This is a genomic window from Streptomyces sp. NPDC015532 (assembly GCF_043078065.1).
In the GTDB taxonomy this organism is placed as follows: domain Bacteria; phylum Actinomycetota; class Actinomycetes; order Streptomycetales; family Streptomycetaceae; genus Streptomyces.
On record NZ_JBIBSY010000012.1, the window covers coordinates 154,643 to 269,985 of the forward strand.

At 70.0% G+C, this 115,343-nt stretch carries 82 protein-coding genes and 2 pseudogenes (2 of these 84 running past the window's edge); 47 read left to right on the top strand and 37 right to left on the bottom strand.

What is annotated here, in order from left to right; genetic code table 11:
• On the top strand, window positions 1-375 hold the 3' portion of the coding sequence (locus ACF07B_RS30290; protein ID WP_369479549.1) for a DUF3159 domain-containing protein. The gene continues 393 nt to the left of window position 1, outside the view; the window shows 375 of its 768 coding nt (coding positions 394-768); its start codon lies beyond the left edge, outside the window; its stop codon occupies window positions 373-375.
• Window positions 376-482: 107 nt separating this feature from the next.
• Here the strand turns inward: ACF07B_RS30290 and ACF07B_RS30295 are convergent, their stop codons facing one another.
• Both ACF07B_RS30295 and ACF07B_RS30300 read right to left on the bottom strand, forming a co-directional pair.
• A complete protein-coding gene (locus ACF07B_RS30295) occupies window positions 483-1,160 on the bottom strand; it encodes a TrkA family potassium uptake protein (protein ID WP_369479550.1) in 678 nt (225 codons plus the stop codon).
• A complete protein-coding gene (locus ACF07B_RS30300; protein ID WP_392181294.1) occupies window positions 1,160-1,831 on the bottom strand; it encodes a potassium channel family protein in 672 nt (223 codons plus the stop codon). The genes ACF07B_RS30295 and ACF07B_RS30300 overlap by 1 nt, the downstream gene beginning before the upstream one ends.
• A gap of 433 nt (window positions 1,832-2,264) precedes the next feature.
• Between ACF07B_RS30300 and ACF07B_RS30305 the strand changes: the two genes are divergently transcribed.
• Both ACF07B_RS30305 and ACF07B_RS30310 read left to right on the top strand, forming a co-directional pair.
• Entirely contained in the window at window positions 2,265-4,316 is a 2,052-nt protein-coding gene (locus ACF07B_RS30305) for an APC family permease (protein ID WP_362394856.1), read from the top strand.
• Window positions 4,317-4,401: 85 nt separating this feature from the next.
• Window positions 4,402-5,730, top strand: coding sequence for a class I SAM-dependent RNA methyltransferase (locus tag ACF07B_RS30310; protein ID WP_392181295.1), 1,329 nt, complete (start codon window positions 4,402-4,404; stop codon window positions 5,728-5,730).
• Between the two features lie 223 nt (window positions 5,731-5,953).
• Here ACF07B_RS30310 and ACF07B_RS30315 read toward each other — a convergent pair whose 3' ends face one another.
• The 15 genes from ACF07B_RS30315 to ACF07B_RS30385 all read right to left on the bottom strand — a co-directional run bounded on the left by ACF07B_RS30315 (window position 5,954) and on the right by ACF07B_RS30385 (window position 28,359).
• Window positions 5,954-8,119: a DEAD/DEAH box helicase gene (locus tag ACF07B_RS30315; RefSeq protein WP_392181296.1), complete on the bottom strand. Its 2,166-nt coding sequence runs from the start codon at window positions 8,117-8,119 to the stop codon at window positions 5,954-5,956.
• A gap of 2 nt (window positions 8,120-8,121) precedes the next feature.
• A complete protein-coding gene (gene brxD / locus ACF07B_RS30320; protein ID WP_392181297.1) occupies window positions 8,122-9,477 on the bottom strand; it encodes a BREX system ATP-binding protein BrxD in 1,356 nt (451 codons plus the stop codon).
• Window positions 9,478-9,493: 16 nt separating this feature from the next.
• On the bottom strand, window positions 9,494-11,242 hold the full coding sequence (locus tag ACF07B_RS30325) for an AIPR family protein (RefSeq protein ID WP_392181298.1): 1,749 nt from the start codon (window positions 11,240-11,242) through the stop codon (window positions 9,494-9,496).
• 42 nt (window positions 11,243-11,284) lie between these two features.
• Window positions 11,285-14,173 (bottom strand): BREX-2 system phosphatase PglZ, encoded by a 2,889-nt coding sequence (gene pglZ, locus ACF07B_RS30330; protein ID WP_392181299.1) that lies wholly within the window; start codon window positions 14,171-14,173, stop codon window positions 11,285-11,287.
• On the bottom strand, window positions 14,170-18,069 hold the full coding sequence (locus ACF07B_RS30335; protein WP_392181300.1) for a phage resistance protein: 3,900 nt from the start codon (window positions 18,067-18,069) through the stop codon (window positions 14,170-14,172). The genes pglZ and ACF07B_RS30335 overlap by 4 nt, the downstream gene beginning before the upstream one ends.
• A 92-nt stretch (window positions 18,070-18,161) precedes the next feature.
• Window positions 18,162-20,054, bottom strand: coding sequence for a DNA/RNA helicase domain-containing protein (locus tag ACF07B_RS30340; protein ID WP_392181301.1), 1,893 nt, complete (start codon window positions 20,052-20,054; stop codon window positions 18,162-18,164).
• 246 nt (window positions 20,055-20,300) lie between these two features.
• Window positions 20,301-20,531, bottom strand: a complete 231-nt coding sequence (locus tag ACF07B_RS30345; RefSeq protein ID WP_392181302.1) for a hypothetical protein — start codon at window positions 20,529-20,531, stop codon at window positions 20,301-20,303.
• Window positions 20,528-20,818, bottom strand: a complete 291-nt coding sequence (locus ACF07B_RS30350) for a hypothetical protein (protein WP_392181303.1) — start codon at window positions 20,816-20,818, stop codon at window positions 20,528-20,530. Before ACF07B_RS30350 ends, ACF07B_RS30345 begins: the two co-directional genes overlap by 4 nt.
• Window positions 20,819-21,117: 299 nt before the next feature.
• Window positions 21,118-22,020, bottom strand: a complete 903-nt coding sequence (locus ACF07B_RS30355; protein WP_392181304.1) for a hypothetical protein — start codon at window positions 22,018-22,020, stop codon at window positions 21,118-21,120.
• Window positions 22,017-22,748 (bottom strand): hypothetical protein, encoded by a 732-nt coding sequence (locus tag ACF07B_RS30360; RefSeq protein ID WP_392181305.1) that lies wholly within the window; start codon window positions 22,746-22,748, stop codon window positions 22,017-22,019. The genes ACF07B_RS30355 and ACF07B_RS30360 overlap by 4 nt, the downstream gene beginning before the upstream one ends.
• A complete protein-coding gene (locus ACF07B_RS30365) occupies window positions 22,748-24,064 on the bottom strand; it encodes a putative T7SS-secreted protein (RefSeq protein WP_392181306.1) in 1,317 nt (438 codons plus the stop codon). The genes ACF07B_RS30360 and ACF07B_RS30365 overlap by 1 nt, the downstream gene beginning before the upstream one ends.
• A 2-nt stretch (window positions 24,065-24,066) precedes the next feature.
• Window positions 24,067-24,384: a hypothetical protein gene (locus tag ACF07B_RS30370; protein ID WP_392181307.1), complete on the bottom strand. Its 318-nt coding sequence runs from the start codon at window positions 24,382-24,384 to the stop codon at window positions 24,067-24,069.
• Window positions 24,385-24,443: 59 nt separating this feature from the next.
• Window positions 24,444-25,520 (bottom strand): hypothetical protein, encoded by a 1,077-nt coding sequence (locus tag ACF07B_RS30375; RefSeq protein ID WP_392181308.1) that lies wholly within the window; start codon window positions 25,518-25,520, stop codon window positions 24,444-24,446.
• Complete coding sequence (locus tag ACF07B_RS30380; protein WP_392181309.1) at window positions 25,520-26,170, bottom strand: hypothetical protein; 651 nt, start codon at window positions 26,168-26,170, stop codon at window positions 25,520-25,522. The genes ACF07B_RS30375 and ACF07B_RS30380 overlap by 1 nt, the downstream gene beginning before the upstream one ends.
• 437 nt (window positions 26,171-26,607) lie before the next feature.
• Complete coding sequence (locus ACF07B_RS30385) at window positions 26,608-28,359, bottom strand: hypothetical protein (protein ID WP_392181310.1); 1,752 nt, start codon at window positions 28,357-28,359, stop codon at window positions 26,608-26,610.
• Between the two features lie 364 nt (window positions 28,360-28,723).
• Here ACF07B_RS30385 and ACF07B_RS30390 point away from each other — a divergent pair.
• A pseudogene (locus ACF07B_RS30390) lies at window positions 28,724-29,567 on the top strand (helix-turn-helix domain-containing protein).
• Window positions 29,549-29,758: a DUF397 domain-containing protein gene (locus ACF07B_RS30395; RefSeq protein WP_392181311.1), complete on the top strand. Its 210-nt coding sequence runs from the start codon at window positions 29,549-29,551 to the stop codon at window positions 29,756-29,758. Before ACF07B_RS30390 ends, ACF07B_RS30395 begins: the two are co-directional and overlap by 19 nt.
• A gap of 62 nt (window positions 29,759-29,820) precedes the next feature.
• Here ACF07B_RS30395 and pglX read toward each other — a convergent pair whose 3' ends face one another.
• Window positions 29,821-33,432, bottom strand: coding sequence for a BREX-2 system adenine-specific DNA-methyltransferase PglX (pglX, locus tag ACF07B_RS30400; RefSeq protein WP_392181312.1), 3,612 nt, complete (start codon window positions 33,430-33,432; stop codon window positions 29,821-29,823).
• A complete protein-coding gene (gene pglW, locus ACF07B_RS30405; protein ID WP_392181313.1) occupies window positions 33,429-38,120 on the bottom strand; it encodes a BREX system serine/threonine kinase PglW in 4,692 nt (1,563 codons plus the stop codon). The genes pglX and pglW overlap by 4 nt, the downstream gene beginning before the upstream one ends.
• 305 nt (window positions 38,121-38,425) lie before the next feature.
• Here pglW and ACF07B_RS30410 point away from each other — a divergent pair, with 305 nt between their 5' ends.
• From ACF07B_RS30410 to ACF07B_RS30435, 6 genes are all read left to right on the top strand, one after another.
• Window positions 38,426-38,635 carry a hypothetical protein gene (locus ACF07B_RS30410; protein ID WP_392181314.1) on the top strand — a complete coding sequence of 70 codons (210 nt, stop codon included), beginning with the start codon at window positions 38,426-38,428 and terminating at the stop codon, window positions 38,633-38,635.
• Between the two features lie 221 nt (window positions 38,636-38,856).
• Complete coding sequence (locus tag ACF07B_RS30415) at window positions 38,857-39,318, top strand: restriction endonuclease (protein ID WP_392181315.1); 462 nt, start codon at window positions 38,857-38,859, stop codon at window positions 39,316-39,318.
• A 265-nt stretch (window positions 39,319-39,583) separates the two neighbouring features.
• Window positions 39,584-40,420: a vWA domain-containing protein gene (locus ACF07B_RS30420; protein WP_392181316.1), complete on the top strand. Its 837-nt coding sequence runs from the start codon at window positions 39,584-39,586 to the stop codon at window positions 40,418-40,420.
• Window positions 40,417-41,277 carry a hypothetical protein gene (locus ACF07B_RS30425; protein WP_392181317.1) on the top strand — a complete coding sequence of 287 codons (861 nt, stop codon included), beginning with the start codon at window positions 40,417-40,419 and terminating at the stop codon, window positions 41,275-41,277. The genes ACF07B_RS30420 and ACF07B_RS30425 overlap by 4 nt, the downstream gene beginning before the upstream one ends.
• A 2-nt stretch (window positions 41,278-41,279) precedes the next feature.
• Window positions 41,280-43,460: a hypothetical protein gene (locus ACF07B_RS30430; RefSeq protein WP_392181318.1), complete on the top strand. Its 2,181-nt coding sequence runs from the start codon at window positions 41,280-41,282 to the stop codon at window positions 43,458-43,460.
• Window positions 43,461-43,854: 394 nt separating this feature from the next.
• Window positions 43,855-45,969 carry a DUF2075 domain-containing protein gene (locus tag ACF07B_RS30435; RefSeq protein ID WP_392181378.1) on the top strand — a complete coding sequence of 705 codons (2,115 nt, stop codon included), beginning with the start codon at window positions 43,855-43,857 and terminating at the stop codon, window positions 45,967-45,969.
• A gap of 53 nt (window positions 45,970-46,022) precedes the next feature.
• On the opposite strand, the gene ACF07B_RS30440 is transcribed toward ACF07B_RS30435, so the two are convergent.
• Window positions 46,023-46,151: a DUF6408 family protein gene (locus ACF07B_RS30440; RefSeq protein ID WP_392181319.1), complete on the bottom strand. Its 129-nt coding sequence runs from the start codon at window positions 46,149-46,151 to the stop codon at window positions 46,023-46,025.
• A 689-nt stretch (window positions 46,152-46,840) separates the two neighbouring features.
• A complete protein-coding gene (locus tag ACF07B_RS30445) occupies window positions 46,841-47,035 on the bottom strand; it encodes a hypothetical protein (protein WP_392181320.1) in 195 nt (64 codons plus the stop codon).
• 409 nt (window positions 47,036-47,444) lie between these two features.
• Here ACF07B_RS30445 and ACF07B_RS30450 point away from each other — a divergent pair, with 409 nt between their 5' ends.
• The 8 genes and pseudogenes from ACF07B_RS30450 to ACF07B_RS30485 all read left to right on the top strand — a co-directional run bounded on the left by ACF07B_RS30450 (window position 47,445) and on the right by ACF07B_RS30485 (window position 56,519).
• The gene (locus ACF07B_RS30450) at window positions 47,445-47,942 is read left to right on the top strand and encodes a helix-turn-helix domain-containing protein (protein ID WP_362394894.1); all 498 of its coding nucleotides are present in this window, start codon (window positions 47,445-47,447) and stop codon (window positions 47,940-47,942) included.
• Window positions 47,943-48,151: 209 nt separating this feature from the next.
• Window positions 48,152-48,676, top strand: a complete 525-nt coding sequence (locus ACF07B_RS30455) for an SRPBCC family protein (protein WP_392181321.1) — start codon at window positions 48,152-48,154, stop codon at window positions 48,674-48,676.
• Window positions 48,676-49,737, top strand: a complete 1,062-nt coding sequence (locus tag ACF07B_RS30460; protein ID WP_392181322.1) for an LLM class flavin-dependent oxidoreductase — start codon at window positions 48,676-48,678, stop codon at window positions 49,735-49,737. Before ACF07B_RS30455 ends, ACF07B_RS30460 begins: the two co-directional genes overlap by 1 nt.
• A 463-nt stretch (window positions 49,738-50,200) precedes the next feature.
• A complete protein-coding gene (locus tag ACF07B_RS30465) occupies window positions 50,201-50,653 on the top strand; it encodes a hypothetical protein (protein ID WP_392181323.1) in 453 nt (150 codons plus the stop codon).
• A gap of 180 nt (window positions 50,654-50,833) precedes the next feature.
• A complete protein-coding gene (locus ACF07B_RS30470; protein ID WP_392181324.1) occupies window positions 50,834-52,183 on the top strand; it encodes a hypothetical protein in 1,350 nt (449 codons plus the stop codon).
• A 172-nt stretch (window positions 52,184-52,355) separates the two neighbouring features.
• Window positions 52,356-53,788, top strand: a pseudogene (locus ACF07B_RS30475) (hypothetical protein).
• Window positions 53,789-53,883: 95 nt separating this feature from the next.
• A complete protein-coding gene (locus ACF07B_RS30480) occupies window positions 53,884-55,287 on the top strand; it encodes an AAA family ATPase (protein WP_392181325.1) in 1,404 nt (467 codons plus the stop codon).
• Window positions 55,284-56,519: a VWA-like domain-containing protein gene (locus ACF07B_RS30485; RefSeq protein ID WP_392181326.1), complete on the top strand. Its 1,236-nt coding sequence runs from the start codon at window positions 55,284-55,286 to the stop codon at window positions 56,517-56,519. Before ACF07B_RS30480 ends, ACF07B_RS30485 begins: the two co-directional genes overlap by 4 nt.
• A gap of 190 nt (window positions 56,520-56,709) precedes the next feature.
• On the opposite strand, the gene ACF07B_RS30490 is transcribed toward ACF07B_RS30485, so the two are convergent.
• The 3 genes from ACF07B_RS30490 to ACF07B_RS30500 form a co-directional block, all read right to left on the bottom strand.
• Window positions 56,710-57,555, bottom strand: a complete 846-nt coding sequence (locus ACF07B_RS30490; protein WP_392181327.1) for an SDR family NAD(P)-dependent oxidoreductase — start codon at window positions 57,553-57,555, stop codon at window positions 56,710-56,712.
• 103 nt (window positions 57,556-57,658) lie between these two features.
• Window positions 57,659-59,281 (bottom strand): hypothetical protein, encoded by a 1,623-nt coding sequence (locus tag ACF07B_RS30495; protein ID WP_392181379.1) that lies wholly within the window; start codon window positions 59,279-59,281, stop codon window positions 57,659-57,661.
• Between the two features lie 207 nt (window positions 59,282-59,488).
• Window positions 59,489-59,908: a molybdopterin-binding protein gene (locus ACF07B_RS30500; RefSeq protein WP_392181328.1), complete on the bottom strand. Its 420-nt coding sequence runs from the start codon at window positions 59,906-59,908 to the stop codon at window positions 59,489-59,491.
• Window positions 59,909-60,083: 175 nt separating this feature from the next.
• Here ACF07B_RS30500 and ACF07B_RS30505 point away from each other — a divergent pair, with 175 nt between their 5' ends.
• The 4 genes from ACF07B_RS30505 (at window position 60,084) to ACF07B_RS30520 (ending at window position 63,040) form a co-directional block, all read left to right on the top strand.
• Entirely contained in the window at window positions 60,084-60,473 is a 390-nt protein-coding gene (locus ACF07B_RS30505; RefSeq protein WP_369479595.1) for a cell division protein SepF, read from the top strand.
• 191 nt (window positions 60,474-60,664) lie between these two features.
• Window positions 60,665-61,822 (top strand): AAA family ATPase, encoded by a 1,158-nt coding sequence (locus ACF07B_RS30510; RefSeq protein ID WP_392181329.1) that lies wholly within the window; start codon window positions 60,665-60,667, stop codon window positions 61,820-61,822.
• Between the two features lie 212 nt (window positions 61,823-62,034).
• On the top strand, window positions 62,035-62,367 hold the full coding sequence (locus ACF07B_RS30515; RefSeq protein WP_369479597.1) for a nucleotide pyrophosphohydrolase: 333 nt from the start codon (window positions 62,035-62,037) through the stop codon (window positions 62,365-62,367).
• A gap of 193 nt (window positions 62,368-62,560) precedes the next feature.
• Window positions 62,561-63,040: a DUF6099 family protein gene (locus tag ACF07B_RS30520; RefSeq protein ID WP_392181330.1), complete on the top strand. Its 480-nt coding sequence runs from the start codon at window positions 62,561-62,563 to the stop codon at window positions 63,038-63,040.
• A gap of 127 nt (window positions 63,041-63,167) precedes the next feature.
• On the opposite strand, the gene ACF07B_RS30525 is transcribed toward ACF07B_RS30520, so the two are convergent.
• Both ACF07B_RS30525 and ACF07B_RS30530 read right to left on the bottom strand, forming a co-directional pair.
• Complete coding sequence (locus tag ACF07B_RS30525) at window positions 63,168-64,091, bottom strand: LLM class F420-dependent oxidoreductase (RefSeq protein ID WP_392181331.1); 924 nt, start codon at window positions 64,089-64,091, stop codon at window positions 63,168-63,170.
• 130 nt (window positions 64,092-64,221) lie between these two features.
• Window positions 64,222-64,938, bottom strand: a complete 717-nt coding sequence (locus tag ACF07B_RS30530) for an SDR family oxidoreductase (protein WP_392181332.1) — start codon at window positions 64,936-64,938, stop codon at window positions 64,222-64,224.
• Between the two features lie 172 nt (window positions 64,939-65,110).
• Between ACF07B_RS30530 and ACF07B_RS30535 the strand changes: the two genes are divergently transcribed.
• From ACF07B_RS30535 to ACF07B_RS30545, 3 genes are all read left to right on the top strand, one after another.
• Entirely contained in the window at window positions 65,111-65,734 is a 624-nt protein-coding gene (locus ACF07B_RS30535; RefSeq protein ID WP_392181333.1) for a TetR/AcrR family transcriptional regulator, read from the top strand.
• A 278-nt stretch (window positions 65,735-66,012) separates the two neighbouring features.
• Complete coding sequence (locus ACF07B_RS30540; RefSeq protein ID WP_392181334.1) at window positions 66,013-67,506, top strand: 3' terminal RNA ribose 2'-O-methyltransferase Hen1; 1,494 nt, start codon at window positions 66,013-66,015, stop codon at window positions 67,504-67,506.
• Window positions 67,503-70,046 carry a polynucleotide kinase-phosphatase gene (locus tag ACF07B_RS30545; RefSeq protein ID WP_392181335.1) on the top strand — a complete coding sequence of 848 codons (2,544 nt, stop codon included), beginning with the start codon at window positions 67,503-67,505 and terminating at the stop codon, window positions 70,044-70,046. The genes ACF07B_RS30540 and ACF07B_RS30545 overlap by 4 nt, the downstream gene beginning before the upstream one ends.
• Before the next feature lie 429 nt (window positions 70,047-70,475).
• On the opposite strand, the gene ACF07B_RS30550 is transcribed toward ACF07B_RS30545, so the two are convergent.
• Together ACF07B_RS30550 and ACF07B_RS30555 are read right to left on the bottom strand one after the other, a co-directional pair.
• Window positions 70,476-71,369, bottom strand: coding sequence for a hypothetical protein (locus ACF07B_RS30550; RefSeq protein WP_392181336.1), 894 nt, complete (start codon window positions 71,367-71,369; stop codon window positions 70,476-70,478).
• Window positions 71,366-72,445 carry an SPFH domain-containing protein gene (locus ACF07B_RS30555; RefSeq protein ID WP_392181380.1) on the bottom strand — a complete coding sequence of 360 codons (1,080 nt, stop codon included), beginning with the start codon at window positions 72,443-72,445 and terminating at the stop codon, window positions 71,366-71,368. The genes ACF07B_RS30550 and ACF07B_RS30555 overlap by 4 nt, the downstream gene beginning before the upstream one ends.
• A 164-nt stretch (window positions 72,446-72,609) precedes the next feature.
• On the opposite strand from ACF07B_RS30555, the gene ACF07B_RS30560 reads away from it, so the two are divergent.
• Window positions 72,610-73,833, top strand: a complete 1,224-nt coding sequence (locus tag ACF07B_RS30560) for an arginine deiminase (protein ID WP_369479605.1) — start codon at window positions 72,610-72,612, stop codon at window positions 73,831-73,833.
• Between the two features lie 163 nt (window positions 73,834-73,996).
• Window positions 73,997-75,004, top strand: a complete 1,008-nt coding sequence (argF, locus tag ACF07B_RS30565) for an ornithine carbamoyltransferase (protein ID WP_392181337.1) — start codon at window positions 73,997-73,999, stop codon at window positions 75,002-75,004.
• A gap of 94 nt (window positions 75,005-75,098) precedes the next feature.
• Here the strand turns inward: argF and ACF07B_RS30570 are convergent, their stop codons facing one another.
• Window positions 75,099-75,539 (bottom strand): ATP-binding protein, encoded by a 441-nt coding sequence (locus tag ACF07B_RS30570; RefSeq protein ID WP_369479607.1) that lies wholly within the window; start codon window positions 75,537-75,539, stop codon window positions 75,099-75,101.
• A gap of 482 nt (window positions 75,540-76,021) precedes the next feature.
• On the opposite strand from ACF07B_RS30570, the gene ACF07B_RS30575 reads away from it, so the two are divergent.
• Both ACF07B_RS30575 and ACF07B_RS30580 read left to right on the top strand, forming a co-directional pair.
• Window positions 76,022-76,849, top strand: a complete 828-nt coding sequence (locus ACF07B_RS30575) for an enoyl-CoA hydratase family protein (protein WP_392181338.1) — start codon at window positions 76,022-76,024, stop codon at window positions 76,847-76,849.
• Between the two features lie 7 nt (window positions 76,850-76,856).
• Window positions 76,857-79,145 (top strand): bifunctional salicylyl-CoA 5-hydroxylase/oxidoreductase, encoded by a 2,289-nt coding sequence (locus tag ACF07B_RS30580; protein WP_392181339.1) that lies wholly within the window; start codon window positions 76,857-76,859, stop codon window positions 79,143-79,145.
• On the opposite strand, the gene ACF07B_RS30585 is transcribed toward ACF07B_RS30580, so the two are convergent.
• Window positions 79,129-79,983 carry a PaaX family transcriptional regulator C-terminal domain-containing protein gene (locus ACF07B_RS30585; protein WP_392181340.1) on the bottom strand — a complete coding sequence of 285 codons (855 nt, stop codon included), beginning with the start codon at window positions 79,981-79,983 and terminating at the stop codon, window positions 79,129-79,131. The genes ACF07B_RS30580 and ACF07B_RS30585 overlap by 17 nt on opposite strands.
• A gap of 15 nt (window positions 79,984-79,998) precedes the next feature.
• Window positions 79,999-81,735: an AMP-binding protein gene (locus ACF07B_RS30590; RefSeq protein WP_392181341.1), complete on the bottom strand. Its 1,737-nt coding sequence runs from the start codon at window positions 81,733-81,735 to the stop codon at window positions 79,999-80,001.
• A gap of 138 nt (window positions 81,736-81,873) precedes the next feature.
• Between ACF07B_RS30590 and ACF07B_RS30595 the strand changes: the two genes are divergently transcribed.
• Both ACF07B_RS30595 and ACF07B_RS30600 read left to right on the top strand, forming a co-directional pair.
• The gene (locus tag ACF07B_RS30595) at window positions 81,874-83,016 is read left to right on the top strand and encodes an acyl-CoA dehydrogenase family protein (RefSeq protein WP_392181342.1); all 1,143 of its coding nucleotides are present in this window, start codon (window positions 81,874-81,876) and stop codon (window positions 83,014-83,016) included.
• Complete coding sequence (locus ACF07B_RS30600) at window positions 83,013-83,411, top strand: RidA family protein (protein WP_384233567.1); 399 nt, start codon at window positions 83,013-83,015, stop codon at window positions 83,409-83,411. The genes ACF07B_RS30595 and ACF07B_RS30600 overlap by 4 nt, the downstream gene beginning before the upstream one ends.
• A 25-nt stretch (window positions 83,412-83,436) precedes the next feature.
• Here ACF07B_RS30600 and ACF07B_RS30605 read toward each other — a convergent pair whose 3' ends face one another.
• A complete protein-coding gene (locus tag ACF07B_RS30605) occupies window positions 83,437-83,631 on the bottom strand; it encodes a DUF5999 family protein (RefSeq protein WP_392181343.1) in 195 nt (64 codons plus the stop codon).
• Between the two features lie 252 nt (window positions 83,632-83,883).
• Here ACF07B_RS30605 and ACF07B_RS30610 point away from each other — a divergent pair, with 252 nt between their 5' ends.
• Together ACF07B_RS30610 and ACF07B_RS30615 are read left to right on the top strand one after the other, a co-directional pair.
• Window positions 83,884-84,309 (top strand): DUF6299 family protein, encoded by a 426-nt coding sequence (locus tag ACF07B_RS30610; protein ID WP_392181344.1) that lies wholly within the window; start codon window positions 83,884-83,886, stop codon window positions 84,307-84,309.
• A gap of 193 nt (window positions 84,310-84,502) precedes the next feature.
• On the top strand, window positions 84,503-85,681 hold the full coding sequence (locus ACF07B_RS30615; RefSeq protein ID WP_392181345.1) for a DUF6183 family protein: 1,179 nt from the start codon (window positions 84,503-84,505) through the stop codon (window positions 85,679-85,681).
• A 251-nt stretch (window positions 85,682-85,932) separates the two neighbouring features.
• Here ACF07B_RS30615 and ACF07B_RS30620 read toward each other — a convergent pair whose 3' ends face one another.
• Together ACF07B_RS30620 and ACF07B_RS30625 are read right to left on the bottom strand one after the other, a co-directional pair.
• The gene (locus ACF07B_RS30620; RefSeq protein ID WP_369479618.1) at window positions 85,933-87,462 is read right to left on the bottom strand and encodes a helix-turn-helix domain-containing protein; all 1,530 of its coding nucleotides are present in this window, start codon (window positions 87,460-87,462) and stop codon (window positions 85,933-85,935) included.
• Between the two features lie 229 nt (window positions 87,463-87,691).
• Window positions 87,692-87,886 carry a DUF4236 domain-containing protein gene (locus ACF07B_RS30625; RefSeq protein WP_261704443.1) on the bottom strand — a complete coding sequence of 65 codons (195 nt, stop codon included), beginning with the start codon at window positions 87,884-87,886 and terminating at the stop codon, window positions 87,692-87,694.
• Between the two features lie 516 nt (window positions 87,887-88,402).
• Here ACF07B_RS30625 and acnA point away from each other — a divergent pair.
• The 3 genes from acnA to ACF07B_RS30640 all read left to right on the top strand — a co-directional run bounded on the left by acnA (window position 88,403) and on the right by ACF07B_RS30640 (window position 96,337).
• Window positions 88,403-91,117 carry an aconitate hydratase AcnA gene (gene acnA / locus ACF07B_RS30630; protein ID WP_392181346.1) on the top strand — a complete coding sequence of 905 codons (2,715 nt, stop codon included), beginning with the start codon at window positions 88,403-88,405 and terminating at the stop codon, window positions 91,115-91,117.
• A gap of 469 nt (window positions 91,118-91,586) precedes the next feature.
• Window positions 91,587-92,552 carry a lytic polysaccharide monooxygenase gene (locus tag ACF07B_RS30635; RefSeq protein ID WP_392181381.1) on the top strand — a complete coding sequence of 322 codons (966 nt, stop codon included), beginning with the start codon at window positions 91,587-91,589 and terminating at the stop codon, window positions 92,550-92,552.
• A 506-nt stretch (window positions 92,553-93,058) separates the two neighbouring features.
• Window positions 93,059-96,337, top strand: a complete 3,279-nt coding sequence (locus tag ACF07B_RS30640) for a GH92 family glycosyl hydrolase (RefSeq protein WP_392181347.1) — start codon at window positions 93,059-93,061, stop codon at window positions 96,335-96,337.
• Window positions 96,338-96,436: 99 nt separating this feature from the next.
• On the opposite strand, the gene ACF07B_RS30645 is transcribed toward ACF07B_RS30640, so the two are convergent.
• Window positions 96,437-100,261, bottom strand: coding sequence for a GH92 family glycosyl hydrolase (locus tag ACF07B_RS30645; RefSeq protein WP_392181348.1), 3,825 nt, complete (start codon window positions 100,259-100,261; stop codon window positions 96,437-96,439).
• A gap of 487 nt (window positions 100,262-100,748) precedes the next feature.
• Between ACF07B_RS30645 and ngcE the strand changes: the two genes are divergently transcribed.
• The 9 genes from ngcE to ACF07B_RS30690 all read left to right on the top strand — a co-directional run bounded on the left by ngcE (window position 100,749) and on the right by ACF07B_RS30690 (window position 112,877).
• Window positions 100,749-102,200: an N-acetylglucosamine/diacetylchitobiose ABC transporter substrate-binding protein gene (gene ngcE / locus ACF07B_RS30650; RefSeq protein WP_369479624.1), complete on the top strand. Its 1,452-nt coding sequence runs from the start codon at window positions 100,749-100,751 to the stop codon at window positions 102,198-102,200.
• A 58-nt stretch (window positions 102,201-102,258) separates the two neighbouring features.
• The gene (locus tag ACF07B_RS30655) at window positions 102,259-103,191 is read left to right on the top strand and encodes a carbohydrate ABC transporter permease (RefSeq protein WP_392181349.1); all 933 of its coding nucleotides are present in this window, start codon (window positions 102,259-102,261) and stop codon (window positions 103,189-103,191) included.
• Window positions 103,192-103,206: 15 nt separating this feature from the next.
• Window positions 103,207-104,145 carry a carbohydrate ABC transporter permease gene (locus ACF07B_RS30660; RefSeq protein WP_369479626.1) on the top strand — a complete coding sequence of 313 codons (939 nt, stop codon included), beginning with the start codon at window positions 103,207-103,209 and terminating at the stop codon, window positions 104,143-104,145.
• Between the two features lie 242 nt (window positions 104,146-104,387).
• Window positions 104,388-105,587: an ROK family transcriptional regulator gene (locus ACF07B_RS30665; RefSeq protein WP_329302111.1), complete on the top strand. Its 1,200-nt coding sequence runs from the start codon at window positions 104,388-104,390 to the stop codon at window positions 105,585-105,587.
• A 120-nt stretch (window positions 105,588-105,707) separates the two neighbouring features.
• Entirely contained in the window at window positions 105,708-106,820 is a 1,113-nt protein-coding gene (locus tag ACF07B_RS30670) for a substrate-binding domain-containing protein (RefSeq protein ID WP_392181350.1), read from the top strand.
• A gap of 183 nt (window positions 106,821-107,003) precedes the next feature.
• Complete coding sequence (locus ACF07B_RS30675) at window positions 107,004-107,792, top strand: ATP-binding cassette domain-containing protein (protein WP_362395009.1); 789 nt, start codon at window positions 107,004-107,006, stop codon at window positions 107,790-107,792.
• Window positions 107,789-109,078, top strand: coding sequence for a sugar ABC transporter permease (locus ACF07B_RS30680; RefSeq protein ID WP_392181351.1), 1,290 nt, complete (start codon window positions 107,789-107,791; stop codon window positions 109,076-109,078). The genes ACF07B_RS30675 and ACF07B_RS30680 overlap by 4 nt, the downstream gene beginning before the upstream one ends.
• A 195-nt stretch (window positions 109,079-109,273) precedes the next feature.
• A complete protein-coding gene (dxs, locus tag ACF07B_RS30685; RefSeq protein WP_392181352.1) occupies window positions 109,274-111,205 on the top strand; it encodes a 1-deoxy-D-xylulose-5-phosphate synthase in 1,932 nt (643 codons plus the stop codon).
• 148 nt (window positions 111,206-111,353) lie between these two features.
• A complete protein-coding gene (locus ACF07B_RS30690) occupies window positions 111,354-112,877 on the top strand; it encodes an amino acid permease (protein WP_392181353.1) in 1,524 nt (507 codons plus the stop codon).
• A 230-nt stretch (window positions 112,878-113,107) separates the two neighbouring features.
• On the opposite strand, the gene ACF07B_RS30695 is transcribed toward ACF07B_RS30690, so the two are convergent.
• Window positions 113,108-113,488, bottom strand: a complete 381-nt coding sequence (locus ACF07B_RS30695; protein ID WP_392181354.1) for an NTP pyrophosphohydrolase — start codon at window positions 113,486-113,488, stop codon at window positions 113,108-113,110.
• Window positions 113,489-113,691: 203 nt separating this feature from the next.
• On the opposite strand from ACF07B_RS30695, the gene ACF07B_RS30700 reads away from it, so the two are divergent.
• Complete coding sequence (locus ACF07B_RS30700) at window positions 113,692-114,708, top strand: hypothetical protein (RefSeq protein WP_392181355.1); 1,017 nt, start codon at window positions 113,692-113,694, stop codon at window positions 114,706-114,708.
• Window positions 114,709-114,849: 141 nt separating this feature from the next.
• Here ACF07B_RS30700 and ACF07B_RS30705 read toward each other — a convergent pair whose 3' ends face one another.
• Window positions 114,850-115,343: the 3' portion of an LCP family protein gene (locus tag ACF07B_RS30705; protein ID WP_392181356.1), read on the bottom strand. The gene runs 616 nt beyond the window's last position; the window shows 494 of its 1,110 coding nt (coding positions 617-1,110); its start codon lies beyond the right edge, outside the window; its stop codon occupies window positions 114,850-114,852.

Genomic DNA, 115,343 nt, shown 5'->3' on the forward strand with positions numbered 1-115,343 from the left:
CTGATCGGTCTGATGCTCGGCCCGGTGTTCAAGGAGAACCTCTCCTGGCGCACCCGCAACCCCGGCCGCAAGAAGGCGTACGCGAAGGCCAGCTGGGCCTGGGGCCTGATCCTGCTCGCCAAGTGCGCGGTGCTCTTCCCGCTCTACTGGTGGGCCGACACCGCCCAGTTCGGCTGGGTCCTGATCGCCCTGAAGATCCCGCCCTTCCTGCTCGCCGTCTGGCTCACCTGGGTCTTCCTGGCCAAGGCGCCGCCGCCCATCGACGTGTTCGCGGAGATGGAGGCCGAGGAGCAGGCGGAGAAGGAGCGCAAGGCCGCCCGCGCCGAGGAACGCGGCGAGGCCCCGGCCCCGGCCCGCCACCGCCGCGAGGCGTGAACCAGGTGCCGGTGAGGACGCCTTGGGGCGACTGACCGTGGTACGACGCGCGACGCCTTCCCGTCGGCGGACGGCGGCATCGCCGTGCCGCCGACGGGAAGGAACGGCTACGTCGTGCTCGTGTCGCGGCGGACCGACAGCAGGTCCTCGAGCTGTTCCTCCCGGGCCTGGGCGGCCACGAAGAGGAGTTCGTCGCCCGCCTCCAGGGAGTCCTCCCGGGAGGGGGTCAGGACGCGCGTGCCGCGGATGATGGTCACCAGCGAGGTGTCCTCCGGCCACGCGACGTCGCCGACGGTCGTGCCAGCCAGGGCGGACTCCGGCGGCAGGGTCAGCTCGACGAGGTTGGCGTCGCCGTGGCTGAAGCGCAGCAGCCGTACGAGGTCGCCGACGCTCACCGCCTCCTCCACGAGCGCCGACATCAGGCGCGGGGTGGAGACGGCGACGTCCACGCCCCAGGACTCGTTGAACAGCCACTCGTTCTTGGGGTTGTTCACGCGGGCGACGACGCGCGGAACCCCGTACTCGGTCTTCGCGAGCAGCGAGACCACGAGGTTGACCTTGTCGTCCCCGGTGGCCGCGATGACCACGTTGCAGCGTTGCAGCGCGGCCTCGTCCAGGGAGGTGATCTCGCAGGCGTCGGCGAGCAGCCACTCCGCCTGCGGGACGCGCTCGACCGAGATGGCGGTCGGCGCCTTGTCGATCAGCAGGATCTCGTGGCCGTTCTCCAGCAGTTCGCCCGCGATCGAGCGGCCCACGGCACCGGCACCGGCAATGGCGACTCTCATCAGTGCCCCGCCTCTTCCTCAGGGCCCTTGGCGAACGCCGCCTCGACCTTGTCCACCTCGTCGGTGCGCATCGTCACGTGCACCAGGTCGCCCTCCTGCAGCACCGTCTGCGAGCTGGGCAGAACCGCCTCACCCAGCCGGGTGAGGAAAGCGACGCGTACGCCCGTCTCGTCCTGGAGGCGGCTGATCTTGTGGCCCACCCACGCGACGGAGGTGTGCACCTCGGCGAGCTGCACACCGCCCGTGGGGTCGCGCCACAGCGGCTCGGCGCCCGAGGGCAGCAGCCGGCGGAGCATCTGGTCGGCCGTCCACCGGACGGTGGCGACGGTCGGAATGCCGAGGCGCTGGTAGACCTCGGCGCGACGCGGGTCGTAGATGCGGGCGGCGACGTTCTCGATGCCGAACATCTCGCGGGCCACCCGGGCGGCGATGATGTTCGAGTTGTCACCGCTGGAGACCGCCGCGAAGGCGCCGGCCTCCTCGATGCCCGCCTCGCGCAGGGTGTCCTGGTCGAAGCCGACTCCGGTGACACGGCGGCCGCCGAACCCGGAGCCCAGCCGCCTAAAGGCCGTGGGGTCCTGGTCGATCACGGCGACCGTGTGCCCCTGTTGCTCCAGGTTCTGGGCAAGAGCGGAACCTACTCTTCCGCAGCCCATGATGACGATGTGCACGACCGTCCTTCCGCGTGAATGGTTACGGCTCAGGCTAAACAGGGTCTCAGACCGCCGCCCAAGCTACACACGCACGGTCGGCCGGGGGCATCGTTGCGCGGGTTCGCCTGTGCCTTTTTCGCGGAACGTCCGGGGAACGGCGGTGAACGGCGCCGAGTGCGGGGGTTCAGCGCCGTGTGATGCTGCGGACACTCGCGAGGGTGAGGATTCCGAGGCCGGCCAGTGCGACGGCCGCGCCGACGAGCTCAGCGGTCAGGTGCATGGGTCCTCCAGGACGGTCGGGAGTGCGGTTTTGTCATATAGACACGTGCATCTCCGGTGCTGCGGAATCCGCAGCCGGAGCCCACCCCGTTTTCACCCGGAGAGCAGATGATGCGCCGAAGTGGGATGGCGGGTGGGCGACAGCCAGTTCGAACGTTTACGATTCCCTGTTGTGTCCAAACTGACCGACGTGCCCAAGCGGATCCTCATCGGGCGCGCACTGCGCAGCGACCGACTGGGGGAAACGCTTCTGCCGAAGCGCATCGCCCTCCCCGTCTTCGCATCCGACCCGCTCTCCTCCGTGGCGTACGCGCCCGGGGAAGTGCTGCTGGTCCTCTCCATCGCGGGCGTGTCGGCCTACCACTTCAGCCCATGGATCGCGCTCGCGGTCGTGGTGCTGATGTTCACGGTGGTCGCCTCCTACCGCCAGAACGTGCACGCCTACCCCAGCGGCGGCGGCGACTACGAGGTCGCCACCACCAACCTGGGGCCGCGGGCCGGTCTCACCGTCGCCAGCGCGCTGCTCGTCGACTACGTCCTCACCGTCGCCGTCTCGATCGCCTCCGGCATCGAGAACCTCGGCTCGGCGGTGCCGTTCGTGGTGGAGCACAAGGTCTTCTGCGCGGTCGCCGTCATCGTGCTGCTCACGCTGATGAACCTGCGCGGAGTCAAGGAGTCCGGAAAGCTCTTCGCGATTCCGACGTACGTCTTCGTGGCCGGTGTCTTCATCATGATCGCCTGGGGTGCCTTCCGCGGGCTCGTGCTCGGCGACACCATGCAGGCACCGACCGCCGAGTACCACATCAAGGCCGAGCACCAGGGGCTCGCGGGCTTCGCCCTCGTCTTCCTGCTGCTGCGCGCCTTCTCGTCCGGCTGTGCGGCGCTCACCGGCGTCGAGGCGATCTCCAACGGCGTCCCCGCGTTCCGCAAGCCGAAGTCGAAGAACGCCGCGAGCACGCTCGCGTCGATGGGCCTGCTCGCCGTCACCATGTTCTGCGGCATCATCGCCCTGGCCATGACCACCAACGTGCGCATGGCCGAGAACCCCGCCACCGACCTGATCCACAACGGTGTCGCGGTCGGCGCCGACTACGTCCAGAACCCGGTGATCTCCCAGGTCGCCGAGGCCGTGTTCGGCAAGGACAGCTTCCTGTTCATCCTGCTGGCCGCCGCGACCGCCCTCGTCCTCTTCCTGGCCGCGAACACCGCGTACAACGGCTTCCCGCTGCTCGGCTCGATCCTCGCCCAGGACCGCTACCTGCCGCGTCAGCTCCACACCCGCGGCGACCGCCTGGCCTTCTCGAACGGCATCGTGCTGCTGGCCGGCGCCGCGAGCATGCTCGTCATCATCTACGGGGCCGACTCGACGCGCCTGATCCAGCTCTACATCGTCGGCGTCTTCGTCTCCTTCACTCTCAGCCAGACCGGTATGGTCCGCCACTGGAACCGCCACCTGGCCAGTGAGACCGACCAGGCCAAGCGCACCCACATGATCCGCTCCCGCGCGATCAACGCCTTCGGCGCCTTCTTCACCGGGCTGGTCCTGGTCGTCGTCCTCGTCACCAAGTTCACGCACGGCGCCTGGGTCGCCCTGCTCGGCATGGTGATCTTCTACGCGACGATGACCGCGATCCGTAAGCACTACGACCGCGTCGCGGAGGAGCTGGCCGCCCCCGAGGGGCCGTCCGACGACAGCGTCCGCCCCTCCCGGGTCCACTCCGTCGTCCTGGTGTCCAAGATCCACCGGCCGGCACTGCGCGCCCTCGCCTACGCCAAGCTGCTCCGCTCCGACACCCTCGAAGCGCTCAGCGTCAACGTGGACCCGGCCGAGACCAAGACCCTGCGCGACGAGTGGGAGCGGCGCGGCATCGACGTACCGCTCAAGGTCCTCGACTCGCCCTACCGCGAGATCACCCGTCCCGTCATCGAGTACGTGAAGGGTCTGCGCAAGGAGTCGCCGCGCGACGCGGTCTCCGTGATCATCCCCGAGTACGTGGTCGGCCACTGGTACGAGCACCTGCTGCACAACCAGAGCGCCCTGCGCCTCAAGGGCCGCCTGCTGTTCACCCCGGGCGTCATGGTGACCTCCGTCCCCTACCAGCTCGAATCGTCCGAGGCCGCGAAGCTGCGTGCCCGCAAGCGGCAGGACTGGAACGCGCCGGGTGCGGTGCGCCGGGGACCGGCCCAGGTGCGGCCCCCCAAGGAGCCCACCCAGAAGAATTGACCGGGAAGGGAAGCGCGCCGGGAGCACGTAGACTGGACGGCTGTTGTCCGGCCGTTTCCCCCCTCTCATCTGGAGTCACCCCACCATGCAGGCAGAACCGAAGAATTCGCTGGTGGGGGACGAGTACGAGGTCGAGATCGGCCCCGTGGCGCACGGTGGGCACTGCATCGCCCGGACGGACGAGGGGCAGGTCCTGTTCGTCCGGCACGCGCTGCCCGGTGAGCGGGTCGTCGCCCGGGTGACCGAGGGCGAGGAGGGGGCGCGGTTCCTGCGCGCCGACGCCGTGCGGATCATCGACGCCTCCAAGGACCGCGTCGAGGCGCCCTGCCCGTACGCGGGCCCCGGCCGCTGCGGCGGCTGCGACTGGCAGCACGCCAAGCCCGGCGCGCAGCGCCGTCTCAAGGGCGAGGTCATCGCCGAGCAGTTGCAGCGCCTCGCGGGCCTCACGCCCGAGGAGGCCGGCTGGGACGGCACAGTGATGCCCGCCGAGGGCGACAAACTGCCCGCGGGCGAGGTGCCGCAGTGGCGCACCCGCGTCCAGTACGCCGTCGACCCGGACGGCAACGCCGGACTGCGCCGCCACCGCTCGCACGAGGTCGAGCCCATCGAGCGCTGCATGATCGCCGCTCCGGGTGTCACCGAACTCGGCATCGAGGAGCGTGACTGGTCCGGCATGGAGGCCGTCGAGGCGATCGCCGCGACCGGCTCCCAGGACCGCATGGTGATCCTGGAGCCCCGGCCCGGCGCCCGCCTGCCCCTCGTCGAACTCGACAAGCCGGTTTCCGTCATGCGGGTCGCCGAACAGGACGGCGGCATCCACCGCGTCCACGGCCGCGCGTTCGTGCGCGAGCGCGCCGACGGCCGCACCCACCGGGTCGGCAGCGGCGGCTTCTGGCAGGTCCACCCGATGGCCGCCGACACCCTGGTCAAGGCCGTCATGCAGGGCCTGCTGCCGCGCAAGGGCGACATGGCCCTGGACCTCTACTGCGGTGTGGGCCTCTTCGCCGGTGCCCTCGCCGACCGCCTCGGTGACCAGGGCGCCGTCCTCGGCATCGAGTCCGGCAAGCGCGCGGTGGAGGACGCCCGGCACAACCTCGCGAACTTCGAGCGCGTCCGCATCGAACAGGGCAAGGTCGAGGCGGTCCTCCCGCGCACCGGCATCTCCGAGGTCGACCTCATCGTCCTGGACCCGCCCCGCGCGGGCGCCGGCAAGAAGACGGTGGAGCACCTGTCGTCGCTGGGCGCCCGAAAGATCGCCTACGTGGCCTGCGACCCGGCGGCACTCGCCCGGGACATCGCGTACTTCCGCGACGGGGGCTACAAGGTGCGGACGCTGCGGGCGTTCGACCTTTTCCCGATGACGCATCACGTGGAGTGCGTGGCGATTCTGGAGCCGGTGAAGAAGGCTGGCTGAGCCCGAAGCCTCTGGGCCTGTGGCTGAAGGGGGACGCGGTCAAGGTGTGATGCCCGAGCCTGCGACTGACTCAGCCGCAGGCTCACACCCGGGGGTGACCATCACACAACGTTCCGGCCGGTGGGTGCTCACCGCTGTGACGGACGGTGATCACTCCAGGCGGTCGCTGACGCATCGAGGCGTCCGTACCCGGCTGGGCCGGGGCGTGAGCCAGTTCAGGGGTTCAGGGCGTCGGGTGGATGGAGAAGCGCTTCCGCTCCGACAGAGCTGCGCGTGCTCCGTCGAAGTCGGCCAGCCTCGCCGCCACCGTGGCCATTGCCAGCCGCTCGGGGAGTGCCGCAGAGAACTTCAGCCCACGTACTGCCCGCGGGTCGACATCAGGGAGGACCAGAGACGGTCCGGCCTGGGCGGCATCGAGCGCGGTGTGCCACATGTCCTGGGTCAGGTCCTCCCGTAGCCGCAGGAAGCAGTCTGTCGGGCGCTGTACCGGGTCGGCGATCGAGGACAGCGTCGCGCCGAGTGTCGCGTTGGCGCGGTAGCCGGCCCACGTCCACCAGCGGACGTCGTTGCCCTGCCGGGCCACGAGTGTCCCGCCGGGGTGGACCAGGCTTGGCGCCTCCTTGTCACGCCATTCCCGGAGGCAGACCTCGGCTCGCCGGGTGAGTGAAACCGGAGGGTCGGAGCCCAGGAGGACGTCCCGCATCGCACGGGTCAGCGCGTACGACAGGCCGACGAGCATTCCCCCGGACCATTTGGCTACCCCGCCGCTGCCGACCGGCTCGACGAAGACCCTCTTGCGCCCCCAGTCGATGAACGTCACCTGCCAGCTGCGGCCCGCCAGCAACAGGCGCCGTGGGCCCGGGCGTTCCTCGGTGAGGACGGACGGGTCCATTTGCCCGATCTCGGTGCGCCCGGACAGGACGGTGAACTGCGGTGGCGCGGTGAACGAGGCAGTCAATTCGATGAAGTGCCGCCGCCCGAAACGGTGTTCGGCCTCAGGGCCGATGAACAGCATTCCTCCGTCGGTGTCCAGGAAGCCCTGGTCGGTCAGATGACGCAGGATCGGAGCGGCCGAACGGTCGAAGGGCGCCAGGCCGTTCCACTGTTCGGGCCACAGATGGTCGCCCAGTTTGTGTTCCTGGAGGGTGGCGGCGAGCAACTGCTGCGCGACGAGGTGACGCGGTTCGGGCGGTGGGACGACCGGTTCGACCCAGCAGTGACCCCACAGGAGCAGCAGCCCCGCGGCCTGCAACAGTGCGTCCTTGTGCGTGGCCAGGAACAGGCAGTTGCGGATGCTTCCCGCCCGGCGGCCCGTGCGGCCGACCCGCTGGAGGAAGGAAGCCACGGTGCCTGGCGAATCGATCTGGATCACCCGGTCCAGGTCGCCGACGTCGATGCCCAGTTCCAGAGTGGAGGTGGCGACGATGACGCAGTCGCGTGCTTCGGCGAACGCCTGCTCGGATCGGGCTCGTTCGTCGGCGGAGAGTGAGGCGTGCGACAGGAAGACCGTGACCTCGCGCGTCCGCAGGGCTGCGCCCAGCTCCTCGACCTGCCGTCGCGATTCGCAGAACACCAGTCGTTTCTCGCCCTTGTGCAGGGCTGCGATGACCTTGGCGGCGTTGGACAGGGAGCCCACGTAGTCGAGTTCGATCTCCCCGGGCGGTGGTCCGGTCACGCCGCTCGCAGGCTCCTGGCCGGACGAGGGGCTCGGGGGGGCTGTGAGTCCCGGGGCGACGACCTGGCCCGGACGCCGGCCGGCACCCGACCCCTGAAGCCAGGTGAGCAGTTGCTGAGGATTGCCGACCGTGGCGGACAGTCCGATGCGCTGGATGGGCTGCCTCGTGACCCGCTGCAGACGTTCCAGCACCGCCAGGAGATGCCAGCCCCGGTCGTCACCGGCGAAAGCGTGCACCTCGTCGACGACGACGGCCCGGATGCCGCCCAACAAGTGCGCGTGGTCCGTCTTCACGCCGATCAGCATGGCTTCAAGCGACTCGGGCGTCGTCAGGAGGATGTCGGGTCTGTCGGTACGGATGCGCCGGCGCTGCGACTCCTTCGTGTCCCCGTGCCACAGAGCCGCGCTCCGTCCGAGCCACTGCGCGTACGCGTCGATACGGGTCACCAGGTTGTTGAGGAGAGCCTTGAGTGGGCAGAGGTACAGGACCGAGGTTCCGGTCCAGCCCTGGGCGGACATGGCCGAGAGGACCGGCAGACAGGCTGCCTCGGTCTTGCCGCCCGCGGTGGGGGCGAGCAGCACGATGTCCGCGCCGTCCATCACCGGGTCGATAGCGGCCCGCTGCAGCGGCCGTAGGTCCGGCCAGCCGAGCGTGTTCACGACGTGGTGGACGATGACCGGGTCGAGCCGGTCGACCGGGTCCGGGGCCGACACCGTCACAGCTCCAGGTCGATGTCGTCTGCCGACGACGACTCGGACAAATTGCGTTCGACGTCGGTGAGTTCATTGCTGTCCACGGTCAGCCGGTAGTGCTGACGCGGGTCGAAGTCCGGAAACTGGTCGATACGGTCGAGGACATCGCCGACGAGCTTCTTGAGGAAGAGCCGGGGTGCCACGCCGACCTTGCCGCCGAGAGCTCCTCCCACCGCACGGGCGAGATCGGCGATGTAGGCGTCGTCGGCCAGCGTCTTGATTCGGTCGGACGAGTCCGCCCCGGAGGCGTAGAGATCGCGGATGGTCACCCCGACGCTCGTCAGAGACTCCAGAGTGAAACCCGAAAGGCGCACTTGGACCGCCCGGGGGTTGTCGAACCGCGGGTCGGTGGTGAAGTCCGTGGCGAGCCGCTGGGCGAGCGGTGGGAGCCGCTGTACGCCCTGCTGGCCGTCGTAGAAGGCAGGTGTGCCGGTGATGACCAGATAGAGACCGGGGAACCGTCCGGAGTGGACCTCGTCGATCAGCTGCCGCAGGGCGTTGAGTGCCTTGTCGCGGGCGTCCGACCGCACTCTCTGCAGGGTCTCCACCTCGTCCAGGACGACGAACAGCCCCCGGTGGCCGGAGTCCCGCAGGACGGTGAGCAGTCCCTGCAGGAAACCCAGGGCACCGAAGTGGTCCAGGTCGCCGCGTACCCCTGCGGACCGGCGGGCCGCCGCCGCCACATGGGGCTGGCCGCCGAGCCAGGCGAGGACGGCGGAGGCCGTCGACTCGTCGCCTTCCGTGAGCGCGGACCGGTAGCCGCGCAGCGCGGCCGCGAAGGACGGGGCGTGCCGTGACACCTCGGTCAGCCGGGCGGCGAGCAGTTCCTCCACCGCGCCGCTCAGATCGTCCTCGTCCGCCCCCGCGGCAAGGGCGTCCTCCTCCAGGGCGTAGAACCAGGCGTCCACCACGGGCCGCAGGGCGCTCGGCGGGAAGCTGGGGGTGGACAGCCGCTCGGTGAGGCGCCGGTAGACGGTCTCCAGCTTGTGCAGAGGTGTCTCCGTCTCCGAGATCTGGATCTCGGCGACGGCGAAGTTGCGCTGCTTGGCGCGTTCCCCGAGCCAGCGCGTGAAGAAGGTCTTGCCGGATCCGTACTCGCCTCGTACAGCCTTGAAGACCGAGGCGCCGGAGGCGACCGCGTCGAGTTCGGCGTCGAGCGCGGACTCGAAACGGCCCAGCCCGGTGGCGAGCAGATCCAGGCCGCTCTCGGGCACGGCACCGCGCCGGAGCGCGTCGATGGCGGTCCGCCGCCGGGCGGCGGAGACGGGAGAAGGGCGAGGGTCGATCACCCGCCCATTCTCCCATCCGCGGTGGGGCATGCACCGTGCCCCGAAGTCACCGGCGGCGGAGGCTCCCGTAGCCGAGGTTGCTGGTCAGATGGCCGACGAACTCGCTGCTCTTCGCGGTCTTGTCCGGTCCTGACCGGTTCTGTCTCTGAAAAGACTCGAACTGCTCCTGGAGCGATCCCCACAACGCCTCGAGACGCACCGGGCTCGGGAAGACGTTCTCGCGGGCGGCGTTGTTCAGGGTTTCCGGCTTGCTGAACGCGCGGCCCATGAGGTCCACGGCGCCGAGCATGGCCAGGTGGAAGTGAAGGTTCGTGTGCTGTGCCTTGGAAGTGGGATCCGACATCGACTGCAGGAACTCGTCCACTTGGCGTTGTGCCTTGGCCAGCCACAGATAGACGGGGAGTTCCGTCTTGGCCGAGAAGACGCGCCGGTAGTCCGCGTCGGATTTCAGCAGGCTCGACGGGCGGGCACGGGCGTAGTCGGGCTGGCCGAGGGCCATGGCCATCACGGACTGCGCCAGCAAGGGAATGCTGACGATGCGGTCGGCCGGCTTTCCCTGGTTGCGGTAGAAGTTCTTGCGCCGGTCGTAGAACCAGTCGTGTTCGAGGAAGTACGACTCGATCTGCCGCTGGATGTCGTCAGTGGCCCTGAGGGAGGCGACGGGCACGCTGGTCTGACGGTTGGTGGCGCGGATGACGGAGTCGCGCGCTGCCTGGTCCACGGTGACGAGGATGCGGACCTGCACCAGCCGGTTGAAGACAGGGTCGGCAGGGTCGGTCATGTAGAGCTCGTGCAGCGTTTCGTGGAGCGTGTAGGAGGTCTGCAGACCGTTGACGATCTGTACGTCGGAGAGGCTCAGCCGTTTCCCGATCGCGGTGGCCTGCGAACACACGATGGTGATGCCGTTGTTGAGCCACCAGAACTCGGGTGCTTCGGGGTTCTGGAGCGAGGCCGTTATCTCCCGGTTGACTTCGACATTGCCCTGGTAGTCGCGGACGTTCCAGTCGAAGATGTGGGACTTGATCGCCCCGGTCTCGTCGCTGAGGAAGTCGATGTACTCGCCCAGGCCGACGAGCGCGACATGGCTCGTGCCGTGGGTGATGCTCTCCCGGTAGGGGAGCTCCAGGGTGTACGACGGGAGGGTGCTGGCGCGCTTCCAGAGTTCCGCGGGGCCCAGGAACTCGACTTCGCCGGTGGAGATCGCGAAGGCGTTGGAGAACTGTCCTTCAAGGATCTTGGCCTTGGCCTGGACCTTGGGGTGTACCTCGCTCGCCTCGCCGCGCGTCACGTACGAGAACTTGATCAGCACCGTCGGGTGACGGCTGAGGAGCCGGGTCAACGCCGTTCTGAAGAGTCGGAAGCGGGCGAGGAGATCCTCGGTGTACAGCACCCCCACGACGGTCTCGTCGACCTCCATGTCCAGGAGGTTCGTGCACGTGGACATCACTTTGTCCAGGGCCGTCTCGGAGAAGCCGGGGCTGGTCTTGGCCTGAACGAGCCAGAGCGTCAGTTGAGTTCCGTTCTCCACGTTCGAGACGGCGGAGGACTGCTGGAAGATCTCGCTGTCCTCGTGCAGAAGCCGGCCACCGAGGAAGACGTAAGCGCCGTCGATACCGCCGTCGTTCGCGCCCCCGATCACACCCGCTTCGATTTCCTCCTCCGAGAGGCCGAAGCCATGTAACGCGTGTTCGCTCGCGAACCTTTCGAAGGCCGCATCGAACGAAAGAGGGACGGCGCGGGCGTTCCGCCTGTCTTCGATCATCTGGTTGATCAGCACACGGTCGTTGGCGCTCATGGCTCCCGGCTCATCGGTGGAGGAACACGGCGGATGGAACCGTCAGCCTAGGTCGAACTGCATGCGGAGCAAGGGGAGATCGAGACGCACGGTCCGTCCGTCCGGCAGTGTTTCCAGAACCTGTACCCCGTCGTAGTTGAGCAGTTGGCGCAGGATCGCGGCGAACCCGTCCGCCCGGGTCACCGGGTAGGACACGCGCTGGGCCAGAGCTGACACCGGCAGCGTGCCCCCGGCGTCGATCAGGGCCCGGATCGCCCCCTCCACCTTGTCCATGGGCGGCTTGCGCGCGAGCAGGCCGATCTGGCCCTGGAACGACTCCGAGGCGAACAGCGACGAGACGACCGCGTCGTCGGGATCTACGGCGGTGACGGTCACCAGTGTCTCGCCGTCGGACGTCGGGATCACGGCGACGGGGAACAACGAGTCATGGGTGAGGGCCAGTTGGGCCTGGCCTCTCGTCGGCTTCTGCCGTGCCTGCCGTTTCGTGGTGGCCGTCGGGGCGGATGAGGCGGGGAGGGATGCGCGCTCGTCCAGCAGCCACCAGGTCGGTCGTGGATCCCCCAACTCCCGCCAGGACGGGGGAGGGGACGCCTCGAACCGCAGGAAGGCCAGCACGGGAATGGTGAACTCGGCGAGGGAAGCTCCGCCGTGGTAGCCGGCCTTGCGAGCCGTGTACCGCGAGTCGGCGTCCCACAGGGCGACGATCGATCCGCCGGCCTCCGGTGCGACGACCCGGCTGCCGTGAAGGGCGATCTCCGCCGGGCCCACTTCTCCGCCCGGGGACCGATGGCGTGCGGACAGCGGCGAGCCGGTGTCGACCTTCGCGCCGTGCCGGTCGACGACATGCCCGTGGTCACTGGTGATCACCACCGCCATGCCCTCCGTGGCGGCGATCCTCAGCAGGTCCGGCAGGCCGGGAATGTGCTCGGTCTGCCAGGCTCCGTCTCCCAGTTTCTGTTCCTTGGCGAGCCGGTCGTCGATCGCGTTGAGGACGACCGCCACATGCGTACGGCCGTCCGTGAGCGCTGCCGTGAGCGCGGGCCCGAATGTCTCGCCCGCGCTGTCGGCCCGCAGGTCGTCCTTGTGGAACACGGCTGCCGACGCGCCGCCCCACAGGGGAAGGGTGGGAAACAACCGGGCCTCGTCGTTCTGCGACCCCTGCGTCAGCTTCCCGGCGAACAGGGAGGTGCGGGAGACGGAGGTGAGGGTGGGGAGCGCCGCGGCCATGGCGCGGCGGCACGGGGCACCCTCGTCCACCGGGTCGAACTCGGCCCAGGAAGCGCGTAGTTCCTCACCCAGCTCGGTCGCGATGGCGGTGCTCATCCCGTCCAGGACGATCAGCAGCACGCGCCGTTCGGCGGCGCCGCGGACGACCGGTTTCACCACGCGCTCGAGGAACGTCTCCACCGTCAGCATCCGGCCGGGGTCGGTGCCGGCCGCGGTCCAGGTCGCCAGCACCCGGGTGAAGTCACGGTCGATCTCGTGTCGCCGTTCGCGAACGCGCGCGGCCAGCACGTCGTAGGCGGCCCTCAGGCGGTCGTCCGGGTCCCCGCCGGCCTCGATGTGTTCCAGGGCGCGGTCGACCCAGCCGGTCTCGTCCACATGGAGCTGCAGGGCCGCGTCGACGTGGGGTGCCTCGAACGCCGGTTCGCCGGCAAGCCACTGGACGAGCCGCTGGCCCATGCGGGTCCGCTCGATCCTGGCCCGAACCTCCGGTCCGTGCGCGCGCCGGTGCTCGCTCAGGGCGCGGACGGCCGCCCCGAGCCGTCCCGGTTCGCCGTCCGCCAAGGCCGTCCCGACGGCGGTGAACCTGGCGTCCAGCCCGGCCGGCAGGAGGGGGCTGGTGCCGGCAGCGGCTTCCGCGCCGAACTGGCGGACCAGTGCCGAAGCGCGCTCCAGCACCGTGTCGCTGGTCCGGCGGGCCTCACGGGCTCCTTCCGAGGCCGCGCCGCCTTCTCTGGCGGCTCCGGCGAGCAGCGTGCCGACGTATTCCTCCGAGACGCGGCCGAAGGCGGCTGCCATGGCGTCGAGCTGTTCGCCCTGTGCCGGGGGACGCTCTCCGAACCACCGCTCCGCGCGGCCGCGAGCCGTGTAGGTGGCCGCGTCCGGTTCGGCGTGGCACCACAGGGCGGCGCACACCAGCCCGAAGGCCACGGCGTCCGGACCGTGTTCGGCCTCGACCAGGGCCAGCAGGGCGCGCCCGGCGAGTCCGGCCTGGTCCTCCTCGCCGAGGAACTGCGCAAGGCCTACGCGCTCGGGGCCGCGCAGTGCCAGCAGCCGTTCGGGGCGGCCGGACATCAGGGACCAGCTCAGCAGGGCGTGGGTGTCGAGCCGGTCGGCGGAGGTGGTGTGGTCCGCTCGGGTCTCCTCGTCCGCGTAGCGGCCCAGTCGCAGGCGGCGCAGCGCGAGCGCGGACAGGGCGGTGCCCCGTGACAGCATGCCGCCTCCCAGCCGCGGCCAGCCGCCCCTCGGCGGTGCGGCGTCCAGGAGAGCCTCCGCGGCCCACTTGTCGTCCCGGAGTCGCTGGTCGACCTGATGCGCTCCGAACGCGTCCCGCACCACGTCCCAGCTGTCCACCGTGTCGACGCGGGCCTTGTGGGCGCGGGCCAGGATGGCGGGGTCGAGCTCGTTCTGCTCGCGGTCGGTCAGGACGACGAGCAGGGCGGGCCCGGTCGCCGTGTCCGACAGATGGCCGAGCAGCAGCTCGTGCACGGCCAGCGGGGAAGGCGCCGCCGCGATGCGGGCGGACTGCCCGTCGCCCCAGACGTGCTCGTCCGGGCCATCCCACTGCGGTCTGGAGCGCAGCAGCACGGCCCGCCGCCGGTCGCGGCCCGTGAGGGTGTCGGCGAGGGAGGTCTGGGCGGACAGGTACTGGGTGATCGTGGCGAGGTTCAGCCGCACGGCCACCGCGCTGGTCGTCGTCGTGCTCATCGTTCGACGACCTGCCAGGTGATCTCGACCGTGGCACCGGGTTCGCGCGCCGCCAGCTCCGCGATCTCCGCCTGCAGCTCGGCCACCGCTCGGGCCGCCGTGGTACGGCCGCCGCCGGAGCGCTTGACCCGCCCGAAAGTGGCCGGGCCGGACGAGCTTGTGCCGGGCTCCTGCTCGGGGACCGGCGGGTGACTCGTCGGGGTGTCGAGGGGTACGTCACCGGGCCGCGGGGCCGGGGGTGCGGGCGGTGGGGTCGGCGTCGCGCGGTTGCGCTTCACCAGCGCCAGCACTTCGTGCTGTGTCCGGGTCAGGGCCGCCTTCAGGTCGTTGGTCCGCTGGTCGCTCTGGGCGGCGTTGCGCAGGGACTCCAGCAGCGCTTCTCCCTCGGGGCCCTCCGAGGACGCCAGGTCGAGGGTGGTCCAGGACGCCGAGTCCAGTGCCTGCGCCACCGCACGGGCCTGCTTGACCGAGGTCCCGAACCGGTCTGCTCCCACGCCGCCGAAATCGAAGGCGGCCAGGGCTTCGACGGTCTTCCGGGCTCCGGCGGCACCCTGTCCGGACGAGCGCGTGAGTTCCTGGAGCAGCTCGACCGCCCGACGGGCCAGGGCGAGGCGCCCGCCCTCGACGGTCTCGTCGAGCCGCAGGAACCCTGTGTGCCGCTCCAGCTGGGTCACCAGCTCACGGGCCGCCTCCTGGTGAGCGCCGGCCTGCTGGGCGATCTGCCGGGCGAGCTGGTTGACCATGCGGCCACGCCGCAGTGTGGGGGCGGGCTCGCCGAAGACGGCCGTGAACCGCTCGCGAGCGGCCGCCCAGTTCTCCTCGGAGGGCAGCGGCTGGCTGCGCAGCGCGTCGTGGTCCTTGATCTCGTTCAGTGCGGGTGCCGGGTCGAGCGGAGTGCCCGCGCGCACCCACACCCGGTCGTCCATCTCGGCGAACGAGGCCACGACGAGCCGGGCGAGGAAGCCCGGCAGGCCGCGCGGTGTCGGCCGGTCCGTCCAGTCGGTGAGGGTGATCAGACTGAGGTCGCCGGTCGCCCCCTGGCCGCTGGCGAGCTGCCGGAAGTGGTCCGCCCAGTACTGCGACAGCTCGAAGTACGCCTCCTTCTGCTGACCCAGCCGCAGCGGAGCGGCCACCCGCCGCATCAGGTTCCGGTCGGGTGCGGAGACTTCGGCGCGTCCGTCGCGGGCCTCAGCGGCGGCCCGTACATGCGTGAACACCTTCTTGGCGTCGGCAGGTCGGACGACAGTTCCGTTGCCGTCGGGATCCAGGTTCGGGTGGTCCGGGTACTGGCTCGCGAGCAGTTTTCCGGCGATGTGCCGGATTCCGTCCCGCAGCGACTGGCCGAAGGACAGGACCAGCCCCTCGACCTCGCGCAGCGACTCCAGATGGTCGCCGAAGCCGAGTTCCACGTCGGTGGCCTTCTTGTCGGCGAGGCCGTACGCCTGCTTGAAGGCCGCCTTCACGTTCTTGAGCAGCGACTCCCGCTGGGTCTCCAGCAGCCCCTTGGCGCGGGCCCGGTTGTCGGGGCTCAGATGGCCCGCGTACTGGCCGTCGAACCGCTGGCTGTCGGACAGCGCCTTGTCGATGACGACGAGGCGGCGGAAGTCGGCGTACCGCTGGCTGGAGAGGTGGGTGGGAAGCCAGGCGACGCTCCGGGACGGCTCGCCCTGCCGCTCGCGCAGCCGCTGCATCCGGTTGGCGTCCTCGCGCGGCCCCCACTCGCTCTCGTCGAACGGGAGGTCGATCACGATCCGCCAGTGCCCGTCCTGCTGGGGCATCAGGTCGTGGTCCGGCAGTGCGTCCTCGTCGGCGACATTGCCGAACACCACCTCGACACTGCGTTCCGTGCCCCGCCACGCGAAGTGCAGCTCGTTGATCAGATGGTCCTGGTCGATGCCGAGTTCCTCGACGAGGAGCCGCTTGGCGAGGGCCTCGCGGTTGCCGGGGTTGTCGTTGACGTTCGCGTTGGCGATCACCGAGTCGACGTCCACGCCGGACAGTTCGAGCCGGACACCGGGGTTGGCCTCGGTGCCGGTCTCCTTGATCTCGGGGAACCGGCCCGCCCACTCGGCGATCTTGTTCTTCAGGATGCCGTACTCGCGGCCCGGGATCGGGGCGACCACCGAGCCGTAGTTGAGCGCGGACAGCCGGCGGATGGTCAGGTCGGACAGGGCGGGGACGCTCGGGGCGAGGGCCGACAGCAGCAGCGTGCCGACGATCCGGTTGTCGCCGGTGAACTGCTTGATCCGGGTGCGCAGGGCGGGGTCGGTGACGCTGTCGGGCCGGTGGGTGTGCTGCTCGATGTCCTCCTCCGTCACGTTGTGCGTGAGCAGGAGGTACGGCCGCAGCTTCGTGCGGTACAGCTTGTCCGCCGCCTCGAAGATCACCTTCAGGCTGTCGGTGAACGGCTTGTCGCCGCCCGCAGTGATCAGCGGATACAGGTCGCCGACCGGGATCAGGTCGCCGAGCCGCAGTTCGGCACGGTGGTCGGCGAGCAGCTGGCCCATCAGCTTCATGCCGGTCCGGTTGCGCTGGAGCGCGGACGACACGTGCACGAGCGTGTCCATGAACGCCGGCGAGAAGGGGTACGTCAGCCGGAAGCTCTCCTCGTCCGCCCCGACGCCGTCCGCCCCGCGGTCGGAGCCCAGGAGGGTGTCCCACACCTCCTGGCGGATCCTGCGGGTCTTCTCGAACTCCGCGGTGACGAGGGCGGCGGCCTCGTCGTTCTTGGGCCTGAGGAGGCGGGCGTGCGCGACCTGGGGGAGGTTGCGGTCCTCCAGCGTGATCTTGTCGAACCGGCCCGAGGCCAGGCTGAGGGTGTCCTGGATGGACGACTCGGCCGCCCCCGACACCTCCTCGCCGACCAGCTCACGCAGGTCGCGCTGACGGGCGATGAACGAGATCACCGGCACGGCACGGCGGGCGTCGCCGCCCTCCACGAAGTTGGTGATCTTGCCGGCTTCCCGGGCCACGAACTTCTGGTCGTGGATGAGGGTCGCGAGCCACAGGATCAGCTCGTCCATGAAGAGGATCAGGCCGTCGTAGCCGAGCGACTTGGCGTGCTCGGCGATCACGGACAGACCGGCGTCGAGCGAGACGAACCCGTGCTCGTCCTCGGCGGCGTTCTTCGCGAAGCCGGGCAGCAGGTGCGTGCTCGCGTCCTGGACCAGCCGCGCCCGCAGCTCGGCGGGCGTCGACGGACTGACCAGGTTGAGCGCCTGACCGCCCTCGTGGACCTCCTCGGCGGCGAGGGCGGTGTCGAGCAACTGAGGCGTCCAGCCGAACGCCTCGCCCCACTCGTCCTCCTCGTCCGCCGTGCCGGCGCCGCCGTCCACCGCGGTGAGGCCGCCGATGACAGCCTGGTCGCCCATGCGGGACCGCATCGACCGGATGTCCTCGAACAGGGCGTCCGTCCGGTAAACCTGCGGCGTCGGCGCCTCGGGGTGCAGCTTCTTGACGTGGCTGACGTACCCGCCGAGGACCCGCTGCTCCAGGGCCTTCGCCCCGAGCATGTGGTACGGCACGAGCAGGAACCGCTTGCCCTCCGCGCCGAGCCACTCGTGCTTGGTCAGAACCGGGTCAAGATCCGTCCGCGCGCGGGCCGCCGGGGCCCCGCTGAGCAGGGCGTGCAGCACCGCCATGAAGTGCGACTTACCTGAACCGAACGAGCCGTGCAGGTAGGCCGCCTTCGACGTGTGCCCGTCGAGCGCGGCCCGGATCAGTCCGAGTGCCTCGTCGAAGTTCTCCAGCAGCCGTTCCGTGACCACGTAGTCCCGCAGCGCGCGCTCGGCACCCTCCGGAGTCGTCGCCTCCGAGAGCTGGAGGACGAAGTCCGAGGTGGAGATGGACTCCTTGATGTCGATGACATCGCGGAGCAGGGGCGGCTGCTGGGCCATGAACGATCACTCTCCGACAGGCGGCTGCGCGGGCTCATCCGATCGTATGGCGTACCACCGACAACGGATGACCACTTGTCGCACATGCCCGACTACACGAGAACCGGTGCCTCCACCCCCGATGTCGGATGCACCAGCGAGCGCAGCTTCTCACGCGTCTCCGGGTCCGTCGAGTAGATGATCGTGCCGACCATGCCCCGCGTCAGCAGCACCTTGTAGGTGTTGCGGATCAGCCGGTCGATGTCGCTGTCCGGCGTCGCCTTGGTGAAGATCGGGTCCTTCGACGCCGACCGGTCCACGACCCAGCGGTCCGTACGCCACACCAGGTCGGGGCCGATGATCACGCCCGACCAGTCGTACTCGAATCCCTGTGCCGTGTAGACGCAGCCGACCTGCCCGAAGCCCGCCGGGTCGGTGGCCCACAGGGGCGCGGGCGGCGCCCCGAGCACGGACCGGTCGCCGTACACGTTCCAGGGCCGCGCCCAGTCGCCGATGACGACGTCGGTGGGAAGCGCTGTCATGTCCGGGGTGACCTTGGTGGTCCACTTCCAGCAGTAGCCGGCCGACATACGCGCCCCGTAGCCGGCCTCCCGCCGCGCCGCGAGGAAGTCCTCGAGTTCCTGCGGGCTCCCGGCCGTCCGCAGCTCCAGCTTGCCGTCCGGCTCCCACTCGCCGGGCGTACCGCCCTCAAGACCGAGGAGGTCGACGACCCACTTCTCGTACGCGTCGCTCCCGCCGCACCGGAACTGGCCGTCCAGCTCCACGACCGTGCAGTCGAGGCCCTGTTCGGCGGCGGCGCGCTTGATCTCCTCCTTCGTCCCCATCTCGCCGGGGCGCACCACCTGGTGCTGGTCGAGCAGGAACACCGGGACTCGGGCCGCGTCGATCAGCTCGGCCACCTGGGGACGGCCGGTGCGCAGTTCCGCCTTGGTGTAGCGGTTGGCGGAGGTCTTGCGCAGACGGTGGGCCTCGTCGCAGATCAGTACGTCGAGGTCGTTCGGCTCGGCCGCCATGAAGCTGTTGAAATACATGAACAGCTTCTGGACGGCCGGCTTCTGCGCCCCGGCGACCTTGCGCATGGTTTTGGTGAAAGAGGCGGAGCCGGTCGCGTGCAGAGCGGTCACCCCGCGCCGGTACAGCTCGCCCAGCAGCGACAGCGCTACGACGCTCTTGCCGGAGCCGGGACCGCCGGTCACCACGACGACCTGCTTGTGGTTGGACCGCTTCGCCTTGCGCACGGCGGACATCACCTGCTCGTAGGCGACCCGCTGTTCGGCGAGGAGGACGAACTGCTCGCGGTCGCGGATCTCGGCCGCCGCGACGGCCATCAGTTGCTTGGACGGCCGGATCCTGCCGCCGAGGAGCAGGTCCGCCGCCTCCGCGCCGGGCTTCGCGGCGAGCCGCGAACGCAGGAAGTCCAGAAAGGCGCCGCGCTCTTGGCCGGTGTACATCCGCCCGTGCTGGTCCTCCTTGACACTCCGCAGTCCCGCGACGCCGAACTCGGTCGCGTTGTGCAGGAACGCCACCCCGGACAGGGACTTCGGCATTCGCTCCAGCGCCCCGTTGAACGAGAGCAGGTACTCGCAGTAGCCGCGCACCTGCTCGATCGGATTGAGGACGGCATCCCGGTACGAGGGGATCCGGCACAGCAGTGGCTCGTCCTCCTCCGGATGCGCCTCACTCCACTGCTTCAGTTCGACCACGACGTACGACGGTTCACCCGTGGTGGGGTGTACGCCCGCGAGCACGGCGTCCGCGCGCTTGCTGGTCAGGGGCAGGCTGTACTCGATGAGGACCTCGACGTCGCCGAGCCCGACCTCCATGAGGGCGTTGACGAGAGCCGGGAGGCTGCGTTCCCAGGACCGTACCTCCGCCTGCCCGGCGCGCCGGCCGTGCTGGTGACGGAAGTTCTCGGTCAGATGCAGCGCCAGCGACCCTTCGAGGATGCGGGTGGCCACGGACGCCGCGGACTCACGGAACAGCAAGGAAATGCCCCCAGGCAGCACGAAGAAGACTCGTGCGGGTGGGGGCATGTCCTTCGATGTCCGCCGCGCTGTCACGAGGCGGATCAGGAAGCCCGGCGGGCCGCTGAGATGGTTCTCGCCATCCTAGGTGAGGGTGTCGATCACGGGCGGGGATCGGTATGGAGTCGGCCTGGTCGAAGGTGGGCGGGTGGCGGGGTTCCGGCTTCGGACGGCTGGGGCGCTGTTCCCTGTCCTGCCACCGTCCGGTCACCTGTGCTGTCTGCTCCGGGCGTTCGCTTCGGCGACCAGGGCGCTCAGCACCTCGGCCAGGGTGAGAGGGCGGAGGTGGTTGGGGTCGGCGTCCCATTCGATGCCACCGGCGAGCGGGCGGAGTTGGACGTACGGGCCGACGTGGCCCATGACTCGTCCTACGCGGTCGCGAGCGGTGTCGTGGACGGTCGCACCGACGGCGGGGACCCCGCCGGCGTCCTCCGTCACCCGGCGATCCCCTTCGTGATCACGTCCGCGAGCAGGAGGGCGATGGGGGCCGAGCACACGCCGAGGTGGACGAGTGCGTAACGGGCTTCGGCCTTGCGGTCGTCCGCCCAGGGGGTGCGGATGTCCATCGCGGGAAGCTGGATGCCGGCCTGGGACAGGGCGGCGGCGAGGGCGTCGCGGGCATCGAGGGCTTCCTGGATCTTCGGGGTGTTGGTCGGAGGGTGGTGCTGAGTGGTGGCGGGGTGGGCTGTCGTGCCGTGGTCCGGGTGTCGGGGCGTGGGGGGCATCGGCATCCTCGTCGGTTCGGTCGTGCGGAATCCGTCACCCGGCTGCGCTGGACGAATTGCGCCGCGTAGTCCGGGTGTTACGAGAATGCGGTCGGATGCGGACGGCCACACCGTGGATGGGCCTGTGCTTCCCCGTGGCACGGAGGTCGTTCCACACCTTCCACACCAGCGGCGAGCTTCTCGGAGGCGGTGCTGCCTCCGTGCCCGACCCCACGACGGCCTCTACGCGTGGAGCGACTGCTCTGAAGCCTCCGCGGCCTTGGTGGATGGCCTCGCCGCACGGAGCGTCGTGTGCCGGCTCAATCGTGCGGGACTTCCTCGATCACGGTCTCCTTGAAGCGCCACGAACCGCGGTTGCCCGTCGCCTCGGCACGCAGGCCCATCTCCCAGGCGATCCGGGCGGCTCGTTGCTGCGGCAGGTCGGGGTAGTCCTCGGGCTGGACCTTGATGTAGCCGCGGCGGTCGGCGGGGTACGTGCGCAGGGCTTCGCGGAGCTTCTCCTCCTGCTCTTCCCCCGTGGTGTGGTTGCCGGTGACGGCCTTGTACACCTTGCGCATGCCGGCCGACGGCTTTCCGTCGTCCCGCCGTCTCGCGGTGTCCGACCCCCGCCAGGTCATCCAGCCGACGGCGCCGAGTGCGGCAAGCGCGAGCGCCCCCGATCCGAGCGCCTCGCCCGTCGCGTCCGCCTGGCCCGGTGTCTGAGGACGAAGTTCGCCCTGCGGGTCTTCGAGCACCGTCACCTTCTGGCCCACGTCGTAGCGGCCGGAGGATGTCTTCATGGCCGGCCCCGGCACCTCGGTGCCGTCCTGATGCTCCAGCGTGTAGTTGTAGTCGCGGTTCTTGCGTCCCTCGGCCGGGTCGCGCCACTTCTTCACGACGGTGGCCGTGACCTTCTCCCCACGCTGCTGCAGCGTGAGATCGTCGCGTGCCATGGCGGCGACGTACACGGCCATCAGCGAGGTGGCCACGATGAACAGGGCCGCGTATGTGCTGGACTCCTTGGCTCCCAGCTTCCGGATCAGCAGGATGAGGAGTCCGCCGTGCACGAGCCACAGGGGCACGAGCAGGGCAGGACCGAAGTCGTCCGCCAGAAAGAACAGCCCCGCGATCGCGGCCGGCACGTAGCAGCCGATGCCGACCGCGAGCGGGACGGGGTAACGCGTACGCCTCTTCCGCGCCTCATCCTCGGCAGCACCGCTCATGCTCGTTTCTCCGTTCCTCCAGCAGCCGGACCGTCCGGTCCCGGCCTGTCGTCCCCCGACGGTCCGTCCGCCGAGACCGACTTCATGATGCCGCTGAGCACCTCGAGGTACTCGGACCAGTGTGCGATGTCCTCGGTCGTGAAGACGAAGAGGGCCGACCCGGGACCGGTCTTCAGCGGCAGGCACAGCTGCAGCTGCCGGACGGTGGCCGGGAGGGGGTTGTCCAGGGCGAACAGCGCGCCGGGTATCTGCAGATCCTGATCACGTACGCAGAGGGCGGCGATGCCGTACGGCAGCATGACCAGCCCGATCTCGGCGTCCGGATACAGCTCGCGCCACTGCACGGCCGTGCGCCTGGCGGATCCCTGCCGGTCCTGGCTGCGCAGCTCGGTGCGCGGTCTCTCCACCAGCACACAAAGCGTGCCCTGAGACAGTTCCCCGTCCCTCATGCGAAGGAAGCAGCTGGACACGTGCTCGGCGCCTGCCGAGATCATCGTCCGGAGGATGTACTCGCCCGACACGACGAGGCTGAACTTCTGCTCCGGCGTGGCGGTGGCGAAGAGCGCGTCCGTTGCGTCCGCCATCCTCAGCAGGCGCGCCTCTGCGTCCTCGGCGAGGTCGAACTCCATGAAGCCGGGAGGGAGTTCGAACCAGAGGTCGGGTTCGTCGGCGAGTGAGACGGCGGTCGCGGGAGGCGCGGTGGTTATGTGCTCGTCGGTGGAGGTCATCAGTCCGTCAGCTCCCAGGCGCCCAGGCCGATGGCGCTGCCGATGGCGACGAGCCCGCCGAACTTACCGCCGCCGGTGCCCGTGCCGATGTTGGCCACGCCGGTGCCCCACGTGGCGGCGTCGTACCGGCCGGTGCTCGTCGCGTAGGCGTTGAGCGCGGTCGGTGCGGTCCAGGTGAGCATGGCGGCGGCCTGGATCCCCTCGGTGGCGGTCAGGGCGGCACCGCGCGAGACGACCAGCCTGGTGGCGACGGCCATCACCGGCTTGTCGATCAGCGCGGCGACCGGGTCGGTACTCTTCATGATGTTCTTCGTCACCGTGGAGGCCGTCTTGATGCCGACCCTGGTGCCCGCGACGACGCCTTCGGTCGCCCGTCCCGCCTTGAGTCCCGCCATGATTCCCGACTTCGCGGCGCCGACACCCGGCACCATGCCGAGTGCGTCCCCGCCCAGCGTGAGCCAGTTGCCGATACGTTCACCGGTGGGCGGGAACAGGCCGCTCATTCCGTAGGCGGAGGCATGCGCCAGGAACGCGATGGCGCTCAGCCCGATGGCCAGCGGGGCAAGCGCCGGGCAGAAGATGGCGATGACCCCGACGACGGAAGCGGCGACGGTGATCCAGTCCGCGTGGGCTTCGATCCAGTCGCCGACGTCGGACAGAAGGTCGCCCACCTGGCCCGGTAGATCGGCCAGAGCATCACCGAGGTCCTCGATGGCGCTCCCGAGCTTGTCCCACATACCGGGTTCGTTCGGAGCGATGTCCATGGCGGTCTTGAGGCGATCGGCTATGCCCTTGCCGTACTCCTGATAGCCCTTGGCCATCCGGTGGCCTTTGCGGCGGAGTTCCTCCAGCTCGAGCTCTCTGGAGTTCACCGCCCTGTTCGCATCCTGGACCTTGTCCCGGCGGTCTTCGGTGTCCTTCGTGTTCTGGTCGGCGTGGTCGAGCTTGGTGGCCTTGTCGTGCGCCTTGCCCAGTTGCGCGTTGGCCTCGGCCGCCTGAGCCTCCAGCGTCGCGGCGTCCTTCTGCTTGCGCTCCATGTACGCCGCCCAGTCCTCCAGAGCGGTGGCGGCGTCCTTGAACGAATCACGGGCGTCGTCCATACGCGGACGGAACTCGTCGTCGAACTTCTCCCGGAAGGCCTCTGCCGCCTTCCCCTCCCAGTCGCCGGCGCCCGTGCCGTGCAGTACCTGGCAGATCTCGTCGAGCGCCTTCGCCGTCCTGCGGACCGTCTTGGCCACGTCGCCGGCTGTGGTGGAGTCGCCGGGACAGGGGACGAAACCCAGCGCCGGGAAGTCCTCCGGCTTCGCTTCGGCCATGGCTACTTCCCAGCTCCCTTGGCGCCGCCCTTGCCCTGGGCCTTGTTCGCCTCGGCGAGTTCGTGGTCCAGCTTCTCGAAGGACTCCTTGACCTTGAGCAGCGCCTCGGAAGCCTTCCCGGAGAACTTCGTCAGCTGCTTGATCCCGTACGACCACTCGTCGCCGAAGTCGTCCATGCGCTCGGCGAGTTCGGGCACCCCCATGGAGTCGCCGTTGACGTGTTCCATCTCTTGGCCGGGCTTCTTCATCAACTCCGCTATGTGGTCAAGGTTGTGCCTCACGCGCTTCAGCACCGCGTAGTCGACCGCCAGGTCGCTCATCGTGCCCCCGTTTCTGCTCCGCTGTGTGTCCTCGCCTGCCGCCGCGGAATGATCCGTGATCAGCGGTTGACGGACTGGATCTCCTGGACGTTCATGTCCTGGGTGGTCTCGAACGTGCCGTCCGGCAGGTCGCCCGCCGCGCCGCCGCTGCCCTGCCAGGAGATCTGCCAGGTGATGGACGCGCTCAGCCGGTACGGCTTCCCGCCCGTGGCACGCAGGTAGGTGATGCCGCACGGCGGGGTCTCGCCCGCGCCACCCTTGGTGTACGGGGTGCCGATGGAGCCGTCGTCGTTGATCGCGCAGTCACCGGAGGCGGGATAGGTCTGGGCGTCGCCCGTGCCCGGGTTCAGGTGGAGGGCGACCGGCTTCGCCGTCGTCTCCGCCCACACTCCCGCGGCCGCCAGCTCGGCGCGGACCTTGACCGGCTTGAAGGTGCCCTTGTCCAGCCACACCCAGGTCGGCACGTTGACCGTGGACTTGGCGGCCGGCTTCAGCTCGATCTCGGTCTCGGGAACCTTGATCTTGTTGTAGGCGTAGGCGGCGAGGACGTCAGGGGTCGGGGCGTGTTTGTTGGCGGGGAGCGTCCTGGCGTTCTGCCAGAACAGGGTGTCCTCGCAGTCGTACGACGCGGGGTCGTTGGCCCTGTCCTGATTGATCACCCCGCGCCAGAACATGCCGTCCTTGCCGAGGTTGTAGTTCTCGTAGCCGTCCCCGCTGCCGTTCTCCGCCTTGCCCTTCTCGTAGTGGTCCACCATCAGGTCCTCGCCCCAACTGAGCGTGGGCGTGACGGGCACCAGGTCCGTGTTGGGGTTCTTCTTGAGGCGGTCCACCGCCGCCTTGAGTGCTTGCGGCGTGGCCACCGGTTCGTACCAGCACGCAGGGGGTTTCCAGTTGGGGTCCACGGGTGCGAGGGCCTTGGGCGAGGTGCCCGAGGCTCCACCGCTCACCTGCGTGACCTTGATGCCGGTGCGGGTGGCCTTGGCCGTCAGGGTGCTGCCCGACGAATCGCCGGACGGTCCCGAAGGCGGGGGCGCCTGACCCTTCTTGTCCCCGATCGCGAAGGCCGACGGGGAGGCGAGGAGCAGAGCGGAGACGGATACGACGACGAGGCTGCAGGCCCTCGCTGTGGACCGCATCAGTTGCAGCCCCCGGCGACGGTCGTCAGGGACACGTTCTTCCAGACGCCCTGTGACGTCTTGTCGAGCCGGGCGCGGTACTGCAGCACGGACTCGGGCTTGTCGGGTGTGGTCGTGACCTTGCCGGTCTTGCGGCTCTTCGTGGACGCCTTGCGTTCGTCGACGCAGTAGAAGAGCACGCCCGAACCGCTGTCGTTGATGTGGACCTGCGGGTTGTAGACCGTGACCTTGCCGATCAGACCGTCGCCGGTGTCGGTGAATCTTTTGATCCACTCGCGGGCGGAGGCAAGGGAAGTCCCAGAGTTGTAGAAAGCCACTGCGTCCGAGTCCGGGTTCGACTCGATGATCGCCGCGTACTTCGACCGCAGTTCCTCCCGGCCGTCGTTCAGGATCGCCTGGAGCTTCGGATCGCCGTTCGTCCAGCCTTCGAAGTTCGCCTGGAAGTCCTTGGAGAGTGTGATCTTCGGCCGCCCGGCTCCGTCCTGCGACGCTGGAACGGAGGGGCTGGCTGAAGCCTTCGCGCCGCCGCTGTCCGCCCCCTTGATCTTGTCCGAGGACGAGTCGTCGCCCCCTCCCGAGCCGCAGGCGGTCAGCAGCAGGGCCGTGGATGCGGTGAGCGCGACTACGACAAGCCGGGCGGGGCGGTTCACTTGGGACTCCTGTTGAGGTGGGGGTTGCGCAAGTAAACCGACGCTATCCGTGGGGCATGCGGTGACACCAGTTGAGATCCCGTCAGGAAGAAACAACTAGTGGTTGACATAAGCCGGTTTGGCCGTCGCTGCCCACGCGCACTTTGCTTGGTTGTCGGACTTCAGGTGGCCGACTGCGCTCCCGATGGTGCGGGTCCCGCGATGGGGGCATCGGGGTCGTCGCCGTCACGGACCTACCCGATAGCAACCACGACGGTGACGCGCGTGTCGGGATCTCTGATGGCTTCACCGCTGTCGTCCCGGTACGGGACAGTGCAGGTGGTGGACGGCGCTGCGCTCGTGCTTCCAGCGGGCGACTGGTCCCCGTTCGTGCCGCCGATCAAGGATGGGCGGCCGGTCGGCCGGGCCTTCGCGATCCGCGCCGATCGGCTCGAGGCCTACTCGGCATCGCCGGTCGTGGCCTCGGGTCCATCCGGTTTCGCAGACTGCGCTGTGCCGGTGATCTCGCCCTTCCCGTCCGCCTCGACGGGGGCGTGGTACCGCTGTTGAAGCTCATCGCGTTCGACGTCCGGGATCGTCATCGACTCGGCGAGCACGGCGGCGAGCGCGTCCACTTGAGTGTTGTCGATGTCGGTGTGGAAGAGCCACCGGATGTTCTCGTCGCGTGTGATGAGATCGATCGCCAAGCGCGCGCTCTTGTCCGGCGTGGTCGCCGCTCGGACGTATCGCACCTGGTCGATCGGGATGTCCAGCCGGATCTCACCCTGCTCGAGGAACGCGCTCGTCCTGGCCGTGACGATGCGGCGATCCGTTACGGCGACCAGGGTCTTCGCCGCCATCTTGTCTCTCGCGGACACCAACTTGTCCTTTGCTCCGCTGAAGATCGCAGAGATCGGACCGAGGGCATCGAGCTGATCGGGGAAGCCGAGGACGCGGAGAATCTCATCGGCCTCGAGGAACCATCGCAGGACGCGAAGGTACGGCTCGAGGCCAAGCGACTTGGGTGCGCAGACGACGCCCGGAGCCTCCAGCGGAGGGGCCGGCGGATGGAGAGCGTCGGCAAGAGGCGCGATCGCCTCCAGAAGAAGGGCGGAGGTCTGGCGGGCCGCGATCGAGTCCTTCCGCTTCCCCGGCAGTTGCAGCGTGTCGCGTCCGGGGAGTTCGGCGATGATGCGCAACTCCCGCGTCAGCGAGTCGATGAGGCTCGTCGTCTCGGCGAGAGCGGCGTCGAGCTCCGTGCGGGTGTCGCGTGCGATGGAGTCGACGAGCCGTGCTTCGCCCGCGTCCTCGGGGCCGGCGGCTCTCGCGCGCGCGGCATGGAGCGCCTGATATCCGGTCCATGCCTTGACGGAGGACAGGAGGGCGTTCGCGTCGAAGAGGATCGCCTCGGCGTTCGTCTCGAGATACTCACGGCGGGCCTGTCCGGCGAGCTGATGGATCTGCCGGATGTGATTGCCGACGTTCAGTCGGTACAGGTCACGCTGCGTACGCAAGTCCGCTTTCTTGCCTGCGACGGTGTCCCACAGGGACGTCGGGACCGAGCCGACCTCTCGCGCCTGGACGACCACGTGATCGACGGTGGCGACGAGTGCCGTCAGCTCGGCCCACTGTCCGTGGCGGAGAGTCGCGAGTACCTGGCTGGTCAGCGCGATGTTGGTTCTGACAAGGCCTTCGACCTCGGTCAGTTGCATCTGAAGGGCGACCATGGCCAGCGCGGGCCCGATCGAGGCCGCGTTCTGTGCCGCGCTCACCGCATTCACGGGGATGAAACGGGACTGAGCGATGATGCGGCCCCGAAACATCACTGTTCCGAGGTTCGCGCCGTCCTTGACCGCGAGTGTTGCGCCGGCCTTCAGGAGGGACTGTGTCGCGCTGCTGATCCTGTAGAGCCCCTGCGCGCCGGCGAATGCGTTTCCGAGGTTGCCGACGACGGTCGCCGTGTTTCCGATCGAGGCGAGGACCGTGGAGATCTGCTTGCGGTCGGCGGCCGACACGAACCCGAAGTCGAGCAGCTCGGGCTCGAGTTCCGCCGGGACCTTACCGAAGACCATGGCGATCCCTGGGAGCACCTCCGCTATGACCGTCGATACGGTCGCGGAGTCGTTGTCCGGGTCGGGTGTCGGACCGTCCGCACCAGGTGAGTCGGCGGTACTGCTCTGGCCGTTCTCCTCAGGCTCGGCGATCTCCATCGAGTCCGAAGGGTCCTGCATGCGATCTCCTACCCAAGGGGGGCGCGCAACGGCCAGGCGTCGTCGGCGTTCACTGCCGGAGCCTACAGTTCAACGCCCTGCGGTTAGGCCCGAATCCGCCCGGTGCATGCAGGTTGTCGTCGGTGAGGTCGCCTTCGGCGGTCAGGGCCTTGAGGCTCGGTTCCACTGATTCCACGACCCGGCTGCGCTGGGTGAATTACGCTATGTAGTTAGATCGTTACGAGAATGGGCCATGCCTGGGTGTGGGCGGCTGGGCTGTGGGCGGGGTCGCGCTTACCCGTCGCGCGGTGGTGGTTCCACGCACGTTCCACATCGGTTATGCGAACGTCCCGGAGGGAGCGGTATGCCGCAGCGTCGCGTCATCACCGGCCGTAGCCAGGAGCCACGCCAGCGGTTCGCCGAGGAGTTGCGGACGTTACGGGCCGGGAGCGGTACGAGTCTGCGGGCGCTCGGTGAACGACTGGGCTGGGACTGGTCGTTGTTCGGCAAGATGGAGAAGGGCGAGACACTCGGCAGCCCGGAGGTCGTCCAGGCCCTCGACCAGCACTACGGGACACCTGGGCTGTTGCTTGCGCTGTGGGAACTGGCCGCCGGGGACCATACGCAGTTCCGGGAGCGGTACCGGCGGTACATGGCGCTGGAGGCGGAGGCGGTGAGCTTGTGGCACTTCGCGGTGAGTGTGCTGCCGGGGTTGTTGCAGACGCCGGGGTACGCGCGGGAGGTGCTGGCTGCGGGCGGGCTCAAGGGGAAGGAACTTGAGCAGCAGGTCGAGGCTCGGGTGGGGCGGCGGGAGTTGTTGGACGGGGCAGGATGCGCCCAGGTTCCGGACCATTCTTTCCGAGGCGGTCTTGCGTATGGCGCTGCTCAACACACCTGAGTGGCGCGGGCAGTTGGAGCACCTGGCTGAGATGGCGGAGCGCCGAAACATTGTGGTGCAGGTGCTGCCCTTCAGTGCTGGGCCGTACGGACTCGACAGCACCGACGTGTGGTTCCTGCGTCTGCCGCACGGACGTACCGTGGCTTACACGGAGAATGCATACAAGGGTGACCTGATCGAAGACGGCGCTGCGGTTGAGAAGCTGCAAGGTGCCTACGATGCAGTCCGTGATTTGGCGTTGACCCCGGCCGAGTCGCGGAAGTTCGTCCTGCGCATGTTGGAGGAAGTACCGTGCGATCCATCGACCTGAGCGTCGTGACGTGGCGCAAGAGCTCTTACAGCAACTCGGACGGCGGCGCTTGCGTCGAGGTTTCTGACGACTTCACCACTGTCGTTCCGGTACGGGACAGCAAGGTTCCGCACGGTGCGGTGCTCGTGTTCCCGGCGGCTGGCTGGGCCTCCTTCGTTTCTGCCGTCAGGGGCGGGCAGTTGGGCCACTGACCAGGCAACCCAAAGGCCCCGGGATCGGTTCGGATCACGGGGCCTTTGGTGTGGGTGGCAAGCTACTTCTTGGTGGTGCGGCGTCCTCTGGCCGCGGCAGCCGGGCGCCAGGCGCGCAGATCGTCGTCCGTGAGGCCGTGCTTGCCCTGCTCCATCTGCCGGTCTCCCTCGAAGAACTTGGCGGGGGTCGGGGCGAAGAGCGGATCAGACTCGTTGTGCCACTGGTTCAGCCACGGCTGGAGTTCCAGCAGTCCGGCGAGGAGCGGGGTCACCTCTTCGGTGGCCAGGCCCTCGTGGGTCGCGATGTACGTGTCCAGCGCGATCGCCTGCTCACGGTGGTCCCAGCCTGCCCAGCCGTACAGGTCGGGGGTGGCCACGTTGGCCCGCGCGTACGAGATGAACCGCTCCTTGGGCACGTCCAGCTTGCCGCGCGCACGCCAGTAGGGGGGGCGCAGGAAGTCCGCCGAGGTGTACTTCGGCGGTACAGGGATGGAGTCCCGGATCTTCCGCTTGGCCGACTCGTCCGGGGCCGCGTCCTCCTCCCGCTGGAGATCCCAGACGTGCTCCCAGTCCGCGCGCTTCTTGAGAGCGGCGGGCTTGTAGCGCAGGGCAGAGAGGAAGGGCACGTGCTCGTCGGTCATCAACTCGGCGACGACGGCGGGCAGTTCCTTGTGGGGAGCGTAGATCTTGGCGACGGAGACGAAGTCCTCGTCGCGGGAGAGGTTGTCCGTGAGGCGGGAGAGGGTGACGAGGACAGGCATCCCGTTCTCGTCGAACCAGTGCGCACGGTCCTCGATCCGGTCGAGAAACCAGCTCCGTAGCGCCTTGTCTTGAAGCGCGTCCCATCCTTCGGTGGCCCAGCGCCGCTTGTACTCGGGCCGCTCGATCATGCCGATGGCGCGGGACGACTCGATGGCGTCGATCCGCTTCTGGACGACCTCGCGGTATGCGGCGGGCCAGTGGGCAGGAATCTCGGTGATGGGCGTGGACCCATGCCGCTTGAACCATTCGTCACTGGCTTCGCCTGCGGCGACGCGACGAGCGAGCACGATCTCGAAGGCACGCTCTCCGAGAGCAAGTGCCGGGATTTCGGGGGAGTCGGGGTCCTCAGAGACGCGCAGGTCTTCGCGGTGGAGGTGGTAGAGCGAGTAGACCTGCCAGTCGAGTTCCTCCTGGAGTGCGATCATCCGAGCACGAGTGGAATGCCAGACATCACGGGCCACTCGCACATCCGCCGGGGTCGGGCTAGCGCCTTGCCCGAGGGTTCCGGTGTCGACGGTGCTTAGCTGGGAAAGAGCGTCAAGAGCAGCGAATGGAGAATTCGACTGCGAAGAGGGCAGGGGGAATTCCTGTAGTTTAGTTCCAGTGAACTCGTAAAACTCCTCCCATTTCTCGCCACGCATTCCTTCGTTGACGCCGCCGTTTCCCTTTCCGTGGCTGACCATTTTGAGCCAGAAGCATGCGGTGGAGCTATTAAGTAGACCCAGCAATCGAAGGTATTCTTCTTGGCTTGCCTCGTCTCGCAGCTTGATAACGGTGGTCGAGTGTTTTGAAGGGATTACCCGGCGCTGTAGGTGGAAGTGGTTGTGTGTTGCCACAAGCGGAAACGCGATGAGGCTTGTAGCGGAGAGCTTTGTTCGGTAGATTTCGCGCCATTCGATCCATGGGATACCGCGCTCCAGTAGCGTTACGCTGAACTTCTTCCTGAGTTCGAGGGTGCGACGGAGGGGCCACAGGTATTTTTGCAACTCGTCATGAGCCGGTCCGCTGGAGAGCTTATAGTCGCTCTCGTATGCCGTCAGAAGCCAGCTTTGCTCTTGCAGGGCCCAGTCCCTGATATTCTGTCCATCGATTGCCGGAGATAGTGGAATGCCGCGCTGTTCCATGGCTTTTGTTGGCGCCATTCCGAAAGCGGAGTCCTCGCCGGTGACAATGGATAGGCCAATTTCGTCAACGGCCTCGTTTAGTTTGTTAGGGGACTTTCCCAGTCTTTGCATGACATCGACGGCTGCTCCACCTGCGAGACTCCAGGGATGGGTGGACATTTCTTCGCGAGTCGTGTCTACGACGCTGATCCAGTCACTCTCGGATTTTCCGCCATCGATTTGGTCGCGAATCGCTCGCCAGACGAAGCCAGTGCTCGGATCCACAGGCCTTGCCGGCTCCCCTTGAACGCCCCGGACGGTTCGAAGGATCGGAGATCGCGCGTTTCCAGTGCATCTCCGACCGATCAAGATGACAGTCGGAGTTCCATGCCCCGGAATATGTGCGCCAGCGGTGTCGATGATCTCGGTGAGTTCTACTTGATTGCTGAAGTAGCTCTCGATGAGCCTCTTCCCGAATTCGCGTTTCATGAAAGAGTTTGACGTGATCTGCCCGACCATGCCGTAGCCGTGGCCGCCTGTTTTGCCGCTAACTGCTAGCTCAAAGAAGCGTTGAGCGAAGGGAACTGAGAGCGCGTATTCGCGGAAGCAGCTACTGTATAGCTCACGATACAATTCGCTAAGCTTTTTGTCCTTGACGGTGATATAAGGTGGGTTTCCTACCACTACGTGATACCGGCCCGGATCCAGGATTCCCGGGTGCTCGTGCACATCCTCAGTCTCGTACTTGAAGTCGGCCAGCTCATCAGCCCCCTCCTCCTCCAAGTCGTCGAACAGGTTCCCCTGCTTGTGACGGTGCTTGATGAGGGAGTCGCCCACCGCAAGATGGATCGGCCACTCGTACTTGGCCGCCTCCGCCAGCGTGTGCACCCCGCTCGCCGCCATCGCCGCCACCAGCAACCGGAACCGGGCGATAGCCACCGCGAACGGGTTCAGGTCCACGCCGTGCACGGAATCCAGCGACTCCCGCACGCGCTCGTGCACGTCCTTCCCCGGACGACCTTCCGCCCACAGCCGCACCAGCCGCCGGAACGCACCCAGCACGAAGTGCCCCGACCCGCACGTGGGGTCGATCATCTTCAGGCCCTCGTAGCCGAACTCCCGTACCGCCGGATCCATCGTCCGGTCGAGGATGAACTCCTCCACGAACTCCGGGGTCTGGAGGAGCGCGTACGTCTTACGCGCCGCCTCGCTCAGGTCCTGATACAGGTCACCCAGGAAGCGCGTGTCCCAGCCCCGCGTGCCGTCCCCGTCCTCCTCCAGCGCGTCCGTGAAGTCGTGGACTAGGACACCGGCCTCGTCCCGTCCACGCCAGAAGTCCACCAACTCCCTTGCGCCGTCGTGCGACAGGGGGATCTGGAACAGCGGGTTGTGCCGGCGGTCGAACAGCAGCCGGCCAGCCTGTCCCGTGCCCAGTTCGTCGAAGGCCTGCTCAAGCCAGCCTCGGTACGTCGGGTCGTCCGACCTCGCGACGTACTCCTCGAAGCGGGCCAACGCCAGATCACGACGGTCGCCCTCGGGTGCCGTCAGGTACGGCTCCGGGATCAGCTCGTTGTCCTCGCAGAAGCGGACGAAGACCGTGCCGAGCACCCATGCCACGGCGACCTGGGTCACCCGCTCGTCCAGCCAGGAGTTCCAGGTGGCGGCCGTACGGCCCAGCTTGCGCGCGCGGTCGTACTCGGCGCGCAGCTTCTCGCCCTCCGGTACCACCTTGACCTGCTTGCCGAGATCGGTCTCGACCGCCTTGACCTGCTGCTTCAGGTCTTCCAGCAGGGCTTTGCGGTCGATCACTCGATGTCTCCCTCGGTACCGTTCACGCTCATGACACTCACGTCCGTCACCCCGGACAGGTAGTCCTTCTTCACCCACGAGTCCGGCAGGTCGATCCATTCGGCGAGGCCGGACTGGTAGGCCACCGCCGTGTGTCCCAGCTTCGGCTCACGCGCCGGGTCCGCCTGCGGCACCAGCAGCCACAGTCCGCGCCCGCCCTGACGGGCCGCCTCCGCGAGCCGGTCGAGGACGCCCATCCCGTCGTACCGGGCGAACACGGCCACCTCGGTCAGCAGGACCGGGCCCGAACCCGCCCCGGGGGCGAGCAGTTCCCGTATGCGAGGCTCCACCGTGCCCCACGCGGTCCGCGCGTACTCCGTGAACTTCAGCGCGCCCCGCGACCCCGGCTCGGCCACGTCCGCCTTCAGCAGCGTGTCCCAGGTCGGCTTCGTGCCCGGGGGGACCAGAGCGTGCATGGATTCCAGGAAGAGTTCGGTCACGGAGACGGGCTGGGCTCCTATGCGGTGGCCCGCCAGTCTGCGGACCGCCTGGACCGTACGGCCGTGGTGCACGGTCAGGACCCGGTAGCCGTCCCGCCGGGCCGAGGCCAGCAGGCGTTCGTCCGCGCGGATCCCGCCCGCCACCAGCGGGTCGTCGGAGTAGCGGGTCACCGCGCCGGCCTGCGTCGACTGACGCCAGTTCCCGCCCGTCAGATAGGTGGACGCGCTGTCCATCCGTGTCGGCAGATAGCGCAGGGTGCTCTCGCCCTCGCGCGTCGACAGGGTCAGGTCGAAGCCCGCCTCGCGCAGTGCCTTGGTCAGAGGGCCGCCGGTCGGCAGTTCGTGCGTGCTCGTGCCCCGGCCGTCCTTGACGACCAACTCGGGGAAGCGGGCCCGTACCCGCTCGTGGACGTCCTCGCCCGTCAGGCCCGGCTGCCGCGCCTCCGGCATGCCCGGGGTCAGCCGCACCAGTCCGGCCTGGGTCAGGCGCAGGGCCCGTACGAGGGGCAGGTCGCGCGGATAGATCTCCAGGCGGGGTGTGGCCGCCGCGTTGACCGACGCGGCAGCGGCCAGTTCGACCAGCCGCCGCTCGTCCCAGTCCACCACCCCGGGCGGCGGGGTCAGCGCGCCCAACTCGCTCAGCACCGTCGTGGCGGTCGGCAGCGTGTCCAGACGGGTCAGCCGGTCGGCGGTTCTGCCCAGACGGGTCGCGTAGTCGAGGAGACCCGGAGCCGTCGGAGTGTCCGGGGCGTCGACCTCACGCACGTCCAGCGCGAGCAGACCCGCGGCCAGCGCCTCCTCAGTCGCCCTGCGGTTGGCCTGGTGCTGGAACTCGGCCTCCTCCGGCTGGAGTTGCTCCACCTCCACTACGGCTCGTACCGCGGCCAGAGCCAGTGCGCGCCGCTGTTCGCGGCCGAGGAGCTGGGTTCCGCGCCGTACGGCGAGGGCGTCGGCGATCTCCACGGCGGGAGCGACCCGGCCGAGGCCCACCAGCAGGCCGATGATCTCGTCGCGCAGAGCCTGGACCGCCGGGTGCTTCTTCCAGCGCTTGCGCTCCTCCTTCAGCATCTGCGGGATGCGCCCGGCGGACAGACCGAGGGCGTCCGCCACGTCCTTCTGCTTGGGCCACACGCCGATGCCGGGCAGTTCGCCGCGCTCGTCCGGCAGGCGCAGCAGCAGCCGGACCATCTCGACCTTGTTGCTGTTGGAGCGGTTGTTGTTCAGCTCCGGGACGAAGAGCGTGGCGAGGAGGTCGAGACTGAGCGAGCGCAACGCGGACTCGCTCAGGCCTTCCGCCCCCTCGCCCACGGCCAGGGCTCCGGCGACCGCCGACTCGGCGGCGGTGAGCTGGGCGAGCTCCTCCTTGGCCTCGGCGCGGCCCTTCGGCGTGAGCGGGGAGAGCGGTGTCTCGCGCAGCAGCCTGCCCCACTGGCGCTGACGGCGCTGCACCTCGGTCCGGGTCTTGGTGCCGAGGCCCGGCGCGTTGAGGAGCTTGCTGCGGCTGTAGTCGAGGAGGCCGCCCACGGTGGTGATGTCGAGGCTGTAGAGGAAGGCCTCCGCGGCCGGGCTGAGACCGGCGCCGGACAGGTGGGTGTCCCGGGTGACCGCCGCCGCCAGCCGCTCACGCTGCTCGTCGGCGGTTACCGGCTCGGCGTCCGCGATGGCCGTCGGGCGCTCGCCCTCAACCGTCTCCTGCGGCGCGGGCTCGGGGTGGCGGGTGCGGTGGCTCGACGGGACCGCCTGCGAGGCGTCCAGGAAGATGCGCTTCCAGGCGTCCCGCATCGGTTTCAGCTCGGGGAAGCGCTGCGCCGCGTCCCGGTGCAGGGCCTTGCGGAAGAAGGCGACCAGTCCGTCCCGTACGGCCGGCTCGAAGGCGTCGGCCTGGACGGTCGGGTACGGGAACTCCTTCGGGTCCGTCATCCGGGGCGGCACCGAGCCGTCGCCCCACCGGGGCAGCTCGCGCGAGGCCATCTGGTGCAGGGTGACGGCGACCGCGTACCGCTCGGCGTGCGAGTCGTACGCGGTACGGGTCAGCGTGCCGATGAAGGGGTCGAGGTAGCCGTCCGTACCGGCTTCGTAGTCCTTGGCCGGGTAGCCCGCCAGGGAGAAGTCGATGAGGACGAGTTCGCGGGTGCGGTTGGGCCGGATACGGATGGCGATGTTGTCCGGCTTGATGTCCCGGTGCCAGACGCTCTCGCCCTCCAGGAAGTCCACGGCACCGAACAGGTAGTCGCCGTACGCCTCCAACTGGTCCATTTTCAGGCGGCCGTGCTCGCGCAACTGGCGCGCGACCGTCTCCTCGCGGCGGCGGGTGCGCGTGCCCGTGCCGGAGTCGGCGGCCTCGTCGCCCTGGTCGGTGGCCTCGCGTTCGTCGCCCACGTACTCCAGGGCAAGGGCGGTGCGGGGCCCGATGTGCACGGGCGCCGGCTCGACGAGCCGGATCACCCGGGAGTCGGGGCGCAGCCGGTTCATCACCTCGGCCTCGTGGACCAGGAGCTGGCTCCGGGAGTCCGAGAGTGCCACCTTCAGCACGGCCAGCGGCCGGGTCCTGCGGGCCTCCGCCTCGAGGTCGCGGACGAGGAAGGCCCGGCTCGTGGACCCGGTGCCGAGGCGGCGGCGGACTTCCCAGCGACCGGCGAGCACATCGCCGGCCACCGCGTCCAGCGGGTCCTTCTCGGGGTCCTCGGCCGGTCCGGGGTCGGGAGCCGAGGTCGGCGCGGTCAGGGTTTCCTCGACGATCTCCAGCATGTCCAGGAACTCGTCCACCGAGGACAGGCGCTGTCCGGGTCGGTAGGCGGTGGCCGCCTGCACGAGATCGTCGATGTCCTCGGAGAGGTCGTCGACCAGCGAGCTGGGGCGCAGTCCCTCGCCCGCTTCCAGCCGGGCCAGCAGCTCGGCCTGGCTCGCGGCCGGGGCCTTGCCGGTGACCAGGAGGTAGGTGAGGACGCCGAGGCCGTACACGTCCAGGTAGACCGGGTCGGCCTTGAGAGCGGTCAGCTCGGGGGCGAAGTACGGGTCGGAGGCCTCCGCCAGGTGCATCGCCGACAGGGCCGTCGGCGCGAAGCGGGTCACGCCCGATCCGCTGTCGCCGTCCGTGCCGGAGGCGCGCTGGGTGGCGATCTGCCAGTCGGAGATCTCCAGGCGGGGGGTGAGCCAGGCGGCTTCCTCGCCGACCGTCTGCCCGCGGCGGCCACGGTTGCGGGGGATGACGTGAACGGCGCGGGCGGCCAGGGCCCGGTGGTGGATGCGGGCGGAGTGCGCGGAGCGCATCGTCTCGGCGAGCTGGCGGACCAGCGCCATCCGGCCGAGGATGTCGAGGCTCTTGCCGTGCTGGAGCAGGTACTCGTCCAGCCGGAGCGTGCGCGGGTCGTAGTCGAAGATCAGGGCGGGGCCCGCGGTGTGCCCGGAGGGGTAGTACTGCTTGAGCTGGACGACGCCGGGGTGCTTGAACCGCTGCAGTACGGCCGCCTCACGACGGGCCGCGTTCTCCACCGACCGCCGGATCGACGCCTCCGACCCGCGCTCGCTCAGATAGACGCGGACCCGGGCCACCTCGGGCAGCTCGCTGTGGCTCGCCTTGTAGTCGGCCCAGGTCGGGCCGGAGTCGAAGGACTTGCGGTCCAGCTGATACGGGCCGACCTTGTACTCCGCGTCACTGCGCCGGATGCCGATCCGTTCGAGCGCCGTCTTGATCTCGCGGGAGTCGACGGCCGTGATGCGGCGCCGCTCGTCGCGCGGCGGCTGCTTCAGCATCGCGACCAGCTCGTCGACGGTGTGGACGCCGTTCTGGTCGTGGGCGGGCAGGCCTACGCGCAGACCGTCGTCGGTGAAGCAGACCGCCTCGCCGACCCACACCCGCCTGCCGTTCTGGCCGAGCAGGCCGGCCAGTTCCTTCGCCTTCTTGTTGACGAGGTGGAGGGGGTTGCCGTGCGGGCGGCGGTGGCCGCCCGGGGTGGTCTGGACCCAGGTGCCGTTCTCGCTGGTCACGGAGCCGTGCCAGTCCTTGAGCTCGATCATGTAGACGCCGCCGGGAGCGACGACGAGGAGGTCGACCTCACGGACATGACCGGTGTGGGCGGTGAAGGTGAAGTTCGACCACGCTCGCCAGGGATCAGAGTCCGGCAGTTTCTCCCGGATGGCTTCCAAGCCACGGAATTCATGATCGAACTCGGAGTCGGTGACCGTGGTCCACCGGCCGCCTTGCCGCATGCGCCGTCTCCGCTCTCAGCCCTGTCCCCGATCACTGCCCGATCGTGGCCTCACCTGCTGATTCCGCCACGTTGCGGACCTGGTGAATCCTAGCTCCGGCCGGTGACAACGGGTAAGCCGTACGTCAATCCGCAGTCCGTGCGCTCGGGGGCGCGCGGGCAACATGCGAGGACGAGGACGTCGTTTGTGCTCCAATGCGCCGGCAATTCGGCTGCTTCGACCGAAGAAGCACTGGTCGTGCCGGAGCGCTTCCCGTTACTCATGGAGGCTTGGGTCGGGGAACGGGGGGTCCGATGCTGCTCGTGATGGCATTACTGGTGATCGGCGGCATCGTGCTGGTGTCGCGGTGCGGAGGTCCGACCACCCTCCAGAGGCCATGTCGCCGGAGACGCAAGGGGTTGTTCGCGCGCTGCCGGGACCACACCTGGACACTGATCACGATCACCGACCTGGCGGGCCTCGCGCTGTTCGGGCTGGCCTGGGGCACGTGGGCGCTCTTCGGCCCGGCCGCCTGATGCGGCGCGGGCGGAGCCAAGGAGGGTGGGCGGCCGTTCCCTGGTGGGTGTGGGGCGCGGGTGCCCTCGCGGGGATCAGTGGTCTGTGGCAGGCGGCTGAACTGTGGCCGGTGCGAACAGGTGGCATCGCGTTGACCGCCGTGGCGGTGGGACTGGGCCTGAAGCCGGGGCGGCTGGCCGTGCGGAGGCGGACGGACCGCTCGGCGCTTTCCGCCGGGTCCGTGAGGTATTCGCTTGCGCATCTCGATGCCCTGGACCCCCGGGCCTTCGAGCTGGCTGTCTGCTCCCTGCTGCGCCGGGACGGGCTGACCGCGCGGCATGTTGGCAGAGCGGGGGACAAGGGCGCCGACGTACTCGTCGTCGACCGTTCGCGGCGACGGGTCGTCGTGCAGTGCAAGCGGCTGCGCCCGGACCGAAGGGTCGGGGACCAGGACGTGCAGCGGGTCAACGGCACGTATCGCCACGATCACGGGGCCGACTTCGCGGTGATCGTCACCACCGGAGGCTTTACCGCAGCCGCGAGATCCAGCGGCCCACGCTATGGGATCCACCTCGTGGACCGGGCCGCGCTGGAGAGGTGGGCGGACCTGGGTGAGCCGCTGTACAGAATTCTGCGCGTTCCGGACGAGGGCGCGGGGCGCAGGCACTACGCCCCGGGATCATGGCGATGGAGGCGGCACTGAGACGGCCGCGTATCGGAAGGGTCCCGAATCCTTGCTGCTCGGAAGGCGAGTTGGCGGCACGAGGGCACACGTCCGATGAGATCGAGCACTCGCGGTCCAGCTCGTCGCGTGCACTTTCAGAACGTCCGCCCCACGTCGACGTCCTCGCACTACCCTACGACCGGGGGATCTCGGTGGTCGGCGTGCGTGCTGGCGACCGACACATCGGCACGTCGTACGAGCTCCTCCGACGACCGACTTCTTCACAGTCCGGCGGGAGCCCAACGTGCCGTATACGGCAGAGATCAGCCGCAGCAATCCCACCAGCATCATCTTCCTCGTCGATCAGTCGACCTCGATGAGTGACCCCATCGGCGGTGAGATTCCCCAGCAGAAGGCTGATGTCGTCGCCGATGCCATCAACCGGCTCCTCACCGAGCTCTCGGTCAAGTGCGCCAAAGAGGAAGGCGTACGTGACTACTTCCACGTCGCGGTCGTGGGCTACGGCGCCACCGTGGGCTCGGCGTTCGCGGGGTCGCTCGGCGGCCGGGACATCGTTCCCCTGAGTGAGGTGGCGGACAACCCGGCCCGCGTCGACGAGCGAAGCAAGAAGGTGTCCGACGGCGCCGGTGGTCTCGTCGAGACGGTGGTCAACTTCCCGCTGTGGATGGACCCGGTCGCGCACGGCGGAACCCCGATGAACCGCGCCCTTCAGTACGCCGAGGGCCTCGTCGCCGGCTGGACCGAGCGGTACCCGGCCAGTTTCCCGCCGATCGTCATCAACCTGACGGACGGCGAGTCGACCGACGGCGACCCCACCGCGGCCGCCGAGGCCATCACCTCGCACGCCACGGCCGACGGCGCGGCACTGCTGTTCAATCTGCACGTCTCCGCCGCGGGCGGCACACCGACCGCTTTCCCCGACACCGCCGACGGTCTCCCCGACAGCTACGCCCGCACCCTCTTCTCCATGTCGAGCCCGCTGCCCAGTCACATGCGTTCGTACGCCGCCTCGCAGGGCCAGCGGGTCAGCGAGTCCACCCGCGGCTTCGTCTACAACGCGGACATCACCACGGTCGTGCAGTTCCTCGACATCGGCACCCGCGCCACCGAGCTGCGGTGACGGCTCCACCCTCCTGCGTGTATGTCACGCACCTCGTGGCTCCCAAGTACGGGAGCACCGAGGCGGAATGCGAGGACGCCGTCGTCGTGCTGCCCAGCCGTTCTCACGACTACATGCTGCGGGAACCGCTCACCGCCGGCGTCTGCGACGGGGCGACGGAGAGTGCCCTGGCCAAGGACTGGGCCCGGCTGCTGTCCCGCGTGGCGGCCCAACACGCCATGGAGCGGCCGGACCTGCTGGACGGCGGCACCGCTTTCGAGGAGTTCGCGTCGTCGGCGGTGTCTCAGTGGGACCCCTGGCTTGTGCGGTACACGCAGTCGCGCATCGCGGAAGGGCGTCCGCTGAAGTGGTACGAGCACACCAAGCTCGCCGAAGGTGCCTACGCGACTCTGCTCACTGTGCGCGTCGACCCCGAGCACGGCCCTGATACGAATGCCGCCTCTGACGCGTCCGAACCGGCATGGCGCTGGCGAGCCGCCGCCCTGGGGGACAGCTGTCTGTTCCATCTGCGCGACGACCGGTTGGTGAAGGCGTTCCCGGTGGGAGCCGCCGACGAGTTCGGCACAGTCCCCGACCTCTTCGGCAGCCGTAACCATGACGCGGCACTGCTGGCCTGCCGTACCCGGTTCGTCGAAGGCCGGTGCCGGCCGGGCGACCGGCTGCTCCTGATGACCGACGCACTGGCCGCGTGGTTCCTGTCGGCCCCTGACCAGGACGTCGCGGTCAGCCAGTTGCTGGAGTTCTCCGGGCCCGACGACCTGAGCGGGTTCGTGGACTGGCTGAACGGGCTCCGGAACAGTAGGCAACTGCGCAACGACGATGTGGCCGTCGTACGGATCGATTTCGAAGGACGGTGAACGTGGGTTCGCCCACCGGTCAGCAGAGGCAGTTCCCCAGCGGTGCCGACTACGCGGAGGCCTTGCAGCACACGCAGTTGTGCTTCGAGCATCCCGAACTCAAGGGCGCACGGCCGGAACTGACCAAGCTCGGCCTGCCCCGCGCCATCTCGGGCGCCTTCGCGAGCGTGTTCTCGCTCACCTCGGCCGCGTCGGGTCGGCGGTACGCGGTCAAATGCTTCACCCGCCACGTCCCTGACCAGGAACGCCGTTACCAGGCCATCAGCAGCCGACTTGGGCAACTGGACGCGGCCGAGCTCTCCCAGCCCTGGAAGCTCGGCTTCGAGTACCTTCCTGACGCGATCGGCGTCGGCCGGGAGCGGTACCCGGTCCTGAAGATGGAGTGGATCGACGCTGTCACCCTGTCCTCCTGGCTCGACGACAACCACACCGACCGGTTCGCCGTCGACCGTCTGGCCGACCGGTTCGAGGCGCTGACCCGCGATCTGTCGGAACATGAGATCGCCCATGGTGACCTCCAGCACGGCAACCTGCTTGTCGCGAGCGATGACACCCTGCGCCTGGTCGACTACGACGGCATGTACGTGCCTGCGCTGTCGGGCCTCGGAGGCACTGAGCGCGGCCACCGCAACTATCAGTCGCCCCTGCGCGGAAACGATGACTTCGGGGCGGCGCTCGACCGGTTCTCCGCCTGGGTCATCTTCATGTCGCTCAAGGCGACCGCCGCCGACCCGGCACTGTGGCATCGCCTGCACGAGCCCAGTGGTGAGTTCTTGCTGCTCACCGAGGAAGACTTCAAGAATCCGGGCGGCTCCACCGGGCTCCAGACGCTGCTCGCCCATCCCGACCCGACGGTGAGTGGCCTTGCCGACCAGGTGAGGTCCTTGGCCTTCCAGCCGCTGGACCTCCTTCCCCCGCTTGCCAATGCGATCCCCAAGCAGCGGACCGCCGCGACGACGAGCGCTTCAGCGTCGGCTCCCCCCACGGCACCTGCTCCGGGCACGGGCGGACTGCCCGGCTGGATGACCGGGCACGTCCCCTCGCAGACCGCCCCGGCATCGTCCGCGCCCTCCACCGCTTCACCGGACAGCTTCAGCACCCGGACGGCGTTGGACGTCGTCACAGCCGTCCTCTGGCCGCTGCTGTTGGCCGCGACCGCCTTGATGATTGTGGTCGGATTCCCGCAGCCCGTCATCGCAGCCGTGGCGCCCGTCATTGTCGCCGCTGTGGTAACCACCTTCGCTTGGAGCCGCCGTGCGGAGAGGGCTCTGTCACGGGCCGTCCTGGCCGGGCTGACGGACGACTTGGCCAAGCTTGAGGACCCTGCCAAGGCAGCCGAGAAGCTACGCAAGGAGAAGGCGAAGTTCGATGCGGCGGAGCTGAAGCGGACCAGCGCCTATCCACACGCTCAGGGCAAACTCACAGCGCAGTACCACGCCGAGCTGAAGGAGGCCGAGCAGCGCAAGGTCCGTAAGCAGCGCGACATCGACAAGAAGATCGACGGGCTCGCGGAGGAACTCCGCAAAGGCTTGGCCAAAGCGCTCGCCGACAAACAGTCCGCGTTCGTCCGAGAGCGGCTCAGCCGGCGACTGATCGCGCAGTCTCCGCCGCACGGCATCGGGCCGACACTTGCCGCCCGTCTCGCAGCGGCGGGCATCCGGACAGCCGCCGATTTCACCGGCTACCGGCCTGTCCAGAACAGCTCGTACAACAGCACCGGCGCCGTACTCGTGCTGAACGGCGGCCGTACCGTCAACGTGCAGGGAATCGGCGAGGCCAAGGCCATCGCCCTCGAAATCTGGCGCAATGACCTGCATGCGTCCGCCGTTGCCCGGCAACCCGCCGCCCTCAGCGCGGCGGAACGACAGCCGATCGAGCGGGACAGCACGCGCCGCCGGGCTCAACTCGCCGACCAGCGAAAGGCCGTGGAGTCCGGAATCGAGGCCTCGCGCAAACAGGCGCGGAAGAATTTGGAGGACGGCCAGGAGCGGCTCTCCCGGGAGAACACGCTTGCCGGAGACCGGGCCCGGCAACAGCGTCAGGAGTTCGGCCGACGCACAGTTGCGCTCCAGCAGAACAGTGTGCTCCACGGCGCGTTGAGCGACTCCAGGGGAGCCGCCAAGCTCCGGCACCGTGGGCTGTCGTACACACGCTACATGCGGTTCCTCTACACCGGTCGCTGATGTCAGGCCTGGCCGCCACACACCGTGGTGCACGGGTCCGGCGAAAAAGGGGGGCCCAGCTCACAGCCATTCACGAAGGCAGTGCAGCTGGCCCGGCGCGCAGTGGGCACGATCATGCATTGCCCGGATCCGAAGACAGGCGGCAAGCCGCGAAGACTCGTGGGGGTCCGTTCAGGCGGGCAGTCACGATGGCGACCGGGCCAGTCCTCCGCCATCGAACACATGATCCGGCCATCTTGGCTGTGCTTTGCGCCGACAGTGGCGCCGTGGTCTGCAGTGAACGGCCGCTTCCTTAAGATCGCAGTCACCGATTGCGGCCCGACGGGCTTCCCAACGAGGACACGCCCCCACCCGCACGAAAACACTCGTGCCCTGGGGGAACCACCTCGTGTCCATGCTCCTGCTGAAGTTGGCAGCGCAGGATCTGCTGACCCTGAATTCAAGACGCCGCATGGTTCCGCATCTGGCCGCCAGATGGCGGTACTTCCGTGGAGCCGACGCCTCACAGACGGAACGATCCGCTTGGGCCGAGAGCCTCGTGAACCTTGCCGAGGATCTGGTCGCAGCCGATCGCGGAAACGTGCAGATGATCGTCGAGTGTGCCGCCACGCTCGACGAGACCGACCGCTCCGGTGATCCCAGGCTCATCGATGTGGTTCTTGTCGGTCATCATCCCGAAGAGGGAGGACTGTCCGTCCAGCTTGTCGAGTTGAAGCGCTGGTCGACGGTGACCAGGGTGGAGCGAGCCACCGCGGAGCTGGTTCACGTACCCGGCATGGGGAGGAAGAAGCACCCTGCTCTGCAGCTCCGTGAATACTACGAGGCGTTCACCGGTGACAGAGGGCCGCTGCACGGACTGGACTTCGAATGTGGCGGCTTCGCCTACTTGCACAACGCCACCGAGGCTTCGGTGCGACCGTTGGTCGATGTGGATGCGCCGACCGGCGCATACGCCGGCGTCTATACGAACGACCGGCGTGAGCAGCTCTTGGCAGATCTCCGTAAGCATTTCACCGGCGAGGGCGCCGCATCGGCGGCCGAGATACTGCTGCACAAGATGGGGCTGCGCAACACACCCCTGCTCGACGCCATGATCCGCTCCCGAGGAGAAGACACGGTCTTCACATTGCGGGGCCGGCAGAAGAAGGTCGCAGACAAGATCCTGGACACAGCTTCCAAAGTCCTTCCGGATCCCCAGCGGCCTGCGCTCGTACCTGACGAGCGACGTGTGATCTTTCTTGTCACGGGCGGTGCCGGTACGGGGAAGAGCGCCATCGGCCTCCAGATCAAGGCGGAACTGGAAGCCGAAGGGAGGACGGTCAAGTACGCGAGCGGCAGTCGGGCGTTCAACGGGGCCATCCAGCAGCATGTCGGCTACGGGGACCGGGAATTCAGGGAGACCTTCACGTACTTCAGCAACTTCGTCACCCCGCCTGTTCCGCCTCTGGATGTCTTGATCTGCGACGAAGCCCATCGTCTGCGGGAGCGCTCCACCAATCGTTTCTGGAAGCCCGAACACCAGGGAACGAAGCCCCAGATAGACGAGCTGCTCGACGCGTCCCGGCTGACGGTGTTCTTTCTCGACGAGGGGCAGTCCGTACGACCGCACGAGGTCGGCACCGTCGCCTTGGTGGAAGACGCCGCAGAGCGGTACGGCGCGAGCCTCGTCAAGTACCCGCTTCGAGAGCAGTTCCGCTGTGGCGGCAGTGACGCCTACATCCGCTGGGTGAGAGCGATGCTCGGGGTTTCGGGCGAGGAGCCGGAACCGTGGACGCCGGACGGACTCATGCACGTCGAGGTCGCGGACAGCCCTGAGGAACTCGAACAGGTCATCCGCAGTGAGGCTCGGGCCGGAGCTTCCGCCCGCATGGTCGCCGGCTACTGCTGGCCTTGGACCAAGCCGCTGGGCAAGGAAAGACGCCTTGAGGCCGACGTACGGATCGGTGACTGGCACAGACCGTGGAACGCCGACAGCGACGCCTTCTGTGAGAACGATGCGCCACCGTCGAAGATCTGGTCCGTGCACGAGAACGGCCTCGACCAGATCGGCTGTGTCTATACGGCGCAGGGACTCGAGTGGGACTGGTGTGGCGTGATCATGGGTGAGGACATGGTGCGCCGGGAGGGTCGATGGATGTTCCGCCGAGGCAAGGAGCGGGAGGAACGGGAAACGGGCCTCAAGCGTGTTGCCGTACCCGGGTCGTTCGACCCCAAGGTGAGGCCCGGCAGTGTCGACGATCAGCAATTCGCTCAGCTTGTCCGGCACGCCTACCACGTGCTGACGACCCGGGCGAGCCGTGCGACGGTGCTCTATTCGACGGACGAGGAGACCCGGATCTACCTGAAGGAGCTCATCGGCGAGGCTCAGATCCACGGGTTGCGCCCCACCTGGGAGAATCTGCCTGAAGTGGCGCGCGTACCCCATCTGCCTCGACCTCGCCGAGGGCGGCGCCCTCGCAGGAAGCGCCAGAGCACGGGCTCGGATCCGAACGAGCTGTATCTGTTCTGACGGACGGTCGTACATGTGCAGTGGCGGGCTCTCCGGGCCCGCCACCTACCTGGTCAGAAGACCAGGTGTGCTACCGCGGTCAGAGCCGCCACCATGAGATTGGCGGCGACCCCCGCCGCGACGTCGACCAGAATCTTGCGAAGCCGGTCACGACGTGCAGGCGTGTACTCAACGGGGTTCACGGTATCCACTCCTGGGGTGAGCTGGGAATGGCAGGGACAGCCCTACCGGGCATCCGCAGTCACACCGCGTGAAGCACGCAGCGGAAACCACTCGTCAGTCACAGCCGAGGACCGGCACCTGAACACCACCGACGTACCCTCCGGGAAGGTGCGCAGCAGGGAACAACCCTAATGCAAAACCGAGTTGGCTATGATCGATTCCGGATGTCGCCCAGCACGCAGCCATGGACGAAGGTGTCCGAGGCTGTCCGGCGTTCGTCTCCCACTACTTCACGTCCGGGCGGTCGTCATCCGGGCCAAACAGTTGCACACGATCCAGGACAGCCACCGTGTCGCGCTGGTCTGTTCGTCGGATGTGACCGCGACCGGCGTGTGATCAATCCCGGGTGGTCCCGAAGTCGGTCGGGCTGGTGCACCCGTGGCCGTTCGGTCCTGGCTGCCTGAGCGGGTCTTTTCCACCGGGTCGGCGGGCGGTACGGCGTCCCGTGGCGGTACGACCTCGTGCTGCGCGGACGGGGGCGTCGTATCCGTCGGCGGGGTCGGGGTCTGTGCCTGGGATCGCAGTCTGCGTCGGTGGCCGGTGCGGTCGGGGCGGCCCTTGTAGCCCTTGGGCTGCCACTTGTTGCCGTGCCGGAGACCCGGCGGAACCCAGCGGGAGCATGCCTCTTCGACGTCCGTGGTCACGTTGATCATGTTGGTGAGCTCGACGCGGTAGCGCAGCCTCGGGAGACCGTCGGCGGCGGGTCGGCGTCCCGTACGTGGTGCCACAGCACGGGGTGATCACGGTCGAAGTCTCCGCCGGGGAAGGGTTCGAGTGTCGCGGTGCCCTGGTCGGCGGGCGCGTCACCGGTGGAGTGGATGCACACCCGGCCAGCGAATCCCACGTCAGCAGCGTTTCCCCGTCCATGGTGAACCACCACCACCCCGTGGAGTCGAAGACGAACCGGTCCTTGGGCTCGACGGCCGTCCCCATCAGCATGAGCAGGCCCAAGAGCGCGTACAGGCCGCCGGCCGAGGCGAGAAGCCATCGAGCCACTTCGTTGCCGACCAGCGCGGCTCCCGACAAGCCGACAGCGGCGACCGACAGGGCGACCGCGGCGACGATCAGGCCGGGCGGGACCTCCTTCTGCCCGTACCGGACAACGGTCGCATCGTCGGACGGCCGTCCCGGCAAGCTCCCCACGGTGCCCATGGGGGGCGCCACGGTACCGCCGCGGTCAAATCCACGACATCCACTCCGTTCCGAGCTCCGAGCTGCCGAGTTCATTTCCGAGACCCTCGTATGCTGGGCGTGTGAGGCGGACTTCTTTTGCGAACTGGCCCTGTTCCATCGCGCGGACGATGGACCTGCTCGGCGACTGGTGGACGCCTCTCGTGCTGCGGGAGGCGTTCTACGGGATCAAGCGGTTCGACGCATTCCAGCAGGAGCTCGGGATCGCGCGCAACACGCTGACCGACCGGCTCCGTCGGCTGGTCGACGAGGGGCTCATGGAGAAGCGGGCCTATCAGACGGACCCGGTGCGGTACGACTACGTGCTCACCGAGATGGGCCGGGACTTCTTCGGGGTGCTGGCCGCCATGAACAGCTGGGGCAACCGCTGGCTCAGCGGTGAGCAGGGGCCTCCGGTCGTCTTCCACCACGACCGCTGCGGGCACACGAGCGAGGCCGCGGTCGTGTGCGCCGACTGCGGTGAGCCGATGACGGCCGAGGACACCCGTCCGCGGCTCGGCCCCGGCTATCCGCCGCACCTCGCCGAACGCCCGGACATCCAGAGGCGCTTCACCGCCTGAGCGCGCGTCGCGGCTTCCGCGTTCCCCTCGCTTTCCTCCTCTCGCCCGCCGTCCCGTCTTGTCCCCTCCCCGCTCCCTCTTCGCTCCCCGCTTCCGGTCCCGCGCCGGGAGCGGTTTTCCTTGACATGACAGTCTATCTACGCAACTCTCAAGGTCAGGGCCCCCGGACGGGTGAGATTCTGGGGGGACGAGAGGAAGGCCGGAGACTCATGGAGTGGACGGGCGCCCGCTACGCGGACCAGCCGACCGTCGAGGTGCGGACACGGATCGAGGCTCCACCGCGGCGGGTGTGGGACCTCGTCTCCGACATCCGGCTGATGCCGGACCTGAGCGCGGAGCTCCGGTCGGTCGCGTGGCTCGACGGCGAGACGGAGCCGCGGGTCGGCGCCCGCTTCGTCGGGCGCAGCAGGCATGAGTCGCTGGGGGAGTGGGAGACCACCTCGTACGTGGTCGAGTGCGAGCCGCCGCTGGCCTTCGCCTGGGCCGTGTCGGACCCCGAACACCCCAGCGCCGTATGGCGGTTCGGCCTGGAGGGGGTGGACGGCGGCACGGAGCTGACCCAGTGGATGCGGATGGGGCCGGGCCGTTCGGGGCTGTCCTTCGCGATCGACCGGATGCCGGAAAAGGAACAGAAGATCGTGTTCGTGCGGCTGCGGGAGTTCGAGCGGAGCATGACGGACACCGTCGAGGCGATCAGGAAGCTGGCCGAGAGCGCGGAAGGGGCGGGTGCGTGATGCGTACCTCCACGACGATCGAGGCGTCGGCGGGCGACTGGCGGGAGACCGTCGACTTCGTGGTCGAGGCCGAGAAGCTCGGGATGGACATCTGCTGGGTCGCGGAGGCCTGGGGCTCCGAAGCCCCTTCTCCACTGGGCTACTTGGCGGCGCGGACCGACCGGTTGCTGCTCGGCTCCGGGATCATCCAGCTCGGGACCCGCACCCCGGCGGCCATCGCCCGTGCCGCGATCACGCTCTCCAACATCTCCGGCGGACGTTTCCTCCTCGGTCTCGGACCCTCCGGCCCCCAGGTGATCGAGGGGCTGCACGGCGTGCCGTTCGCGCGCCCGCTGTCCCGGATGCGGGAAACCGTGGAGATCGTCCGGCAGGCGGTCGCCGGGGAGAAACTCTCGTACGAGGGAAGGGAGTTCACCATTCCGCTGCCGGGCGGGGAGGCGCGGCCCATGCGGCTGTCCGTGCGGGCCGAGCACGAGCTTCCCGTCTATCTCGCCACGCTCTCGCCGAAGATGCTGCACCTGACGGGCGAGATCGCCGACGGCTGGCTGGGCACCAGCTTCGTGCCCGAGGGCGCCAAGGAGGCGTACTTCGACCACCTGGACGCGGGGCTCGCGGCGGCGGGCCGCGCCCGCGCCGACCTCGACATCTGCCAGGGCGCGGAAGTCGCCTTCGCAAAGGACGAGGACGCGCTGCGTGCCATGGTCGCGGGCCGGAAGAAGGAACTCGCCTTCAGCCTGGGCGGAATGGGCTCCGCCACCACCAACTTCTACAACGCCGCCTACAGCAGGCAGGGCTGGGCGGAGATCGCCGCCGAGATCCATGAGCGCTGGCAGGCCGGGGACCGGGACGGCGCCGCCGGGCTCGTGACCGACGAGATGGTCCTCGGAACCACTCTGATCGGCACCGAGGACATGGTCCGCGAACGGCTGCGCGTCTGGCGCGCCGCAGGCGTCGACACCGTCCGCCTCTACCCCGCGGGCGAAACCCTGGACGAGCGGCTCACGACGCTGGGGCGCGCGCTGGCGCTCGTGGCGGAGGAGAACGCGGTGATCGCCGGGTAGCGCCTCCGCTTCTGCCTCCGCCTCCGCCTCCGCCTCCGCCTCCGCCTCCGCCTCCGCCTCCGGCTCTGCATCGGCCTCGGCGCCGGGCCGGGCCGGCGCCGCGTGGCCCCTGACGGCCGTCTCGCGTCGTACGGCCCGGCGACGGATGCCCGCGTCGTACGGCCCGGCGGCGGCCGTCTCGCGTCGCGCGGTCCGGCGACGGCTGCCCGCGTCGCGCGGTCCGGCGGTGGCCGTCGTGTGGCGCGCGGTCCGGCGGCGGCCGTCGAGGCCGTCACCCGGTCGGGGGAACCCCCGTGGCGGCGGGGGAGCGGCGGGCGGACGCTCGAACTCCCCGATGCTTCCGGCACGGGGACGGCCGGCGGCCGACAGCGCAGCGAGGTGGTCGAGCATGAGCCAGGATTCTTCGAGAACTCCGGGCCCCCCGCCCGGTGGCGGCACGGGATCCCAGCCCAGCGGCGGAGACATGCCGCTGTGGGGAGACCAGTGGTCCGGAGCCGCCCCCGCCGCGGGAGGCATGGGGCCGCCGCCCTCGGGCAGCAGTGGCTGGGCGGCGGGTGGAGTCACCTTCGCGGGCGTCCTCCTGCTGGTGAACGGCGGCCTCAACATCCTCCAGGGCATCTCCGCGATCGCCAAGGACGATGTCTACGCGCGCGTGAACGACTACGTCTACCGCATCAATCTCACCGGCTGGGGCTGGATCCTGCTGATCCTCGGTGTGATCGCCGCGGTCACCGGCTGGGGGATCCTCAAGGACGCCGGGTGGGCCCGGATCACCGGCATCGTGCTGGCCTCGCTGAGCATGCTCTTCCAGTTCATGTTCCTGCCGTACGCGCCGATCTGGTCGGTCATCCTGCTGGCCATCGACGTCTTCATCATCTGGGCACTGGCCACCTACCGGCCCGACCGCCCGCGCTGACGCGCCCCTCTCCGGCCCGCCGGCGGGCGAGCACCGCCGAAACGGGGCCGTCCCAGTGCCGTCGAACCCACGAACCGGACCGAGCGGAACGAGACACGCCATGGATGACGTGATCGACCGGACGCGAGCGGACATGCCCGCGCGCGGCCCCGCGGGCACCCTCGACGATCCGGAGACGACGTGAGCACCGGAGACGTGAGCCATGGCGTGAGCGGCGCCGGCGAGGGCGGCGCGAGCGCCCACGAGATCGCCGAACTGCGGGCCCGGGTCGCCGAACTGGAGCGGCGCGGGCCGAGACGCGAGCACCACCGCGTCCGGTCGACCTTCGCCGTCGTGCTGGTCCTCCTCGCCGCCCTGCTCACCCCGCTGAGTGCCGTGGCGGCCTGGTCGAGCGATCTGATCGGCAACACCGACCGGTACGTGTCCACCATGAAGCCGCTCGCCTCCGACCCGGACGTCCAGGACGCCGTCGCCAAACGCGTGACCGACGCGGTGATGCAGCACGTCGACGTCCAGTCGCTGCTCGAATCCGTCGCCCCCGCCGACCGGCCCGCACTGACCAAGGCGATCGGCCCGCTGAGCGGTCCGATCACCAGCGGTCTCACCGACTTCGTGCACACCGTGGCGCTGCGGTTCGTCAGCAGCGACGCGTTCGCCACCCTGTGGACCGAGCTGAACCGCAGAGCGCACGCCGCCGTGGACAAGGCGCTGACCGGAAGCGGCGGCGGAGCGGTGAAGCTCACCAACGACGCCGTGGTCATCGACCTCGCCCCCGTCATCGACCAGGTCAAGCAGTCGCTCGTCGACCAGGGGCTCGCCATCGCCGCGAAGATCCCCCAGATCCACACGAACTTCACCGTGATGACCTCCGACTCCATCGGCAAGGCCAAGAAGCTCTACCGACTGCTCCAGCTCGTCGGGTTCTGGCTGCCGGTCCTGACCCTGCTGCTGGCGGCCGGCGGTGTGCTGCTCGCCGTACGCAGACGTCGTGCCCTCGTCACGGTCGCGCTCCTGGTGGCGGGCGGGGCCGCGGTCCTCGGCATCGCGCTGTGGATCTTCCGGGCGATCTATCTCGACGGCCTCCCGGCAGCGGTCTCCCAGCCCGCCGCCGGGTCGGTCTTCGACACCCTGGTGCGCTACCTGCGGACGTCGGTACGTCTGGTCATCACGCTCGGCATCATCGTGGCGCTGGCGGCCTGGCTGACCGGCAGCGGCCGGGCGGCCAGCCGGGTCAACGCCGCCTGGACCGGCGGGATCGGTGCCGTGCGGACGGCGACCGGGGCCGAACTCGGCGCGGTCGGCGCGTGGGTGCACCGGGTCAAGACGTGGCTCAACTGGACCGTGGTCGCGGTCGCCGTCGTCATCCTGCTGGTCTGGAACTACCCCACGGCCGTCGTCACCGTCTGGATCGCGGTACTGGCCCTGCTGGCCCTCGCGGTGGTCGAGTTCCTCGACGACGACGGCACCCCGCACCTGATCGAGTCCGGCGGCGGGCCCGCGGCGGGACCCGTGGCCAGGGGCCCGGCCTGACCCTTCGGTGCCGGTCGGCGTCCGCCGGCGTCCGCCGGTGTCCGTCGGCGGACGCCGGGTCGTACGCGGCCGAAAAGCACCTGACAGATGATCGGCTCCGGGTTACGCTCCCCGCGATGATGACTTCCTCCGCAATCAGATGGGGGGACCCGTTCGCGCAAGGTGAGTGCTGATGCTCCCTTCGACCGCGTACAAGGATTCCCTCCTCTCCTTCTGGCCGCGCGTGCGTGACTTCGCCGTGCCGCCCACCATGATCGAGACCGCGACCGCCCGCCGCCGCCACGGGGACTGGGCGGGGGCGTGCGCCGCCGCCGGCGTCGACATCGACCTCGATCTGCGTTCGCTGGCACGTACGCACGGCCGCGAACTGGCGTCCCGAATCCGCAGCGATCTACGCCATCTGGCTCCCGACCTGCTGCGCTGGCACATGCCGAGAGTCGCCCCCGACGGGCTGCTGCGTCCCGGCCTCACCATCACGCTGGCCCGGTACGACCGTGCCGGGTACGAGGGCGCGCATCCCGTACGGCCTGTGCACCTCGTGGTCCGTACGCCGCCGGCCTGGGCGGACGGCGGATCAGCCTCGCGCTCTGGGACGGAACTCCCGGCGGTTCCCGTGACCGCTTCTCCTTCGACACCGGTGCCCGCCGCCATCCGCACCCCCGTCCCAGTCGCCGGTACCGCCTGGATCTGCACCGCCATCTGTGGGACACCCGCAGGACCGATGAGCTGCGGGCCCGTTCCGGCGCCGACCTGCCGACGGACGACACCCGCCGGGGAAGCGCGGATCCACCGGGTCCGGTGCCCGGGGACCTCGGCTGCGCCGTCGGCCGGTGGGCGGCGGAGGCGGCGATCCTGCTGCGCGACGAGGGGCGCGCGGCGGGCACGGTGACCGTGCGGCTCGGGACCCGCAGGTGGCTGCTCCTGGAGCCGGCCGCGGAGCAGGTACGCGGCGGTCCGCCTCCACTGCGGATCACCGCCGTGCCCGCCGACGGGGGCGGTGTCGCCCTCGCGGTGCCGACCCTGCCCGACGCCGCGACCTGGGTGCTGCCCGACCTGGCACTGATCCGCGCCGGCGCCATCGAGCCCGAGCGGCTGCATCCGCTGGTCGCCTCCGCGCTGGTACCGGACCACACCCCGGTCGGGTCCCCAGGGAACGCGGACCCTGCGGGAGCGCCGCGCCTGGTGGAATGCCGGGGAGCCCGGCACCGGATCGGCCTGGTCGACGGCGTCCTCGTGCCGCTCGACCACGATCCGGCCGAGATCCGCCGGGAAGAGCTGCTGGTCGCCCTGACCGGCACACCGCTTCCCTGCCTCCGGGTCATCGACGAGACGCACCGGCAGCCGCAGGGCCTGTCCGACGTCCGTGAACGGCTGCGCCACGGTGACACCGCCGGTGCGCTCGCCGTCGTCGAGGGGCTGCTGGGTCCCGACGCGGTGCTGCGGGGCGGCGCCCTGCGCGACGAACTCCGGGCCGCCGCGCGGCGACGTCTCGCCTACGGACTGTTCAGGGCCGGGCTGACCGGGCCCGGACCGGGCCGACTCGCTCCGGGGCCCGTCCGGCCCCTCGGCCATCGCTCCCACCCGCGTGACACGACCGGCCGCTGACCGCTCGTCCACCGCCCACTGAAGGCCAGTTGACCGCCTCCGGGGCCAAGCCCCGTGCCCAGGCGGCTCGTTCACGAACCCAAAGGTGATCAAACATGCCCACAAGCACCCCGCTCGCCGAAGCCAAAGCCGAAGCCGAAGCCGAGGCCGGAGCCAAAGCCGGAGCCAAAGCCGAGGCCGCAGTCGAAGCCGGATTCGAGGCCCACGCCCGCATCGCAGCCGACGCCTTCGCCGCCCCGGACCCCACCGTCCGCCCCGACGCCGCTGTCACCCCCGTGGACCCGCCCGGCGTCACCCAACTCGACGTGGCCGACGCCCTGTCGGCTCTGCTCCGTGACACCGGAACCGAACCCCGTCCCGACAGCCGGCTGGAGGCACTGACCCTCGCCGTCGCCGCCGACCTGCCCGTACTCCTGTGGGGTGAACCGGGGATCGGCAAGACCGCGGCCCTGACCCAGCTCGCCGAGTCCCTCGACCTGCCCCTGACCACGGTGATCGCCAGCGTCCACGAGCCGTCCGACTTCTCGGGGCTGCCCGTCCTCGGCGACGACCCCGCCGAGCAGGGCGTGCCCATGGCCCCGCCGGACTGGGCGGTGCGACTCGTACGTGCCGGCCGCGGTCTGCTGTTCCTGGACGAACTGTCCACCGCGCCCCCGGCGGTTCAGGCCGCCCTGCTGCGCCTCGTCCTGGAACGGCGCATCGGAACCCTTCAACTGCCTCCCGGCGTACGGATCGTGGCCGCGGCGGACCCGCGCTCCTCGGCGGCCGACGGCTGGGAACTGAGCCCGCCGCTCGCCAACCGGTTCGTCCATCTCCAGTGGGCCCACGACCACGACGTCGTCGTACGCGGGCTCGGTGGCACCTGGCCCCGTGCGACCCTGCCACGGCTCGACCCGCACCGGCTCCCGGAGGCCGTGGACTTCGCCCGCCGCGCGGTGTGCGGACTCCTCGCCGCCCGCCCCGGACTCGTCCACCGGCTGCCCAGCGGCGAAGCGCGCCGGGGCGGCGCCTGGCCCTCGCCCCGGAGCTGGGAGACGACCGTGCGACTCGTCGCCTTCGCGCACGCGGCCGGTTCCTCACGGGAAGTGCTCTCCCTGCTGGCCAGAGGCGCCGTGGGCGACGGCCTGGGACTGGAACTGCTGGCGAGCGTGGACCGCATGGACCTGCCCGACCCCGAGACCCTGCTCGCCGACCCGGCGGGTGCCGTCCTGCCCGAGCGGGGTGACCTGCGCCAGGCCGTCCTCGACGGCGTGGTGGCCGCGGTCCGCAAGCGGCCCGACAGGGCCCGCTGGGACGCCGCCTGGGCACTGCTCGTACGGGCGCTGGACACCGGCGCCCCGGACCTCGTGGTCGTTCCCGCGACCACCCTCGCGACGCTGCGCCAGGAGGACTGGGACGTCCCGGAGTCCATCGAGCGGCTGGCCGGAGCGGTGGCCCTCTCCCGGCGGGCGGACGACGCGGCGGCCCGCGTCGCGGTCGCCGCCGGGGCACGACGATGACGGCGACAGCACCAGGCGTTCTGGACCTGGAGAAGCTCTACGCCGCCCGGCTGCACGCGGCGCGGGCCCGCCCCTATCTGGCGACGGCACTCTTCGCCCTGCACACCGTCGCGTCGCGACGGGTGCCGACGATGGCCGTCGACCGGCACTGGCGGTGTTATGTCTCGCCCGGGTTCGTGGACCGCACACCCGTGGAGGACCTCGCCGGTGTCTGGGTGCACGAGGTGTCGCACCTGCTGCGCGACCACCACGGCCGCAGCGAGCGGTTCGCCCGCCGACACGGACTCACCGGCCCCGCTGAGCGGCTGCGGATGAACATCGCCGCCGACTGCGAGATCAACGACGACGCGTTCGGGACAGGGCTCGTCCGGCCCGAGGGCGCGGTCATGCCGCAGCTTCTGAACCTGCCGCCGGGCGAGCTAATGGAGGACTATCTGCGCCAGTTCCGGCTCGGGCCGCGTACGGAGGCCATGGCCTGGCTGGACTGCGGCAGCGGCGCCGACGGACGCGAGCGGGAGTGGGACCTCGGACCGGACGGAGCGCACGGCCTCAGCGCACAGGAACGCGACGCCGTCCGGTTCCGGGTCGCGCAGGGCATCAAGGCCCGCCCCGGGAAGAGCCCCGCGGGATGGGAACGGTGGGCCGAGGACGCCTTCCATCCTCCGCAGCCGTGGCGGGAGTTGCTGGGGGCCGCGGTCCGCTCCGCGGCCTCGGGGCCCGGCGCGGGGGAGGACTACACCTACGGCCGGCCGGCGCGGCGCTCGGCCTCCGTGCCCGGTGCCGTCCTGCCGAGCCTGCGTCGCAGACCGCCGCGGGTCTCGGTGGTCATCGACACCTCCGGGTCGGTCAGCGACGCGGAACTGGGCAGCGCCCTTCTGGAGGTCTCCGCGATCTCCCGGGCCGTGGGCGGCCGCCGCGACCTGGTCACCGTGGTCTCGTGCGACGCGGCGGCCGGGGTCGCGCACCCCCTGTGCCGGGCCGAGGGCATTCCACTGCTGGGCGGCGGCGGCACCGATCTGCGCTCGGGATTCACCGCGGCGCTCCGGGCGCGGCCACGCCCCGACGTCGTCGTGGTCCTGACGGACGGACAGACTCCCTGGCCGGAATCGCGGCCCCCGTGCCGGACGGTCGTGGGCCTCTTCCCACGAGGGGGCGGCTCCTGCGACGAGGACGATCCCGACTACGTACCGGACGCGCCGCCGGCCTGGGCCCGCGTGGTCGAGATCGGCTAGGACCTGTCCGGCCGAGCACGACGGGTGATGTCGACGGCAGTTGGTGGGCCCGGGCTCTGACGGCACGGGCGCGCCCGGCGCTGACGGCACCTGGCGGGCCCGGTACGGACAGCGCCCGGCGGCCCCGCGTCTTCGACGTCATCGGCCGGACAGGTCTCAGGGTGAGGGCTTCTGACGCTGCCTCAGGCGTTCAGACGCTGTATCCCCCGTCCACCCCCAGCGCCTGCCCGGTGATGAAGCCCGCGCGGTCCGAGGCCAGGAACGCGACGGCCTCGGCCACGTCCCGCGCGGTGCCGAAGCGGCGCAGCGGGGTGTTGCGGCGCGTGATCTCCAGTGCCGTGTCGTCGAGTTCGCCGGAACCGATGAGCCGGGCCGCGTTGCCCTCGGTCAGCATGCCGGGTCCGACACAGTTCACCCGGACGCCGTAGCGGCCTTCCTCGGCGGCCAGGGCGCGGGCGACCGCCTCGACCGCCCCCTTCGGCCCCGAGGAGAGTCCGTCGCGCACCGGGAACCGGCGCGTGGCCACGGTGGTGACGGCGACGACGCTGCCCCGGCTCTCCCTGAGCAGGGGCAGCGCGGGATGCACCAGGTTGAAGAACGTGCCCGCGTCCGCGTCGAGTTGGGCTCGGAACTCGCTCGGCGTGACCTTGCTCAGATGCACCATCGGCACCTGCGGGCCCGCCGCGTGGACGAGGGTGTGCAGTCCGCCGAGCTCCGCGGCCGTCTCCGAGACGGCCGCGGCGACGGCCCGCTCCTCGCCCAAGTCGAGCCGCAGCGCCCGTACTCGGCGGGCCGGGTCCGGGGACTCCCGCGCGATCTCCGCGGCGAGCGTGTCGGCGGCCGTCCGGCTGGAGCGATACGTGAACACCACGTCACTGCCCCGCTCGGCGAGGATCCGAACGACCTCCGCGCCGATGCCCCCGGTGCCGCCCGTGACGAACGCGACGCCTTCGCGGTGCGAGAAGTCCGCCCGGTGCCAGGGATCCGCGCGCGGTGAGAGGTCCGCGCCGTGTGGGAGATCCGGCGGCTCCGGCATGGGTATCACCGTCCCAGGGAATCGGGCGAGGGGTCATTTCAGCACGTCCGCGTCGTCGGCACCAGACGGTGGACGGGGCGAGGGAGGGAACCGGGCGCAGTGCTCAGGGGCGGGTCGCCGGCATGTGGAGGTCCGTGCTCGACAGGGTCATGGGCGCTGCCGAGACGGCTCGCAGACGTACGCGTACTCCGGCACGGGGAAGCGTGAACCTGCCGTCGGGTGGGCGGAGTTCGTAACGGCCGAAGGTGTGGCCGGCCAGGGTGGAGGGTCCCGAGGTCACCGACCAGTAGCGGCTCATGCCCTGGCCCGTGGTCAGCGTGAAATGCGGACTCAGCGCCGCGGTACCGAGGTTGGTGACGCCGACCGTGAGTCCGGTCAGGGTCCGGGCGGCTCGGCGCGCCTCGGTGACCCGCATGCGCAGTGGCGGTGACCCGGTGGCCGCCAGGCTCACCGCCGCCGCCGACGGGGCCAGCAGCAGGACGACGGCGGCCACCCGGGCCCCACGCGGGTGCGGACCGCGCAGGAAGGCGGGCCGGGGCTGCCACGCGGTCCGGAAGGACTGCCAGGGCGCGGTGATCGCGGCGGCCACCCACAACGGCGTCATCAGCAGGTAGTAGCCGTCCTGCGAGCGGGTGGCCGCGTAGAACGCGCACCAGGGCAGCACCGTCGCGGCCGGCCCCAGCCGCCGTACGAACAGCACGAACAGGGCCAGCAGGCCCGCCGCCAGCAGCAGGCTCGCGTGCGCGTACCAGGCGAGGCGGTCGCTGCCGTCGGTCAGGTACAGCGAGATGCCGACCAGGCCCTGTCCGTGGACGTCCGCGTCCTGGGTGAGGGGCAGGGCGATCCCGGAGAGCCAGGCGCGCGGCTCGCTCACGATGAAATACGAGTTGATCAGCAGCCAGGTGGCGGCGGCCGTGCCGGCGATCCGGCCCACCGCCCTGGCCGCCGCCCGCGCGCCCAGGTCGCCGCGGCGCAGCGCGTACACCCCGCCCAGCAGGAACGGCGTGAGGAACCAGGGGAGTTGCTGGGCCGCGCAGGCCGCCCCGAGGCAGACGGCCCGCGCGAGGTCGCCGCGTCCGCCGCCGCCCATCCGTGTCCAGCCCACCACCACCGGGATGAGCAGGGCGCAGGCGAGGATCGCCGGGTAGCCGAGCCGCGCGTACGTCGGCAGCAGTCCGAATCCGAGGCAGGCCAGGGTCGCGGCGGACCGCCACGGCACCGGCAGCAACCGCCACATGACGACCGCGCCCGCGATCACGGCCCCGGTGCCGACCAGCGTGGCGGCTGCCGGACCGTGGCCCACCCACAGCAGCGGCGCGGTGAGCATCGGCGCGAGCGGCGGATAGCCGTACGTGAAGTCGTAACCGCCGTTCATCGTCGCGGTGAGGGCGACGCCGTGGCCGAAGAGCCAGGGCCAGGGACGGCCGTACACCTGGTGGCCGGCGAGGAACTCGTGGGCGGCCCGGGCGGTGAGGACGGACTCGTCGCTGCCCCGGTGGTTCATGACCAGTCCGCACACTACGAGCGTCACCGCGGTCACGAGGACGACGAGGTCGAGCCGCGCCAGCGAGCGGCCCCGGCGCACCACGAGGGCCAGTACGCCCGTCGCCAGGATCGAGGCGTAGCAGAGCGAGACGATCGCGGCCACGAGGAGCCGGTGGCTCGCGGCCTGCGCCCACAGCGGGCGCGTGCCGATGAACAGGCTGATGTCGGCCAGGAGGGTCAGGACGCGGTGCCACTGCGCGGGGGTCTCGTCCGGATTCCAGCGCGCGACCGCCTCGCCGGGCGAGACCTTCGTCGGGACCTGCCGGCGGACGGGCGGTGGCGTGATTTCTGCCGAGTACACGGCCCCATAAGCTAGTTGTCGCAGGTGAGCGAGGTGCGACGGGACGTGAAGAGTCCGGTGTGAGGCCAGTAAGAGCACGCCGACCCGTCAGACCCTGGCCAGCGCCACCTCGGTGGACTTGATGAGCGCGACGACCTCGGAACCGGCGGTGAGACCCAGGTCGGAGACCGCGTCCTCGGTGATCGCCGAGGTCAGTTCGCCGCCCGCGACCCGGACCTTGACGCGGGCCATGGCGCCGCCTGAGGCGACGTCGGTGACCGTGCCCGGCAGTCGGTTGCGGATGCTCAGCCCGTCCACCGGCCCGGTCGCGAGGGAGACCTCGGTGGATTTGACCAGGGCCCGCACGGCGGAGCCCGACGTCAGGCCGAGTTCCCGTACGGCCTCCAGGGTGACGGCCGCGGTGATCTCCTGTCCGGCGTCGAGCCGGACCTTCACCGTCGCCATCACCTCACCGGGGGTGACGGATGTGACGGTGCCGGGGAGTTGGTTGCGGATGCTCAGGCTCATGGGGAGGCCTCACTCGCTGGGATGCGTGATGGATACGGGCGTATATGCGTAGCTTGCCGCACGCGTCGGCTCCCGGTCCGGGTCGCGGATCGTGTCGCTGTTGGGCCGAACGGGTGACCATGCGTAAGAATTGCCCGGTGCAGACAACGAGTGCGAGCCAGGACGGGGTGGATCGATGACCGGCCACGACGTCACCGATGAACAGTGGGAAGGGCTCGCCCAGGTCGTTCCGTTGCGCGGCCGCGACGCCTGGCCGTCCGCGGTGCGGCACCGGTCGATCCCCGAGGCCGAGACCGAGACGCGGCGACGCTTCGTGGTCCTGCGGGTGAACGTCTTCGCGGACGCCCGTGACGTCGCAGAGACGCTCATGTCCGGCGTCCCGGTGCTCCTCGACCTGACGAGCGCGGAGACCGAGGTCGCCAAGCGGGTCCTGGACTTCAGTACGGGTGTGGTCTTCGGCCTGGCCAGCGGCATGCACCGGGTCGACCGGAACGTCTTCCTGCTGACGCCCCCGGGGACCGAGGTACGGGGGCTGATGGAGGGGGTCGGCGTCCCGGGTCTCTGACGGCTCCGGCCTCGCGGGGCGCTGTGCGGCCACGGTGCGGCGGGTGCGGCGGGTCCGAGGGGCCCGACGGGATGCCGGACGGGTGGTCGCGGGGGAATCCCGGCCGCGGGGCCGGGGGCTTCGTCCCCCGATCGTAGGAAGGTCTCCCGGGTGTAACGGTTCGCCTCCGCGCGGAGGCCTACGGTCCGCATATGACTCTGTCCTTGCCGGAAGCCCCCACGGCGGTGGAGACGCGCCCGGTCCGTCCCGGCGTCACCGAACTGCGGCTCGCCGCCTTCGCCACCCACCGCCGCGTCCGGTTCCCGCTCGGACCGCTCACCCTTGTCGCCGGCCCCAGCGGCAGCGGCAAGACGGCCGTCCTCAGGGCCTACGAGGCGCTGGCGCGGCTCGGCGCCGGTGCCGGGCTCCCCGAGGTGTTCCCGGACCCGGTCGCCTGTGTGCCCGAGCGGTCCCGGCCCGACGCCCAGCACCGCCGGGGCTTCCGTATCGGCTGCACGGTCGACGGGCCCGAAGGCCCGGTCCGGCTCGACGTCGCCGTCCAGGCCGAACCCGAACTGCGCATCGTGGGGGAGCGGTTGTCGGCGGGCGGGCGGACCCTCCTGGAGACGGCGCTGCGCGACCCGGGCCGCCCGTTCGTGCAGGCGGCCTGGCACACCGGTGGATCCTCGTCGGTGACGCGGGTCCCGCTCCCCGACGACCGCCTCGGCACCGCGCTGCTGCCTCTGCGGGTCGCGGGCCGCACCGACGGCGAGCGCCATGTCCTGGCCGCGGCCGAGCAGATGGTGCTCGCGCTGCGGTCCGTCTATGTCTGTGATCCGGACCCGGCCTCCATGCGGGCCCCCGTTCCGCTCGGCTCGGGGCGGCTGCTGCCGGGCTGCGGCAACCTCGCCGACGTGCTGTGGCGCACCAGGTCGGAGTGCGTCCACCGGTACGCCCACCTGGTCACGGCGGTCCGCGCCGGATGCGCCGGACCGGTCACGGACGTTCTGGCCGAGGTGCTCGGCGACGGCACGGTCCAGGCGCTCCTCGACCGCGGCGACGGCGTCCGTACGCCGCTGGGGCTGCTCGGGGACGGCGAGTTGAGGTATCTCGCGCTCGCCCTCGTGCTGCTCACCGGGCCCGGCGTCCTGGAGGTCGACCCGGCGGGCGAGGTGCCGGCCGCCTTCCAGTCGCTGACGGTTCTGGCCGACGGCTTCGGCCGGGGGATGGACGCCCGGCAGGCCGGGGAACTGGTTCGGCTGGCGGCGCGGATGTGCGAACGGGGACACATCCGGCTGCTGGGCGCGGTCACCGACGGGACGCACGCGCTCGGCACGGCCGGGGTCACGGTGGTGGACCTGACGTCGTGAGGGTGCCAGGCGCGGTGGCGGAGCCGTCGTGAACGAAGGCGGCGCGCGGTGACGGAGCTGTCGTTGAGGGCAGCCAGGCGAGGCGCGGTGGGGGACCTGACGTGCGGGAGGCCCGGCGCGGTGGCCACCCCGTCGTGAGCGAAGCCGGGCGCTGCGCGGTGGAGGTCCTGACGCCGTCCGGCCGGCTGGAGCGAGGTGATAGACCTGACGCCGTGAGTGAACTGGATGTAGCGACGCTGCAGCGCAGACTGGCCGAGTTCGCGGCCGCACGGAACTGGCAGCCGTATCACACCCCCAAGAACCTGGTCGCCGCCCTGAGCGTGGAGGCGTCCGAACTCCTGGAGATCTTCCAGTGGTTGACGCCCGACGAATCGGTCCGCGTGATGGGGGACGCGGACACCGCGCACCGCGTCACCGACGAGGTCGCGGACGTCCTCGCGTATCTGCTCCAGTTCTGCGAGGTGCTGGGCATCGATCCGCTCGCGGCCCTCGACGCGAAGATCGACCGGAACGAGCGGCGGTTCCCGGTGCCGGAGAAGCCCTGACGGGCCGGCCGTCACCTGCCACGCGAAACGGAATCCAGCACTCTCCGTAGTCGTTGAATCCTTCCGATGCGATTCCGTGTCCGCAGATTTCGGGCTTCCTCTGGTTTTTCGTCTCAAGGGTCTTCACTCTGGGTAGTGAACAAGGGAGTTCGGGTGGACGTGCGAGAGCGCGTCGGACAGACGGGGGCAGCGCATGGAAGCGGTGCGGCTCATCGCGGCGAGCAGACGTGCCCTGGCGGAGAGCGGTGAGACTCCGGAGGTCATGGCGGAGGCGTGGCAGGCGCATTCCCTGGCACAGGCGATCGGCAGCCGCCTCGCCGTGTCCGGACCCCCTGAACTCCGGGGCGAGGCCCTGGGGTTGACCGAGCTGGCGGGTCGCGGCTGCGGAGTGCTCGGCGACCACGCCCTCGGAGTCGGTGTCTTACGGGCCGCCCAGCTCACGGAGCTGGGTGACGCGCGCGAGGCGCTGCTCTGTCTCGGCGGCCTCCTCGCCGAGGTCGGCATAGCCCTGGTCGGCATCGCCTGCCGGGCGGACGACGAGGGAACGTACTGGCAGTGCATGGAGGCGATCGACGCGGCGGACGAGTCCCGGGACCGCGTCCTGGAAATGCTGAGGCGTCTCGCGGTCCGGGACGAGAAACGCGTGGTCGAGCGGGATGCGGCCGCGGGGTAGGTACCGCACCCGTGAAGGCCCGTGCCGCCCCCGTCGGCGCGCGGTCCGGCGCCGCCCCTTCTCCTTGCCGGACCGGCCCCGGTCATGGCGGGTCACCCGACCGGAACCGCTCGCGCCGGCCGGCCGGTCAGCCGAGCTGGGGTGCCACCTCGGAGGCGATGAGGTCCAGGTGGTCCAGGTCGGTGAGGTCCAGCATCTGGAGGTACATCCGCTGCGAACCGACCGCCTGATACGCGGCGATCCGTTCGACGACCTCCGCCGGGGAACCCGCGAGCCCGTTGGCCTTCAGCTCGTCGACATCGCGGCCGATGGCGTCCGCCCGTCGCCTCACCTCGCTGTCGGTGCGGCCGACACACGCCACCAGGGCGTTGGAGTAGACGAGTTCGCCGGTCTCGCGCCCGGCCTCCCGCAGAGCCGCGCGCACCCGCCCGAACTGCGCCTGCGAGTCGGATACCGAGGCGAAGGGGATGTTGAACTCGTCGGCGAAGCGCGCCGCGAGGGCGGGGGTCCGCCTGGCACCGTGGCCGCCGATCAGGACGGGCACCTTCGACTGCGCGGGCTTGGGCAGCGCGGGCGAGTCCTTGAGCTGGTAATACGTCCCGTCGAAGGTGAACCGCTCGCCGACCGGCGTGTCCCACAGCCCGGTGACGACGGCCAGTTGCTCCTCCAGCCGGCCGAACTTCTCCTTCGGGAACGGAATGCCGTACGCCATGTGCTCGGCCTCGTACCAGCCGGCGCCCAGGCCGAGTTCGACCCGGCCGCCCGACATCTGGTCGACCTGGGCGACCTGGATGGCGAGGACGCCGGGGAGGCGAAAGGTTCCGGCGGTCATCAACGTACCCAGGCGGATACGGCTCGTCTCGCGGGCGATGCCGGCCAGGGTGATCCACGCGTCGGTGGGGCCGGGGAGGCCGTCGACGGATCCCATGTGCACATAGTGATCAGAGCGGAAGAAGGCTCCGTAATGAAGGTCTTCGGCGGCCTTGGCGACGCGGAGCAGCGTCTCGTAGGTCGCGCCTTGCTGCGGTTCTGTGAAGACTCGAAGATCCATGCGTTCATCATGCACCGGTCGCAACTGGCGTCCTGTGCCGAACCGCTGGCGCATCCTCCCTGTCGCCGTGCGTCCTCGCCCGCCGGGTCCGCCGGGGGCGGGGCGGCCCGGAGGCGAGGTCCGCGCCGGGCTACCGCGGCTCCCCGGAGAGCTGGGGGTACAGGGTGCTCAGCTCGCCGGAGAGGCCGGCCTTGACCTGGCGGGTGAGCGCGTCCGCGAGGACCTCGTGGGCGTTCCACTCGATCCCGTCGAGCGCCTGCCCGGCGACACTGCCCGGGGTGACCTTGGGTACGTCGAGGCTCGCGGTCAGATCCGTGTCGACGTAGCCGACGTGCAGCCCGGTGACCTTGATGCCGCGGGGCTGGAGCTCCAGCCGCAGGGCGTTGCTCTGGGACCACAGGGCGGCCTTGGCGGCGCTGTAGCCGTCGGCGCCGGGCACCGTGACCCACGACAGCACCGAGTGGACGGTGAGGATGTGGCCGTCGCCGTTGCGCTCCAGGACCGGGACGAAGGCCCTGGTGGTGAGGAGCGGCCCGAAGAAGTTGATGTCGAACTCGCGCCGTATGTCCTCGACGGAGGAGTCCAGGAAGGACGTGGGGGCCGTCGAGCCCGCGTTGTTGATCAGGAGGGTGACGTCCTGGGCCCGCGCGGCGGCGGCCGCGACCGACGCGGGGTCGGTGACCTCCAGGGCGAGCGGCACCGCGTCGGGGTGCGTGACGGTCCGCGGGTCGCGGGCCGTCGCGTAGACCTTCCTGGCGCCGCGTTCGTAGAGGGCGTCCACGAAGGCCTTGCCGATGCCGCGGCTGCCGCCCGTCACGAGTGCCACGGAGCCGTCGATGCTGGTCATGAGCTTCTCCTCTGGAGGGCTGCTTCCGAAAGCGGGGAAACGGAGCGGCCGAAGGGTGGTGACGGTGTCGTCCACCGTGCCGCGTCTATCGTAAACCGATCGGTTTTCGTCGCCCTCCGCACTGTAAACCGATCGGTTTCCGCGAGGCAAGCGGAGAACGTAAGCTGGGCTCATGACACAGGCGCCCTCGACCGCGACCGCCGGTTCACCGACCCGCGAGCGACTGCTCGACGCCGCGGCCGAGCTCTTCTACCGCGAGGGCGTCGGCGTCGGTGTCGAGGCGCTGTGCCGGGTGGCCGGGGTGTCCAAGCGCTCGATGTACCAGCTCTTCGACAGCAAGGACGACGTCCTGGCGGCGAGCCTGGAGCGCAGCGCGCCCGCGTACCTGGCGTTCCTGCTGCCCCCCGACGACGACCGGCCGCCGCGTGATCGCGTCCTGCACGTCTTCGAACGCCTGGAGGAGATGGCCGCGCGCCCGGACTACCACGGCTGCCCCTTCGTGGCCGTGACCGCCGAGCTGAAGGCACCTGATCACCCCGCGAGCCTGGTGGCCCGCAACAGCAAGGACGCGCTGACCGCGTTCTTCCGGCGGGAGGCGGAGCGCGGCGGAGCCGGGGACCCCGAGCTCCTCGCGCGCCAACTGACCGTCACCTTCGACGGATCGGGCGTCCGGGCCGTCATGCAGGGCCGGGGCCTCGACGGCCTCGCCCTCGCGACCGCCGCCGCCCTGCTCACCGCGGCGGGCGTGAACGGCGGGGACGACGCCCGGCGCCACGGGCCCGAGACCTCCGGCTGACCCCGGTCGCACCCTCCGCGCGCGGCGAAAAACCCCGGGTCCACCTGGGGTGTCCGCTGTACGTTGTGGGGGCGCGCCGAGGACAGGCGTCGCCCCTGCGGACGGCCGCGGCGTGGCGTGGCCACGGGCTACGGGGGCCGCGGCGGAGCCGGGAGCGGCGACGGACGAGGCGTGCTCGCCCACGCCGTGGTTCCCCGGCGTCCGGCCTGTGCGCGCCGCGCACCGGCCGGGCGGTCCGCGGGTCCACGGCTCAGAAGACGTTTCGAGGCAGACACACCGTGTTCCTGACGATCAGTACCACCGGTACCCCAGAGCGGCCCGCGACCGACCTCGGCTTTCTGCTGCACAAGCATCCCGACAACGCGCAGAAGTTCTCGACCTCGTACGGAACCGCGCATGTGCTGTACCCCGAGGCGACGGCCGAGCGGTGCACGGCCGCCCTGCTCCTGGAGGTCGACCCGGTGGCGCTGGTTCGGCGGGGCAAGGGGAAGGGGCGCGGCGGCGCCCCCGACGCGGCGCTCGCGCAGTACGTCAACGACCGTCCGTACGCCGCGTCCTCGCTGCTCGCCGTGGCGCTCAGCGCCGTGTTCTCCACCGCGATGAAGGGCCAGTGCACCGCCCGGCCCGAGCTGCCGGCCGAGACCAGACCGCTGCGCGTCGAGGTGCCCGCGCTGCCCGCACGCGGTGGCGCAGGCCTCGTCCGGGGGCTCTTCGAACCGCTGGGCTGGACGGTGACGGCCGAGCCGGTGCCGCTCGACGAGCGCTTCCCGGAGTGGGGCGACTCCCGCTACGTACGCCTGGAGCTGGCGGCGGAGGGGCTGACGCTCGCCGAGGCCCTGCGGCACCTGTACGTGCTGCTCCCGGTCCTCGATGACGCCAAGCACTACTGGGTGTCGTCCGACGAGGTCGACAAGCTGCTGCGGGCCGGTGAGGGCTGGCTGCCCGGCCACCCCGAGCAGAAGCTGATCACCAGCCGCTATCTCTCCCGGCGCTGGTCGCTGACCCGGGAGGCCATGGAGCGGCTCGAACTCGCCCGGCTCGCCGAGACCGACGACATCGCGGTCGAGGAGATCGACAACGCCGTCGACGAGGAGACCGACACCGAGGAGAAGCCGGTACCGCTCGCCGTGCAGCGCCGGGACGCGATCCTCGCCGCGCTGCACGCGTCAGGCGCGAGCCGCGTCCTCGATCTCGGCTGCGGACAGGGCCAGTTGGTGCACGCCCTGCTCAAGGACGTCCGGTTCACCGAGATCGTCGGGGTCGACGTGTCCATACGCGCGCTCACGATCGCCTCGCGCCGCCTCAAGCTGGACCGCATGGGCGAGCGGCAGGCCGCGCGCGTCCGGCTCCTCCAGGGCTCGCTCGCCTACACCGACCGCCGGCTCAAGGGCTACGACGCCGCTGTGCTCAGCGAGGTGATCGAGCACCTCGACCTGCCCCGGTTGCCCGCCCTGGAATACGCGGTGTTCGGCTCCGCCCGCCCGCGGACCGTCCTCGTGACGACCCCGAACGTCGAGTACAACGTCCGCTGGGAGACCCTGCCCGCCGGCCACTCCCGGCACGGCGACCACCGATTCGAGTGGACCCGCGAGGAGTTCCGCTCCTGGGCCCGCCAGGTCGCCGGGCGGCACGGCTACGACGTGGAGTTCACCCCTGTCGGCCTCGACGACCCCGAGGTCGGCCCGCCCACCCAGATGGCCGTCTTCACCCTGGCCACGAGCACGACCGGCACGACCGGCACCCCGAACGCGAAGGAGGAGAAGGCCGCATGAGCGAGCACACCGACCAGGGGCGTGTCCTGCCCGTCACCGACCTCTCCCTCGTGGTGCTCGTCGGCGCCTCGGGTTCCGGCAAATCCACCTTCGCCCGGCGGCACTTCAAGCCGACGGAGGTCATCTCCAGTGACTTCTGCCGGGGCCTGGTCGCCGACGACGAGAACGACCAGAGCGCCAGCGGCGACGCCTTCGACGTCCTGCACTACATCGCCGGCAAGCGGCTCGCGTCCGGCCGCCGGACCGTCGTCGACGCCACCAGCGTCCAGCAGGACAGCCGCCGCCAGCTCATCGAACTCGCCAAGAAGTACGACGTACTGCCCATCGCCATCGTGCTCGACGTGCCCGAGGAGGTCTGCGCCGAACGCAACGCGGCGCGCACCGACCGAGCCGAGATGCCGCGCCGCGTCATCCAGCGCCACATCCGCGAACTGCGGCGCTCGCTGCGCTCCCTGGAGCGCGAGGGGTTCCGCAAGGTGCACGTCCTGCGCGGGGTGGCGGACATCGAGAACGCGTCGGTGGTCACCGAGAAGCGCTTCAACGACCTGACCCACCTCACCGGCCCCTTCGACATCGTGGGCGACATCCACGGCTGCGCCTCGGAACTGGAGAGCCTGCTCGGCAAGCTCGGCTACGTCGACGGCGTGCACCCCGAGGGCCGTACGGCCGTCTTCGTGGGCGACCTCGTCGACCGCGGCCCGGACTCGCCCGGCGTGCTGCGCCGCGTGATGTCCATGGTCGGTTCCGGCAACGCCCTGTGCGTGCCCGGCAACCACGAGAACAAGCTCGGCCGCTATCTCAAGGGCCGCCAGGTCCAGCACACGCACGGACTCGCCGAGACCATCGAGCAGCTGGACGCGGAGAGCGAGGAATTCCGCGCCACGGTACGCGAGTTCGTCGACGGGCTGGTCAGTCACTACGTCCTCGACGGCGGACGCCTCGTCGTCTGCCACGCCGGTCTGCCCGAGAAGTACCACGGCCGCACCTCGGGCCGGGTGCGCTCGCACGCGCTGTACGGCGACACGACGGGGGAGACCGACGCGTTCGGGCTGCCCGTGCGCTATCCGTGGGCGGAGGACTACCGGGGCCGCGCGGCGGTGGTGTACGGACACACCCCGGTCCCCACGGCCACCTGGCTCAACAACACCATCTGCCTGGACACCGGTGCCGTGTTCGGCGGCAAGCTCAGCGCGCTGCGCTGGCCGGAGCGCGAGCTCGTCGACGTACCCGCCGAGCGGGTCTGGTACGAGCCGGCCAAGCCGCTGGCCACCGAGGCGCCGGGCGGTCACGAGGGCCGTCCGCTGGACCTCGCGGACGTGCACGGCCGCAGGGCCGTCGAGACCCGGCACGCCGGACGGGTGGCCGTCCGCGAGGAGAACGCGGCGGCCGCGCTGGAGGTCATGAGCCGTTTCGCGGTGGACCCCCGGCTGCTCCCGTACCTCCCGCCGACCATGGCGCCGACCGCGACCTCCCACCTGGAGGGCTACCTGGAGCACCCTGCCGAGGCCTTCGCCCAGTTCCGGGAGGACGGGGTCGAGCGGGTCGTGTGCGAGGAGAAGCACATGGGGTCGCGGGCGGTGGCCCTGGTCTGCCGGGACGCGGCCGTGGCCCGCGAGCGGTTCGGCGTCGACGGCCCCACCGGGTCGCTGTACACCCGTACCGGGCGGCCCTTCTTCGACGACGCCTCCGTCACCGAGGAGATCCTCGGCCGGGTGCGCGCCGCCGCGACCGAGGCCGGGCTGTGGGAGGAACTGGGCACCGACTGGGTGCTCCTGGACGCCGAGCTGATGCCGTGGTCGCTGAAGGCGTCCGGGCTGCTGCGCAGTCAGTACGCGGCTGTCGGCGCCGCGTCCGGAGCGGTGTTCCCGGGAGCGCTGAGCGCGCTCGAAGGGGCGGCGGCGCGAGGCGTCGACGTCACGGACCTGCTGGCACGCCAGCGTGAACGGGCCGCGGACGCACAGGCGTTCACGGACGCGTACCGCCGCTACTGCTGGACCACGGACGGCCTCGAAGGTGTCCGCCTCGCACCCTTCCAGATCCTGGCCGTCCAGGGCCGGAGCCTCGCTGGGCTGCCGCACGACGAGCAACTCGCCCTGATCGACCGGCTCGTGGAGAACGACGGGAGCGGGCTGCTGCACACCACCCGGCGGCTCTTCGTCGACACCGGTGACCCGGAGTCGGTGCGGGCCGGGGTCGACTGGTGGCTGGAGATGACCGGCCGCGGCGGCGAGGGCATGGTCGTGAAGCCGGTCGGAGCCGTTGTGCGCACCGGGCAGGGGCGCCTGGTGCAGCCGGGCATCAAGTGCCGGGGCCGCGAGTACCTGCGGATCATCTACGGTCCGGAGTACACCCGCCCGGAGAACCTCGCCCGGCTGCGCGGCCGCTTCCTCAACCACAAGCGGTCCCTGGCCATCCGCGAGTACGCGCTCGGCCTCGAAGCGCTGGACCGCCTGGCCGAGGGCGAGCCCCTGTGGCGCGTGCACGAGGCGGTCTTCGGAGTCCTGTCCCTGGAATCCGAACCGGTGGACCCCCGCCTGTAGCGGACCCACCCTCCTGACCCCGACCCGGTGTCAGGGGCGGGCCCCTGTGTCCCGGTCGGGGGAGCCCCGTCAGGGGCGCGGGGAACTGCGCGCCCAGCCCCCACCGGGCCCGCAGCCGAACCGAGCACCACCGGGACCGGTAACCGCCGGCCCGGTGGAGGCGCCTCGGGGGGCGCGGGGAACTGCGCGCCCGACCCCCACCGGTCAGGCGGTCGAACCGTGCCTCCATCGGGCGGGGCGCTGTGTCCCGGTCGGGGGAGCCCCGTCAGGGGCGCGAGGAACTGCGCGCCCAGCCCCCACCGGGCCCGCAGCCGATCCGAGCACCCACCGGGGCGGACGCAATGAACCCCGCTCGGGGGGAGCCCGGTCCAGGGCGACGGGGCCCGGCGGGGTTCGGCGCAGCCGGGCGGCGAGGGAGCGAAGCGAACCTCAGCCGACGAGGCGCAGCCGAACCCCGGCCACCCCCACGTGCACCGTCTGCCCCCAGACAAGCTCCACCGCGTCCCCCTCCATCCCGTCCCCGAACACGATGAGCCGGTCCGACTCCACCGTGAGGGACAGCCGCCCGGCCCCGGTGAGCTCGCCGCCCACGAGCGAGGTCCCCGTGGCCGGCGACGGCCAGGCCTCGCGGACGAACCAGAGCAGGCGCTCGTCCGTAGGCCCCGGCAGCGGAACCCGCTCCCCCCGCTCCTGCCACACCGAGCGGAGCCACCCGGTGGCCCCGGTCCCGGTCCCCACCAGCACCCCGGAGGACGCCTGGGGCTCGACGGCACCCCCGTACTCGTCGAGCCCCAGCCGATAGCGGACGGTCTGATGGCCCGCGGCTCCCAGATAGATCTCGTTGAGCGCGACCAGCCGCTGCGTGTCGTCCGCGACCGCCTCGACCATGGTCAGCTCGTCGGCGCTGCCCCCCTGCGCCGAGGCGAGCAGCGCACCCGTGTCCCCGGGCCGGTGCCGCACCAGCACGCCCGGATTGCGTCCGGGGTCGGCGTCGATGCCCACCACCGGCTGCCCCTCCAGGTACTTGGCGACGTTCGCGACCAGCCCGTCCTGGCCGACCACGACCACCACGTCCTCCGGCGCGAACAGGAAACGGTCCAGGTCGGCCCGCTCCACGCGCGCCTGACGCCAGGTCAGCGGAATGGCCGCCACGACCGCGGACAACGCCTCGCGGGTCCGCCGGTGCCGCTCGGCGACCTCCGCGATGTCCCGGCCGCGCGAGGACAGGAAGAACGCCGCCTGCCCGTGCGTGCCGTGCCGGGTCGTCAACTCCTCGTACTCGGTGGTCCGGTGGACGAGGACGACCCGGGGCGCGAGACTCACGCCCGGTCCCCGGCGTCCCCGTTGCCCAGCTTGGCGAGCAGCCCGGTGAGGACGTCGGGCGAGACGGTGAGGTTCTCGATCCGCGGCAGGTTCTCCGCGAGCCGGGTCCCGGTCAGCGCGTGCAGCGTGGCGACGTCCACGTCGCCGTGGACCCGCAGCCAGGCAGCCTGCGCCTCGGCCCGCGCCGCGCCGACCTCGCGCTCCGCCTGCGCCTCGGCCCCCGCGAGCCGCACCTTGCGTGTGGCCTCCGCCTCGGCGAGCCGCAGCGACCGGGTGGCCTCCGCCTCGGCCAGCCGGACCGTGCGGGCCGCCTCCGCCCCGGCGCGCACCGCGTCCGCCGCCGCGTGCTCCTCCGCCTCACGGCGGGCGTTCGTGCCCTGCTGGTCGACCAACTGCTCCTCGCGTCGCGCGAGTTCGATCCGGCTGGCGAGTTCGTTCTCGGCGATGGCCCGCTCCCGCTCGACCGCGACAGCCCGGCGCTCGTACGTGGCCTTGTCCGCGTCCTGCTGGATCTGCTCGCGGGCGGGGGTGCGCAGCGCCCGTTCCACCTCGGGCTCCGGGCGCAGCGCGACGACCCGCACCGCGACCACCTCGATGCCGGTGGCGGGCAGCCGGGGCTCGGCGGCGAGGCCGTCCGAGATCCGCTCCCGCACCGCCGCGACGCCGTCGACCAGGGCGGACGCCAGTGACGTACGGGCGAGCACGTCGAGCGCGTGCTGCTGGGCCGTCTCGGTCAGCAGCGAGCCGAGCTGCTCCAGCGGGGTGCCGCGCCAGGCGCCGGAGTCGGGGTCTATGGAGAAGTCGATGCGAGCGGCCGCGACCGCGGGGTCGCTGATCCGGTAGGTGACGGTCGCCTGCACCGCGACGTCCTGGAAGTCGGACGTACGGGCATGGAAGGTCATGGCCAACTCGCGGTCGTCGACGGGGACTTCGGAGAGCGCCGCGGTCAGTGAGCGGTACCAGAAGCTGAGTCCGGGGCCGTCGTGGACCAGCTGTCCCGACCGGTGGTGCCGGACATGGGCGGTGGGCGCCCCGCGCAGATGGCGCCAGCCGAGGCGTCGCTTGATGTCGGCCATGTGTACCCCCTCGCCGCCGGGCGGTCCCGGCGGCTCCACGTTCTTCGTTGTCGTCATGCAGACGATAACGAAGGAGCGGGCTTATCGTCAAGGGGACGAAATGAATGCGGTGCGGCTCGGGCGATCCACGGGTGAACAGGCGTCCGGATGGTCAGGATGGAGGCATGGGATTCCATGTCGACTCCGAGGCCGGGCGGCTGCGCCGCGTCATCCTGCACCGGCCCGATCTCGAGCTCAAAAGGCTCACCCCCAGCAACAAGGACGCGCTCCTCTTCGACGACGTGCTGTGGGTGCGCCGGGCGCGCGCGGAACACGACGGGTTCGCCGACGTGCTGCGCGACCGTGGGGTCACCGTCCACCTCTTCGGCGACCTGCTCACCGAGACCGTGGCCATCGGGGAGGCCAGGTCGCTCGTCCTGGACCGGGTCTTCGACGAGAAGGAGTACGGTCCGCTCGCCACCGATCATCTCCGCGCCGCCTTCGAGGCCATGCCCGCACCGGAACTGGCGTCCGTGCTCGTCGGCGGCATGACCAAGCGCGAGTTCCTGGACGCGCACGCGGAACCCACCTCCGTGCGTTTCCACGTCATGGACCTGGACGACTTCCTCCTGCGGCCGCTGCCCAACCACCTCTTCACCCGTGACACCTCCGCCTGGATCTACGACGGGGTCTCCATCAACGCCATGCGCTGGCCGGCCCGGCAGCGCGAGACCGTGCACTTCGAGGCGATCTACCGGCATCACCCGCTGTTCCGCGGCGAGGACTTCAACCTCTGGTCGGAGGGGCAGGCGGACTACCCGTCCACCATCGAGGGCGGCGACGTCCTCGTCATCGGCAGCGGTGCGGTGCTCATCGGCATGAGCGAGCGGACGACGCCTCAAGCCGTCGAGATGCTCGCCCACAAGCTGTTCGCGGCCGGCTCGGCCCGCACCATCGTGGCGCTCGACATGCCCAAGCGGCGCGCGCTCATGCACCTCGACACGGTGATGACGATGGTGGACGGCGACATCTTCACGCAGTACGCCGGGCTCGGCATGCTCCGCTCCTACACCATCGAGCCGGGCGTGGGGGACAAGGAGCTGAAGGTCACCGACCACCCCCCGGAGCACATGCACCGCGCCATCGCGGCGGCGCTCGGCCTCAACGAGATCCGGGTCCTGACCGCCACGCAGGACGTGCACGCGGCCGAGCGGGAGCAGTGGGACGACGGCTGCAACGTCCTCGCCGTCGAGCCGGGCGTCGTGATCGCCTACGAGCGCAACGCCACCACCAACACCCATCTGCGCAAGCAGGGCATCGAGGTGATCGAGATCCCGGGCAGTGAGCTGGGCAGAGGGAGGGGTGGCCCCCGCTGCATGAGCTGCCCCGTCGTCCGGGACCCCGTGTAGGGACCGCACCGGCCCGGCGCGGGCGCCTGCACGGCCCGCGCCCGGCCGGCGGGCGGGGCCGCCGCACGGAGTCGAACGACAGGCCGCATAGAAATGCCGAGTGTCGTATAGAATTCCAGGCGTCCGGTCCCGTCCTCGTCCCCGTCATCCCTGGAGCGCCCCCATGGCGACAGTCCCGACCGCCCTCGCCGGCCGTCACTTCCTCAAGGAGCTGGACTTCACGGAGGAGGAGTTCCTCGGCCTGGTCGAGCTGGCCGCCGGGCTCAAGGCGGCGAAGAGGGCCGGGGCGGAGACCCGGCATCTCCAGGGCAGGAACATCGCGCTGATCTTCGAGAAGACCTCGACGCGTACCCGCTGCGCGTTCGAGGTCGCGGCCGCGGACCAGGGCGCCTCGACGACGTATCTGGACCCGGTCGGCTCGCAGATCGGTCACAAGGAGTCCGTGAAGGACACCGCCCGTGTGCTCGGCCGCATGTTCGACGCGATCGAGTACCGCGGCGACAGCCAGTCCGCGGTGGAGGAGCTGGCCGCCCATGCGGGAGTGCCGGTCTACAACGGCCTCACCGACGCGTGGCACCCCACCCAGATGCTGGCCGACGTCCTCACGATGACCGAGCACTGCGCCAAGCCGGTCGACGGGATCACCTTCGCCTACCTGGGTGACGCCCGTTTCAACATGGGCAACTCGTACGTGATCACCGGCGCGCTGCTCGGCATGGACGTGCGGATAGTGGCCCCCGAGGCCTACTGGCCGGACGGCGAGATCGTCGCGCAGGCCCGCGAACTCGCCGCGAAGAGCGGCGGCAGCGTCACCCTCACCGAGCAGGTGGGCGAGGGCGTGCGGGGCGCCGACTTCGTGGCCACCGACGTCTGGGTGTCCATGGGGGAGCCCAAGGAGGTGTGGGCCGAACGCATCGCTGCCCTGGTCCCGTACGCCGTGACCATGGACGTACTGCGCGCCACCGGGAACCCGGACGTCAAGTTCCTGCACTGCCTGCCGGCCTTCCATGACCTCGGCACCCGGGTCGGCCGTGAGCTGTACGAGGTCTACGGGCTCGACTCGCTGGAGGTCACCGACGAGGTCTTCGAGTCGGCGCACTCCGTCGTCTTCGACCAGGCCGAGAACCGGCTGCACACCATCAAGGCGATCATGGTCGCCACACTGGCCTGATCTCCCCCCCAGCCCGTAGCCCGTAGGCCCGCGGGTCTGTATGCCCGTACATCGTGACGTCCGTGCGGGCGACGCGTGTGTCCCGTGCGGGCCGCTACAGCACCGGCTGCCGCTGGGCGGGAATCACGGGGAGTCTGAACCAGACCGCCTTGCCCGAGTCGGTCGGGCGGTGCCCGCAGGCCGAGCTGAGGGCGCGGAGCAGCAGCAGACCGCGTCCGTGCTCCTGCCAGGGGTCCGGCTCGCCGGGCGGGTGCGGCAGCGTCAGATCGAGCGGCGGCACCGGGTCCGGGTCGTGCACCTCGACCCGGCAGCCGGTCGGCATCAGCTCGACGACCAGCTCTATCGGGCCGTCGCCCGCGGTGTGCTCGACCGCGTTGGCGACCAGCTCGGCGGTGAGCAGCTCGGCGGTGTCGCTGTCGGCCGCGTGTTCCCGTTCCGCGAGTGCCGTGCGGACCAGGGCGCGGGCGACCGGCACGGCCGCGACGGTGTGCGGCAGCGCGATGCGCCAGGAGGCGGGTGCTGGGGTGTCATGCAAGGCGGGTCCGTTCGTGGAGCAGGCTGTCCTGCTTACAACCTAAGGAATGGTACGGCGCCATCGGGTGAACGCGCTCGGCGGACTATCTGGGGACATCGGCCGATGTGTTCCTGGAGGGGCGAGGCCCCCTTTCGGGACGTTCGGTCCGATACCGACTGTGTACCCGGACGAACGGTCCCCCTCCCGCGTCAGCTCCCGCCGTTACACGGCTATCGACGATCCGTGACGCGGTGACGGACCACGGTCCCCTCGCGGCCCTCCGTTCACGATCTGTGACCGCCGTGTCGCGGTGCGCGGCGCCCGCTTCATGACTCGTAGTCAATCTGTTACGTCGTGTCACGCACCCGGGCGGTGATCCACCTATCGCCTCGCGCCGGGGTGCCGCGATCCTTTATCGCGCGCTCATGACGACAGTCACGAATAAGTGATAACTTGGTGGGACAGCCGTCTCGCGTCGCCCCCGCCCTAGGAGGCCGCCCGCCATGAGTCCCTTCACCGGCTCCGCCGGCCGCACCGCCGACTGGCGGCATCTGAGGTACGAGCTCACCGACGGCGTCGCCACGGTCACCCTGGCCCGCCCCGAGAAACTCAACGCGCTCACCTTCGGTGCCTACGCCGACCTGCGCGACCTGCTCGCCGAGCTGTCCCGCGAGCGGTCCGTGCGCGCCCTCGTGCTCGCGGGCGAGGGCCGCGGATTCTGCTCCGGCGGCGACGTCGACGAGATCATCGGCGCGACCCTCTCCATGGACACCGCCCAGCTCCTCGACTTCAACCGGATGACCGGGCAGGTCGTCAGGGCCGTGCGGGAATGCCCGTTCCCGGTGATCGCCGCGGTGCACGGCGTGGCGGCGGGCGCCGGAGCCGTGCTCGCGCTGGCCGCTGACTTCCGGGTGGCCGACCCGAGTGCCCGCTTCGCCTTCCTCTTCACCCGGGTCGGACTGTCCGGCGGCGACATGGGCGCGGCCTATCTGCTGCCCCGTGTGGTCGGGCTCGGACACGCGACCCGGCTGCTGATGCTCGGCGAACCGGTGCGGGCGCCCGAGGCCGAACGCATCGGGCTGATCAGCGAACTCACCGACGAGGGGCACGCCGACGAGGGCGCCCAGGCGCTGGCCCGCCGTCTCGCCGACGGCCCGGCCCTGGCGTACGCGCAGACCAAGGCGCTGCTCACCGCCGAGCTGGACATGCCGCTCGCGGCCGCCGTCGAACTGGACGCCGCGACCCAGGCCCTGCTGATGAACGGCGAGGACTACACCGAGTTCCACGCCGCCTTCACCGAGAAGCGGGCCCCGATGTGGCAGGGGAGGTGAGCCGGTGATGCGCGCGACGGCCGGTGCGACACGGGTCGCGGTGATCGGCGGTGGCCCCGGCGGACTCTACGCCGCGGCCCTCCTCAAACGCCTCGACCCGGCCCGCGAGATCACCGTCTGGGAACGCAACGCCCCCGACGACACCTTCGGCTTCGGTGTCGTCCTGTCCGACGAGACCCTCGGCGGCATCGAGCACGCCGACCCCGTCGTGTACGCGGCGCTCCAGGCCGAGTTCGTCCGCTGGGACGACATCGACATCGTGCACCGCGGAGTACGGCACACCTCCGGCGGCCACGGCTTCGCGGCGCTCGGACGGCGCCGGCTCCTGGAGATCCTGCACGAACGCTGCCGCTCGCTCGGCGTCGACCTGCGCTTCTCGGCCGAGGCCCCGCCCGTGGACGAACTCATGGCGACGCACGACCTCGTCGTCGCCGCGGACGGTGTGCACAGCCAAACGCGCGCGGCCCACGCGGAGTGGTTCCGCCCGTCCGTCGAGGAGCACCGCTGCCGTTACGTCTGGCTCGCCGCCGACTTCGCCTTCGACGCCTTCCGCTTCGAGATCGCCGAGACCGAGCACGGCGTGATGCAGCTCCACGGCTATCCGTACTCGGCCGACGCCTCCACCGTCATCGTCGAGATGCGCGAAGAGGTGTGGCAAGCCTCGGGGTTCGCGGACCTCGACGAGCAGGAGTCCATCGAACGGTGCGGCAAGATCTTTGCGGACGCGCTCGGCGGACGCCCGCTGCGCGCCAACAAATCGGCGTGGACGACCTTCCGCACGATCGTCAACGACCGCTGGTCGCACGGCAATCTGGTCCTGCTCGGCGACGCGGCGCACACCGCGCACTTCTCCATCGGCTCCGGCACGAAGCTCGCCGTCGAGGACGCGCTCGCGCTGACCGCCTGTCTGGAGGAACAGCCCTCGCTGGAAGCGGCGTTGGCGGCCTACGAGGAGGAGCGGCGACCGGTCGTGGCCTCCACCCAGCGGGCCGCCCGCGCCAGCCTCGACTGGTTCGAGAACCTCGGCCGCTATCTGGGCCAGCCCACCCGGCAGTTCGCGTTCAACCTCCTCACCCGCAGCCGCCGCGTCACGCACGACAACCTGCGGCTGCGCGATCCGCGCTTCGTGGCCGCGGTCGAGCGGGAGTTCCGCTGTCCGCCCGGCACCCCGCCCATGTTCACCCCGTTCCGGCTGCGCGGCCTGACCCTGCGGAACCGGGTCGTCGTCTCACCGATGGACATGTACTCGGCCGTGGACGGCGTCCCCGGCGACTTCCATCTCGTCCACCTCGGCGCGCGGGCGCTGGGCGGCGCGGGACTGGTCATGACCGAGATGGTGTGTGTCAGCGCGGAGGGCCGCATCACACCCGGCTGCGCGGGCCTCTACACCGCCCGGCAGGCCGACTCCTGGCGGCGGATCGTGGAATTCACGCACCGTCAGGCACCGGGCACCGCGATCGGCCTCCAGCTCGGCCACGCCGGCCGCAAGGGCTCCACACGGCTGATGTGGGAGGGCATCGACCAACCGCTTCCGGACGGCAACTGGCCGCTCGTGGCCGCCTCCCCGCTCCCGTACAAGCCCGGCGGCCAGACACCCCGCGAGCTGTCCCGCGCCCAGCTCACCGATCTGCGCGAGCAGTTCACCGCGGCTGCCGGCCGCGCGGCCCGCTGCGGTTTCGACCTCCTCGAACTGCACTGCGCCCACGGCTACCTGCTCTCCGGCTTCCTCTCCCCGCTGACCAACCTGCGGACCGACGCCTACGGCGGATCGCTGGAGAAGCGACTGCGCTTCCCGCTCGAAGTGTTCGACGCGGTCCGGGCGGTGTGGCCCGCGGAACGGCCGATGACCGTGCGCATCTCCGCCACGGACTGGGCCGAGGGCGGCACCACCGGGGACGACGCGGTGGCGATCGCACGGGCCTTCGCCGCGCACGGCGCCGACGCGGTGGACGTGTCGACCGGCCAGGTGGTCGCGGACGAGCGCCCCGAGTACGGGCGCTCCTACCAGACGCCGTACGCGGACCGGATCCGCCACGAGACCGGGATCCCGGTCGTCGCGGTCGGCGCGATCTCGTCCTGGGACGACGTCAACTCCCTGATCCTGGCCGGGCGGACCGACCTGTGCGCGCTCGCCAGACCGCACCTGTACGACCCGAACTGGACGCTGCACGCGGCTGCCGAGCAAGGCTACGAAGGGCCGGGCGCCGGCTGGCCGATGCCTTACCGCGCGGGCAGCCGCCGCCCCCAGACCGGCCGCACCGACGCCCCCAAACCCCGGCTCACCCTGGGTACGTGAGAGTGTCGGGGTGCCCCGGCCACGGCGGCACCCCGGCGAACTCCGCGCCCGCGTCCCGCAGTCGCTCGTGGAGGTCCCGGAAGACGGTGGCCGAGCGGGCGCCGGGCCAGTCCTCGGGGAGCAGGGCCGTGGGCAACCCCGGGTCGGTGTAGGGGAGATGACGCCAGGAGTCGAGAGCGAGCAGGTAGTCGCGGTACGCCTCCTCGGGCGGGGTGTCCGTCCGCTCCTCCCAGGTGTGCAGCACCCGCGCGTGCCGGCCGAGGAACGCCTCGTGCTCCTTGGCGATCGCGGTCAGGTCCCACCAGCGCGCCACCGCGTCGGCCGTCGCGGCGAACCCCAGATGCTCGCCCCGGAACAGCTCCACGTACCCGTCGAGCCGCAGCCGTTCGAGGGTGTGCCGGGTCTCCTCGTACAGCCGCGCCGGGCCGATCCACACCCCGGGGGCGGCGGTGCCGAAGCCGAGCCCGGCCAGTCGTGAGCGCAGGACGTGCCGTTTCTGCCGCTCCGACTCGGGCACGGAGAACACGGCGAGCACCCAGCCGCCGTCCTCGGGAGGTGTCGTCGCGTACACCCTGCGGTCACCGTCGTCGAGCAATTGCCGTGCGTCCGGCGACAACGCGTACCCGGCCGCGCCCACCGCGGTGCGCGCCGGCTCCAGCAGTCCGCGGCGCTTGAGCCGGGACACCGACGAACGCACCGAGGGCGCGTCCACGCCGACCGCGGCGAGGAGCCGGATCAACTCGGCCACCGGCACCGGGCCGGGTGTGAAACGGCCGTAGGCGCCGTAGAAGGTGACGATGAGGGACCGGGGGGCGTGGTGCTCTGACACGTTGATCACTCTAGTGCGCGAAGATCACTTGGGATCGCCGCCCGCGGACAAGTCGCCCCCGGCGGCGGAGGCCGGCTCCCCGGCCGCGGAGACCGAAGGGACGCCGGTCCCGCCGTCGGAACGGGCCTCCTCCCGCAGCCTGAACCGCTGGAGCTTGCCCGTGGCGGTCCGTGGCAGCGCGTCCAGGAAGACGATCTCGCGGGGGCATTTGTACGGAGCCAGCTCGGACTTGAGGAAGGTGCGCAGGGTTTCGGCGTCCCGGCGGGCACCCTCCTTGAGCACGGTGTAGGCCACCACGATCTGCCCGCGCGCCTCGTCGGACCGCCCGACGACGGCCGTCTCCAGGACGTCCGGGTGCCGTAGCAGCGCGTCCTCGACCTCGGGGCCCGCGATGTTGTACCCCGCCGAGATGATCATGTCGTCGGCGCGGGCCACATAGCGGAAGTAGCCGTCGGGGTCGCGTACATAGGTGTCACCGGTGATGTTCCAGCCGCCGCGCACGTACTCCCGCTGCCGGGGGTCGGCGAGATACCGGCAGCCGACCGGGCCGCGCACGGCGAGCAGGCCGGGCTCGCCGTCCGGCACCGGCGTCCCGTCGGCGTCGACCACGCGCGCGTGCCAGCCCGGAACGGGCAGGCCCGTCGCTCCGGGGCGGATGTGCCCGTCGGCGGCGGAGATGAAGATGTGCAGCAGTTCGGTGGCGCCGATGCCGTTGATGATGCCGAGCCCGGTGCGCTCCCGCCAGTCCCGCCAGGTCGCGGCGGGAAGGTTCTCGCCGGCGGACACACAGCGCCGCAGCGACCCGATGTCGTGCCCGTCCGCCTCCGCCAGTTCCGCCAGCATCGCCCGGTAGGCGGTCGGAGCCGTGAACAGCACGGAGACCCGGTGCTCGGCGATCGCGGGCAACAGCTGTCGCGGGCCCGCCTGTTCGAGCAGCAGGGAGCAGGCGCCGGCGCGCAGCGGGAAGACCACGAGACCGCCGAGCCCGAACGTGAAACCCAGGGGAGGACTGCCCGCGAAGACATCGTCCTCGCTCGGCCGCAGCACATGCTTCGAGAACGTGTCCGCGATCGCCAGCACATCGCGGTGGAAGTGCATACAGCCCTTGGGCCGGCCGGTGGTGCCCGAGGTGAACGCGATCAGCGCCACGTCGTCGGCGGCCGTGTCCACCGCGTCGAAGGGCTCGGCAGGGGCGCCGGTGATCCGCAGCAGCAGATCGCCGGGCGCGTCACCGCCGTACGTGGTGACCCGCAGTCCGGGGACCTCCGCCTTGACCAGGTCGTCGACCGAGCGGACGTCGCACAGGGCGTGGGTCACCCGGGCGATCGAGCACATCGTGCTCAGTTCGTGCGGGCGCTGCTGCGCGAGCACCGTGACCGCGACCGCGCCCGCCTTCAGCACCGCCAGCCAGCACGCCGCCAGCCACGGGGTGGTCGGGCCGCGCAGGAGCACCCGGTTGCCCGGCACGACACCCAGCTCGCCGGTCAGCACATGGGCGATCCGGTCGACACGGGCGCGGAGCTGTCCGTAGGTCCAGGGCGCCCCGGACGGCGTACGGAACACCGGGCGTTCGGGGTCGGTGTCCGCGAGGAGCTCGGCGGCGCAGTTGAGCCGGTCGGGGTAGCGCAGCTCGGGCAGGTCGAAGCGGAGTTCGGGCCACTGCCCGGGTGGCGGGAGGTGGTCGCGCGCGAAGGTGTCGACGTGGGCCGAACGTGCCGGCCCCGGAGTGTCTGCGGGATCCAGGGGATCCACAAGGTCCATGGCGTCTCGCCCCCTTGCCTTGACGGGCTGCCTCGGTGGGCGTCGTGGTGGGCTCGCACAAGGAGCGTATCGTGTTGGTGACGACAGTCAACGGTTCGCGATAACGTGGTGACGTCCGATGGGGAGAGGGGACGGGCAATGACCGCATTCTCGCTCGATCCGGGGCAGACCGCCTGGTGTGCCGAGCTGCGCGCGCTGGCCGCGGAGCAGCTGCGCCCGCTGGCCGACAAGGGAGAGCCGGGCCACGTCAACCGGCCGCTCGTCGCCGAACTGGGACGGCTCGGCCTGATCACCCGCCTGTTCACCTCCGGCGCCCTCGACCTCTGCCTCATGCGCGAGTCCCTGGCCCAGGTCTGCACCGAGGCCGAGACGGCACTGGCCCTCCAGGGGCTCGGTGCCCATCCCGTCCACGCGTACGGCACCGCGGCCCAGCGCGCGCACTGGCTGCCCCGGGTCACGGACGGCTCCGCCGTGGCGGCCTTCGCCCTGAGCGAGCCCGGCGCGGGTTCCGACGCGGCCGCGCTGGCCCTGCGGGCGGACGAGGACGGCACCGGCTGGCGGCTCACCGGCGAGAAATGCTGGATCTCCAACGCCCCCGAGGCCGACCTCTACACCGTCTTCGCGCGGACCACGCCCGACGCCGGAGCCCGCGGTGTCACCGCCTTCCTCGTCCCCGCCGACCGCGCAGGCCTCACCGGCACCCCGCTCGACATGCTCTCCCCGCACCCCATCGGCGCCCTCGCCTTCGACGCCGTACCCGTCACGGCCGACGACGTCCTCGGTGAACCGGGCCAGGGGTTCCGGGTCGCCATGAACACCCTCAACCTCTTCCGGCCGAGCGTGGGCGCCTTCGCCGTCGGCATGGCGCAGGCCGCGCTGGACGCGGCCCTCGCGCACACGGCGCGGCGCGAGGCGTTCGGCGGCCCGCTGAAGGACCTCCAGACCGTGGCCCACCAGGTCGCCGAGATGGCGCTCCGCACCGAGGCCGCCCGCCTGATGGTGTACGCGGCCGCTGCGGCGTACGACGAGGGGGCCGCGGACGTGCCCCGGCGGGCGGCGATGGCGAAACTGCTCGCGACCGAGACGGCCCAGTACGTCGTCGACGCGGCCGTCCAGCTGCACGGCGCCCGAGCCCTGCGCCGAGGGCATCTCCTCGAACACCTCTACCGCGAGGTGCGCGCGCCGCGCATCTACGAGGGCGCCAGCGAGGTCCAACGGACCATCATCGCGAAGGAGTTGTACCGAACGGCCGAGACTCCGGAACGAGAGGCGTCCAGGTGACCGCCGAGCGCGTGAATCCGCCCGGACTCTCCCCGGCGGCCGGGTTCTCCCACGCCGTGGTCGCCACCGGCTCCCGGGTCGTCTTCCTGGCCGGACAGACCGCGCTGGACGTGGACGGAAAGGTGGTGGGGGAGACCCTGCCCCGGCAGTTCGAGACGGCGCTGGCCAATCTGCTGACCGCGCTGCGCGCGGCGGGCGGCACTCCCGCGGACCTCGCCCGGGTCACGGTCTACGCGACAGACGTCGCCGACTATCGTGCCCACGCCGCCGAACTGGGCCGTATCTGGCGCCGGTTGGCGGGTCGCGACTACCCCGCGATGGCCGTCATCGGCGCCGTGCGCCTGTGGGACGAACAGGCGCTGGTCGAACTCGACGGGTTCGCCGTACTGGCGTAGGACCGCGGGGCGGGGCGAGCGGAGATCAGGCCGCGACGGCCAGTTGGCCGGCGAACACCCGGTGCGGCGCGATCACGCTGCCGTCGGGGAGCAGTTCGCCGCTGTCGTCGAAGACGATCGCGCCGTTGCACAGGAGGTTCCAGCCCTGCTCGGGATGGGCGGAGACGATGTGCGGGGCGGCGGCGTCCACGGACGGGCACGAAGACCGGTGTGAGCACATGGTGCACCTCCACGTGGGATGCGAAGAGTGTCGGCGGCGCTGTCGTCGCCCTCGCATGTACCGACCATGCGCGCGCGGCGAACCGAGCGGAACACCCGGCCGTGAAGCGTGACAACACGCGGACAACTCTCGGACGTCCCCAAGACGGACGGGGCCAACTCGCCACCAAAGGGGTGATGATCACCGGCCTCGGCGCCTCGGACCGGTACCTGTTGAGCGCCCTGTCCAGGTCCCCGCTCCAGGAGGTATCCCATGATGTTCCGCCAGGCCGTCGGCGTGGCCGCCGGTGCCACGCTGCTCCTGCTCCTCGCACCGTCCGCCGTCGCCCTGTCCGCCCCCTCCGACGAGGTGACCGTCGACCCGACCGGCACGGTCGCGGCCGACGGCACCGTCACCCTCTCCGGCACCTACCGCTGCACGGGCGCCTCCGGTCCCGTCCTGGTGTCCTCCTCGGTCGCCCAGGACGATCCCCAGGTCAACCAGGGCATCGGCGGGACCGTGGCGCTGTGCGACGGGGCCGAGCACCGGTGGACCAACTCGGAGAAGCGCGCACCCGACACGCTCAAGCCGGGTGCGGCCCACGTCCAGGCCACGATCCTGGAACTGAGCGCCGGCGGCCTCCCCCTCCCCTCGTTCCACGCGATCCGCGACCAGGACATCAAGCTCGTACAGGGCTGAGCGGGTACGCGGGGCCGCCGCCCGTACAGCCGGTGGCCCCGCGGCGGCTCATACGGGATAAGCCGTGTGGATGTTGCCGTCGCGGATGACGACCTCGACCCCGCTCGTCGACCGGTGTCCCCCGTCGCATGGCCTCACTCAACGCACTTACGCCTCAGCAAAGTTGCTTGGGGCCCGTTCATAGACTTCGGACGTGAACGGAAACCAGGCGAAGCCCGGTGACGACGCTTCCCGTCGCCCCCTCGGGGACCTGTCCGGCATGGCAGAGCTCAGGCTTCGGGCCGGGTCGCGTCCCGAGGAGCTGTACGAGGCGGCGGAGCGGCTGTGCCGTGAGGCGTCCGATGACGGCGCCGTGGCATCCGCCACGGCCGTGCGGACCACCGGACGCGTCGCCGACGTTCTCGCCGAGACGCGGTCCCGGGACTGCGCGAGGTTCGCCGTGGACATGGTTGGCCGGCTGCTGCCGACCGGTCCCGTGGGGCGGCAGGAAGGAGACCGGCTACGGCGGTCGGTGGCCGCGAAGCTGGCCAAGGAGCAGCAACTGCGCGATCTGGTTCCCCTCTTCGAGGAGCTGCCGGACGACGCCGAGGACCCTTCGGCGGACGTGCGCGCCTGCCTCCTCGGCGAGCTGGCCCTCATCGGCGCGGGACGCGGCCGGCCCGCCCTCGACGCGTACGCGGAGCGATTGCGAGAGCTGGGGCACCCGCTGGCCGCGCTGCCCGGGACGCGGTTCGACATCGAACACCGTTTCACCGTGCGCGTCCGGGGCCTCGGCTCCGTCAAGACCCCTGACCAGCTCCGGTCACGATTCCCGGAGATTCTCCCGACCGACAGCGGTGGGGCGGCGGGACATACGGCCGGGCAGACGCCCGACGGCACGCGCGCGCGGGCCGCGGCGGAGCCGTTCACCGCCGGCGGATGGGCCCGTGAACCGGAGGTGCGCTTCTTCACGCTGCCGCGCCCGTTGGACCCGGACGACTTCAACATCAACTTCGTCAAGGCACTGCCGCTGGACTGTCTGGTGGGCGAGGGCATGCGCCGGGGCGGAGCCGTGGCCTGCCGGACGACACCCGACGACGTGCTCAACACCCTGTTCGCGGCGGCGTACGACGGTGGGGTGAACGGCAGGCCGCAAGGCGGCGCGTACGCCCGCCTGTACGCCTGGAACAGTCTGTACGCGCTGCTGGGTCTGCCCGCAGACGTCCCGTTCCCGGAAGCGGTGGGGCAAGCCCTCGATCACCGGTGGCTGCGCTTCATGGCGTTCACGGACTGGTTCCACCACGACACGGCGGACGAGGCTTTCGCGGTACTGGATCCCACCCGTACACGGGTGACGGTGCTGGCGGCGACGGACACCGACGCCGACGGCTAGCGGTCGACGGCGGCACCGCGAGGCCCGGCCCTCGCCCTTTCACATTTTCGGACGCATGCGCGAAGTGGGTCGCGAGCGACAGGTGGCCTGAGTCCGGGGAAGCCCCGCGAACGCCGTCGCGCCCTGCCGGACCGTGTGCGAGCGGGTCCGGCAGGGCGCGGGGTCGTCAGGGCGAGGGCTCGGCCAAGCGCAAAGCCTGGCGGGGCCGAGGGGCCGGTCAGGCGTGCGGTTGCGTCCCGGCCGGCCGCGGCTCAGATGTCCCGGAAGATCTCGATCTGGGCGCCGATCGAGTTCAGGCGCTCGGCGAGGTCCTCGTAACCGCGGTTGATGACGTAGACGTTCCGCAGCACCGAGGTGCCGTCGGCCGCCATCATCGCGAGCAGGACGACCACGGCGGGCCGCAGCGCGGGCGGGCACATCATCTCGGCGGCGCGCCAGCGGGTCGGGCCCTCGACGAGCACCCGGTGCGGGTCGAGCAACTGGAGCCGGCCGCCCAGGCGGTTGAGGTCCGTGAGGTAGATCGCCCGGTTGTCGTAGACCCAGTCGTGGATCAGCGTCTGGCCCTGCGCGGTGGCCGCGATGGCCGCGAAGAACGGGACGTTGTCGATGTTCAGGCCGGGGAACGGCATCGGGTGGATCTTGTCGATGGGCGCCTCCAGCTTGGAGGGCCGCACGGTCAGGTCGATCAGCCGCGTACGGCCGTTGTCCGCGAAGTACTCGGGCGTGCGGTCGTGGTCGAGGCCCATCTCCTCCAGGACCGCGAGCTCGATCTCCAGGAACTCGATCGGCACCCGGCACACCGTCAGCTCCGACTCGGTGACCACGGCGGCGGCGAGCAGGCTCATCGCCTCGACCGGGTCCTCGGAGGGGGAGTAGTCGACGTCGACGTCGATGTTCGGCACGCCGTGCACGGTGAGCGTCGTGGTGCCGATGCCCTCGACCCGTACGCCCAGCGCCTCCAGGAAGAAGCACAGGTCCTGGACCATGTAGTTGGAGGAGGCGTTGCGGATGACCGTGACGCCGTCGTGGCGGGCGGCGGCGAGCAGCGCGTTCTCGGTGACCGTGTCCCCGCGCTCGGTCAGCACGATCGGCCGACCGGGCGTCACGGACCGGTCGACGCGGGCGTGGTAGAGCCCCTCGGTCGCGGCGATGTCCAGACCGAACCGGCGCAGCGCGATCATGTGCGGCTCGATGGTGCGGGTGCCGAGGTCGCAACCGCCGGCGTACGGCAGCTTGAAGGCCTCCAGGCGGTGCAGCAGCGGGCCGAGGAACATGATGATGGACCGCGTGCGAATGGCGGCCTCGGCGTCGATCGACTCCATGTCGAGCCGGCTCGGCGGCACGATCTCCAGGTCGACCCCGCCGTTGATCCACCGGGTGCGGACGCCGATCGAGTTGAGGACCTCCAGCAGGCGGTAGACCTCTTCGATCCGGGCCACCCGGCGCAGCACGGTGCGCCCCTTGTTCAGGAGCGTCGCGCACAGCAGCGCGACACAGGCGTTCTTGCTGGTCTTGACGTCGATCGAGCCGGACAGACGACGGCCGCCGACCACCCGCAGATGCATCGGACCCGCATATCCGAGCGAGACGATCTCACTGTCCAGAGCCTCGCCGATCCGGGCGATCATCTCAAGGCTGATGTTCTGGTTGCCGCGCTCGATGCGGTTGACGGCGCTCTGACTCGTGCCGAGTGCCTCGGCGAGCTGCGACTGTGTCCAGCCCCGGTGTTGCCGGGCGTCACGGATGAGCTTGCCGATACGTACGAGGTAGTCGTCTGCCATGGCGCGACCGTATATCGGATGTGAGATAAAGAAAAATGGAGCGCCGCCTTCCGAGTGGCATGGGTCACCAGGCGGTGTTCGAGGGGCAGTTCGGGTGCCCCGCACCGGCGCGGCGACGGCGCCCGCGGGGTGCCGGTCGGCTCCGCGGGCCCCTGTCGCCGTCGGTGGATGCCGTGAAGAAGCGCGTCCGTGATGGTTCGTCGGGTCTGGGCGTTTTATCGGCCTTGAGTCACTTCGTCTTACGGGTGGTCTTGCGCCACCCGAACGGCCCCGGCAGGTCCATCGACGTCGTGCGGCGTCCGGTGCTGCTGTGGGTGCGCTTCGGTCCGTTCTTTCCGCCCGAGGTGATGGACCACGACTTGCGGTTGATGTTGAGCCGCAGCCCGGGAAGGATGCGGAAGCTCTTGCGGAAGGTGAGCGGCATGGTGCCCCCCTGTGTCGTTCACGCCGGGACGTTCCCGGCGCACACCGGGTACCCCGAAACGGCCGCGATGTGCCTGCCCTCGCTTCGGCGGGTCGGCTTTCCTCCCGCGAGTTGAGCGGGCGTCATGCCGCAGGGGTGAGTGGCGGGGGCCGGGGGAGGTGCGGACGGCGGGCGTACGGGGTCGCGGCGTTCAGGGGCTGCGGCCGGGGCGGTGGTGCCGCGGGCCAGGGGCGTCACGCCCGGCGCGATGCCGGGTGATGCCGGATGATGCGGGCATTCCTCCTGTGCCGGACAAGCGGAACGGCCCGGACATGCGGGCGTGCGGACATGACCTGCCCGCCCCCATGCACTAGAGTTATCTCGACATCGAGATATCTGCCGAGGCGTACCGCAGCAGCACGTCGCCGGCGATCCGACGGTAAGGGTTACCTAACTTAGCCTTACCTTAGCGGATCGGCCATGGCGTCGTGGCGGCAGGATGCGGTGGGAACGCGCACATCAATGAAGGAGACTGTCGTGTCGGCGAACAGCTTCGACGCCCGCAGCACGCTGCAGGTGGGCGACGAGTCGTACGAGATCTTCCGGCTGGACAAGGTGGAAGGCTCGGCTCGCCTTCCGTACAGCCTGAAGGTGCTGCTGGAGAACCTGCTCCGCACGGAGGACGGCGCGAACATCACCGCCGACCACATCCGGTCCATCGGCAGCTGGGACTCCCAGGCCCAGCCCAGCCAGGAGATCCAGTTCACGCCCGCCCGCGTGATCATGCAGGACTTCACCGGCGTGCCCTGTGTCGTCGACCTCGCCACCATGCGTGAGGCCGTCAAGGAGCTCGGCGGCGACCCGGCCAAGGTCAACCCGCTCTCCCCGGCCGAACTGGTCATCGACCACTCCGTCATCGCCGACAAGTTCGGCACGAAGGAAGCCTTCGGCCAGAACGTCGAGCTGGAGTACGGCCGCAACAAGGAGCGCTACCAGTTCCTGCGCTGGGGCCAGACCGCGTTCGACGACTTCAAGGTCGTCCCGCCGGGCACCGGCATCGTCCACCAGGTGAACATCGAGCACCTCGCGCGCACCGTCATGGTCCGCAACGGGCAGGCCTACCCCGACACTCTGGTCGGTACGGACTCGCACACCACCATGGTCAACGGCCTGGGCGTGCTCGGCTGGGGCGTCGGCGGCATCGAGGCCGAGGCCGCGATGCTCGGCCAGCCGGTCTCCATGCTCATCCCGCGTGTCGTCGGCTTCAAGCTGACCGGTGAGCTCACCCCGGGCACGACCGCCACCGACCTCGTGCTGACCATCACCGAGATGCTGCGCAAGCACGGTGTCGTCGGCAAGTTCGTCGAGTTCTACGGCGAGGGTGTGGCCGCCACGTCGCTGGCCAACCGCGCCACCATCGGCAACATGTCGCCGGAGTTCGGCTCCACCGCCGCGATCTTCCCGATCGACGGCGAGACCATCAAGTACCTCAAGCTCACCGGCCGCTCCGAGCAGCAGCTCGCGCTCGTCGAGGCGTACGCCAAGGAGCAGGGCCTCTGGCTCGACCCGGCCGCCGAGCCCGACTTCTCCGAGAAGCTGGAGCTCGACCTCTCGACGGTCGTCCCCTCCATCGCCGGCCCGAAGCGCCCGCAGGACCGCATCGTCCTCGCGAACGCCGCCGAGCAGTTCAAGAGCGACGTGCGCAACTACGTCGCCGACGACGACGAGGCGGGCAAGGAGTCCTTCCCGGCCTCCGACTCCCCGGCCACCACCAACGGTGTGCCGTCCAACCCGGTCACGGTCACGGCCCCCGACGGCTCGACCTACGAGATCGACCACGGTGCGGTGACGGTCGCGGCCATCACCTCCTGCACCAACACCTCGAACCCGTACGTCATGGTCGCCGCCGCGCTCGTCGCGAAGAAGGCCGTGGAGAAGGGCCTGACCCGCAAGCCGTGGGTCAAGACCACCCTCGCCCCGGGCTCCAAGGTCGTGACCGACTACTTCGACAAGGCGGGGCTCACCCCCTACCTCGACAAGGTCGGCTTCAACCTGGTCGGTTACGGCTGCACGACCTGCATCGGCAACTCCGGCCCGCTGCCGGACGAGGTCTCCAAGGCCGTCAACGACCACGACCTCGCGGTCACCTCGGTCCTCTCCGGCAACCGGAACTTCGAGGGCCGTATCAACCCCGACGTCAAGATGAACTACCTGGCCTCCCCGCCGCTGGTGGTCGCCTACGCCCTCGCGGGTTCCATGAAGGTGGACATCACCCGCGACGCGCTCGGCACCGACACCGAGGGCAAGCCGGTCTTCCTGGCCGACATCTGGCCCTCCGAGGCCGAGGTCAACGACGTCGTGGCGAACGCCATCGGCGAGGACATGTTCAACAAGTCCTACCAGGACGTCTTCGCGGGCGACGCCCAGTGGCAGGCGCTGCCGATCCCCGAGGGCAACACCTTCGAGTGGGACCCGCAGTCGACGTACGTCCGCAAGCCCCCTTACTTCGAGGGCATGACGATGGAGACCACCCCGGTCTCGGACATCGCCGGCGCGCGCGTCCTCGCCAAGCTCGGTGACTCGGTCACCACCGACCACATCTCCCCGGCCGGTGCGATCAAGGCCGACACCCCCGGAGGCAAGTACCTCACGGAGCACGGTGTCGAGCGCCGTGACTTCAACAGCTACGGCTCGCGCCGCGGCAACCACGAGGTCATGATCCGCGGCACGTTCGCCAACATCCGCCTGCGCAACCAGATCGCGCCGGGCACCGAGGGCGGCTACACCCGCGACTTCACGCAGGACGGCGCCCCCGTCTCCTTCATCTACGACGCCTCGCGCAACTACATCGAGCAGGGCATCCCGCTGGTCATCCTGGCCGGCAAGGAGTACGGCTCCGGCTCGTCCCGCGACTGGGCCGCCAAGGGCACCGCGCTCCTCGGCGTCAAGGCCGTCATCGCCGAGTCGTACGAGCGCATCCACCGCTCGAACCTCATCGGCATGGGCGTCCTGCCGCTCCAGTTCCCGGAGGGCGTGACGGCCGAGTCCCTCGGTCTGACCGGCGAGGAGACCTTCTCCTTCACCGGCGTCGAGGAGCTCAACAACGGCACCACCCCGCGCACGGTGAAGGTCACCACCGACACCGGCGTCGAGTTCGACGCGATCGTGCGCATCGACACCCCCGGCGAGGCGGACTACTACCGCAACGGCGGCATCATGCAGTACGTGCTGCGCAACCTGATCCGCAACTGAGCGGTCCGGTGACACAGTCGTAGGGCAGCTCCGCAGGAGTCGAGGGCCGCATCCCCGGTTGACGGGGGTGCGGCCCTTCGCCGTCACCCCGAACTCCCCGCCGGGGCACGGCCGGTGCCCGGACGGAAGCGGGACGCCGGCCCCGACGGGTGCGCGCGATGCGCCAGGCGTTTACAGGGGTCCCTGCGCGCGCTACTTTCCGAGTGAGGTGGGAGCGCTCCCATGAGGTGGACCGGAACCCGCCCCTCGGGGCTGCTCCCACCTCGCCCCGGTCCCGTACGGCCTCATGAAGGGATTGATTGTCATGCACTTAACAAGGTCGCGTCCGGCGCGACGGCGTTCGCCGGGCCCGCGTCCGGCCGGAACGCGACGGCCTCTCTTCCGGTCAGGGCTCCCCGGCCGCCGCCCGTCCCCCTTCCTGGTCCTCCTCGCCCTCCTGGCGGTGCTCCCGGCCCTCGCCCTGATCGTCATGACCGGCGGCCGGGCCGAGGCGCACGGCACCCCCATGAAGCCCGGCAGCCGCACCTTCCTGTGCTGGCAGGACGGGCTGACCGACACCGGTGAGATCAAGCCGGTGAACCCGGCCTGCAAGGCGGCGCAACAGGTCAGCGGGACCACGCCGTTCTACAACTGGTTCTCGGTGCTGCGCTCGGACGGGGCGGGACGCACCCGCGGCTTCGTCCCCGACGGCTCGCTGTGCAGCGGCGGCAACCCGAACTTCTCGGGCTTCGATCTGCCGCGCTCCGACTGGCCGCTGACCCACCTCACCGCGGGCGCGAACGTCGACTTCGCGTACAACGCCTGGGCCGCGCACCCCGGCTGGTTCTACGTCTACGTCACCAAGGACGGCTTCGACCCGACCAGGACCCTCACCTGGGACGCCATGGAGGACCAGCCGTTCCTCACCGTCGACCACCCGCCGCTCAACGGCACCCCGGGCACGGTCGAGGCCAACTACTCCTGGAGCGGCAGGCTGCCGGCGGGCAAGACCGGCCGCCACATCATCTACATGGTCTGGCAGCGCTCGGACAGCGCGGAGACGTTCTACTCCTGCTCCGACGTCGTCTTCGACGGCGGCAACGGAGAGGTCACCGGCATCCATGATCCGGGCAACCCGACCGAACCCCCGCCCGGCGCCTGCTCGGCGACCCGGCGCACCACCGGCAGCTGGCCCGGCGGTCACCAGTCCGAGGTGACGGTCACCAATACCGGAACGGTCCCGATGCTCGGCTGGATGGTCGACTGGACGCTGCCGGGCGGGCAGTCGGTCGCCAGTCTGTGGAGCGGCAACGCGACTTACAGCGGTCAGGACGTGATGGTGCACAACGCCGACTGGAACGGCTCGCTCAGTCCGGGGGGCAGCACCACGTTCGGCTATGTCGTCCAGGGCTCGGGTGGCGATCCGGCAACGGCCCTTCCCTGTCAGGTCGGCTGAACAGGCGACGCTCGGGGCGGACCGGGTGGGTGGGTTCGGACCCACCCGGTCCGCGAGCCCGGACGCGGCGGGGGAGGCCCTGCCCGGGATGGTACGGCTTGTGGCGACCGAGGTGCGCGACAACGTTGTCGAACGGTCTGCTCACGACTCTATCGCCTCAACGGACAACGATGTCAAGCACGTTGACGGCCCACCTCGGCGCGTTCACGACCCTCGGGGCGGGTGCCGGGTGCCGGGTGCCGGGTGCCGGGTGCGGGCGCGACGGCGACGGTGACGGCGGGGGACGGGCGGGCGGCGGAGCGCCGCTCAACGGCCCGGGCAGGTCACCGGTGGCCCGGACGGGCGCGACCCGTCCGGCGCGCCGTCCGTGACGCCATCGGAGGACGTGCCGGGCGCGTCCCCGGCGGCGCAGGCGGTCTTCCGTGGTACCCGTGGCGCACGTTACTGTCCCTGCGGCTTGTGCGACCTGTGGTGCGCGACCCGTCCGAAGGAGGAGGGGCCGCGTCATGCGTTTCCGTCCGTCATCGTTACTGCTGGCCGTCGCCCTGACGGTGGCCGGCGCCACCCCGGCCCTGGCCGCACCTCCGTCGGGGCCACCGGAACTCGTCCAGGACCCCACCGCGTACGTCGACCCGCTCATCGGCACCAGGAACGGCGGCAACGTCTTCCCGGGTGCCGTCACGCCCTTCGGCATGCTCTCCTGGAGCCCGGAGAACACCCGCGGGGACGCCACCCGCACCGCCGCGCCCGGCGGCTACCAGTACGACGCCACGCGCATCCGGGGCTTCAGCCTCACCCACATGTCCGGAACGGGATGCGCGGGCGGCAGCGGCGACATCCCGTTCTTCCCGTACGCCGGTGAGGTCACCTCGTCCCCGGCGGCCGACACGAGGGACGCCGTCTACGCCTCCGGGTTCGCGCACACCGACGAACTGGCCGAGCCCGGCCACTACAAGGTGGGGCTCGCCTCCGGAGTGACCGCCGACCTCGCGGCGACCGCGCGCACCGGCTCGGGGCGGTTCACCTTCCCCGCCGACAAGCCCGCCTCGATGCTGATCCGCACCGCCAACTCCGAGGTCGGGTCGACGGATTCGACCGTGCGCATCGACCCGGTGACCAGGACCGTCTCGGGCTCCGTCACCTCCGGGAACTTCTGCGGCTATCTCGACCCCGAGGGCCAACGCTCCTACTACACCCTGTACTTCACCGCCCGCTTCGACCGCGGCTTCAAGACCACCGGTACCTGGCAGGACGACCGGCTGAGCCCGGGGGCCACCGAGGCGAGCGGCGGCACCGGAGGCTTCGCGCAGGGCGGCCGGCCTCTCGCGGGCAAGGGGGCGGGCGGCTATGTGGAGTTCGAGCCCGGCGCCGACCCGGTGAACGTCAAGGTCGGCATCTCCTACGTCAGCCAGGAGGGCGCCGCCGCCAACCTGGAGGACGAGAACCCGCCGTCCCGCTCCTTCGCCTCCGTCCGGCGCGCCGCCCACCGTGCGTGGCGCGAGCGGCTCGGCGCGATCGGCGTCGGCGGCGGCACCGACAGTGACCGCACCACGTTCTACACCGCGCTCTACCACGCCCTTCTGCACCCGAACGTCATCAGCGACGCCGATCGCAGATACCGTGGCTCCGACGGCAAGGTGCACACCGTCGGCCGGGGCCACGAGGCGCAGTACGGCACCTTCTCCGGCTGGGACGTCTACCGCTCCCAGGTCCAGCTGCTGACCCTGCTCGACCCGGACACCGGCTCCGACATCGCGCAGTCGCTCCTCGAACTCGCCCGGCAGAACGGGGGAGTCTGGGACCGCTGGCTGCACGGCGCGAGCGGCACCCACGTCATGAACGGTGATCCGTCGGCGCCCGCCCTCGCGGGCATCCGCGCCTTCGGCGGCACGGACTTCGACCTGCGCGGCGCGCTCCGCTCCCTGGTGAAGGCGGCGACCGTGCCGACCGAACAGGACCTCTCGCCGGCGGGCAAACCGGTGCTCTCGGCCGGCCAGCGACCCTCGCTCGACAAGTACCTCGAACACCACTACATGCCGTCCGTGTCCAACGCCTGGGGCGGCGCCGCCGAGACCCTGGAGATGTCCGGCGCGGACTTCGCGATCTCCCAACTGGCCAGGGCGGCGGGGGAGAAGAACACCGCGGCCGACTTCGCCGAGCGCTCCCAGTGGTGGCAGAACAACTTCAACATCGCGGCCGACCCCGGCGGCGGTTACATCACCAACCGCAAGGCCGACGGAAGTTGGGTCAGCGGCTTCACCCCGGCGACCGGCAACGGTTTCGTGGAGGGGACCGCGGCCCAGTACACCTGGATGGTGCAGCACGACCCGGCGGGCCTCTTCGCCGCCATGGGCGGGCGCGCGAAGGCCCTCGGCCGTCTCGACACGTTCTTCCACAACGAGGACGGGAGCTGGGCGTTCAGCGGCAGCGGCGGTGACAAGTCCGAACTGGACAACGAGCCGTCGGTCAACGTGCCCTACCTGTACGACTACGCGGGCGCGCCGTACAAGGCGCAGGAGACCGTCCGCGCGGCGATGGCCCGGCTGTGGTCGACACAGCCCGGCGGCATCCCCGGCAACGACGACCTCGGCGAGATGTCGTCCTGGTACGTCTTCTCCGCGCTCGGCATGTACCCCCAGGTGCCCTCCCGCGCCGAACTCACCCTGGCCTCACCGCTGTTCCCGAGGATCGAGATCGAGCGTCCGGGCGGCGCCGACATCGAGATCCGGGCCCGGGGCGCGGCCGCGGACGCCCCGTACGTCCAGTCGCTGCGCGTCGACGGCCGCGGCAGCGACCGCCCCTGGCTGCCGGCCTCCTTCGTCCGTGAGGGCGGCACCCTCGACTACACGCTGTCCACGACACCCGACAAGAGCTGGGGAAGCGCGGAGGCAGCCGCGCCGCCCTCCTTCCGCACGGGCGAGCAGCCGTACCAGATCGGTGTGGGGCCGACCGCGGCGACGCTCGCGCCCGGGGGCAGCACCGCGCTCGACATCCGCGCCCTGGCCCTGGGCGGCGGCGCCGGGCCCGAGGTCCGCTTCCACGTGGACACGCCCGCGGGAGTGACGGCGACCCCGGCCGAGGGCACGGTGAGCGACGGCGCCCAGCGGATCGCCCTCACCGCCGCCGACGACGCCGAGCAGGGGTTCTACGACGTCAAGGTGACCGTGACCTCCGCCGACACGTCGTACACGCAGCCGGTGGCGCTCACCGTCGCGGCCCCGGGATCCCTCCTCGCGGCCTACGACAACACCGGTGTCTCGGACGACACCGGTGACCACGCCGAGGCGGACTACGACGGCGGCGGCTGGAGCTACTCCCGGCAGGCCCTCGCCGACGCGGGCCTGACCCCGGGCGGCTCGGGGACGGTGGACGGTCTCGCCTTCACCTGGCCGAAGTCCCCGTCCGGCCGTCCCGACAACGCCTCGGCCACCTCGCAGACCATCGAACTGAGTGACCCGGCGAGCCGGTTGTCCTTCATCGGCAGCGCCGTGAACGGCAACCAGCAGGCCACGGCGACCGTCACCTACGCCGACGGCGGCACCGACTCCGTCGACCTGTCCTTCACCGACTGGACCGTCGGCGGCGGGGGCGGAACCGTCCAGTACGGCAACGAGACCGTCGCGAGGACCGCCTACCGCAACGTCGCCGGAGCCGGAAAGGACCCGGTGGCCACCTATGTCTTCGCCACCAAGCCCTTCACGGCACCGGAGGGGAAGACGATCAAGAGCGTCAAGCTCCCGGACAACGCGGACCTGCACGTCTTCACCCTCGCGGTGAGCCGGTGAGTCGGTGAGCCGTTGAGCTGACCCGCTGAGCTGACCCCTACAAAGCAGGGCGGGCCCGGAGTCTCCTCCGGGCCCGCCCCCTTTCGCGTGGGATGCGGCTCAGGCCAGCAGTTCCACCTCCGCCAGGGTCGACGCGCCGTCGAGGACGAGACGGTAGTGGGCGTACGAACCCGGGGCCGCGACCGTGAAGGCCCGGGTCTGTCTGTCCCAGGGGAAGGACTCACCGGAGCGCTTGTCGAGGTCCGTCCAGGTCGACCCGTCCGGGGAACCCTGGAGCGTCCACCCGCTCGGCGCCTTCGTGTGGTCCGCGGAGGTCAGCGTGTACTGAACCCCCTCGGTGCCGGAGCCGACCGGCAGGTCCACCGAGGTGACGGCGGCGTCCGTCGCCGAGGTGTTGTCGAACAGGGCGCCGTCCCCCTTGAGCGTGTCCGCCCGGGGCGAGGGCACCTTGTCGTCCTCGGTGACCGACACCGGTGCCGCGTTCTTGCCGGTGCCCCACGAGGACGGCCGGGCGCCCATGTCGAACTCCAGCACTCCGCCCCGGCTGATCAGGGAGTGGGGCAGCGAGGTCGAGTTCCACCGCTTGCCGTTGAACCGGACGCCCTGCACGTACACGTTCTTCGTGCTGTTGCGCGGGGCCTTGATGACCAGGTCGTGGCCGTTCTCCAGGTGGACCGTCACCTTGGTGAACAGCGGGGAGCCGATGGCGTACTCGCCGCTGCCCATCACCAGCGGGTAGAAGCCGAGCGAGGAGAAGAGGAACCAGGCCGACTGCTCGCCGTTGTCCTCGTCGCCGTGATAGCCCTGTCCGATCTCGCTGCCGGTGTAGAGACGCGAGAGGACCTCGCGGATGTTCTTCTGCGCTTTCCAGGGCTGCCCGGCCGCGTCGTACATGTAGTTCACGTGATGGGCCACCTGGTTGGAGTGCCCGTACTGGCCCATGCGCACGTCCCGGGCCTCGGTCATCTCATGGATGACACCGCCGTAGGAGCCCACGATGTCGGGCGAGGCCGTCTCGGGGGTGGAGAAGTACGTGTCGAGCTTGTCCGCGAGCGCGCCGCGGCCGCCGTACAGGTTGGCGAGACCGCGCGAGTCCTGCGGCGCGGTGAACGCGTATCCCCAGCCGTCGGTCTCCGTGTAGTCGTAACCCCACACGCGCGGATCGTACTTCGCGGAGTCGACCCGCCAGTCGCCCTTGGCGTCGCGGCCCTGGAAGAAGCCGGCCTTGGAGTCGAAGAGGTTCACGTAGTCCCGCGAGCGGTTGAGGAAGTAGTCGGACTCCTCCTTGTAGCGCTTCTCGCCGGTCTTCTTGTAGAGCGCCTTGCCCATCTCGGCGATGCCGTAGTCGTTGACATAGCCCTCCATGGCCCACGACAGGCCCTCGCCCGTGGAGGTGCTCGTGTAGCCGAGGAAGGGCGAGGTGGCCATGCCCTTGCGGCCCACACCGGACGTCGGCGGGACGACCGTCGCGTTCTTCAGGGCCGCCTCGTACGCGGACTTGGCGTCGAAGCCGACGCCCTTGACGTACGCGTCCGCGAACGCCACGTCGGACGAGGTGCCGGTCATCAGGTCCGCGTAGCCGGGCGAGGACCAGCGCGAGGTCCAGCCGCCGTCCTTGTACTGCTGCACGAACCCGTCGACCATCTCACCGGCCTGACCGGGCGTCAGCAGCGAGTACGCGGGCCAGGTCGTCCGGTAGGTGTCCCAGAAGCCGTTGTTGACGTACACCTTGCCGTCGACGATCTTCGCCCCGGTGTGGGTCGGGGTGTCCGGACCCGGCATCGGGGAGAACGGCGAGGCGTACTGGTACTTCGAACCCACCTTCTCGAAGCCGGAGTTCGGGTACAGGTAGAGCCGGTACATGCTGGAGTACAGGGTGGTCAGCTGGTCCGGCGTGGCGCCCTGCACCTCGATCTTGCCCAGGAGCCGGTCCCACTGCTTGCGCGCCCCCTTCCTGACCGCGTCGAACGACGTGCCGTCCGGGATCTCCTGGCTCAGGTTGTCCTTGGCCTGGTCGAGGCTGATGAGCGAGGTGGCCAGCCGCAGGGTGACGGTGTGGTCGGAGCCGGGCTTGAACTTCAGATAGCCCTTGACGCCGCTGGAGGAGCCCTCGGTCACGGGCGCGTCGAAGACCCCGTACACGAACAGCCGGGTGGCGCCGGTCGACAGACCGGACTTCACGTCGGAGTAGCCGGTGACCACGCCCGCCGACGTGTCCAGCGTCAGACCCGCCTGCTCGGTGACGTTGTCGAAGATCACGCTCGCGTCGTCGCCCGGATAGGTGAAGCGCAGGGCGGCGGCGTGGTCGGTCGGGGCCAGCTCCGCCTTGAGACCGTTCTCGAAGGTCACGCCGTAGTAGTACGGCCGCGCGGTCTCGTTCTCGTGCCGGAAGGCCAGTTCACGGGCGGTGCGGCCGGTTTCCGGGGTGCCGGAGGCGGCCGACGGCATCACCTGGAAGGTCTGCCGGTCGCCCATCCAGGGGCTCGGCTCATGGCTCGCGCTGAACGCCTGGATGGTGGGCAGGTTGTCCGCGTTGTTGGCGCGGGCGTAGTCGTACAGCCAGCTCAAGGAGCCCGCGTTGGTCACCGGCGTCCAGAAGTTGAAGCCATGCGGTACGGCGGTCGCCGGGAAGTTGTTCCCGCGCGAGAAGCCGCCGCTGGAGTTGGTGCCGCGGGTCGTGAGCGCGTAGTCGGCCAGGTGCGCCGCGGGCTTGCGCGGAGCGGCCGTCCTCAGCGCGACGTCGTCCAGCCAGCCGCGGAACTTCGCGGGGCCCTTGGGGGAGTCGTACGCGAGGACGATCCGGTCGACGGTCTTCCCGGCCGCGACGGAACCGATCCGCGAGGTCACGCTGTTCCACTGGTTGACGTAGAGCACCTTGGCGGCGCCCTGGCCCTGGGGGGTCAGCGCGAATCCGTGCTGGTCGACGGCGTCGAGACCGCTCAGCGAGGTGCCGTCGGTGAAGACCAGGTCCACGGCCGCGTTCGTGGCGTCGTAGTCCCGGTCGCCGTCCGCCATCGAGGGGAAGATCCGGTACGACAGCTCGGTGTCCCGCCCGACGGCGACGTTCACGTCGAACACCTTGTTGTACGAGTACGCCCGGCCGTCGCCCTGGTGGGTGCCGGCGTAGCGCAGGGCCCGCTTGCCCGTGAAGCCCGCGCCCGCCTTCGCGGTCGGCGAGCCGCTCGGCCCCCGGTCCACGAGCGAGAGCATGTCCTTGGGCGTCGGGTCCTCGCTCGGTCCCGTCGAGAACTGGACGTCGGCGATCTGGAGGATGTCGCCGCCGTTGTTCTTCGTGACGTCCAGCCGGAAGTGCTGGTACTCGACGGGGCTCTGGATGTCGTACGACTTCGTCTGGAACCGCTCGCCGAAGGATTCGCCGGAGCGGGTGTCGAGGGTCTTCCAGTCCTTGCCGTCGGCGGAGCCCTGGAGGGTCCAGTCCCGCGGGTCGCGTTCGTCGTGGTCGTTTGCGGATGTGACCGCGTACGTGACCGCCTTGACCGGCGCGTCCAGGTCGAACTCCGCCCAGCCGGTGGGCTCGAAGGTCAGCCATTTGCTGCTCGGCTCACCGTCGACGAGGTTCTCCTTGACCTCGCCCGCGCCGGTGTTCTCGCCGCTGGCCCGCACGTCGGTGACATGGTCGGTCACATTGCCGGGGATGCCGGTGCTGTAGCCGCCGTCGACCCCGGAGGACCGCTTCGTCCCGTCGGGGGCGGTGTCCACCGTGTTGAGCCAGTCCGGGGCCGGATCGCCCGATTCGAACGAGGTGCTGAATTCCCGGTCGGGCTTGGCCGCTTGGGCGGGCAGGGCGACCGCGACGCCCTGGGAGGCCGCTAACAGGGCGAGGGCCGCCACCCCCAGGGCCGCCGGGGAGCGCCATCCGGCCCGATGCGTGGAACTCTGTCTGTACCGAGCTCTGTGCTGCATGCGCGAGCACCCTCCCTGCACGTGGACAACGTTGTCAAATTCGATGCGCAAGGACCATTTGGGCGTCAAGTTGACAGTGATGTCAAGGGTGTTGGGTGTGGCATCCGGGGTGAATACCGTGTGACGAACCGTGCATTGAGTTCATTGCGGGAGGCCGGCGTCCTGTGGATCTTCGCCGGGGTGGTCCGGGGGTGCCCCATATTTCCGTGAGGTCTCAACTCGGAAAAGACCGACGGCCAAACCTGCATTCGATCTTGCTCCCTTGGCGGGAAGTGGACTATACCTGTCGCGTCCGGCCAGTCGATCGACTGGCTCCGGACAGGCAGGACCCAGGGGGGAATTTCGCGGGACGGCGGAGCGTGGTCCATCCACGCGATGCCGGTTCGTCCCGGTGAATCCCCCATGCACGACCCCAGCTTGACCTAACCGCGGTGCCGGGGAGGATCCGGTTCACCGCCTGAGTCCTGGAGAAGGCGAGGACTTGAGCATGGGATCCACTTCCGCCGAGAACAGCAGCCCCGAGGGTGTCGGCCGCCGTGACCTCATCAAGAGGTCGGCCGCACTCGGTCTGATCACCGTCCCGACGATGAGCTTCCTGTCCGCCTGTGCGAGTGGCGGGGGCGATGACGACAACTCCGGCGACAAGGGCACCGGCAAGACCAGCAAGGACAACCCCTTCGGCGTGAAGAAGGGCGGCGGCAAGCTCGACGTCGTCGTCTTCAAGGGCGGCTACGGCGACGAGTACGCCAAGGCGTGGGAAGCGGCCTTCGACAAGAAGTGGGGCAGCAAGAGCGCCCACACCGGCACGCAGGAGATCACCGGCAAGCTCCAGCCCCGCTTCAACGGCGGCAACCCGCCGGACATCGTCGACGACTCGGGCGCCCAGCAGATCAAGCTGGACGTGCTCTACAAGAGCGGCCAACTCCTCGACCTGGCCGCGGTCCTGGACGCGCCGTCCATCGACGACCCGAGCAAGAAGGTCCGCGACACCCTGATCCCGGGCACGCTCGACCCGGGCTTGCAGGGCGGCAAGGTCGTCTCGCTGAACTACATCTACACGGTGTGGGGTCTGTGGTACTCCGGCAAGCTCTTCAAGGAGAAGGGCTGGGAGGTGCCGAAGACCTGGGACGACTTCCTCGCGATCTGCAAGGACGCCAAGTCGCAGGGCATCGGCGGCCTCGCCCACCAGGGCAAGTACCCGTACTACATCAACGTCGCCATCATGGACCTGATCGCCAAGAAGGGCGGTCTGGACGCCATGAAGGCGATCGACAACCTCGACCCCAAGGCGTTCGTCGGGTCCGACGCCGCCCAGGCGGCCGTCGAGGCGATCTACGAGATCGTGGAGAAGGGCTACTTGCTGCCCGGCACCAACGGCCTCACCCACACCGAGTCGCAGACCCGGTGGAACCAGTACAAGGCCGCCTTCATCACCTGTGGCTCCTGGCTGGAGAACGAGCAGCTCAAGCAGACCCCGCCCGACTTCGACATGAAGTTCATGCCGATGCCCAACCTGCCCGACAGCAAGCTGCCGTTCGAGGCGATCCGGGCCGGCTCGGGCGAGCCGTTCATCATCCCGGCGAAGGCCGCGAACCTGCCCGAGGCCAAGGAGTTCATGCGCTCCATGCTCTCCAAGGAGTGGTCGACGCTCTTCGCGCAGAAGGCCAACTCGCTCACCATCCTCAAGGACGGTGTGTCCGACGGCGTGGAGCTGCGTCCTGGCACGCAGTCCACCGTCGACGCGTCGAAGGCGGCGGGCGACAATACCTTCAACTACCTGTACCCCAACTGGTACAGCGAGATGGGCACCGCCATCGAGACGGCGTCCAACGAGCTGATGTCCAAGCGCATTCAGCCGAAGGAATGGCTGAAGCGGGCCCAGGCGGCGGTCGACAAGGCGGCCAAGGACCCGGAGTCCAAGAAGAACCACCGCGACTGACCACGTAAACCCGGAACACCAGGGTTACGCACACCCGGCACACCAGGGGCAGGATGCCATGCGAAAAGGGCAGTACCGGTTCGTCGCGGGGTTTCTCCTCGCACCTTTGGCGCTGTATCTGATCTTCGTGATCTGGCCTTACGTACAGACCATCGGTTACTCCTTCACCGACTGGAGAGGGCAGTCGCAGACGTTCAGTTTCGTCGGCCTGGACAATTACAAGGCGCTCTTCCAGGACGACGTATTCCTCGGAGCGATCTGGCACAACATCCTGTTCCTGGTGTTCATCCCGGTGATCACCATCCTGCTCGCCCTCTTCTTCGCCTTCATGGTGAACGCGGGCGGGCGGGGTGGCGCCGGTGGCGTACAGGGCGTCGCCGGCTCCGGCTTCTACAAGATCGTGTACTTCTTCCCGCAGGTGCTGTCGCTCGCGATCGTGGCGGTGCTCTTCGGGGCCCTCTACCGCAGTGACAGCGGCGGTCTGCTCAACGGCCTGCTGATCAAGGTCGGTCTGGTCGACGCGAACAGTCCCGTCGAGTGGATGAACGAGCCCAACCTGGTGCTGTGGTGCCTGATGGCGGTCGTCGTCTGGCACGGCGTCGGCTTCTACCTGGTGCTGTTCTCCGCCGCCATGCAGTCCATCCCGCGGGACATCTACGAGGCCGCGCTGCTGGACGGCGCGAGCCGCACCCACACCTTCTTCCGGGTCACCCTGCCCCTGCTGTGGGACACGGTGCAGACCGCCTGGGTCTATCTCGGCATCATCGCGATGGACATGTTCGTGCTCGTCTCGACCACGACCCAGGGCACCGGCTACGGCGGTGGGCCCGACCACCACAGCGAGGTCATGGCGAACGTCATGATGCGCAACTTCCTCTACTACGGAAAGAGCGGCTACGCCTGTGCCATGGGCGTCATCATGCTCCTTCTCACCCTGATCCTGTCCGTGGTCACGCTGCGCGCCACCCGCCGCGAGCGCATCGAGTTCTGAGCGGGAGACACGACTATGAGCGCACCCATCACGGAGCCGGCGAAGGTCGACGGCGCCGGAGTACCCCCGCAGCGAACAGCCAGGAAGGCCCCGCCACGGCCGGGTGACAAGCGCACCGAGGGCATGGCCCTCAACGTCTTCTCGCACGGCTTCCTGGCCCTGTGGGCGGTCCTGATCATCCTTCCGCTGCTCTGGCTGGTCCTGAGCTCCTTCAAGACCGACGCGCAGATCGGCGGCTCGGCCCTCGGCTGGCCCACGAACTGGCAGCTCGACGTCTTCAGCCGGGCCTGGAACAAGGGCATCGGCGACTACTTCGCCAACACCCTGATCGTGCTGGTCTTCTCCGTCCCGCTGACCATGCTCCTCGGCGCGATGGCGGCGTACGTACTGGCCCGCTACGAGTTCCCGGGCAACCGGCTCGTGTACTACTTCTTCGTCGGCGGGGCCATGTTCCCCGTCTTCCTCGCCCTGGTGCCGCTGTTCTTCATGGTCAAGCGCCTGGACATGCTGAACACGTACCAAGGCCTGATCCTGGTGTACGTCGCCTACTCGCTGCCGTTCACCGTGTTCTTCATGCACGCGTTCTTCCGGACGCTGCCCACGGCGGTCTTCGAGGCGGCGGTGCTCGACGGGGCCTCGCACACCCGGGCGTTCTTCCAGGTCATGCTGCCCATGGCCAAGCCCGGGCTGCTCAGCGTCGGCATCTTCAACGTGCTGGGCCAGTGGAACCAGTACATCCTGCCCTCGGTGCTGATGCAGCCCCAGAGCAGCTCGGACCCGGAGCGCTACGTCCTGACCCAGGGCCTCATCCAGCTCCAGCAGCAGCAGGGGTACGCCACCGATCTGCCCGTCCTGTTCGCCGGCGTGACGATCGCCATGGTCCCCATGCTGATCGTGTACCTGTCCTTCCAGCGTCAGGTCCAGGCAGGTCTCACTTCGGCCACTCTCAAGTAACGAATCGCCCCGTCCGTCACATGCGCCACCTCCGTCACGGGGGTGGCGCACGTGTGTCCGGGTGCGGCCGGGGGTCGAACATGACTGGGCGACCCCGATTTTCGTCAAGGACTTGACTGCGGTAACCCGTTCAGCGGAGCTTGGAGTTCACAACTTGTAAGTGACCGGGGTCCCGTTGACGTGACCCAGATCACACGGGCGGCATCGGGGCCGCCCGGCTGAGGGCAGGAGTGGATGAGTCGATGGAGACTCCGGGGTCGCAGTCGTCGCTGCACCGAGCCAATCTGGAGCGCGTCGTGCGAGCGGTGCGCCTCGCCGGTTCGCTCACGCAGGCGGAGATCGCGAGGGCGACGGGCCTTTCGGCCGCGACCGTTTCCAATATCGTTCGTGAACTCAAGGACGGTGGAACGGTCGAGGTCACACCCACTTCGGCGGGCGGCCGCAGAGCGCGCAGCGTGTCCTTGAGCGGGGACGCCGGGATCGTGATCGGTGTCGACTTCGGGCACACCCATTTGCGCGTCGCTGTCGGAAATCTGGCCCATCAGGTGCTGGCCGAGGAGTCCGAGCCGCTGGACGTGGACGCCTCCGCCGCGCAGGGCTTCGACCGCGCCGAGGAACTGGTCAGCCGCCTGATTGCAGCAACGGGGGTCGACCGTTCCAAAATCGCGGGCGTGGGCCTTGGCGTGCCGGGCCCCATCGACGTGGAATCGGGCACCCTGGGGTCCACCTCGATCCTGCCCGGCTGGACCGGCGCGAGGCCCGCCGAGGAGCTGCGGGGGCGGCTCGGCGTGCCCGTCTACGTGGACAACGACGCCAATCTGGGCGCGCTCGGCGAGATGGTCTGGGGCAGCGGTCGAGGGGTCCGGGATCTCGCCTACATCAAGGTCGCCAGCGGTGTCGGCGCGGGACTGGTCATAGAGGGCAAGATCTACCGCGGCCCGGGTGGCACAGCGGGAGAAATCGGGCATATTACACTTGATGAATCCGGCCCCGTCTGCCGTTGCGGCAACCGCGGCTGCCTGGAGACCTTCGCGGCGGCGCGCTATGTGCTGCCGCTCCTCCAGTCCAGTCATGGTACCGATCTGACCATGGAGGGCGTGGTCAGGCTGGCGCGGGACGGAGATCCGGGCTGCCGTCGGGTGATCGCCGACGTCGGTCGTCACATCGGCAGTGGAGTCGCGAATCTCTGCAATTTGCTGAACCCGAGTCGGGTGGTCCTGGGCGGCGATCTCGCCGAGGCCGGCGAGCTCGTTCTCGGGCCCATCAGGGAGTCTGTCGGCCGCTATGCGATCCCCAGCGCCGCACGTCAACTCTCGGTGTTGCCAGGGGCACTTGGGGGCCGTGCGGAGGTGCTCGGCGCGCTCGCTCTCGCACTCAGCGAGATGGGCGATTCGACCCTTTTGGACGGTTCTCTGTCCGCCGGTACTCCTGCCTTCACTTAGAGAACGCATGGCACCGTTGCCATCTCGTTAAGTATTTACTTCTTGACGTCGCACGTGTGGCCGAGTTGACTCCAGTCCACCTCGGCCGCAACGACGCGGCCTCGTCAGGGAGGTTTAGGAATGAACACGCAGATGCGTCGTGCCGCCGTTGCCGTTGCCGCTGGTGCAATGGCCGTTTCTCTCGCCGCTTGTGGCAGCGCCAAGGAGTCGAGCGGCGACAGCGACAGCTCCGCCAGCTCCGCGAAGAAGGGCGACGCGATCAAGGTCGGTCTGCTCCTTCCGGAGAACCAGACGGCTCGGTACGAGAAGTTCGACAAGCCGCTGATCGAGAAGAAGGTCCAGGAGCTCACGAACGGCAAGGGCGAGGTCGTCTACGCCAACGCCAAGCAGGACGCGAGCACCCAGAACCAGCAGGTCGACACGATGATCACCAACAAGGTGGACGTGCTGATCGTTGACGCTGTGGACGCCGCCGCGATCAAGAGCTCGGTCCAGAAGGCCAAGGACGCCGGCATCCCGGTCGTGGCCTACGACCGCCTCGCGCAGGGCCCCATCTCGGCCTACACCTCGTTCGACAACAAGACGGTCGGCAAGACGCAGGGTGAGGCGCTCCTCACCGCCCTTGGCTCGAAGGCCAAGGACGGCAAGGTCGTCATGATGAACGGTTCGGTCACCGACCCGAACGCCGCTCAGTTCAAGGCCGGCGCCCACGAGGTGCTCGACGGCAAGGTGAACGTCGGCAAGGAGTACGACACCAAGGAGTGGAAGCCGGAGAACGCCAACGCCAACATGGAGGCGGCGATCTCGGCTCTCGGCAAGAAGAACATCATCGGTGTCTACTCCGCGAACGACGGCATGGCCGGCGGTATCATCACCGCGCTGAAGGCCGCCGGCATCAAGGTCCCCGTCACGGGCCAGGACGCCGAGCTCGCGGGTGTGCAGCGCATCCTCGCGGGTGAGCAGTTCATGAGCGTCTACAAGCCGTACGCCCCGGAGGCCGACGCGGCCGCCGAGCTGGCCGTCGCGCTCGCCCAGGGCAAGTCGCTCGACAGCGTCGCCAAGGACAAGGTCGACAGCCCGACCGACAAGCAGATCCCGTCCCTGCTGGTTCCGGTCACCTCGCTGACCAAGGAAAACATCAAGGACACCGTCGTCAAGGACGGCCTGTACACGGTCAACGACATCTGCACCCCGGCGTACGCCGCGGCCTGCAAGAAGGCCGGCCTGCAGTAAACAACCGCGAGTAGCCAAACACGTACGGGAATTCGATACTGAATTCCCGTACGTGTGACTCGTGTGATCCAAAGCTCCTCCGGTGCCCCGCATCCAACAGCCCCGCAAGCTAAGCGGGGCACCGGACGGAACCCCCACCGCAAAATTCTGCACAACCTCCCGCCGGGTCAGGCGGCGAAGGAGATGGTTCACGTGTCCGCTACGCCTGTTCTGGCGTTGCGCGGGGTCTCCAAGCGATTCGGTGCCGTCCAGGCGCTCACCGATGTAGAGCTTGAGGTCCACGCCGGTGAAGTGGTCGCCCTGGTGGGCGACAACGGCGCCGGAAAGTCCACGCTGGTCAAGACGATCGCCGGCGTGCACCCCATCGATGAGGGATCCATCGAGTGGGACGGCAAGGGCGTTCAGATCAACCGCCCGCACGACGCCCAGAACCTGGGCATCGCGACGGTCTACCAGGACCTCGCGCTCTGCGACAACATCGACGTCGTAGGAAACCTCTACCTGGGACGCGAGCTCAAGAAGCGCGGTGTCCTGGACGAGGTCGAGATGGAGCGGCGCTCCCGCGAGCTGCTGGACACGCTGTCGATCCGCATCCCCAGCGTCCGCATCCCGATCGCCTCGCTCTCCGGCGGTCAGCGCCAGACCGTGGCGATCGCCCGTTCGATGCTCGGTGAGCCCAAGCTCGTCATCCTCGACGAGCCCACCGCGGCCCTCGGCGTCGAGCAGACCGCCCAGGTCCTCGACCTGGTCGAGCGTCTGCGCGAGCGGGGCCACGCCGTGATCCTCATCAGCCACAACATGGCTGACGTGAAGGCCGTGGCCGACAAGGTCGCCGTTCTGCGTCTGGGACGCAACAACGGCATCTTCGAGGTCAAGTCGACCTCCCAGGAAGAGATCATTTCCGCCATCACGGGCGCCACGGAGAACGCCGTGACCCGTCGTGCGGCGCGCAGCGGGGAGGCTCAGAAGTGAGCATCGACAAGACTTCTGAGGCCGGTTCCCACGAGGTGGCGAACCCCGAGGCGGCCGCCAAGGCCGTCACCGCCGTCGACCCGCGCCTGCTCGTCCGCGAGCAGGGTTTCGCCGGTTACGTCGGCGAGTTCAAGCGCAAGATGAAGTCCGGTGACCTGGGTTCCATCCCGGTCGTCATCGGCCTGATCGTCATCTGGGCGATCTTCGCGAGCCTGAACGAGAACTTCCTCACCGCGGGCAACCTCTCCGACATCTCCGTCGCCATGGTCGGCACGGGCATGATCGCGGTCGGCATCGTCTTCGTGCTGCTGCTCGGTGAGATCGACCTGTCGGTCGGTTCGCTCTCCGGTCTGGCCGGCGCCACGTTCGCCGTGCTCAGCGTCACGCACGGCATGAACGAGTGGCTGGCGTTCGTCCTGGCCATCCTCACCGGCACGGCCGCCGGTGCGATCCAGGGCTTCGTCTTCGCGCGTATCGGTGTGCCGGCCTTCGCCGTCACCCTGGCGGGTCTGCTGTTCTGGAACGGCTTGATGCTCCAGATCCTCGGCAGCAACGGCACCATCAACCTGGACAGCGAGGGCGTCGTCGCCAAGCTGACCAGCTACTACTTCACCGATGTCGCCGCCGCCTACGTGCTCGCGGTCGTCGTGACCGCCGGGTTCTTCGTCAGCTCGTTCCTCGGCAACAAGCGCCGCGAGGCGGCCGGTGTGCCGTCCCGTCCGGTGAGCGAGACCATCGCCCGCACGGTGCTGCTGGGTATCCTCAGCTTCGGCGTGGCGATCATGTACAACCAGTACAAGGGTCTGCCGCTCGCCGTGGTGATCTTCCTCGCGGTCCTGCTGGTCACGGACTTCGTGCTGCGCCGTACCGCCTTCGGCCGGAAGATCTTCGCGCTCGGTGGCAGCGTCGAGGCCTCTCGCCGCGCCGGTATCAACGTCGAGCTGATCCGCATCTCGGTCTTCTCGATCTCCGGCACCTTCGCCGCCGTCGGCGGTCTGTTCATCGCCTCGAAGATCGCCTCCGCCAACCAGGGCGCGGGCGCCGGTGACCTCCTGATGAACGCCATCGCGGCGGCCGTCATCGGTGGCACCAGCCTCTTCGGTGGTCGCGGCCGCACCTGGAACGCCCTGCTGGGTGTTCTGGTGATCGTCTCGATCCAGTACGGTCTGGCCCTGCAGGGCATCGCCTCGCCGGTCCAGTACATGATCACCGGTGGCGTTCTGCTCGCCACGGTCGTCATCGACGCCGTCACCCGCAAGACCCAGAAGACCGCGGGTCGCGCGTAGGGTTCCCACCCACCCAGGCCTGTGCCCGGCGCCAATGGCGGCGCCGGGCACAGTCACGTCCGGACGGGAACACGTGTTCCCGTCCGGTTGGGCCGTTCGTGTGGCGTAGATCGCCAGACCCGGCCCGCGCCCGAAAAGGCGGAACATTAGACTCGACGAACCCGGCAAGAGCTCGATCACTGCAAGGAGGCACGGGTGGCGCTGCTGACCCGCATCACGGGACCGCGCGATCTGGACCGGCTGACTCTGGAGCAGCTCGACCAGCTGGCCGAGGAGATCCGGACCTTCCTCGTCGACGCGGTCTCCAAGACCGGCGGCCACCTCGGCCCCAACCTCGGTGTCGTGGAGCTGACCATCGCCCTGCACCGCGTCTTCGAGTCACCGAAGGACAGAGTGCTGTGGGACACGGGCCACCAGTCCTACGTCCACAAGCTGCTCACCGGCCGCCAGGACTTCTCCCGGCTGAAGATGAAGGGCGGCCTGTCGGGCTACCCCGCGCAGGCCGAGTCCGAGCACGACGTCATCGAGAACTCGCACGCCTCCACGGTCCTCGGCTGGGCCGACGGACTGGCGAAGGCGAACGAGGTCCTCGGCAGGAACGACCACGTGGTCGCCGTCATCGGTGACGGCGCGCTCACCGGCGGCATGGCCTGGGAGGCGCTGAACAACATCGCCGACGCCAAGGACCGCCCGCTGATCATCGTCGTCAACGACAACGAGCGCTCGTACGCGCCGACCATCGGCGGCCTCGCGAACCATCTGGCGACCCTGCGCACCACGGACGGCTACGAGCGCTTCCTGGCCCGCGGCAAGGACCTCCTGGAGCGCACGCCGGTCGTCGGCAAGCCGCTCTACGAGACCCTGCACGGCGCGAAGAAGGGCCTGAAGGACTTCATCGCCCCGCAGGGCATGTTCGAGGACCTCGGCCTGAAGTACGTCGGCCCGATCGACGGCCACGACATCGAGGCCCTGGAGTCGGCGCTCGCCCGCGCCAAGCGCTTCGGCGGCCCGGTCATCGTGCACTGCCTCACCGAGAAGGGCCGCGGCTACCAGCCGGCCCTCCAGGACGAGGCCGACCGCTTCCACGCCGTCGGCAAGATCCACCCGGACACGGGCCTGCCGATCGCCTCCTCCGGCGCGGACTGGACCTCCGTCTTCGGCGAGGAGATGGTGGCGCTCGGCAAGGAGCGCGAGGACATCGTCGCGATCACCGCCGCGATGCTCCAGCCGGTCGGCCTCGACCGGTTCGCCAAGGCGTTCCCCCAGCGGGTCTACGACGTCGGCATCGCCGAGCAGCACGCCGCCGTCTCCGCGGCGGGCCTCGCCACCGGCGGACTGCACCCCGTCTTCGCCGTCTACGCGACCTTCCTGAACCGCGCCTTCGACCAGGTCCTGATGGACGTGGCCCTGCACAAGTGCGGCGTCACCTTCGTCCTGGACCGCGCCGGTGTCACCGGCACCGACGGCGCCTCGCACAACGGCATGTGGGACATGTCCATCCTCCAGGTCGTCCCGGGCCTCAGGCTCGCGGCACCGCGCGACGCCGACCAGGTGCGTGCCCAGCTGCGCGAGGCCGTCGAGGTGACGGACGCGCCCACCGTGGTGCGCTTCTCCAAGGGCGCGGTCGGCCCGGCCGTCCCCGCCGTGGGCCGGATCGGCGGCATGGACGTCCTGCGGGAGCCCGGCACCGACGCGCCCGACGTCCTGCTGGTCTCCGTCGGCGCGCTGGCCCCGATGTGCCTGGAGATCGCCGCTCTGCTGGACCGCCAGGGCATCTCCACCACCGTCGTGGACCCGCGCTGGGTCAAGCCGGTGGACGAGGCCATGGCGCCGCTCGCCGAGCAGCACCGCGTGGTCGTCACCGTCGAGGACAACTCCCGGGTCGGCGGTGTCGGCTCGGCGATCGCCCAGGCCCTGCGCGACGCGGACGTCGACGTCCCGCTGCGCGACTTCGGCATCCCGCCGCGCTTCCTCGACCACGCCTCCCGCGCCGAGGTCATGGCCGAGATCGGGCTGACCGCGCCGGACATCGCCCGGCAGGTCACCGGCCTCGTCGCCAAGCTCGACGGCCGGTACGAGCGCACCACGGCGCAGGCCGTGGACGCCGTACAGCCCGCGCGCGACTGACGCCTCCGGGACACGGCCGATGGGCCGGTTTCAGCACCCTGTACGGGTGGTGAAACCGGCCCATCTGCGTGATCCGGGCCGCGTCGGGGCATACGTGCTACCTGCCCTCTCGATCATGTCGAGGACGACAAGCGTGGGAGGTACGTCCGTGAGCAACACCCTCTTCAGGACGAAAAGGGTCGAACAATCGATCTTGGACACCGAGGAACCGGAGCACGCGCTCAAGAAGTCGCTGTCCGCTCTGGACCTCACCGTCTTCGGCGTCGGTGTCATCATCGGCACCGGCATCTTCGTCCTCACCGGCAAGGTGGCCAAGGAGAACGCGGGGCCCGGCGTCTCGCTGGCCTTCGTCGCCGCGGGTGTCGCGTGCGCGCTGGCGGCCCTCTGCTACGCGGAGTTCGCGTCCACGGTCCCGGTCGCGGGGTCCGCGTACACGTTCTCCTACGCCTCACTCGGCGAGCTGCCCGCCTGGATCATCGGCTGGGACCTGGTCCTGGAGTTCGCGCTCGGTACGGCGGTGGTGGCCGTCGGCTGGTCGGGCTACGTGCGCTCGCTGATGGACAACGCGGGCTGGCACATGCCCGAGGCGCTCAGCGGGCGCGAGGGGGCGGACGGGTTCGGCTTCGACATCCTCGCCTCCGCGCTGGTGCTGGTGCTCACCGCCATTCTCGTCATCGGCGTGAAGCTCTCCGCCCGGATCACCACGCTGGTCGTCGCGATCAAGGTCACCGTCGTCCTGGTCGTGATCATCGCGGGCGCCTTCTTCATCAACGGCGACAACTACAAGCCGTTCATCCCCAAGGCGCAGGCCGTGGAGGCGGGCGGCGGCATCAAGTCACCGCTGATCCAGCTCATGTTCGGCTGGGCGCCGACCAACTTCGGCGTGATGGGCATCTTCACCGCGGCCTCCGTGGTGTTCTTCGCCTTCATCGGCTTCGACGTGGTCGCCACGGCCGCCGAGGAGACGAAGAACCCGCAGCGGGACATGCCGCGCGGCATCCTCGGCTCGCTGATCATCTGCACCACGCTCTACGTCCTCGTGTCGATCGTGGTCACGGGCATGCAGCACTACAGCAAGCTGTCCGTCGACGCCCCGCTCGCCGACGCGTTCAAGGCCACCGGGCACCCCTGGTACGCGGGCTTCATCAGCTTCGGCGCCGCCGTCGGACTGACCACGGTCTGCATGATCCTGCTGCTCGGCCAGACCCGTGTCTTCTTCGCGATGAGCCGCGACGGACTGCTGCCGCGCTTCTTCTCCCGCGTGCACCCGAAGTTCCGCACCCCGCACCGGCCGACCATCCTGCTCGGTGTGATCATCGCGATCCTCGCGGGCTTCACCAGCCTCAGCGAGCTGGCCGAACTGGTCAACATCGGCACGCTCTTCGCCTTCATCGTGGTCGCGATCGGCGTCGTCGTCCTCCGCCACACCCGCCCCGACCTGCCCCGCGCCTTCCGCACCCCGCTGGTGCCGTGGGTGCCGATCCTGTCGGTCCTCGCGACGCTGTGGCTGATGCTGAACCTGCCCGCGGAGACCTGGCTGCGGTTCGCGATCTGGATGGTCGTCGGCATCGTCGTCTACTTCCTCTACGGGCGCCGGCACAGCCTCCTGGAGCTCCGCCCGGAGAAGGGTTCGGACGGCACCCGGACCCCGCCCGGCGGCACGGCCGGGTAACCCTCGAAGACGTCCAGGTCGGCCCCGTGACTCCCGCGCCCCGGCGGGCGGGCACGGGGCCGCCGTACGTCGCGGACCCACCCGGACGCGCGAGGACGCAGCCGTCCGCCGCCGGTTTCCGCGGTAGGTGCACCGGCAGAAGCCGGGGGACCGCCCGCGGCGGGGCGTGGTCCGGCGCGGAGCGGTGCGCGAGGCCCGGCACCTGGGGGTGCGGGTGCGGCGCGAGCCGGTCAGTCCTCCGGCACCGGGCGTACCGTCCGGGGGCCCGTGACCTTCGCGCCCAGTTCGCCCACCCGCCGCCGCAGTTCGCGGTCCGCCGTGACGACCAGGCGGGGGCGGTCGGGCGCCTCGGCGACGAGCTCCACGATCCGGTCGTCACCGTGGCCCGGGGCCTCGTCCACCCGGACGCCGGGGACCGGGGCCACGCCCCGGGCGACGCCCTCCACGACGAGGACGATGTCCAGCGGACCGGGATGACCGGGCACTCCGGCCTCCGCCAGACCGGCCAGCCGGTCCCGGAGCCGCACGGCCGCCCCGCGCCGGTCGCGCCACCAGCCGTCGGGCACGGATCCGACCACGTTGGCACCGTCCACGATGAGCAGAGTCGTCATGGCCTCACCCTGCCAGAGGTCCGCCGGCCCGGCCGGGCGTCACGACGGACACGGCCGCGGCGCTCGGCCACGGACGGCTCCCACGCCGGGCCGCGGCGCGGCGCCGAGCGCCGGTGAACGGCCGGCGGCGGGCGGGGCGTCGGACCCGGTGGGCGGCATGCCCCCGGATCACCGGGCGGGCGGCCCCCGATTAAGGTGAACCGGTGAACGTCGACTGGCTCATACGCGGTCGCGACGGCAGGCTCAGCGTGTACCTGCTGTCGGAGGCCACCGTCCGCTGCCGGGCGGAGCACGGACCCGGCGGCCCCTGGGGTTCTCCCCGCACGGTGGGCGGCGATCAGCGCCTGCACTCCGTACTGGCCCTGGGTCAGGGACCCGATCGCTACACCCATCTGGTCTCCTGGCGCCCGACGGTCAAGGACCAGTCGGGTCTCGTCCACTCGACCCACTTCCGGCCGGACCTCGCCGCCCTCGACTGGAACCCGATCGGGCACCCCGACCGCACCGGGGACCGGACGGGCAACCCCGCCGTCGCGGTCGACGCGCAGGGGCGCGCCCATGTCTTCGTGCGCAACAAGAGCGGCGGAGTCGGCATGATCGCCCAGAAGGAGAAGGGCGGCTGGGGGCCCTGGCACGACCTCAAGGGGCACGACGTACGGGGGGAGCTGGCGGCCGTGACCGGGATGTCCGGCCGTGTCGAGCTCTACGCGGCCGTGTCGGGCGGTGTTCTGCACTGGAGCCAGGAGGAGCCGGGCGCGGTGCCCGCCCTGGACGAGGCACTGGAGGCGCCGGTCCGCCCGGACACCCTCCAGGCGCTCGCCACCTCCGCCGGCTCCACCACGCTCTTCTTCACCGACGACTCCGGCGACGTGTGCGCCTGGCGTCCGGGCACCAGGCCGGTGCCCCTGCTGACCGCGGCGGGCCCGGGCCCCGTCCGTGTCATCCGCTGCGAACTCGACGGTCACGACTGCACGTTGCTCGCTCAGCGCGCGGCGAGCGGCCGGGTGGCCTTCGCCGCCTATCCGACCGAGGACGAGTCGGCGGGCGCCTGGTGGACGGAGTCGGGGCCCGAACTCCCCGCCGACGCCCTGCTGTCGCTGGCGGAGGACGAGGCGGGCCGGGTGGTCGCCGCGACGCTCTCCCCGGGAACCGGCGAACTCCGCGTCACCCGGCGCAAGGACGAGCCCGGGATCGCCCTGGAGGCCTGGCGGGCGGTCTGACGACGGCGACCCCGCGGGGCCGTCGCGGCACATACGCCAACACCGCCGTACCGGGAGCCGGTACGGCGGTGAGGCGGTTCAACCGTGCGTGAGCGAGGCCGAGTCGATCCCGCGCGAGGAGCCCGGCCGGCGCGCGACGGGTCAGGAACTCCCGCCGGTGGCGGGCGACTTCTTCGCCGACTCGGGGATCACGGAGTCGGTGCGCAGCGCCTTCCACAGGGCCGACGCCTGCGGTTCGGCCGCCACCACCCGGTTCGGGTCGGCCTTGTCGTACGCCACCGGGAGCATGATCGTGTCCATGGTGGCCGGGTCGACGCCGTTCATGCTCCGGCCGAAATCGGCCAGCGCCGTGAGCGAGGCGAGGTCGGAGTCGGTGGTGAGGGCCTGGGTCAGACTGTCGGCGATCTTGTACGTCTTCGTCGGACTGCCCAGCAGGTCCTGCTTCTTGATCTCGGACAGCAGCGCGATCATGAACTGCTGCTGGAGGCCGATGCGTCCGAGGTCGCTGCCGTCGCCGATGCCGTGCCGGGTCCGCACGAACTCCAGGGACTGCGTGCCGTTCAGCTGGTGCGTGCCCGCGGCGAGGTCCAGGCCGCTGGAGCTGTCGTGGATGGCCTTGTCGACGGTGACGGTCA

Coding starts and splice junctions, on each gene's coding strand:
- ACF07B_RS30325 (WP_392181298.1), bottom strand. CDS start 11,242: ATGAGCGCCAACGACCGTGTGCTGATCAACCAGATGATCGAAGACAGG.
- ACF07B_RS30655 (WP_392181349.1), top strand. CDS start 102,259: ATGCGAAAAGGGCAGTACCGGTTCGTCGCGGGGTTTCTCCTCGCACCT.
- ACF07B_RS30645 (WP_392181348.1), bottom strand. CDS start 100,261: ATGCAGCACAGAGCTCGGTACAGACAGAGTTCCACGCATCGGGCCGGA.
- ACF07B_RS30605 (WP_392181343.1), bottom strand. CDS start 83,631: ATGTGCTCACACCGGTCTTCGTGCCCGTCCGTGGACGCCGCCGCCCCG.
- ACF07B_RS30575 (WP_392181338.1), top strand. CDS start 76,022: ATGAGTCCCTTCACCGGCTCCGCCGGCCGCACCGCCGACTGGCGGCAT.
- ACF07B_RS30660 (WP_369479626.1), top strand. CDS start 103,207: ATGAGCGCACCCATCACGGAGCCGGCGAAGGTCGACGGCGCCGGAGTA.
- ACF07B_RS30480 (WP_392181325.1), top strand. CDS start 53,884: ATGCCCACAAGCACCCCGCTCGCCGAAGCCAAAGCCGAAGCCGAAGCC.
- ACF07B_RS30610 (WP_392181344.1), top strand. CDS start 83,884: ATGATGTTCCGCCAGGCCGTCGGCGTGGCCGCCGGTGCCACGCTGCTC.
- ACF07B_RS30365 (WP_392181306.1), bottom strand. CDS start 24,064: ATGGCCGAAGCGAAGCCGGAGGACTTCCCGGCGCTGGGTTTCGTCCCC.
- ACF07B_RS30670 (WP_392181350.1), top strand. CDS start 105,708: ATGAACACGCAGATGCGTCGTGCCGCCGTTGCCGTTGCCGCTGGTGCA.
- ACF07B_RS30385 (WP_392181310.1), bottom strand. CDS start 28,359: ATGGAGATCGCCGAGCCTGAGGAGAACGGCCAGAGCAGTACCGCCGAC.
- ACF07B_RS30500 (WP_392181328.1), bottom strand. CDS start 59,908: ATGAGCCTGAGCATCCGCAACCAACTCCCCGGCACCGTCACATCCGTC.
- ACF07B_RS30620 (WP_369479618.1), bottom strand. CDS start 87,462: ATGGCAGACGACTACCTCGTACGTATCGGCAAGCTCATCCGTGACGCC.
- ACF07B_RS30640 (WP_392181347.1), top strand. CDS start 93,059: ATGCGTTTCCGTCCGTCATCGTTACTGCTGGCCGTCGCCCTGACGGTG.
- ACF07B_RS30530 (WP_392181332.1), bottom strand. CDS start 64,938: ATGACCAGCATCGACGGCTCCGTGGCACTCGTGACGGGCGGCAGCCGC.
- ACF07B_RS30360 (WP_392181305.1), bottom strand. CDS start 22,748: ATGACCTCCACCGACGAGCACATAACCACCGCGCCTCCCGCGACCGCC.
- ACF07B_RS30460 (WP_392181322.1), top strand. CDS start 48,676: ATGCGTACCTCCACGACGATCGAGGCGTCGGCGGGCGACTGGCGGGAG.
- ACF07B_RS30625 (WP_261704443.1), bottom strand. CDS start 87,886: ATGCCGCTCACCTTCCGCAAGAGCTTCCGCATCCTTCCCGGGCTGCGG.
- ACF07B_RS30545 (WP_392181335.1), top strand. CDS start 67,503: ATGAGCGAGCACACCGACCAGGGGCGTGTCCTGCCCGTCACCGACCTC.
- ACF07B_RS30335 (WP_392181300.1), bottom strand. CDS start 18,069: ATGGCCCAGCAGCCGCCCCTGCTCCGCGATGTCATCGACATCAAGGAG.
- ACF07B_RS30665 (WP_329302111.1), top strand. CDS start 104,388: ATGGAGACTCCGGGGTCGCAGTCGTCGCTGCACCGAGCCAATCTGGAG.
- ACF07B_RS30510 (WP_392181329.1), top strand. CDS start 60,665: ATGACTCTGTCCTTGCCGGAAGCCCCCACGGCGGTGGAGACGCGCCCG.
- ACF07B_RS30555 (WP_392181380.1), bottom strand. CDS start 72,445: ATGGCCGACATCAAGCGACGCCTCGGCTGGCGCCATCTGCGCGGGGCG.
- ACF07B_RS30560 (WP_369479605.1), top strand. CDS start 72,610: ATGGGATTCCATGTCGACTCCGAGGCCGGGCGGCTGCGCCGCGTCATC.
- ACF07B_RS30355 (WP_392181304.1), bottom strand. CDS start 22,020: ATGAGCGGTGCTGCCGAGGATGAGGCGCGGAAGAGGCGTACGCGTTAC.
- ACF07B_RS30375 (WP_392181308.1), bottom strand. CDS start 25,520: ATGCGGTCCACAGCGAGGGCCTGCAGCCTCGTCGTCGTATCCGTCTCC.
- ACF07B_RS30310 (WP_392181295.1), top strand. CDS start 4,402: ATGCAGGCAGAACCGAAGAATTCGCTGGTGGGGGACGAGTACGAGGTC.
- ACF07B_RS30535 (WP_392181333.1), top strand. CDS start 65,111: ATGACACAGGCGCCCTCGACCGCGACCGCCGGTTCACCGACCCGCGAG.
- ACF07B_RS30485 (WP_392181326.1), top strand. CDS start 55,284: ATGACGGCGACAGCACCAGGCGTTCTGGACCTGGAGAAGCTCTACGCC.
- ACF07B_RS30490 (WP_392181327.1), bottom strand. CDS start 57,555: ATGCCGGAGCCGCCGGATCTCCCACACGGCGCGGACCTCTCACCGCGC.
- argF (WP_392181337.1), top strand. CDS start 73,997: ATGGCGACAGTCCCGACCGCCCTCGCCGGCCGTCACTTCCTCAAGGAG.
- brxD (WP_392181297.1), bottom strand. CDS start 9,477: ATGCCCCACCGCGGATGGGAGAATGGGCGGGTGATCGACCCTCGCCCT.
- ACF07B_RS30455 (WP_392181321.1), top strand. CDS start 48,152: ATGGAGTGGACGGGCGCCCGCTACGCGGACCAGCCGACCGTCGAGGTG.
- ACF07B_RS30465 (WP_392181323.1), top strand. CDS start 50,201: ATGCCGCTGTGGGGAGACCAGTGGTCCGGAGCCGCCCCCGCCGCGGGA.
- ACF07B_RS30525 (WP_392181331.1), bottom strand. CDS start 64,091: ATGGATCTTCGAGTCTTCACAGAACCGCAGCAAGGCGCGACCTACGAG.
- ACF07B_RS30520 (WP_392181330.1), top strand. CDS start 62,561: ATGGAAGCGGTGCGGCTCATCGCGGCGAGCAGACGTGCCCTGGCGGAG.
- ACF07B_RS30435 (WP_392181378.1), top strand. CDS start 43,855: ATGCTCCTGCTGAAGTTGGCAGCGCAGGATCTGCTGACCCTGAATTCA.
- ACF07B_RS30595 (WP_392181342.1), top strand. CDS start 81,874: ATGACCGCATTCTCGCTCGATCCGGGGCAGACCGCCTGGTGTGCCGAG.
- ACF07B_RS30410 (WP_392181314.1), top strand. CDS start 38,426: ATGGCATTACTGGTGATCGGCGGCATCGTGCTGGTGTCGCGGTGCGGA.
- ACF07B_RS30695 (WP_392181354.1), bottom strand. CDS start 113,488: ATGACGACTCTGCTCATCGTGGACGGTGCCAACGTGGTCGGATCCGTG.
- ngcE (WP_369479624.1), top strand. CDS start 100,749: ATGGGATCCACTTCCGCCGAGAACAGCAGCCCCGAGGGTGTCGGCCGC.
- ACF07B_RS30370 (WP_392181307.1), bottom strand. CDS start 24,384: ATGAGCGACCTGGCGGTCGACTACGCGGTGCTGAAGCGCGTGAGGCAC.
- pglZ (WP_392181299.1), bottom strand. CDS start 14,173: ATGAGCACGACGACGACCAGCGCGGTGGCCGTGCGGCTGAACCTCGCC.
- ACF07B_RS30635 (WP_392181381.1), top strand. CDS start 91,587: ATGACCGGCGGCCGGGCCGAGGCGCACGGCACCCCCATGAAGCCCGGC.
- ACF07B_RS30505 (WP_369479595.1), top strand. CDS start 60,084: ATGACCGGCCACGACGTCACCGATGAACAGTGGGAAGGGCTCGCCCAG.
- ACF07B_RS30295 (WP_369479550.1), bottom strand. CDS start 1,160: ATGAGAGTCGCCATTGCCGGTGCCGGTGCCGTGGGCCGCTCGATCGCG.
- ACF07B_RS30675 (WP_362395009.1), top strand. CDS start 107,004: ATGGTTCACGTGTCCGCTACGCCTGTTCTGGCGTTGCGCGGGGTCTCC.
- ACF07B_RS30590 (WP_392181341.1), bottom strand. CDS start 81,735: ATGGACCTTGTGGATCCCCTGGATCCCGCAGACACTCCGGGGCCGGCA.
- pglW (WP_392181313.1), bottom strand. CDS start 38,120: ATGCGGCAAGGCGGCCGGTGGACCACGGTCACCGACTCCGAGTTCGAT.
- ACF07B_RS30580 (WP_392181339.1), top strand. CDS start 76,857: ATGCGCGCGACGGCCGGTGCGACACGGGTCGCGGTGATCGGCGGTGGC.
- ACF07B_RS30350 (WP_392181303.1), bottom strand. CDS start 20,818: ATGCCCCCCACGCCCCGACACCCGGACCACGGCACGACAGCCCACCCC.